This window comes from Serratia sp. SA088, from assembly GCF_049065515.1.
GTDB lineage: Bacteria > Pseudomonadota > Gammaproteobacteria > Enterobacterales > Enterobacteriaceae > Serratia > Serratia nematodiphila.
The window spans coordinates 1-115343 of sequence record NZ_JBAKGW010000011.1 but is presented as its reverse complement, the minus strand read 5'-3'; the positions used below and the strand labels follow the sequence as shown (position 1 = coordinate 115343).

The 115343-nt window shown below is 61.0% G+C and carries 99 protein-coding genes, 1 pseudogene and 1 riboswitch (1 of these 101 running past the window's edge); of the genes and pseudogenes, 56 read left to right on the top strand and 44 right to left on the bottom strand.

The window, feature by feature from the left end; all coding sequences use genetic code 11:
• The 4 genes from ACOWVD_RS22645 to ACOWVD_RS22630 all read left to right on the top strand — a co-directional run.
• On the top strand, window positions 1–599 hold the 3' portion of the coding sequence (locus tag ACOWVD_RS22645) for an ABC transporter permease (protein ID WP_004941378.1). It extends 208 nt beyond the left edge of the window; the window shows 599 of its 807 coding nt (coding positions 209–807); its start codon lies beyond the left edge, outside the window; the stop codon is at window positions 597–599.
• 35 nt (window positions 600–634) lie between these two features.
• Window positions 635–2059 carry an aminobutyraldehyde dehydrogenase gene (gene patD, locus ACOWVD_RS22640; protein WP_049186757.1) on the top strand — a complete coding sequence of 475 codons (1425 nt, stop codon included), beginning with the start codon at window positions 635–637 and terminating at the stop codon, window positions 2057–2059.
• An 85-nt stretch (window positions 2060–2144) separates the two neighbouring features.
• A complete protein-coding gene (locus ACOWVD_RS22635) occupies window positions 2145–4055 on the top strand; it encodes an NAD(P)/FAD-dependent oxidoreductase (RefSeq protein ID WP_197763919.1) in 1911 nt (636 codons plus the stop codon).
• Window positions 4052–5236 (top strand): c-type cytochrome, encoded by a 1185-nt coding sequence (locus ACOWVD_RS22630; protein WP_197799213.1) that lies wholly within the window; start codon window positions 4052–4054, stop codon window positions 5234–5236. The genes ACOWVD_RS22635 and ACOWVD_RS22630 overlap by 4 nt, the downstream gene beginning before the upstream one ends.
• A 37-nt stretch (window positions 5237–5273) precedes the next feature.
• Here the strand turns inward: ACOWVD_RS22630 and hmpA are convergent, their stop codons facing one another.
• Entirely contained in the window at window positions 5274–6464 is a 1191-nt protein-coding gene (hmpA, locus tag ACOWVD_RS22625) for an NO-inducible flavohemoprotein (protein ID WP_049242175.1), read from the bottom strand.
• Between the two features lie 357 nt (window positions 6465–6821).
• On the opposite strand from hmpA, the gene glyA reads away from it, so the two are divergent.
• Both glyA and ACOWVD_RS22615 read left to right on the top strand, forming a co-directional pair.
• Complete coding sequence (gene glyA, locus ACOWVD_RS22620) at window positions 6822–8075, top strand: serine hydroxymethyltransferase (protein WP_004941389.1); 1254 nt, start codon at window positions 6822–6824, stop codon at window positions 8073–8075.
• 156 nt (window positions 8076–8231) lie between these two features.
• The gene (locus ACOWVD_RS22615) at window positions 8232–9377 is read left to right on the top strand and encodes a 3-phenylpropionate MFS transporter (protein WP_048325178.1); all 1146 of its coding nucleotides are present in this window, start codon (window positions 8232–8234) and stop codon (window positions 9375–9377) included.
• Here the strand turns inward: ACOWVD_RS22615 and csiE are convergent, their stop codons facing one another.
• Window positions 9378–10643, bottom strand: a complete 1266-nt coding sequence (csiE, locus tag ACOWVD_RS22610) for a stationary phase inducible protein CsiE (protein ID WP_197763918.1) — start codon at window positions 10641–10643, stop codon at window positions 9378–9380.
• A gap of 182 nt (window positions 10644–10825) precedes the next feature.
• Between csiE and ACOWVD_RS22605 the strand changes: the two genes are divergently transcribed.
• The gene (locus tag ACOWVD_RS22605) at window positions 10826–11461 is read left to right on the top strand and encodes a DUF1007 family protein (protein ID WP_049242165.1); all 636 of its coding nucleotides are present in this window, start codon (window positions 10826–10828) and stop codon (window positions 11459–11461) included.
• Window positions 11452–12474: a nickel/cobalt transporter gene (locus ACOWVD_RS22600; protein ID WP_049242164.1), complete on the top strand. Its 1023-nt coding sequence runs from the start codon at window positions 11452–11454 to the stop codon at window positions 12472–12474. Before ACOWVD_RS22605 ends, ACOWVD_RS22600 begins: the two co-directional genes overlap by 10 nt.
• 56 nt (window positions 12475–12530) lie before the next feature.
• Here the strand turns inward: ACOWVD_RS22600 and suhB are convergent, their stop codons facing one another.
• A complete protein-coding gene (gene suhB, locus ACOWVD_RS22595; protein ID WP_004941400.1) occupies window positions 12531–13334 on the bottom strand; it encodes an inositol-1-monophosphatase in 804 nt (267 codons plus the stop codon).
• A gap of 119 nt (window positions 13335–13453) precedes the next feature.
• Between suhB and trmJ the strand changes: the two genes are divergently transcribed.
• The 22 genes from trmJ (at window position 13454) to ACOWVD_RS22485 (ending at window position 33545) form a co-directional block, all read left to right on the top strand.
• Entirely contained in the window at window positions 13454–14188 is a 735-nt protein-coding gene (gene trmJ, locus ACOWVD_RS22590) for a tRNA (cytosine(32)/uridine(32)-2'-O)-methyltransferase TrmJ (RefSeq protein WP_015378781.1), read from the top strand.
• A gap of 193 nt (window positions 14189–14381) precedes the next feature.
• Window positions 14382–14876 (top strand): Fe-S cluster assembly transcriptional regulator IscR, encoded by a 495-nt coding sequence (gene iscR / locus ACOWVD_RS22585; RefSeq protein ID WP_004941404.1) that lies wholly within the window; start codon window positions 14382–14384, stop codon window positions 14874–14876.
• Window positions 14877–14930: 54 nt separating this feature from the next.
• Window positions 14931–16145: a cysteine desulfurase gene (gene iscS / locus ACOWVD_RS22580; protein WP_016929764.1), complete on the top strand. Its 1215-nt coding sequence runs from the start codon at window positions 14931–14933 to the stop codon at window positions 16143–16145.
• Between the two features lie 24 nt (window positions 16146–16169).
• Complete coding sequence (gene iscU, locus ACOWVD_RS22575) at window positions 16170–16556, top strand: Fe-S cluster assembly scaffold IscU (protein ID WP_004941408.1); 387 nt, start codon at window positions 16170–16172, stop codon at window positions 16554–16556.
• A 54-nt stretch (window positions 16557–16610) separates the two neighbouring features.
• Window positions 16611–16934, top strand: a complete 324-nt coding sequence (gene iscA, locus ACOWVD_RS22570) for an iron-sulfur cluster assembly protein IscA (RefSeq protein ID WP_004941410.1) — start codon at window positions 16611–16613, stop codon at window positions 16932–16934.
• A gap of 62 nt (window positions 16935–16996) precedes the next feature.
• Complete coding sequence (gene hscB, locus ACOWVD_RS22565) at window positions 16997–17518, top strand: co-chaperone HscB (protein ID WP_004941412.1); 522 nt, start codon at window positions 16997–16999, stop codon at window positions 17516–17518.
• Between the two features lie 32 nt (window positions 17519–17550).
• The gene (hscA, locus tag ACOWVD_RS22560; protein WP_015378779.1) at window positions 17551–19401 is read left to right on the top strand and encodes a Fe-S protein assembly chaperone HscA; all 1851 of its coding nucleotides are present in this window, start codon (window positions 17551–17553) and stop codon (window positions 19399–19401) included.
• 2 nt (window positions 19402–19403) lie between these two features.
• On the top strand, window positions 19404–19739 hold the full coding sequence (gene fdx / locus ACOWVD_RS22555) for an ISC system 2Fe-2S type ferredoxin (protein ID WP_004941417.1): 336 nt from the start codon (window positions 19404–19406) through the stop codon (window positions 19737–19739).
• 32 nt (window positions 19740–19771) lie between these two features.
• Window positions 19772–19972 (top strand): Fe-S cluster assembly protein IscX, encoded by a 201-nt coding sequence (gene iscX, locus ACOWVD_RS22550; protein ID WP_006327336.1) that lies wholly within the window; start codon window positions 19772–19774, stop codon window positions 19970–19972.
• An 83-nt stretch (window positions 19973–20055) separates the two neighbouring features.
• Window positions 20056–21351, top strand: a complete 1296-nt coding sequence (gene pepB / locus ACOWVD_RS22545) for an aminopeptidase PepB (RefSeq protein WP_046897753.1) — start codon at window positions 20056–20058, stop codon at window positions 21349–21351.
• 89 nt (window positions 21352–21440) lie between these two features.
• Complete coding sequence (sseB, locus tag ACOWVD_RS22540; RefSeq protein ID WP_197843098.1) at window positions 21441–22271, top strand: enhanced serine sensitivity protein SseB; 831 nt, start codon at window positions 21441–21443, stop codon at window positions 22269–22271.
• A 162-nt stretch (window positions 22272–22433) separates the two neighbouring features.
• The gene (ndk, locus tag ACOWVD_RS22535; protein WP_004941424.1) at window positions 22434–22859 is read left to right on the top strand and encodes a nucleoside-diphosphate kinase; all 426 of its coding nucleotides are present in this window, start codon (window positions 22434–22436) and stop codon (window positions 22857–22859) included.
• A gap of 230 nt (window positions 22860–23089) precedes the next feature.
• Window positions 23090–24286 carry a bifunctional tRNA (adenosine(37)-C2)-methyltransferase TrmG/ribosomal RNA large subunit methyltransferase RlmN gene (locus tag ACOWVD_RS22530; protein WP_004941426.1) on the top strand — a complete coding sequence of 399 codons (1197 nt, stop codon included), beginning with the start codon at window positions 23090–23092 and terminating at the stop codon, window positions 24284–24286.
• 98 nt (window positions 24287–24384) lie between these two features.
• Window positions 24385–25134, top strand: a complete 750-nt coding sequence (pilW, locus tag ACOWVD_RS22525) for a type IV pilus biogenesis/stability protein PilW (RefSeq protein ID WP_044031999.1) — start codon at window positions 24385–24387, stop codon at window positions 25132–25134.
• Window positions 25124–26098 (top strand): cytoskeleton protein RodZ, encoded by a 975-nt coding sequence (gene rodZ, locus ACOWVD_RS22520; protein ID WP_004941432.1) that lies wholly within the window; start codon window positions 25124–25126, stop codon window positions 26096–26098. The genes pilW and rodZ overlap by 11 nt, the downstream gene beginning before the upstream one ends.
• A gap of 47 nt (window positions 26099–26145) precedes the next feature.
• Window positions 26146–27267 carry a flavodoxin-dependent (E)-4-hydroxy-3-methylbut-2-enyl-diphosphate synthase gene (ispG, locus tag ACOWVD_RS22515; protein ID WP_004941434.1) on the top strand — a complete coding sequence of 374 codons (1122 nt, stop codon included), beginning with the start codon at window positions 26146–26148 and terminating at the stop codon, window positions 27265–27267.
• Between the two features lie 139 nt (window positions 27268–27406).
• Window positions 27407–28681: a histidine--tRNA ligase gene (hisS, locus tag ACOWVD_RS22510; protein ID WP_004941437.1), complete on the top strand. Its 1275-nt coding sequence runs from the start codon at window positions 27407–27409 to the stop codon at window positions 28679–28681.
• A gap of 13 nt (window positions 28682–28694) precedes the next feature.
• Window positions 28695–29315, top strand: a complete 621-nt coding sequence (locus tag ACOWVD_RS22505; RefSeq protein WP_015378775.1) for a YfgM family protein — start codon at window positions 28695–28697, stop codon at window positions 29313–29315.
• Between the two features lie 11 nt (window positions 29316–29326).
• A complete protein-coding gene (bamB, locus tag ACOWVD_RS22500) occupies window positions 29327–30508 on the top strand; it encodes an outer membrane protein assembly factor BamB (protein WP_004941440.1) in 1182 nt (393 codons plus the stop codon).
• A gap of 255 nt (window positions 30509–30763) precedes the next feature.
• On the top strand, window positions 30764–32254 hold the full coding sequence (gene der, locus ACOWVD_RS22495; RefSeq protein WP_004941442.1) for a ribosome biogenesis GTPase Der: 1491 nt from the start codon (window positions 30764–30766) through the stop codon (window positions 32252–32254).
• A 99-nt stretch (window positions 32255–32353) separates the two neighbouring features.
• Window positions 32354–33310 (top strand): AEC family transporter, encoded by a 957-nt coding sequence (locus ACOWVD_RS22490; protein ID WP_164095087.1) that lies wholly within the window; start codon window positions 32354–32356, stop codon window positions 33308–33310.
• Between the two features lie 13 nt (window positions 33311–33323).
• The gene (locus ACOWVD_RS22485; protein WP_004941446.1) at window positions 33324–33545 is read left to right on the top strand and encodes a zinc ribbon domain-containing protein; all 222 of its coding nucleotides are present in this window, start codon (window positions 33324–33326) and stop codon (window positions 33543–33545) included.
• A 4-nt stretch (window positions 33546–33549) separates the two neighbouring features.
• Here ACOWVD_RS22485 and ACOWVD_RS22480 read toward each other — a convergent pair whose 3' ends face one another.
• The 3 genes from ACOWVD_RS22480 to ACOWVD_RS22470 all read right to left on the bottom strand — a co-directional run bounded on the left by ACOWVD_RS22480 (window position 33550) and on the right by ACOWVD_RS22470 (window position 36062).
• Window positions 33550–33891: a protealysin inhibitor emfourin gene (locus ACOWVD_RS22480; RefSeq protein WP_004941448.1), complete on the bottom strand. Its 342-nt coding sequence runs from the start codon at window positions 33889–33891 to the stop codon at window positions 33550–33552.
• The gene (locus ACOWVD_RS22475) at window positions 33891–34916 is read right to left on the bottom strand and encodes a M4 family metallopeptidase (RefSeq protein ID WP_021504502.1); all 1026 of its coding nucleotides are present in this window, start codon (window positions 34914–34916) and stop codon (window positions 33891–33893) included. Before ACOWVD_RS22475 ends, ACOWVD_RS22480 begins: the two co-directional genes overlap by 1 nt.
• Window positions 34917–34979: 63 nt before the next feature.
• Window positions 34980–36062: a LacI family DNA-binding transcriptional regulator gene (locus ACOWVD_RS22470; protein ID WP_004941451.1), complete on the bottom strand. Its 1083-nt coding sequence runs from the start codon at window positions 36060–36062 to the stop codon at window positions 34980–34982.
• Between the two features lie 358 nt (window positions 36063–36420).
• Between ACOWVD_RS22470 and ACOWVD_RS22465 the strand changes: the two genes are divergently transcribed.
• Together ACOWVD_RS22465 and ACOWVD_RS22460 are read left to right on the top strand one after the other, a co-directional pair.
• On the top strand, window positions 36421–37731 hold the full coding sequence (locus tag ACOWVD_RS22465; protein WP_048325200.1) for an MFS transporter: 1311 nt from the start codon (window positions 36421–36423) through the stop codon (window positions 37729–37731).
• An 11-nt stretch (window positions 37732–37742) separates the two neighbouring features.
• Window positions 37743–40109: a TIM-barrel domain-containing protein gene (locus tag ACOWVD_RS22460; RefSeq protein WP_164095086.1), complete on the top strand. Its 2367-nt coding sequence runs from the start codon at window positions 37743–37745 to the stop codon at window positions 40107–40109.
• Window positions 40110–40112: 3 nt separating this feature from the next.
• Here the strand turns inward: ACOWVD_RS22460 and xseA are convergent, their stop codons facing one another.
• Window positions 40113–41489, bottom strand: coding sequence for an exodeoxyribonuclease VII large subunit (xseA, locus tag ACOWVD_RS22455; RefSeq protein WP_197843100.1), 1377 nt, complete (start codon window positions 41487–41489; stop codon window positions 40113–40115).
• Between the two features lie 170 nt (window positions 41490–41659).
• Here xseA and guaB point away from each other — a divergent pair, with 170 nt between their 5' ends.
• The 3 genes and pseudogenes from guaB to ACOWVD_RS22440 form a co-directional block, all read left to right on the top strand.
• Window positions 41660–43123 (top strand): IMP dehydrogenase, encoded by a 1464-nt coding sequence (gene guaB / locus ACOWVD_RS22450; protein ID WP_004941460.1) that lies wholly within the window; start codon window positions 41660–41662, stop codon window positions 43121–43123.
• 103 nt (window positions 43124–43226) lie between these two features.
• Complete coding sequence (gene guaA, locus ACOWVD_RS22445; RefSeq protein WP_021504498.1) at window positions 43227–44804, top strand: glutamine-hydrolyzing GMP synthase; 1578 nt, start codon at window positions 43227–43229, stop codon at window positions 44802–44804.
• A gap of 213 nt (window positions 44805–45017) precedes the next feature.
• Window positions 45018–45149, top strand: a pseudogene (locus ACOWVD_RS22440) (type II toxin-antitoxin system Phd/YefM family antitoxin); the annotation flags it as partial.
• 162 nt (window positions 45150–45311) lie between these two features.
• On the opposite strand, the gene ACOWVD_RS22435 reads toward ACOWVD_RS22440, so the two are convergent.
• Window positions 45312–47093: a hybrid sensor histidine kinase/response regulator gene (locus ACOWVD_RS22435; protein ID WP_164095085.1), complete on the bottom strand. Its 1782-nt coding sequence runs from the start codon at window positions 47091–47093 to the stop codon at window positions 45312–45314.
• Window positions 47090–47722, bottom strand: a complete 633-nt coding sequence (locus ACOWVD_RS22430) for a response regulator transcription factor (RefSeq protein WP_049242138.1) — start codon at window positions 47720–47722, stop codon at window positions 47090–47092. The genes ACOWVD_RS22435 and ACOWVD_RS22430 overlap by 4 nt, the downstream gene beginning before the upstream one ends.
• A 175-nt stretch (window positions 47723–47897) precedes the next feature.
• On the opposite strand from ACOWVD_RS22430, the gene ACOWVD_RS22425 reads away from it, so the two are divergent.
• Window positions 47898–48212: a hypothetical protein gene (locus ACOWVD_RS22425; protein ID WP_015378764.1), complete on the top strand. Its 315-nt coding sequence runs from the start codon at window positions 47898–47900 to the stop codon at window positions 48210–48212.
• A gap of 194 nt (window positions 48213–48406) precedes the next feature.
• Window positions 48407–51484 (top strand): autotransporter outer membrane beta-barrel domain-containing protein, encoded by a 3078-nt coding sequence (locus tag ACOWVD_RS22420; protein ID WP_421079858.1) that lies wholly within the window; start codon window positions 48407–48409, stop codon window positions 51482–51484.
• A 138-nt stretch (window positions 51485–51622) separates the two neighbouring features.
• Here ACOWVD_RS22420 and rluF read toward each other — a convergent pair whose 3' ends face one another.
• Window positions 51623–52492 carry a 23S rRNA pseudouridine(2604) synthase RluF gene (gene rluF / locus ACOWVD_RS22415; protein ID WP_021504493.1) on the bottom strand — a complete coding sequence of 290 codons (870 nt, stop codon included), beginning with the start codon at window positions 52490–52492 and terminating at the stop codon, window positions 51623–51625.
• A 273-nt stretch (window positions 52493–52765) separates the two neighbouring features.
• On the opposite strand from rluF, the gene ACOWVD_RS22410 reads away from it, so the two are divergent.
• From ACOWVD_RS22410 to ACOWVD_RS22400, 3 genes are read left to right on the top strand one after another with little or no spacing between them, the layout of a single operon-like run.
• Entirely contained in the window at window positions 52766–53299 is a 534-nt protein-coding gene (locus tag ACOWVD_RS22410; RefSeq protein ID WP_072022355.1) for a type IV secretion protein Rhs, read from the top strand.
• A gap of 7 nt (window positions 53300–53306) precedes the next feature.
• On the top strand, window positions 53307–53687 hold the full coding sequence (locus tag ACOWVD_RS22405) for a putative T6SS immunity periplasmic lipoprotein (RefSeq protein WP_033648952.1): 381 nt from the start codon (window positions 53307–53309) through the stop codon (window positions 53685–53687).
• Window positions 53688–53742: 55 nt separating this feature from the next.
• Entirely contained in the window at window positions 53743–54003 is a 261-nt protein-coding gene (locus ACOWVD_RS22400) for a DUF1158 family protein (RefSeq protein ID WP_033632357.1), read from the top strand.
• A 6-nt stretch (window positions 54004–54009) separates the two neighbouring features.
• On the opposite strand, the gene ACOWVD_RS22395 is transcribed toward ACOWVD_RS22400, so the two are convergent.
• The gene (locus ACOWVD_RS22395) at window positions 54010–54459 is read right to left on the bottom strand and encodes a winged helix-turn-helix transcriptional regulator (protein ID WP_072627200.1); all 450 of its coding nucleotides are present in this window, start codon (window positions 54457–54459) and stop codon (window positions 54010–54012) included.
• 95 nt (window positions 54460–54554) lie between these two features.
• Here ACOWVD_RS22395 and ACOWVD_RS22390 point away from each other — a divergent pair, with 95 nt between their 5' ends.
• Window positions 54555–55778, top strand: a complete 1224-nt coding sequence (locus tag ACOWVD_RS22390; protein WP_197800383.1) for an MFS transporter — start codon at window positions 54555–54557, stop codon at window positions 55776–55778.
• On the opposite strand, the gene ACOWVD_RS22385 is transcribed toward ACOWVD_RS22390, so the two are convergent.
• Entirely contained in the window at window positions 55775–56200 is a 426-nt protein-coding gene (locus tag ACOWVD_RS22385) for a GNAT family N-acetyltransferase (RefSeq protein ID WP_004941487.1), read from the bottom strand. The genes ACOWVD_RS22390 and ACOWVD_RS22385 overlap by 4 nt on opposite strands.
• Window positions 56201–56342: 142 nt before the next feature.
• A riboswitch (TPP riboswitch) is annotated at window positions 56343–56439 on the top strand.
• 35 nt (window positions 56440–56474) lie between these two features.
• Between ACOWVD_RS22385 and thiM the strand changes: the two genes are divergently transcribed.
• The 3 genes from thiM to ACOWVD_RS22370 all read left to right on the top strand — a co-directional run bounded on the left by thiM (window position 56475) and on the right by ACOWVD_RS22370 (window position 58609).
• Entirely contained in the window at window positions 56475–57266 is a 792-nt protein-coding gene (thiM, locus tag ACOWVD_RS22380) for a hydroxyethylthiazole kinase (protein ID WP_049239897.1), read from the top strand.
• A complete protein-coding gene (thiD, locus tag ACOWVD_RS22375; protein ID WP_197843102.1) occupies window positions 57266–58066 on the top strand; it encodes a bifunctional hydroxymethylpyrimidine kinase/phosphomethylpyrimidine kinase in 801 nt (266 codons plus the stop codon). The genes thiM and thiD overlap by 1 nt, the downstream gene beginning before the upstream one ends.
• An 84-nt stretch (window positions 58067–58150) precedes the next feature.
• Window positions 58151–58609: an Ivy family c-type lysozyme inhibitor gene (locus ACOWVD_RS22370; protein ID WP_197799206.1), complete on the top strand. Its 459-nt coding sequence runs from the start codon at window positions 58151–58153 to the stop codon at window positions 58607–58609.
• Between the two features lie 39 nt (window positions 58610–58648).
• On the opposite strand, the gene gutQ is transcribed toward ACOWVD_RS22370, so the two are convergent.
• The 17 genes from gutQ to ACOWVD_RS22285 all read right to left on the bottom strand — a co-directional run bounded on the left by gutQ (window position 58649) and on the right by ACOWVD_RS22285 (window position 75766).
• Window positions 58649–59620: an arabinose-5-phosphate isomerase GutQ gene (gene gutQ, locus ACOWVD_RS22365; RefSeq protein WP_049239894.1), complete on the bottom strand. Its 972-nt coding sequence runs from the start codon at window positions 59618–59620 to the stop codon at window positions 58649–58651.
• Entirely contained in the window at window positions 59613–60386 is a 774-nt protein-coding gene (gene srlR, locus ACOWVD_RS22360; protein ID WP_015378752.1) for a glucitol operon DNA-binding transcriptional repressor SrlR, read from the bottom strand. Before srlR ends, gutQ begins: the two co-directional genes overlap by 8 nt.
• 83 nt (window positions 60387–60469) lie before the next feature.
• The gene (gutM, locus tag ACOWVD_RS22355; RefSeq protein WP_033632369.1) at window positions 60470–60826 is read right to left on the bottom strand and encodes a transcriptional regulator GutM; all 357 of its coding nucleotides are present in this window, start codon (window positions 60824–60826) and stop codon (window positions 60470–60472) included.
• Window positions 60827–60871: 45 nt separating this feature from the next.
• Window positions 60872–61651, bottom strand: a complete 780-nt coding sequence (gene srlD / locus ACOWVD_RS22350) for a sorbitol-6-phosphate dehydrogenase (RefSeq protein ID WP_015378751.1) — start codon at window positions 61649–61651, stop codon at window positions 60872–60874.
• 10 nt (window positions 61652–61661) lie between these two features.
• On the bottom strand, window positions 61662–62024 hold the full coding sequence (srlB, locus tag ACOWVD_RS22345; RefSeq protein ID WP_004941520.1) for a PTS glucitol/sorbitol transporter subunit IIA: 363 nt from the start codon (window positions 62022–62024) through the stop codon (window positions 61662–61664).
• A gap of 22 nt (window positions 62025–62046) precedes the next feature.
• Entirely contained in the window at window positions 62047–63027 is a 981-nt protein-coding gene (srlE, locus tag ACOWVD_RS22340; RefSeq protein WP_015378750.1) for a PTS glucitol/sorbitol transporter subunit IIB, read from the bottom strand.
• Between the two features lie 15 nt (window positions 63028–63042).
• Window positions 63043–63591: a PTS glucitol/sorbitol transporter subunit IIC gene (gene srlA / locus ACOWVD_RS22335; RefSeq protein WP_004941528.1), complete on the bottom strand. Its 549-nt coding sequence runs from the start codon at window positions 63589–63591 to the stop codon at window positions 63043–63045.
• Between the two features lie 236 nt (window positions 63592–63827).
• Complete coding sequence (gene fbaB / locus ACOWVD_RS22330; RefSeq protein WP_015378749.1) at window positions 63828–64877, bottom strand: class I fructose-bisphosphate aldolase; 1050 nt, start codon at window positions 64875–64877, stop codon at window positions 63828–63830.
• A gap of 205 nt (window positions 64878–65082) precedes the next feature.
• Window positions 65083–65769, bottom strand: a complete 687-nt coding sequence (locus ACOWVD_RS22325) for a GntR family transcriptional regulator (RefSeq protein WP_004941533.1) — start codon at window positions 65767–65769, stop codon at window positions 65083–65085.
• 98 nt (window positions 65770–65867) lie between these two features.
• Window positions 65868–67199, bottom strand: coding sequence for an MFS transporter (locus ACOWVD_RS22320; RefSeq protein WP_048325252.1), 1332 nt, complete (start codon window positions 67197–67199; stop codon window positions 65868–65870).
• Complete coding sequence (locus tag ACOWVD_RS22315; RefSeq protein ID WP_075684610.1) at window positions 67180–68685, bottom strand: mannitol dehydrogenase family protein; 1506 nt, start codon at window positions 68683–68685, stop codon at window positions 67180–67182. The genes ACOWVD_RS22320 and ACOWVD_RS22315 overlap by 20 nt, the downstream gene beginning before the upstream one ends.
• Window positions 68686–68737: 52 nt before the next feature.
• Window positions 68738–70027 carry an MFS transporter gene (locus ACOWVD_RS22310; RefSeq protein ID WP_015378745.1) on the bottom strand — a complete coding sequence of 430 codons (1290 nt, stop codon included), beginning with the start codon at window positions 70025–70027 and terminating at the stop codon, window positions 68738–68740.
• Window positions 70028–70118: 91 nt separating this feature from the next.
• Window positions 70119–71135: a Zn-dependent oxidoreductase gene (locus ACOWVD_RS22305; RefSeq protein ID WP_164095207.1), complete on the bottom strand. Its 1017-nt coding sequence runs from the start codon at window positions 71133–71135 to the stop codon at window positions 70119–70121.
• 5 nt (window positions 71136–71140) lie between these two features.
• Window positions 71141–72355, bottom strand: coding sequence for a D-mannonate dehydratase ManD (gene manD / locus ACOWVD_RS22300; protein ID WP_049239892.1), 1215 nt, complete (start codon window positions 72353–72355; stop codon window positions 71141–71143).
• 168 nt (window positions 72356–72523) lie between these two features.
• Window positions 72524–73429, bottom strand: coding sequence for a lipid kinase YegS (gene yegS / locus ACOWVD_RS22295; RefSeq protein ID WP_004941555.1), 906 nt, complete (start codon window positions 73427–73429; stop codon window positions 72524–72526).
• Between the two features lie 467 nt (window positions 73430–73896).
• The gene (gene yegQ, locus ACOWVD_RS22290; RefSeq protein ID WP_004941558.1) at window positions 73897–75249 is read right to left on the bottom strand and encodes a tRNA 5-hydroxyuridine modification protein YegQ; all 1353 of its coding nucleotides are present in this window, start codon (window positions 75247–75249) and stop codon (window positions 73897–73899) included.
• 178 nt (window positions 75250–75427) lie between these two features.
• Window positions 75428–75766 carry a YegP family protein gene (locus ACOWVD_RS22285; protein WP_004941561.1) on the bottom strand — a complete coding sequence of 113 codons (339 nt, stop codon included), beginning with the start codon at window positions 75764–75766 and terminating at the stop codon, window positions 75428–75430.
• Window positions 75767–76103: 337 nt separating this feature from the next.
• Here ACOWVD_RS22285 and ACOWVD_RS22280 point away from each other — a divergent pair, with 337 nt between their 5' ends.
• Both ACOWVD_RS22280 and ACOWVD_RS22275 read left to right on the top strand, forming a co-directional pair.
• Window positions 76104–76367, top strand: coding sequence for an antitoxin (locus tag ACOWVD_RS22280; protein ID WP_004941563.1), 264 nt, complete (start codon window positions 76104–76106; stop codon window positions 76365–76367).
• 3 nt (window positions 76368–76370) lie between these two features.
• The gene (locus ACOWVD_RS22275; RefSeq protein ID WP_049239890.1) at window positions 76371–76760 is read left to right on the top strand and encodes a type II toxin-antitoxin system VapC family toxin; all 390 of its coding nucleotides are present in this window, start codon (window positions 76371–76373) and stop codon (window positions 76758–76760) included.
• A 7-nt stretch (window positions 76761–76767) separates the two neighbouring features.
• Here the strand turns inward: ACOWVD_RS22275 and baeR are convergent, their stop codons facing one another.
• Genes baeR through ACOWVD_RS22245 form a run of 6 tightly spaced genes read right to left on the bottom strand, consistent with a single transcriptional unit; the run spans window position 76768 to window position 87753 of the window.
• Window positions 76768–77484, bottom strand: coding sequence for a two-component system response regulator BaeR (baeR, locus tag ACOWVD_RS22270; protein ID WP_004941568.1), 717 nt, complete (start codon window positions 77482–77484; stop codon window positions 76768–76770).
• Entirely contained in the window at window positions 77484–78866 is a 1383-nt protein-coding gene (gene baeS, locus ACOWVD_RS22265) for a two-component system sensor histidine kinase BaeS (RefSeq protein WP_004941570.1), read from the bottom strand. Before baeS ends, baeR begins: the two co-directional genes overlap by 1 nt.
• Window positions 78863–80293 carry a multidrug transporter subunit MdtD gene (mdtD, locus tag ACOWVD_RS22260; protein ID WP_049239888.1) on the bottom strand — a complete coding sequence of 477 codons (1431 nt, stop codon included), beginning with the start codon at window positions 80291–80293 and terminating at the stop codon, window positions 78863–78865. Before mdtD ends, baeS begins: the two co-directional genes overlap by 4 nt.
• Window positions 80294–80303: 10 nt before the next feature.
• The gene (gene mdtC / locus ACOWVD_RS22255; protein WP_049239887.1) at window positions 80304–83384 is read right to left on the bottom strand and encodes a multidrug efflux RND transporter permease subunit MdtC; all 3081 of its coding nucleotides are present in this window, start codon (window positions 83382–83384) and stop codon (window positions 80304–80306) included.
• Window positions 83381–86500 (bottom strand): MdtB/MuxB family multidrug efflux RND transporter permease subunit, encoded by a 3120-nt coding sequence (locus ACOWVD_RS22250; RefSeq protein WP_049239886.1) that lies wholly within the window; start codon window positions 86498–86500, stop codon window positions 83381–83383. The genes mdtC and ACOWVD_RS22250 overlap by 4 nt, the downstream gene beginning before the upstream one ends.
• Window positions 86500–87753, bottom strand: a complete 1254-nt coding sequence (locus ACOWVD_RS22245) for an MdtA/MuxA family multidrug efflux RND transporter periplasmic adaptor subunit (protein WP_049239902.1) — start codon at window positions 87751–87753, stop codon at window positions 86500–86502. The genes ACOWVD_RS22250 and ACOWVD_RS22245 overlap by 1 nt, the downstream gene beginning before the upstream one ends.
• Before the next feature lie 272 nt (window positions 87754–88025).
• On the opposite strand from ACOWVD_RS22245, the gene ACOWVD_RS22240 reads away from it, so the two are divergent.
• Both ACOWVD_RS22240 and ACOWVD_RS22235 read left to right on the top strand, forming a co-directional pair.
• Entirely contained in the window at window positions 88026–88979 is a 954-nt protein-coding gene (locus tag ACOWVD_RS22240; RefSeq protein WP_015378734.1) for an aldo/keto reductase, read from the top strand.
• A 61-nt stretch (window positions 88980–89040) separates the two neighbouring features.
• The gene (locus ACOWVD_RS22235) at window positions 89041–89658 is read left to right on the top strand and encodes a pyridoxamine 5'-phosphate oxidase family protein (RefSeq protein WP_049239885.1); all 618 of its coding nucleotides are present in this window, start codon (window positions 89041–89043) and stop codon (window positions 89656–89658) included.
• Here ACOWVD_RS22235 and ACOWVD_RS22230 read toward each other — a convergent pair.
• Window positions 89655–90221, bottom strand: a complete 567-nt coding sequence (locus ACOWVD_RS22230) for a GNAT family N-acetyltransferase (RefSeq protein ID WP_049239884.1) — start codon at window positions 90219–90221, stop codon at window positions 89655–89657. The genes ACOWVD_RS22235 and ACOWVD_RS22230 overlap by 4 nt on opposite strands.
• Before the next feature lie 49 nt (window positions 90222–90270).
• Complete coding sequence (gene yegD / locus ACOWVD_RS22225) at window positions 90271–91623, bottom strand: molecular chaperone (protein WP_421105785.1); 1353 nt, start codon at window positions 91621–91623, stop codon at window positions 90271–90273.
• A gap of 271 nt (window positions 91624–91894) precedes the next feature.
• Here yegD and ACOWVD_RS22220 point away from each other — a divergent pair, with 271 nt between their 5' ends.
• The 3 genes from ACOWVD_RS22220 to alkA all read left to right on the top strand — a co-directional run bounded on the left by ACOWVD_RS22220 (window position 91895) and on the right by alkA (window position 95544).
• The gene (locus ACOWVD_RS22220; RefSeq protein ID WP_049239882.1) at window positions 91895–92905 is read left to right on the top strand and encodes an AraC family transcriptional regulator; all 1011 of its coding nucleotides are present in this window, start codon (window positions 91895–91897) and stop codon (window positions 92903–92905) included.
• 147 nt (window positions 92906–93052) lie between these two features.
• Window positions 93053–93892 carry an oxidoreductase gene (locus tag ACOWVD_RS22215; RefSeq protein WP_197763908.1) on the top strand — a complete coding sequence of 280 codons (840 nt, stop codon included), beginning with the start codon at window positions 93053–93055 and terminating at the stop codon, window positions 93890–93892.
• Window positions 93893–94053: 161 nt separating this feature from the next.
• The gene (alkA, locus tag ACOWVD_RS22210) at window positions 94054–95544 is read left to right on the top strand and encodes a DNA-3-methyladenine glycosylase 2 (RefSeq protein WP_021504426.1); all 1491 of its coding nucleotides are present in this window, start codon (window positions 94054–94056) and stop codon (window positions 95542–95544) included.
• 8 nt (window positions 95545–95552) lie between these two features.
• Here alkA and ACOWVD_RS22205 read toward each other — a convergent pair whose 3' ends face one another.
• The 5 genes from ACOWVD_RS22205 to ppk1 form a co-directional block, all read right to left on the bottom strand.
• A complete protein-coding gene (locus ACOWVD_RS22205) occupies window positions 95553–95906 on the bottom strand; it encodes a DNA-binding protein (protein ID WP_049239880.1) in 354 nt (117 codons plus the stop codon).
• Between the two features lie 277 nt (window positions 95907–96183).
• Window positions 96184–97617 (bottom strand): magnesium transporter, encoded by a 1434-nt coding sequence (gene mgtE, locus ACOWVD_RS22200; protein ID WP_015378729.1) that lies wholly within the window; start codon window positions 97615–97617, stop codon window positions 96184–96186.
• A gap of 103 nt (window positions 97618–97720) precedes the next feature.
• Window positions 97721–97903: a YfgG family protein gene (locus ACOWVD_RS22195; protein WP_004941600.1), complete on the bottom strand. Its 183-nt coding sequence runs from the start codon at window positions 97901–97903 to the stop codon at window positions 97721–97723.
• 181 nt (window positions 97904–98084) lie between these two features.
• Window positions 98085–99635: an exopolyphosphatase gene (gene ppx, locus ACOWVD_RS22190; RefSeq protein ID WP_033632396.1), complete on the bottom strand. Its 1551-nt coding sequence runs from the start codon at window positions 99633–99635 to the stop codon at window positions 98085–98087.
• Window positions 99636–99645: 10 nt separating this feature from the next.
• A complete protein-coding gene (gene ppk1 / locus ACOWVD_RS22185) occupies window positions 99646–101709 on the bottom strand; it encodes a polyphosphate kinase 1 (protein ID WP_004941606.1) in 2064 nt (687 codons plus the stop codon).
• Between the two features lie 396 nt (window positions 101710–102105).
• Here ppk1 and ACOWVD_RS22180 point away from each other — a divergent pair, with 396 nt between their 5' ends.
• Genes ACOWVD_RS22180 through pstB form a run of 3 tightly spaced genes read left to right on the top strand, consistent with a single transcriptional unit; the run spans window position 102106 to window position 106764 of the window.
• The gene (locus ACOWVD_RS22180; protein ID WP_421105784.1) at window positions 102106–104277 is read left to right on the top strand and encodes an ABC transporter permease subunit; all 2172 of its coding nucleotides are present in this window, start codon (window positions 102106–102108) and stop codon (window positions 104275–104277) included.
• Window positions 104274–105923, top strand: coding sequence for a phosphate ABC transporter permease PstA (gene pstA, locus ACOWVD_RS22175; RefSeq protein WP_164095075.1), 1650 nt, complete (start codon window positions 104274–104276; stop codon window positions 105921–105923). The genes ACOWVD_RS22180 and pstA overlap by 4 nt, the downstream gene beginning before the upstream one ends.
• Before the next feature lie 28 nt (window positions 105924–105951).
• Window positions 105952–106764, top strand: coding sequence for a phosphate ABC transporter ATP-binding protein PstB (gene pstB, locus ACOWVD_RS22170; RefSeq protein WP_421105783.1), 813 nt, complete (start codon window positions 105952–105954; stop codon window positions 106762–106764).
• Between the two features lie 65 nt (window positions 106765–106829).
• Here pstB and ACOWVD_RS22165 read toward each other — a convergent pair whose 3' ends face one another.
• Together ACOWVD_RS22165 and ACOWVD_RS22160 are read right to left on the bottom strand one after the other, a co-directional pair.
• A complete protein-coding gene (locus ACOWVD_RS22165; RefSeq protein ID WP_049239877.1) occupies window positions 106830–107321 on the bottom strand; it encodes a TIR domain-containing protein in 492 nt (163 codons plus the stop codon).
• Complete coding sequence (locus tag ACOWVD_RS22160; RefSeq protein ID WP_164095073.1) at window positions 107318–108772, bottom strand: SIR2 family protein; 1455 nt, start codon at window positions 108770–108772, stop codon at window positions 107318–107320. Before ACOWVD_RS22160 ends, ACOWVD_RS22165 begins: the two co-directional genes overlap by 4 nt.
• Window positions 108773–109141: 369 nt before the next feature.
• On the opposite strand from ACOWVD_RS22160, the gene ACOWVD_RS22155 reads away from it, so the two are divergent.
• Window positions 109142–110809 carry a ShlB/FhaC/HecB family hemolysin secretion/activation protein gene (locus ACOWVD_RS22155; protein WP_406888481.1) on the top strand — a complete coding sequence of 556 codons (1668 nt, stop codon included), beginning with the start codon at window positions 109142–109144 and terminating at the stop codon, window positions 110807–110809.
• A 64-nt stretch (window positions 110810–110873) separates the two neighbouring features.
• On the top strand, window positions 110874–115343 hold a 4470-nt coding region (locus ACOWVD_RS22150; protein ID WP_421105782.1), incomplete at its 3' end, for a DUF637 domain-containing protein.

Below are 115343 nucleotides of genomic sequence, written 5' to 3'. Positions count from 1 at the left end.
AGATCGCCTGCCTGGCGACCGCCATCGCGCTGGTGCTCGGCACCCTGGCGGCGGCGGCGCTGTATCGGCGCGATTTCTTCGGCAAAGACAGCATTTCGCTGCTGCTGCTGCTGCCGATCGCGCTGCCGGGGATCGTCACCGGCCTGGCGCTGCTGGCGGCGTTCAAGGCGCTGAACATCGAGCCGGGCATCCTGACCATCGTCGTCGGCCATGCGACGTTCTGCGTGGTGATCGTGTTCAACAACGTCATCGCCCGATTCCGCCGCACCTCGTACAGCCTGATCGAGGCTTCGATGGATCTCGGCGCCGACGGCTGGCAAACCTTCCGTTACGTGATCTTGCCGAACCTCGGCTCGGCGCTGCTGGCCGGCGGCATGCTGGCGTTCGCGCTGTCGTTCGATGAAATCATCGTGACCACCTTTACCGCCGGCCACGAGCGCACGCTGCCGCTGTGGCTGCTGAACCAGCTCGGTCGCCCGCGCGACGTGCCGATCACCAACGTGGTGGCGCTGTCGGTGATGCTGTTGACCATGCTGCCGATCCTCGGCGCTTACTACCTGACCAAAGGTGGGGAAAGCGTCGCCGGCAGCGGCAAATAATTTCCTTACCCGACCTCTGACAAAAGGATAACCCTATGCAAAGCCAACTGTTGATTGACGGCCAACTGGTGAATGGCCAGGGCGCGACCCAGCCGGTGTATAACCCGGCGACCGGCGAAGTGATCGCGCAGGTGGCGGAGGCCAGCCCGGAGCAGGTCGATCGTGCGGTGCTGGCGGCGGACGCCGCGTTCGCCGCCTGGGGGCAAACCACGCCGAAGGAGCGCGCCGAGCATCTGCTCAAGCTGGCGGATCTGATCGACGAGCATGCCGAGACCTTCGCTAGGCTGGAGTCGCTCAACTGCGGCAAGCCTTATCACTGCGTGCTGAACGACGAGCTGCCGGCGGTGGCCGACGTATTTCGCTTCTTCGCCGGCGCCAGCCGCTGCCTGACCGGCATGGCGGCCGGTGAGTATCTGGCCGGGCACACCTCGATGATCCGCCGCGATCCGCTCGGCGTGGTGGCCTCGATCGCGCCGTGGAACTACCCGCTGATGATGGCGGCCTGGAAACTGGCGCCGGCCTTGGCGGCGGGCAACTGCGTGGTGATCAAGCCTTCGGAGCAGACGCCGCTGACCACCTTCAAATTGGCCGAACTGGCCGCCGGGCTGTTCCCGCCGGGCGTGCTCAACGTGCTGTTCGGGCGCGGCGCCAGCGTCGGCGATCGGCTGACCGGGCATGACAAGGTGCGCATGGTGTCGCTGACCGGGTCGATCGCCACCGGTGAGCACATCATCGCACACACCGCCGCCGGCATTAAGCGCACCCATATGGAGCTGGGCGGCAAGGCGCCGGTGCTGGTGTTCGACGACGCCGATCTGCAGCAGGTGGTGGACGGCATTCGCGGCTTCGGGTTCTACAACGCCGGCCAGGATTGCACCGCCGCCTGCCGCATCTACGCGCAGAAAAGCATTTATCCCGAGCTGGTGAAGCGGCTGGGCGAGGCGGTGGCCAGCCTGAAGATCGGCGCGCCGGACGACGAGAGCACCGAGCTGGGGCCGTTGATTACCGCCCAGCATCTGGAGCGGGTGGCCGGTTTTGTCGAGCGAGCCAAAGCGTTGCCGCATGTGCAGGTGGTCACCGGCGGCGAGAAGGTGAAGGGGCCGGGATACTATTTCCAGCCGACGCTGCTGGCCGGCGCGCGCCAGGACGATGAGATCGTGCAGCGCGAAGTGTTCGGCCCGGTGGTGACGGTGACGCCGTTTGACGACGAAGAGCAGGTACTGGCCTGGGCGAACGAATCCAACTACGGATTGGCCTCGTCCGTGTGGACCCGCGACGTGGGCCGCGCGCATCGCTTAAGCGCCCGCCTGCAATACGGCTGCACCTGGGTGAACACCCACTTCATGCTGGTAAGCGAGATGCCGCACGGCGGCCAGAAACTGTCCGGCTACGGCAAGGATATGTCGATGTACGGGCTGGAGGATTACACGGCCATTCGTCATGTGATGTTCAAACATTGATTTTACAATAATTATCCGCACAATAGCGCGGCCTTTGGGCCGGCCCCGGCCGGCCGATGATAATAAAAATTGAAAGGAAGCCTATATGGGTATCACCAGACGCGATTTTCTCAACGGGGTGGCGATCACCATCGCCGCCGGGTTGACGCCGCTGCAAATCCTGCGCGCGTCGCCGCAAACCGCCAATCAAACCCTGTACTACCCGCCGGCGCTGACCGGGCTGCGGGGTAACCATCCGGGCTCGTTCGAGCATGCGCACCAGCTGGGGCGCGACGGCAAAACCTTTGATTTCGGCAGCGTGCCCGCCGTTGAAGAGTTCGATCTGGTGGTGGTGGGCGCCGGCATCAGCGGGCTGGCGGCCGCCTGTTTCTGGCAGCAGCTGAAGGGCGAGCAGCAGCGCATTCTTTTGATCGACAACCACGACGACTTCGGCGGCCACGCCAAGCGCAACGAGTTCAACAGCGACGACGGCATGCTGCTCGGCTACGGCGGCAGCGAATCGCTGCAGTCGCCGCGCTCCAACTTCAGCCCGGTGGCGATGGGGCTGCTGCGCAAGCTCGGCGTCGATATCGACCAACTGGAACAGGCTTTCGACACCACCTTCTACCCGGATTTGAATTTGAGCCGCGGCGTTTACTTCGATCGCAAGAACTTCGGCGTCGACAAGGTGGTGAGCGGCGATCCGGGCCGCACGGTGGCGGACGACATCCCGCGCGATCGCCTCAACGGCCGCTCTTATGAAGCGTTCATCGGCGATTTCCCGCTGCCGGAAAGCGATCGCCAGGCGCTGATCGCGTTGCACACGGTGGAGAAGGATTATCTGCCGGAGATGACGCTGGAGCAGAAGGTCGAATGGCTCGACACCCACAGCTACACCCAGTTCCTGCGCGAGAAGGTGGGCCTGAGCGAGCTGGCGATCCGGTATTTCCAGCAGACCACCAACGATTTCCAGGCGGTGGGCATCGATGGCACCTCGTGCAGCGATGCGCGCATTTGCGATCTGCCGGGCCTGAACGGCATGAATCTGCCGCCGCTGGACGAAGAGTCGCAGGCGGATCTCGACGATCCTTACGTGTTCCACTTCCCGGACGGCAACGCCACGCTGGCGCGCCTGATGGTGCGCCAGCTGATCCCGGCGGTGGCGCCGGCCGGCAAGGACATGAACGATGTGGTGCTGGCTAAATTCGACTACAGCCAGCTCGATCGGCCGGAGTCGCCGGTGAAGCTGCGTTTGAACAGCACCGGACTGCACGCGGCCAACATCGGCGACAAGGTGGAAGTCACCTACATGACCGGCGAGAAGATGACCAAAGTACGCGCCGGGCAGGTGGTGATGGCCGGCTACAACATGATGATCCCGTATCTGGTGCCGGAGATGGCGCACCAGCAGCAGGAGGCGCTGAAGCAGAACGTCAAGGCGCCGCTGGTGTACAGCAAGGTGGTGATCCGCAACTGGCAGCCGTTCATCAAGCTGGGCGTGCACGAGGTCTATTCGCCGGCCGCGCCGTACAGCCGCGTGAAGCTGGACTATCCGGTGAGCATGGGCGGCTATCAGCACCCGCGCGATCCGGATCGGCCGATCGGCCTGCATATGGTGTATGTGCCGACGCTGCCGGGCAGCGGCCTTAGCACGCGCGAACAGTCGCGCAAAGGGCGCGCGCTGCTGCTGGGCACGCCGTTCGAAGTGCACGAACAGATGATCCGCGAACAGCTGCAGGGCATGCTGGGCGAGGCCGGTTTCGATCATCAGCGCGACATTCAGGCGATCACCGTCAACCGCTGGTCGCACGGTTACTCCTACTTCCTCAACGGGCTGTTTGACGACGAAGACGAAGCCAAGAAAATCATCGAAACGGCGCGGCAGCCGATCGGCAAGATCGCTATCGCCAACTCCGATGCCGACTGGAGCCCGTACGCCAACTCGGCGATCGATCAGGCGTGGCGCGCGGTTAACGAACTGGCCTACGGCAAGGTTGCCGCCAAGGAGGGAGCATGAGTCTGCGTTCGCTGTACCTGTTGAGCCTGTTGGCCGCCGGCGGCTCGGCCCAGGCGATGTCGGCCGGGGAATACGTCGCCAAAGCCGGTGACTGCACCGCCTGCCATACCGCGCCGGGCGGCGCCGAATTGGCGGGCGGCATGAAGTTCCCGACGCCGCTCGGGGTTATCTACGCCACCAACATCACGCCGGACAAGCTGCACGGCATCGGCGCTTACTCGTTCGAAGAGTTCGATCGCGCCATGCGTCAGGGGATCGCCAAAGACGGTCACCGGCTTTATCCGGCGATGCCGTACACCTCGTACGCCAAAATGAGCACGGAAGACATGCGCGCGCTGTATGACTATCTGATGAACGAGGTGCCGGCGCAGAACGTCGCCAACCGCGACAGCGATATCACTTGGCCGCTGTCGATGCGCTGGCCGCTGGCGGTGTGGAATCAGCTGTTCCACGACGACCAGCCGTATCAGGCGGATCCGCAGCAAAGCGCCGAGTGGAACCGCGGCGCCTATCTGGTGCAAGGCGCAGGCCATTGCGGCAGCTGCCACACGCCGCGCGGCTGGGCGATGCAGGAGAAGGGCCTGGACGGCAAGGAACCGGTGTTCCTGAGCGGCGCCGAGCTGGACGGCTGGTACGCCTCCAATCTGCGTGGCCTGCCGCCGGAAGAGGTGACGGCGCTGCTGAAAACCGGCCGCAGCCGCCATGCGGCGGTCGCCGGGCCAATGAGCGAGGTGGTGACCCACAGCACGCAGTACCTCAGCGACGGCGATCTGAACGCCATCGCGGTGTACCTGCGCAGCCTGGCGCCGGACACCGCCGCCAAACCTGCCTCATCTGCTGCGCAGGCGGATAATTCGGGCGGCAAGGCGACCTATGCGATGTACTGCTCGACCTGTCACGGCAATAAAGGGGAGGGCACCGACTTCGCCATTCCGGCGCTGGCGGGCAATGCCACGGTAACGGCGGATAATCCGCTGACCGCGCTGCGGGTGGTGCTGGAAGGGGCGCATACGCCGATCACGCAACGGGCGATGGCGTTCGACATGCCGGCTTATGGCTGGGCGTTGAACGATCGTCAAGCGGCCGATCTGATGAGCTATCTGCGGGGAAGCTGGGGCAACCAGGCGGCGCCGGTGACGGTGCAGCAGGTGCAGGACGCGCGCCAACTGCAGGAGAAATGAAGGGGGAGCGCGGTCTGACGGCCGCGCTCCGCACGCATTACAGCACCTTATGCGGGCCGAAGCATTCGTAGTGGATGCGTTCGGCCTCTACGCCCATCTCCAACAGCTGTTTGCCCACGAACTGCATGAAGGCCACCGGGCCGCAGAAGTAATAGTGCATTTGCGGATCGGCCAGGCTGCCTTGCAGCGCGCTCAAATCCATCAATCCGCGGCTGTGGTAGTCGCGGCCTTCCACGTCATCGGCGCCCGGCTCGCGGTACCACACATGGCGGCTCAGATTCGGCATGCGCCCGGCAATATCCGCCACTTCCTCGGCAAAGGCGTGCACGCTGCCGTTTTCCGCCGCGTGCAGCCAGTGGACCTGCGCCTGATGTTGGCTGTCGTGCAGGCTGTTGAGCATGCCGAGCATTGGGGTTTGGCCGACGCCGGCGGAGATCAGCGCCACCGGCGTGGTCGGCGTCACGTCGAGGAAGAAGTCGCCGTGCGGCGGGGCGATGTCGATCACGTCGCCTTCCTGCGCCTGCTGGTGCAGGTAGTTGGACACTTTACCCTGATCTTCACGCTTCACCGCGATGCGGTAGAACTCGCCGTTCGGCGAGGTGGTCAGCGAGTACTGGCGAATTTCCTGATGTTCCAGACTGTCGTGCTTGATGTAGACCGCCAGGTATTGCCCCGGTTTGAAGTCCGCCACCCGGCCGCCGTCCACCGGCGCCAGCACGAAGCTGCAGATCACGTCGCTCTGCGGCTGCTTCTTCAGAATGCGGAATGCGCGCAGATCGCGCCAGCCGCCGTTGTCGGTTTCGCTCTGCTGATAAATCTGCTCTTCACGCTGAATAAACACGTTGGCCAGCACGCCGTAGGCTTTGCCCCAGGCGTCCAACACTTCCTGACCCGGGCTGAACATTTCGTCCAGCGTCGCCAGCAGGTGGCCGCCGACGATGTTGTACTGCTCCGGCTGGATATTGAAGCTGGTGTGCTTCTGCGCGATGCGCTCCACCGCCGGCAGCAGCGCCGCCAGGTTCTCGATGTTGGCGGCATAGGCGCAGATGGCGTCGAACAGCGCCTGACGCTGATCGCCGTTGCGCTGATTGCTCATATTGAAAATGTCTTTCAATTCCGGGTTGTGGGCGAACATGCGATCGTAAAAGTGGGCGGTCAGCTTCGGCCCGGTTGCTGCCAGCAGGGGGATGGTGGATTTCACGGTGGCGATGGTTTGGCTATCCAGCATGGGAGCGCTCCTTGGGTTGGGATCTTGACGAGAATTTTAATGATGTATTTTAAATGCATCTTATTGGGTTCCACGCCGCTTGTAAATACCCTTGTTTTCGTTGCGGTGTTCTTCCGGCGTCGATCGCGCTCACAGAACATGAAAAAAGCGCATTGTTCGCATGAGGAAATGTCCGTTGATAAACGGCAGCGTTTCGCGGATCAAAGCCTTGCGCCGCCTTATGCCAATCGTTTGCGTAAAAACCTCTGTCAAGACCTATCTTCGGTAGGGCGAAACGGTTTACACTGTGGCCCAGACCCCAAACGGGTAGTTATTTGGTGATTTTTTAGTTAGCTGATTTAAGTCAGGAGATGCCGGATGTTAAAGCGTGAAATGAACATTGCCGATTACGATGCGGAACTGTGGCGTGCCATGGAGCAGGAAGTGGTGCGTCAGGAAGAGCACATCGAGCTGATCGCGTCTGAGAACTACACCAGCCCGCGCGTAATGCAGGCTCAGGGTTCCCAGCTGACCAACAAATACGCTGAAGGCTATCCGGGCAAGCGTTACTACGGCGGCTGCGAATACGTGGATATCGTTGAGCAGTTGGCTATCGACCGCGCCAAAGAATTGTTCGGCGCCGATTACGCCAACGTGCAGCCGCACTCCGGCTCCCAGGCTAACTTCGCCGTTTACACCGCGCTGCTGCAGCCGGGCGACACCATTCTGGGCATGAACCTGGCGCACGGCGGCCACCTGACCCACGGTTCCCCGGTTAACCTGTCCGGCAAACTGTATAACGTGGTGCCTTACGGCATCGACGACAAAGGTCAAATCGACTATGACGATCTGGCCAAGCAGGCGCAAACCCACAAGCCGAAAATGATCATCGGCGGCTTCTCCGCCTACTCCGGCGTGGTTGACTGGGCCAAAATGCGCGAAATCGCCGACAGCATCGGCGCTTATCTGTTCGTCGACATGGCGCACGTGGCCGGCCTGATCGCCGCCGGCGTGTACCCGAACCCGGTGCCGCACGCGCACATCGTCACCACTACCACCCACAAAACCCTGGCGGGCCCGCGCGGCGGCCTGATCCTGGCGAAGGGCGGCGACGAAGAGCTGTACAAGAAGCTGAACTCCGCCGTGTTCCCTGGCGGCCAGGGCGGCCCGCTGATGCACGTGATCGCCGGCAAGGCGGTGGCGCTGAAAGAAGCGATGGAGCCTGAGTTCAAGGTTTACCAGCAGCAAGTGGCGGTCAACGCCAAGGCGATGGTGGAAGTGTTCCTGCAGCGCGGCTACAAAGTGGTCTCCGGCGGCACCCATAACCACCTGTTCCTGCTGGATCTGGTCGACAAAAACCTGACCGGTAAAGAAGCTGACGCCGCCCTGGGCCGCGCCAACATCACCGTCAACAAAAACAGCGTGCCGAACGATCCGAAGAGCCCGTTCGTCACCTCCGGCGTGCGTATCGGCACCCCGGCCGTGACCCGTCGCGGCTTCAAAGAAGCCGACGTGCGCGAACTGGCCGGTTGGATCTGTGATGTGCTGGACAACATCAACGATGAAGCCACCATCGAACGCACCAAGAAGAAAGTGCTGGATATCTGCGCCCGCCTGCCGGTTTACGCCTAATCCCGCTTTCGCCTGACAAAACCCGCTGCGGCGGGTTTTTTTATGGCCGCTTGCGGCAAACTGTGAGCTGTCTGGCACTCTAACGCATTGAAGTGGAATGAAGATTGCGGGCCGGTGTGAGCTCTGTCAAAGTATTGCCCTCACACCGGAGGGATCATGGTTCTGCAATCCACGCGTTGGCTCGCGCTCAGTTATTTCACCTACTTCTTTTCCTACGGCATCTTCTTACCGTTCTGGGGCGTGTGGCTGAAAGGCGAGGGCATCGCGCCCGAAACCATCGGCATGTTGCTAGGCGCCGGTTTGGTGGCCCGCTTCCTCGGCAGTTTACTGATTGCTCCCCGCGTTAAAGATCCCTCTCATCTGGTCTCCGCCTTGCGCCTGCTGGCGCTGCTGACCCTGGCTTTCGCGGTTGGCTTCTGCTTCGGCAACGGCTGGGGCTGGCTGATGCTGGTGATAGCGGGGTTCAACCTGTTCTTCTCGCCGCTGGTGCCATTGACCGACGCGCTGGCCGCCACCTGGCAAAAGCAAATCCGCATGGACTATGGCCGGGTGCGGCTGTGGGGCTCGCTGGCGTTCGTCATCGGCTCGGCGCTGACCGGGCAACTGGTGGCGGTGTGGGGCCATAACGCCATTCTCTACAGCCTGATCTTCAGCGTGCTGGCGATGCTGCTGGGCATGTTGCTGAAGCCGAGCGTGATGCCGCAGGGCGAAGCGCGCACGCACGGCGGAGCCGAGCGTTCGCTGTGGGCGCTGTTGAAAGAGGGGCCGGTGTGGCGCTTCCTGCTGTGCGTCACGCTGCTGCAGGGGGCGCACGCCGGCTACTACAGCTTCGGCTCCATTTACTGGCAGGAGGCGGGCTATTCGGCCTCGACCATCGGTTATCTGTGGTCGCTGGGCGTGGTGGCGGAAGTGATTATTTTCGCCAGCAGCAACGTGCTGTTCCGCCGCTGGAATGCGCGCAACCTGCTGCTGCTTTCCGCCTGCTGCGGCGTGCTGCGCTGGAGCCTGATGGCCTACAGCACCGAGCTGGGTTGGCTGCTGCTGATCCAAATCCTGCACTGCGGCACCTTCACCGTCTGCCATCTGGCGGCGATGCGCTTTATCGCCGCGCGCCAGGGGCAAGAGGTGATCCGGCTGCAGGCGGTGTATTCGGCGTTGGCGATGGGCGGCGGTATCGCCGTCATGACGGTGATTGCCGGGTTCCTGTTCGAACATTGGCAGGGCGGGGTATTCTGGGTGATGGCGGCGGTCGCGGTGCCGGCTTTGTTCATCCGGCCGCCGGCGGTCAGCGTCAGCCGTTGATTAAGGCGCTTCCAGCAGCGCGCGAATGGCCTGGCGCTGCCGGGTTTCCAGCGGCAGTTCGGTATAGATCAGCGGCGGGTGCGGATCGTTGTGCACCGCCGCATAAGGGGTGATCACCAGCGTGACGCCCTGCGGCGCGCCGCCGCGCAGATAGTCGCTCAGCGGCAGATACTTGATGTTCAGCGGCAGCAGCGTGAGCTCGCGGATCTGGTATTCCACCTCCTCTTCCAGCTGCGGGTTGTCCAGCGTCAGCAACAGCACCTGTTTTTCCTGCAGCGCGTTGTCCTGCATCAGCCAGGCGCCGAAGCTGATGGCCACCAGGCCCGCCTCCTCGTTGGAAAAATGCACGCCGTACTCCTGCTCCAGCTGTTTCAGCGCTTCCTGCGTGGTGCGCATCAGCCGCGGGTATTTGCGCACCACGTCTTCCAGCAGCATATTGTCGATGCCGATGGCGAAACGGCAGCGCTCCAGCGCCGGCGCCAGGTGGGCGAACAGCTGGCTGACCAGCTCCGCCTGGTTGCTGAAGGCCATGTCGGAAAGCTGCTGGAAGCGCTCGACCATGCTGCCGATCGCCGCCATCAACCGCTGCTCTTGCGCCGAGTCATTGCTGTGGTAGCTGTGATTTTTCAACAGGGTGAAGGTCAGCGCCAAAAAATCGCGCTCGTCCGCCTGCGGCGGCTGGTTAAACAGCCGGTTGCAGGCCTGATGCAGCCAGGCGGCGGCTTGCTGTTCCGGCTTTTGCCGCAGCCAGTCGCGCTGAACGGCGTCGAAACGCGGATGCTGCTGCAGGCGATTTTGCCAGGCGCAGTAGAGCAGGTAATGCTGCAGAAATTGGCGGTCGCGTGCATCGAAACGGCGGTTGAGCAGCGGCTCGCAGGCGTCGAGCGCCCGGGCCAACAGCGATGTCGACCCGGCATCGGCCGCCAGCGCTTGCCTTAGGCGCGGGGCGAAGTCGCTTTCGACGAACTGCGGGCTGCAGCGCAGGGCCCGCCGCAGCCAATGGATCAGGCACAGGCGTTGGTCGAGCGCGCTGCCCCGCAGTTGGTAGCCATGGTCGGGATCGACGGCGATCTCCAGGTGATGGAAACGCTGGATTTCACTGGCCACCTCGGCTATATCTTGCCGGGTTATCGGGGGGGCGACGCCATTGATTCGGCTTAAGGTCTCCAGCTGTAACTCGGGCTCCGGCGTGTACAGCATCAGCAGCAGATGACAGCGCCGTTGTTGTCCGGAGAGCTCGGGCACGGGAGAGGTGTCCAGGCTCATTATCACCTTCCGGCATAAAAGGTTGCGATTATGCCTAAGCATAGCAAAAGGCTTTGTAACGTCAGGATGACAGCGCGGCTTTTACTTCGGCTTACAACTTTCGTCACAAATATCGCCGGGAGAGGCGGGCCGTTCGGCAGTTATTTGTGTTACGTTATAACAAATGCAGGTAAGACAGGATAATGATGAAGTTACGTCGTCTTTTGGCTGCCCTCGGCGCCGTGTTCAGCGCCGGTGCGATCGCTCATCCGCACAGCTTTATCGACATGAACACCACCTTCGTCGCCAAGGACCAGCGGCTGGTCGGCCTGAAAATGGTGTGGGTGATGGATGAAATCACCTCGGCGGATCTGCTCTACGATGCGAAAAACGCCAAGAGCGATTCGGAAGTGTGGAAAAAGCTGGCGGCGGAAGTGATGGCCAACGTGCTGGGGCAGCACTATTTCACCGATCTTTACCGCGACGGCAAGCCGGTGAAATACCTGAACTTGCCCAGCGAATATCACCTGTCGCGCCAGGGCAACCAGGCGGTGCTGGAGTTCGTGCTGCCGTTGGCCGAGCCGCAGCCGCTGGCGGGCAAGCCGTTCGAGCTTTCTACTTACGATCCGACTTATTTCGTGGATATGACCTATAAAGACCAAAATGCGCTGCATCTGCCGCCGGAGATGGCGCAGCAGTGCAGCTACAAGCTGATGACGCCGAAGCCGAATGCGTCGCTGCAGGCCTATGCGCTGTCGCTCGACAAGAACGACTCGCCCGGCGAAGACCTGGCGCTGGGGCAACAGTTTGCCCAGCGGGTGACGCTGCAATGTCGCTAAATTTCTCGCCGCCGACGACAAGCCGACGCCACTGGGCCTTTGGCCTGTGGCCGCTGTTGCCGTTCACGCTGGCGCTGGCGGCCGCCGCGCTGCTGGCGTGGCACTACTGGCCGCAGCTGCTGATGCAGAGCGTGGTATGGCAAAAAGCGCTGCATCAACAGATGGCGGGGCTGTTGCAGCAGGTGAAGGCCGCGCCGCAGCAGGCCGGGCTGGCGCTGATGCTGTTCAGCCTCGGTTATGGCGTTTTGCATGCGCTTGGGCCCGGCCACGGTAAAGTGGTGATCGCCACCTATCTGGCCACCCACCCGGCGCGGCTGAAAAGCAGCCTGAAGCTGACCTTCGCCGCTTCGCTGGTGCAGGGGCTGGTGGCGATTGCGCTGGTGACGTTGATGTTGGTGATGTTGCAGCTCTCTTCGCGCCAGCTGCACCAAAGCAGCTTTTGGCTGGAGAAGGGCAGTTTTATTCTGGTGATGCTGCTTGGCGTGCTGCTGAGTTGGCGCGCGCTGAAACGTCTGTTTGCGGCGATCAAGGCGATGCGCCCGGCGCCGGCGCTGCGCATCAACAGCCTGACGCCGCTGGCGGCGGATCATGTCCACAGCGCCAATTGCGGCTGCGGCCACCGGCATCTGCCGAGCGACAGCGAGCTGCAGGCGGGAAGCGATTGGCGCACTCAGGCCGCCATCGTGCTGGCGATGGGCATGCGTCCCTGTTCGGGGGCGATTTTGGTGCTGCTGTTTTCCAAGGTGATCGGCGTGTTCGGCTGGGGCGTGCTTTCCGCGCTGGCGATGGCGTTCGGCACCTCGTTGACCATCTCCATGCTGGCGCTGCTGGTGCATTACAGCCGCCGGCTGGCAGTGCGCCTCAGCCGTTCGCGCGCGCCCGCCGCCTGGAGCGCGGTGGCCTGGGGGGCGTTGGCGCTGGCCGGGGGGCTGATCCTGTTGGCCGCCGGGCTGCTGTTGTACGTCAGCGCGCAGCCGGAATTCGGCGGCGGCATCCGCCCCTTCTCCCGCTAACGGGCATAAAAAAAGCGCTGCATCGGCAGCGCTTTTTTTCGATTCGCTTCTGGCGATTAACGCTTCAGCGCTTCGCTCAGTTCTTCACGCATGGTGGCCAGCATGGCTTTCACCACGCGCGGGTTGCCTGCGACCACGTTGCCGGAGCTGAAGTGGTTGTGGCCGCCGACGAAGTCGGTGACCAGGCCGCCGGCTTCACGCACCAGCAGCTCGCCTGCGGCGAAGTCCCACGGCTTCAGGCCGATTTCGAAGAAACCGTCTACGCGGCCGGCGGCCACATAGGCCAGATCCAGCGCAGCGGAACCGGTGCGGCGGAAGTCCGCGCACTGGGTGAACAGTTTGCCGACGATGTTGATGTAAGGCGTAGCGTGCTGTTTGACTTTGAACGGGAAGCCGGTCGCCAGGATGGTGCCATCCAGATCTTTGGCGTTGGTGCCGCGCAGACGGTAACCGTTGAGCTGTGCGCCCTGGCCGCGCGTGGCGGTGAACAGTTCGTTGCGCATTGGATCGTAAACCACGGCCACTTCGGTACGGCCTTTGATGCGTACGGCGATGGAAACGGAGAAATGAGGGAAACGTTTGATGAAGTTTGCAGTGCCATCCAGTGGATCGATCACCCATTGCACATCGCGATCTTCGCCGATCAGCTCACCGCGTTCTTCGCTCACGATACTGTGTTGCGGATAAGACTTGCGGATGACGTCGATGATCAGATGCTCTGCATCGCGATCGACGTTGGTGACGAAGTCATTGGTCCCTTTCTGGCTCGCTTCTACAGCGTCCGGGGTTTCGTAGTTTTTGGCAATCAGGTTACCGGCCTTGCGCGCAGCGCGCACGGCGATAGTCAGCATCGGATGCATGGGTATCTTCCAACTAGGATGTTAAAGAACAGGAAACGGCGCGAAGTATAGCAGCTGTTCGGCAAATTGCCTACGGCTGTGTTAAGATGCTGCGATTTTCCGCCACGCTCAGAGTTTGTATGCTGCACAATATCCGCATTGTTCTGGTAGAGACTTCACATACCGGCAACATGGGCTCGACCGCCAGAGCCATGAAAACCATGGGTTTAACCAACCTTTATCTGGTTAATCCGCTGATCAAACCCGATTCTCAGGCCATCGCCCTGGCCGCCGGCGCCAGCGACGTGATCGGCAACGCCACCATCGTCGATACCCTCGATGACGCCATCGCCGGCTGCAGCCTGGTGGTGGGCACCAGCGCACGTTCTCGCACCTTGCCGTGGCCGATGCTGGAGCCGCGCGAATGCGGCGTGCGCGCGGTGCACGAAGGCGAGCACGCGCCGGTGGCACTGGTGTTCGGCCGCGAACGCGTCGGGCTGACCAACGATGAATTGCAAAAGTGCCACTACCACGTCGCCATTCCGGCCAACCCGGACTACAGCTCGCTGAACCTGGCGATGGCGGTGCAGATCCTGGCGTACGAAGTGCGCGTGGCCTACCTCGATCGCCAACAGGCGGGCGCGCCGCAGCTGGAAGAGACACCGTATCCGCTGGTGGACGACCTCGAGCGTTTCTATCAGCATCTGGAGCAGACGCTGCAGCGCACCGGTTTCATTCGCCCGTCGCATCCGGGCCAGGTGATGAACCGTCTGCGTCGGCTGTTCACCCGCGCGCGCCCGGAAGGGCAGGAGCTGAATATCCTGCGTGGCATGCTGACGTCGATCGAGAAACAGGATAAACATCAAGGTAATTAATTGATGTGGCATCACGGTGGGCGACAATAGTATTAGTTATCCAAAGGTTATAACATGTATTTTATATACCTTTGTTCTTGCTAAGTTCAAAACGTGCTAATACTTGAGTTAATTACTGGGTTAAATAGTTGACTGTTTTACTCGGGAATGTCAGACTTTCGGCCATATTTGACCAACAGGTAACCATTGAGCTATGAGACTGACATCCAAAGGCCGTTATGCCGTAACCGCTATGCTCGACGTAGCGCTGCATTCTCAGGAAGGGCCGGTGCCACTGGCGGACATTTCCGAACGCCAGGGTATTTCGCTCTCTTATCTGGAACAATTATTCTCCCGTCTGCGCAAGAATGGCCTGGTGGCCAGCGTGCGCGGTCCGGGCGGTGGTTATCTGCTGGGTAAAGACGCGGGTGAGATCGCCGTTGGCGCTGTCATCACTGCTGTCGATGAATCGGTAGATGCAACCCGTTGCCAGGGCAAAGAAGGCTGTCAGGGCGGCGATCGCTGCTTGACCCACGCCCTGTGGCGCGATCTGAGCGAGCGCATCAGCGGGTTCCTGAACAATATTACGCTGGCAGAACTGGTCAACAACCAGGAAGTGCTGGTGGTGGCGGATCGTCAAAACAACGATACGCGCCGCACGGCCAACGGCCGTCCGCAAGAAACTATCAACGTTAATCTGCGCGCATAAGCAGCTGGCGAAATTATTTTAGTTTTTGGAAGTGATGTACGGAGCACAAGAGCAATGAAATTACCGATTTATCTGGATTACTCAGCAACGACGCCGGTTGACCCGCGCGTTGCTGAGAAGATGATGCAGTTTTTGACCCTGGACGGCACTTTCGGCAACCCGGCTTCCCGTTCCCACCGTTTCGGTTGGCAGGCGGAAGAGGCGGTAGACATCGCCCGTAACCAAATCGCCGAACTGGTGGGCGCTGACCCGCGCGAAATCGTTTTCACCTCCGGGGCGACCGAATCCGACAACCTGGCGATCAAAGGCGCTGCCAATTTCTACCAGAAAAAAGGCAAGCACATCATCACCAGCAAAACCGAACACAAAGCCGTGCTCGACACCTGCCGTCAGCTGGAGCGCGAAGGGTTTGAAGTGACCTACCTGGCGCCGCAGAGCAACGGCATCATCAGCCTGCAGGATCTCGAAGCCGCGCTGCGCGATGACACCATTCTGGTCTCCATCATGCACGTCAACAACGAAATCGGCGTGGTGCAGGACATCGAAGCGATCGGCGAAATGTGCCGCGCGCGCGGTATCATCTACCACGTTGACGCCACCCAGAGCGTGGGCAAACTGCCTATCGATCTGAGCAAGCTGAAAGTCGACCTGATGTCGTTCTCCGGCCACAAAATCTATGGCCCGAAAGGCATCGGCGCGCTGTACGTGCGTCGCAAGCCGCGCATCCGCATCGAAGCGCAGGTACACGGCGGCGGTCACGAGCGCGGCATGCGTTCCGGCACCTTGCCTGTCCACCAGATCGTCGGCATGGGCGAAGCTTATCGCATCGCCAAAGAAGAGATGACCGAAGAGATGGCGCGTCTGCGCACCCTGCGTGACCGTCTGTGGAACGGCGTGAAAGATATGGAAGAAGTGTATCTGAACGGCGATCTGGAGCACGGCGCACCGAACATCCTGAACGTCAGCTTCAACTACGTTGAAGGCGAGTCGCTGATCATGGCGCTGAAAGACCTGGCAGTTTCTTCCGGTTCAGCCTGTACCTCCGCCAGCCTCGAGCCGTCCTACGTGTTGCGCGCGCTGGGCATGAGCGATGAATTGGCGCACAGCTCGATCCGTTTCTCCCTGGGGCGTTTCACCACGGAAGAAGAGATCGACTACACCATTCAACTGGTGCGTAAATCCATCGGCCGTCTGCGCGATCTGTCCCCGCTGTGGGAGATGTTCAAGCAGGGCGTGGACATCAACAGCATCGAATGGGCGCATCATTAATTCTCAGGTTTCAGGAGCAAGGTCATGGCTTACAGCGAAAAAGTAATCGATCATTATGAAAACCCGCGCAACGTGGGTTCTTTCGACAACGAAGATCCTACCGTCGGCAGCGGCATGGTAGGGGCGCCGGCTTGCGGCGACGTGATGAAGCTGCAAATCAAGGTTAACGATGAAGGCATCATCGAAGACGCGCGCTTTAAAACTTACGGCTGCGGTTCCGCCATCGCCTCCAGCTCGCTGGTGACCGAATGGATGAAAGGCAAGTCGCTCGATCAGGCTGAAGCGATCAAAAACACCCAGATCGCCGAAGAGCTGGAATTGCCGCCGGTCAAAATTCACTGCTCGATCCTGGCTGAAGACGCCATCAAAGCAGCGATTGCCGACTATAAGAGCAAGCATAGCGCCAAGTAATTTGTCTGAGTCGGCCCGGCCGCGCCGGGCTTTGATGTGAAGTGTGAGGTTGTGATGTCTATTACCATGAGCGACAGCGCTGCGCAGCGTGTTCAGGCGTTTTTGACGAACCGCGGCAAAGGTCTCGGCCTGCGTCTGGGAGTGCGAACTTCCGGCTGCTCCGGGATGGCGTACGTGCTGGAATTTGTTGACGAAGCCAACGATGACGACATCGTGTTTGAAGACAAAGGCATCAAGGTGATCATCGACGGCAAGAGCCTGGTCTACCTTGACGGCACCGAGCTTGATTTCGTTAAGGAAGGCCTGAACGAAGGCTTCAAGTTCAACAACCCGAACGTCTCAAGCGAGTGCGGCTGCGGCGAGAGTTTCAACGTCTGACAGTCCATCGTGCTCCCCCGTTTCGGCGGGGGAACTTCATCCGCTAACGCCCAGAGCACGCTATGGATTACTTTACTTTATTCGGGCTGCCAGTTCGCTACACCGTGGACGGCAGCCTGCTTGCGTCCCGATTCCAGGATCTGCAACGCCAATTCCACCCCGATCGTTTCGCCAACCAGCCGGAGCGCGAACGCCTGATGGCGTTGCAGCAGGCGGCGACCATCAACGAAGCCTACCAGGCGCTGAAGCACCCGTTAAAACGCGCGGAGTATATGCTATCTTTGCACGGCTTCGATCTGGGCAACGAACAGCATACGATGCGCGACACCGCGTTCCTGATGGAACAGCTGGAACTGCGCGAAGAGCTCGACGCCATTGAGCGCAAGCCGGAGGCGGAAAGCCTGCTGGCCGATTTCGGCGCGCGGCTGGCCGTCTCCATCAAACAGCGCAGTGCGCTGATGCTGCAGCAGTTGGACAGTGAGCAGTGGGCGGACGCCGCCGACACCGTGCGCAAGCTGCGCTTTTTGGACAAACTCCAGCAACAGGTTGAACAACTCGAAGAAAAACTGCTGGGTTTTGAGTAACACCTTCTGATTCTGATTGTGGAAGCTTCAACATGGCCTTATTACAAATTAGTGAGCCTGGCCTCAGCGCCGCGCCGCACCAGCGACGCTTGGCCGCCGGCATCGACTTAGGCACCACCAACTCGTTGGTCGCCACGGTGCGCAGCGGGCAGGCGGAAACGCTGGCCGACGAACAGGGGCGCCATTTGCTGCCTTCGGTGGTGCATTATCAGGCGGACGCGCAGCGCGTCGGCTGGGAGGCGCGCCAACAGGCGGCGCAGGATCCGGCCAATACCGTCAGCTCCATCAAACGCATGATGGGCCGCTCGTTGGCGGACGTGCAGCAACGTTACCCGAACCTGCCGTATCAATTTCAGGCCAGCGACAACGGCCTGCCGCTGATCGTCACCGCCGCCGGCCCGGTTAACCCGGTCGGTGTCTCCGCCGATATCCTGCGGGCCCTGTCCGCGCGCGCGCAAGCGGCGCTGGAAGGCGAGCTGGATGGCGTGGTGATCACCGTTCCCGCCTACTTCGACGACGCGCAGCGCCAGGGCACCAAAGACGCAGCGCGTCTGGCCGGCTTGCACGTTCTGCGCCTGTTGAACGAACCGACCGCGGCGGCGATCGCCTACGGGCTGGATTCCGGCCAGGAAGGGGTGATCGCGGTTTACGATCTGGGCGGCGGCACCTTTGATATCTCCATTCTGCGCCTCAGCCGCGGCGTGTTCGAAGTGCTGGCGACCGGCGGCGATTCCGCGCTGGGCGGCGACGACTTCGATCATCTGTTGGCCGACTGGCTGCGCGAGCAGGCCGGCGTGGCCGATCGCAGCGACCACGGCGTGCAGCGTCAACTGCTGGATGCCGCCATCGCCGCCAAAATCGCGTTGAGCGATGCCGACAGCGTGCGCGTCGAGGTGGCCGGCTGGCAGGGCGAGGTGACCCGCGCCCAGTTTGAAGCGCTGATCGCTCCGTTGGTGAAACGCACGCTGATGGCTTGCCGCCGGGCGCTGAAAGACGCCGGCGTCGCCGCCGACGAGGTGCTGGAAGTGGTGATGGTCGGCGGTTCCACCCGCGTGCCGTTGGTGCGTGAGCAAGTGGGCGCCTTCTTCGGCCGCACGCCGCTGACGTCGATCGATCCGGATAAAGTGGTCGCCATCGGCGCCGCGATCCAGGCCGACATCCTGGTGGGCAACAAGCCGGACAGCGATATGCTGCTGCTGGACGTGATCCCGCTGTCGCTGGGCCTCGAAACCATGGGCGGCCTGGTGGAGAAAGTGATCCCGCGCAACACCACTATCCCGGTGGCGCGCGCGCAGGAGTTCACCACCTTTAAAGACGGCCAGAGCGCGATGATGATCCACGTGCTGCAGGGCGAGCGCGAGCTGGTGCAGGATTGCCGTTCGCTGGCGCGCTTTACGCTGCGCGGCCTGCCGCCGCTGCCTGCCGGGGGCGCGCACATTCGCGTCACCTTCCAGGTGGATGCCGACGGCCTGCTGAGCGTCACCGCGATGGAGAAATCCACCGGCGTTGAAGCCTCGATCCAGGTCAAGCCGTCGTATGGCCTGTCGGACAGTGAAATCGCCGGCATGATCAAGGATTCGATGGCCAATGCGCAAAGCGACGTGGGTGCGCGCAAGCTGGCGGAGCAACGCGTGGAAGCTGCGCGGGTGCTGGAAAGCCTGCAGGGCGCGCTGGCCACCGACGCCGCGCTGCTGAGCGAGGCGGAAAGCCAGGCGATCGCCGCCGCGACCCAGGCGTTGCAGCAGGCGGCGCAGGGTGAAGATCCCGCCGCTATCGAAGACGCCATCAAAACATTAGATGCACAAACGCAAGATTTTGCCGCGCGCCGCATGGACGCTTCCATTCGCCGCGCGCTGGCTGGCCATTCTGTGGATGAGGTTTAACCATGCCTAAAATTGTTTTCCTGCCCCATCAAGATCTTTGCCCGGAAGGGGCGGTTCTGGAAGCCGAAAAAGGGGAGTCGATCCTCAACGTTGCGCTGCGCAACGGCATTGAAATCGAGCACGCCTGCGAGAAATCCTGCGCCTGCACCACCTGCCACTGCATCGTGCGTGAAGGCTTCGATTCGCTGGAAGAGAGCAGCGAGCTGGAAGACGACATGCTGGACAAAGCGTGGGGGCTGGAGCCGGAAAGCCGTCTGAGCTGCCAGGCGCTGGTCGCCGACGAAGATCTGGTGGTCGAAATGCCGCGCTACACCGTCAACCACGCGCGTGAGCATTAATTGTTAGCCGCAGCGTCAACCCGGAGATCATAATGGGACTGAAGTGGACCGACAGCCGTGAAATCGGCGAAGCCCTGTACGACCAATACCCGGATACCGATCCGAAAACCGTGCGTTTTACCGACATGCATCAGTGGATCTGCGATCTGGAAGAGTTCGATGACGATCCGCAGGCTTCCAACGAAAAAATACTGGAAGCGATCCTGCTGGTCTGGTTAGATGAAGCGGAGTAAATAGCGTAACGGGCTGCCATGGGCGGCCCGTTTATTTTGTATCCGACAAGATTAATAAAAGAATAATCCGGAGTAAGAAGGCTATGACAACAGAATTCATGCAGGTCACGCTGTCGCAACAACCTGCCGACGCCCGCTGGGGCGAAAAAGCGCTGCTGAGCACCAACGGCGAAGGGATGACCATTCACCTGACCGGCGCCGACAAGCTGGGCGCGATCCAGCGCGCGGGCCGCAAAATTGATGGCCAGGGCATCAAAAACGTCAAGCTGGCCGGCGACGGTTGGGATTTGGAAAACAGCTGGGCGTTCTGGCAAGGCTATCGCGGGCCGAAAGGGCAGCGCAACGTCGAATGGGCCGAGCTGCCGGAAGCCGCGCGTCAGGAACTGGATAAGCGCCTGAAGATCGTCGACTGGGTGCGCGACACCATCAACATGCCGGCGGAAGAACTGGGGCCGGAGCAATTGGCGACCCGCGCCGTCGATCTGATGTGCGACGTCGGCTGCGATGCCGTCAGCTACCGCATCACCAAGGGCGAAGATCTGCGCGAGCAGAACTATGCCGGCATCCACACCGTCGGCCGCGGCTCCGAGCGCCCGCCGGTGCTGCTGGCATTGGACTTCAACCCGACCGGTAACCCGGATGCGCCGGTGTTCGCATGCCTGGTCGGCAAGGGCATCACCTTCGACAGCGGCGGCTACAGCCTGAAGCAAAGCGCCTTTATGGATTCGATGAAATCCGACATGGGCGGCGCGGCCACCATCACCGGCGCCCTGGCGCTGGCGGCGGCGCGCGGCCTGAAGCAGCGCGTGAAGCTGTACCTGTGCTGCGCCGACAACATGGTCAGCGGCAACGCCTTCAAACTGGGCGACATCATTCGCTACCGCAACGGCAAAACCGTTGAGGTGATGAACACCGATGCGGAAGGGCGCCTGGTGCTGGCCGACGGCCTGATCGACGCTTCTGAGCAGAACCCGCAGCTGATTATCGACTGCGCCACCCTGACCGGCGCGGCGAAAACGGCGGTAGGCAACGACTACCACGCGCTGTTCAGCTTCGACGATGCGCTGGCGCAGGAGCTGCTGAGCAGCGCCGCCGCCGAGCAAGAGCCGTTCTGGCGTCTGCCGCTGGCCGAGTTCCACCGCAGCCAGCTGCCGTCCAACTTCGCCGAGCTGAACAACGTGGCCGGCCCGGCCTACACCGCCGGCGCCAGCACCGCGGCGGCCTTCCTGTCGCATTTTGTTAAGAACTACCAGCAAGGCTGGTTGCACATCGACTGCTCAGCCACCTACCGCAAAGGCGCGGTGGATCAGTGGTCGGCCGGCGCGACCGGTCTGGGCGTTCGCACCCTGGCCAATCTGCTGCTGAGCAAAGCCAAATAATTGAACGCCCGCCGCGTCGGGCGCTAGAATGCGCATTATCTTCGAGGCCCAGCATGCTGGGCCTCGCTCTTTGATCCCTGGAGTTTGCCATGAGTGCCCATCATCACGATGTCGCCCCGAGCGAGAACGAACTTGAACGCCTGCTGAAGCTGGCGGTGACGGAGCCGGCCCATCGCCCGGCGTTCTTCCGTGAACTGCTCGACGCCACGGTGCTGATCCTCGGCGACAGCGAGCAGGTGCAGCAGGACGGCGACATTACGCTGAACGCGGATACGCCGGTCAATATCCAGCATTGGGAAAAACAGGACGGCGGCAGCATCATTCCGTTCTTCACCTCGCTGGAAGCGCTGCAGAAGGCCGTTGAGGATGAACAGCCGTTCATCGCCATGCCGGCGCGGGTGCTGTTTGAAATCACCCAGGGCGCGGATCTGTTCCTCAACCCGAAGGCGGAATACGGCAAAGAGTTCTACCCGGAAGAGGTGGCGATGCTGCTGGCGACCGGCGGCGTTGTCAAACCGGTGGAGCATTACGTCGACAAAGAGACCCAAATCCTGCTGGGGCAGCCCGAAGAGTATCCGTCGGCGATGGTGGATGCGCTGACCACGCTGTTCAGCCAGCGCAAGCCGGTGCGCCGCGCGTTTCTGGCGCTGATGCACGACCAGGCGGCGGACGAGAAGCCGAATCTGCTGATCGGGCTGGAAGTGGATGCCGAGCCGGCGGAGATCGAGGCGTTGATCAACGAGGCCGGCAGCGTCGCCAGCGAAACGGCGCCGAATGACGAACCGGTGGATTTCTGCCTGGTATCGGAGAAAGAGCGGGGCGTCAGCCACTACCTGATCGCCCATACGCAGCCGTTTTATCAGCGCCGCTGGGGCAGTTGGCTGCGCAATGTGATCCCGTCTACCGACAAGACCCAATAACGTCGGTGCGCCGCTGAAAGTGGCGAACGAAGATCATATTTTTTTAATGAAATGTTGATTTTCCCGTAGGCAAGCGTTAACGGCGCACATATAATCTGCGCCACTTGAGAAGGCCGGCAACATTGCAGACCGGCCTGTTTTGGAAGTCATACAGAGGCCATCATGACCGTAGAACGTACCTTTTCCATCGTTAAACCAAACGCTGTAGCCAACAACGACATCGGCGCTATCTACGCGCGTTTCGAGCGCGCCGGTTTCAAAATCATCGCCGCTAAAATGCTGCGTCTGACTCGCGAGCAAGCTGAAGGCTTCTACGCTGAGCACAAAGGCCGCCCATTCTTCGACGGTCTGGTTGAGTTCATGACCTCCGGCCCAATCATGGTGCAGGTTCTGGAATCTGAAAACGCCGTGCAGCGCAACCGCGACATCATGGGCGCAACCAACCCGGACAACGCACTGGCCGGCACCCTGCGCGCCGACTACGCGGACAGCTTCACCGCTAACGCCGTTCACGGTTCCGACTCCGTTGAATCCGCACAGCGTGAAATCGCTTACTTCTTCAACGAAAGCGAAATCTGCGCACGTTAATCGTGCCGTTGCTGATAACCAGGCATTCACCGGCTGAAACAATAAAAATGCCCTGAATGCCTTTCAGCCATAGAAACCCGCTACTAAAATTTGTACAATGCCGCGCCCCTGATAAGACGACTTGTCAGGGGCGTGTTTTTAGTGCCGCCACCCGAATCATGCGGGCTGAAATGCACAACTTACTTTCCATTCTTTAGCGCCATAACGTGTAATAACGAGGCCAGAGCATTATGTTAGAACCCATCACGTCCGAGCACACCGTGTCTGAAAATAATTCGCTGACTACCCCCTCCGTTAACGTGGAGCAACCGGCTGCGGCCAAAATCAACCTGCTGGATCTGAACCGCCAGCAAATGCGCGAGTTCTTCGCCGAAATGGGCGAAAAACCGTTCCGCGCCGATCAGGTGATGAAGTGGATTTATCACTACTGCTGCGACGATTTCGAGCAGATGACCGACATCAACAAAGTCCTGCGCGGCAAGCTGCAGCGCGTGGCGGAAATCCGCGCGCCGGAAGTGGCGGAAGAACAGCGTTCGGCCGACGGCACCATCAAGTGGGCGATCAAGGTGGGCGATCAGCAGGTCGAAACCGTGTATATCCCGGAAGCCGACCGCGCGACGCTGTGCGTCTCCTCGCAGGTAGGCTGCGCGCTGGAGTGCAAATTCTGTTCGACGGCGCAGCAGGGCTTCAACCGCAACCTGCGCGTGTCGGAAATCATCGGCCAGGTGTGGCGCGCGGCGAAGATCATCGGCGCGCTGAAGGTGACCGGCCAACGCCCGATCACCAACGTGGTGATGATGGGCATGGGCGAGCCGCTGCTCAACCTGAACAACGTGGTGCCGGCGATGGAAATCATGCTGGACGATTTCGGCTTTGGCCTGTCCAAACGCCGCGTGACCCTGTCTACCTCCGGCGTGGTGCCGGCGCTGGACAAGCTGGGCGACATGATCGACGTGGCGCTGGCCATTTCGCTGCACGCACCGAACGACACCATCCGCGATGAGATCGTGCCGATCAACCGCAAGTACAACATCGAGACCTTCCTGTCCGCGGTGCGTCGCTACCTGGAGAAATCCAACGCCAACCAGGGCCGCGTCACCGTCGAGTACGTGATGCTGGATCATATCAACGACAGCACCGACGACGCGCATCAGCTGGCGGAAGTGCTGAAAGACACGCCGTGCAAGATCAACCTGATCCCATGGAACCCGTTCCCGGGCGCTCCGTACGGCCGCAGCTCCAACAGCCGGGTGGATCGTTTCTCCAAGGTGTTGATGGAATACGGCTTTACGACTATTGTTCGTAAAACCCGTGGTGACGATATCGACGCCGCCTGCGGGCAACTGGCGGGTGAAGTGATCGACCGTACCAAGCGTACCCTGAAGAAGAAAATGGCCGGGGAACCTATCAACGTACGGGCGGTCTGAATCCTATAGCACCATTTTTTGTTATCTAACAGCCTGTTATGCGAAAGCGTGTCGCTGGCGGGCGTTAGCTGACGGCCGATAAGGAAATGAATGCGGGCATGAAGCTGAAACTGTGGGGTATGTGGCTGGCGGCCGGGTTGTTGGCCGGGTGTTCCGGTTCAGCGCCGGAAAAGGAAGCACAGGTCTCTGAGGCGGGCCAGACGCGCCTGCAGCTGGGGCTGGAGTACCTGCAGCAAGGCGACATGGACGCCGCGCGCCAGAACCTGGAAAAGGCGCTGGACGCGGCCCCGCAGGATTACCGCACGCAGTTGGGCATGGCGCTCTACGCGCAGCGCAGCGGTGAAAACGCCGAGGCCGAACAGCGTTATCGGCAAGCGCTCAAACTTGCGCCGGGCAATGGCACCGTACTGAATAATTACGGTGCGTTTCTTTGCGGTTTAGGGCAGTATGTACCGGCGCAACAGCAGTTTAGCGCTGCGGCGCTGGCGCCCGATTATGGCCAGGTCGCCGACAGCCTGGAAAACGCAGGTTACTGTTTTCTCAAGGCCGGACAAAACGACGAAGCGCGCACGCTGTTGAGCCGCGCGCTGAAAGTCGATCCGGACAAAGGCACTCCGCTGCTGGCGGAGGCCGAAAAGCAATTTGGAGAAGGGAAGCGCGCCCAGTCGCAACTTTTATTGGATGTTTATCAGCATGTTCTGCCGGCCAGCGCCAGCAGCTTATGGTTACAGATTCGTTTCGCCGCGTTAGCCGGCCGCCAGGATAGCGTTCAACGCTATGGCAAGCAGCTAGCGCGAAGTTTTCCACAATCCAAACAGTACCAGCAGTTCTTAGCTAATGAATACTGAAGCCTCCCAAGATAAAACCGTATCCATGACGACGGGCCAGCGCCTGCGTCAGGCCCGTGAGCAACTCGGGCTGAGCCAACAGACCGTTGCAGAACGCCTGTGTCTCAAAATGTCCACCGTGCGCGATATCGAGGAAGACAGCGTGTCCGCTGACCTCGCGTCCACCTTCGTGCGCGGCTACATCCGTTCCTACGCCAAGCTGGTGCATCTGCCGGAAGACGAACTGCTGCCGATGTTGGCCAAGCAGGCGCCGTTGAAGATGGCGAAAGTGGCGCCGATGCAAAGTTTCTCGCTGGGCAAGCGCCGCAAGAAACGCGACGGCTGGCTGATGAGCTTCACCTGGCTTATCGTGTTCGTGGTGATCGGCCTGACCGGCGCCTGGTGGTGGCAAAACCACAAGGCGCAGCAGGAAGAGATCGCCACCATGGCCGATCAATCCTCGGCGCAGCTTTCACAGAATAACGAAGGGCAGTCCGTGCCGCTGACCGACGGCAATGCCGACGCCGGCACCAACGTGCCGTTGACCGACAACAGCGCCGCGCCGGCCGATACCGGCGCAGCGGCTCAGGCGCCGGCGGCGACCGCCCAGGCGCCGAGCGCGGCTCAGCAGCAGCCTGCCGTGGTGTCGCCAAGCCAGACCACCCTGCCGGAAACCGCGCCGGCGGCGCAAGCGCCGTTGCCGACCGCCGATGCGGGCGTGGCTGCGCCGGCGGCCGATCCGAACGCGCTGGTGATGGATTTCTCCGCCGACTGCTGGCTGCAGGTGACCGACGCGAGCGGTAAAACGCTGTTCAGCGGCACCCAGAAGCAAGGCGGCAAGCTGAACCTGACCGGCACTGCGCCGTATAAACTGACCATCGGCGCGCCGGCGGCAGTTCAGATCCAGTATCAGGGTAAACCGGTTGATTTAAGCCGGTTCGTTAAGTCAAACCGTGTTGCTCGCCTGACCGTCGCCGCGCAGTAATCGCGCGGCACCGGTCGTGATGTCAGAGCAGCAATGGAGAGTAAGTAATGCATAACCAAGCGCCCATCAACCGTCGAAAATCTACACGCATTTACGTCGGCAAGGTGCCTATTGGTGATGGCGCGCCGATTGCCGTGCAGTCGATGACCAACACCCGTACCACCGATGTTGAAGCAACGGTTAATCAGATCAAAGCGCTGGAGCGCGTGGGCGTCGACATCGTCCGCGTTTCGGTTCCAACCATGGACGCCGCCGAGGCGTTCAAACTGATCAAGCAGCAGGTCAACGTGCCGCTGGTCGCCGATATCCACTTCGATTATCGCATCGCACTGCAGGTGGCCGAATATGGCGTAGACTGCCTGCGCATCAACCCGGGCAACATCGGCAACGAATCGCGCATTCGCTCGGTGGTGGACTGCGCCCGTGACAAGAACATCCCGATTCGCATCGGCGTCAACGGCGGCTCGCTGGAAAAGGACCTGCAGGAAAAGTACGGCGAACCTACGCCGGAAGCGCTGCTGGAATCCGCCATGCGCCACGTGGACATCCTCGATCGCCTCAACTTCGACCAGTTTAAGGTCAGCGTCAAGGCGTCGGACGTGTTCCTGGCGGTGCAATCCTACCGCTTGCTGGCGTCGCGCATCGATCAGCCGCTGCACCTGGGCATCACTGAAGCCGGCGGCGCGCGCAGCGGGTCGGTCAAATCGGCCATCGGCCTGGGTATGCTGCTGTCTGAAGGCATCGGCGATACCCTGCGCATCTCGCTGGCGGCGGATCCGGTCGAAGAGGTGAAGGTCGGTTTCGACATCCTGAAGTCGCTGCGCATCCGCGCGCGCGGCATCAACTTCATCGCCTGCCCGACCTGCTCGCGTCAGGAGTTCGACGTGATCGGCACGGTGAACGCGCTGGAGCAGCGCCTGGAAGACATCATCACGCCGATGGACGTTTCGATCATCGGCTGCGTGGTGAACGGCCCGGGCGAAGCGCTGGTGTCCACCATGGGCGTAACCGGCGGCCACAAGAAGAGCGGCTTCTATGAAGACGGCGTGCGCCAGAAAGAGCGTTTCGACAACGAACAGATGATCGACCAGCTGGAAGCGAAAATTCGCGCCAAGGCCGCGATGATGGACGAAAGCAAACGCATCACGGTCAACCTGCTGGAAAAATAAGCGTTATCGCTACACGGCGGGCCTGTTGGCCCGCTTGTTTATGAACCTGAAGGGCAGAAAACCGCATCCGCGTTGAATACCGGGCGGCAAAGTCCCTATAATCGGGTTCATTTTTACAGACAACGGACAGAGAACTCACGTGGCAAAGAACATTCAAGCCATTCGCGGCATGAACGACTACCTGCCGGAAGAAACGGCATTATGGCAGCGTATTGAAGGCACCCTCAAGCAGGTGCTGGGCGGCTACGGTTACAGCGAAATCCGGTTGCCGATTGTAGAGCAGACCCCGTTATTCAAACGCGCGATCGGCGAAGTGACCGACGTCGTGGAAAAAGAGATGTATACCTTCGAAGACCGCAACGGCGAAAGCCTGACGCTGCGTCCGGAAGGGACGGCTGGCTGCGTGCGCGCCGGCATCGAACATGGTCTGCTGTACAATCAGGAACAGCGTCTGTGGTACATCGGCCCGATGTTCCGCTACGAGCGCCCGCAGAAGGGGCGTTACCGTCAGTTCCATCAGCTGGGCGCGGAAGTGTTCGGCCTGCAAGGCCCGGATATCGACGCCGAGCTGATCCTGCTGACCGCCCGCTGGTGGAAAGCGCTGGGCATCGCCGAGCACGTCACGCTGGAGCTGAACTCCATCGGTTCGCTGGAGGCGCGCGCCAACTACCGCGACGCGCTGGTGGCGTTCCTGGAGCAGCACGTCGAGGTGCTGGACGAAGACTGCAAACGCCGCATGTACAGCAACCCGCTGCGCGTGCTGGACTCCAAAAATCCTGAGGTGCAGGCGCTGCTGAACGACGCGCCGCGCCTGTCCGAGTACCTGGATGAAGAATCCCGTGCTCACTTCGCCGGTCTGTGTGAACTTTTGGCGCAGGCAGGTATCCCATATACCGTTAACGAGCGCCTGGTACGCGGTCTGGATTACTACAACCGCACCGTGTTTGAGTGGGTGACCACCAGCCTGGGCGCGCAGGGCACCGTCTGCGCGGGCGGCCGTTACGACGGCCTGGTCGAGCAACTGGGCGGCCGCGCCACCCCGGCGGTCGGTTTCGCCATGGGCCTCGAGCGTCTGGTGCTGCTGGTGCAGGCGGTCAACCCGGAATTCAAGGCGCCGTCGGCTATCGACGTGTACGTCATTTCTTCCGGCGCGGGCACCCAGAGCGCGGCGATGCGGCTGGCTGAACAGGTGCGCGACGCGGCGCCGCAGCTGAAGCTGATGACCAATTACGGCGGTGGCAACTTCAAGAAGCAGATCACCCGTGCGGACAAATGGGGCGCGCGCATCGCGCTGATCCTGGGTGAGAGCGAAGTGGCGGCGCAGCAGGTGGTGGTGAAAGACCTGCGCAGTGGTGAACAAGAAACGCTGGCGCAAAGCGAAGTCGCTGCGCGTCTGGCTTTGATGTTAGGTTAAGGAGAAGGACACCGTGGAAGTTTATACCACTGAAAACGAACAAGTCGACGCACTGCGTCGGTTCTTTGCCGAGAACGGCAAAGCGCTGGCGGTGGGCGTGGTGCTCGGAATTGGTGCCCTGGTTGGCTGGCGTTATTGGCAGAGCCATGAAAACTCCAACATGATGGCGGCATCGCAATCTTATCAGGAAGCCAGCGATCGTCTGGCGGCCGGCAAGCCGGATGACGTGGCTGCCGCAGAGAAATTTGTCCAGGCTAACGGCAACAGCTACGGCGTACTGGCCGCGCTGCAGTTGGCCAAGCACTTTGTCGAACAGAATGATTTCGCCAAGGCGGAACAACAATTGGTGCTGGCGCAGGGCCAGACCAAAGACGACAACCTGTTGGCGATGATCGACCTGCGTCTGGCGCGCGTCCAGCTGCAGGAGAAAAAGCTGGATGAAGCGCTGAAAACGCTGGATGGCGTGAAAGGCGAAGGCTGGGTGGCGATGATGCAGGATGTGCGCGGCGATGTATTGCTGGCCAAGGGCGACGCCAAGGGCGCGCGCGAAGCTTACAGCAAAGGCATTGAGTCCAATGCTTCTCAGGCGCTGCAGGTTCTGCTGCGCATGAAATTGAATAACTTGTCCAGCTAAGGGGAATTCCCATGCAATTGCGTAAAACACTCTTGGTCGGACTGGTTTCCGCTGCCTTGCTGAGTGGTTGCTCGCTGTTTAACAGCGAAGAAGACGTGGTTACCATGTCGCCGTTGCCGAAAGTTGAAAATCAGTTTACGCCGAGCAAGGCGTGGAGCACCTCGGTGGGCGACGGTATCGGTGAGTATTACTCCCACCTGCGTCCGGCCTATCAGGACAGCACCATTTACGCCGCCGATCGCTTCGGCATCGTGAAAGCGATGGACGCCGACAGCGGCAACGAGAAGTGGAAGGTCAATCTCTCCGAGAAGACCGGTTTCTTCTCCAGCAACCTGTCTGCGCTGCTGTCGGGCGGCCTGACGGTCGCGGGCGACAAGGTTTACGTCGGCAGCGAAAAAGCGGTGGTTTACGCATTGAACACCGCCGACGGCGCCATCGCCTGGCAGACCAAAGTGGCCGGCGAAGCGATCTCCCGTCCGGTTGTCAGCGACGGCATGGTGTTGGTGCACACCTCCAACGGCATGCTGCAGGCGCTGAACGAAGCCGACGGCGCGGTGAAGTGGACGGTTAACCTGGACATGCCTTCGCTGTCGCTGCGCGGTGAATCCGCGCCGGCCGTCGCTTTTGGCGCCGCCATCGTCGGCGGTGACAACGGCCGCGTCAGTGCGGTGCTGATGCAGCAGGGCCAGATTATCTGGCAACAGCGTATTTCTCAGCCGAGCGGCGCAACCGAAATCGATCGCCTGAACGACGTGGACACCACGCCGGTGATCGTTGACGGCGTGGTCTACGCGCTGGGTTACAACGGCAACCTGACGGCGCTGGATCTGCGTTCCGGCCAGATCATCTGGAAACGCGAGCTGGGTTCGGTGAATGATTTCATCGTCGACGCGGGCCGCATCTACCTGATCGACCAGAACGATCGCGTGGTGGCGCTCAGCACCGAAGGCGGCGTGACCGTGTGGACGCAGAGCGATCTGCTGCACCGTAACCTGACGCCGCCGGTGATGTATAATGGTTATCTGGTGACCGGTGACGCCGAAGGTTATCTGCACTGGATCAACACCACCGATGGCCGTTTTGTCGCCCAGCAGGAAGTGGACAGCTCCGGCTTCCTGTCTGCGCCGATGGTGGCCAGCGACAAGCTGATCATCCAGGCTCGCGGCGGGAAAGTTTACGCTTTCACCCGCTAACGCCGCTCGTCGTGACCCTTCTTGCACCCGAAAGCTTTCGGGTTGCAGCCAGGCGGCAAGCGCATGAGTCCTCGGGAGCTCAGTGAACTGAGTGACCGGGGCGAGGGTGCGCAGACAACGCCGCTGTGGCGCGAAAGATGAAGGGGAAAACGGCTCCTGAGTGTTCAGGGGCCGTTTCGTATTTTATAAGCTGCACCGCTGGTGTCTATCCACAGTGCAGTAACGCATTGATTATTAAGTAATGAGGCTTCAACAATGATACCTGTCGTCGCGCTGGTCGGGCGCCCGAATGTGGGTAAATCCACCTTGTTCAACCGTTTAACCCATACGCGCGATGCGCTGGTGGCGGATTTCCCGGGGCTGACGCGTGACCGCAAGTATGGTCGTGCTGAAATCGAAGGCAATGAATTCATCATCGTCGATACCGGCGGCATCGACGGCACCGAAGACGGCGTAGAAACGCGCATGGCCGGCCAGTCGCTGCTGGCGATCGAAGAAGCGGACATCGTGCTGTTCATGGTCGACGCCCGCGCCGGCCTGATGCCGGCGGATCAGGGCATTGCCCAGCACCTGCGCAGCCGCCAGAAGGCGACCTTCCTGGTGGCCAACAAGACCGACGGCCTGGATCCGGACACCGCCACCGCCGATTTCTACTCGCTCGGTCTGGGTGAAGTGTTCGCTATCGCCGCTTCTCACGGCCGCGGTGTGACCCAGCTGATTGAACACGTGCTGGTGCCGTTCGTGCCGGAAAAACCGGAAGACGTCGAGCTGACCGAGGAAGAGGCCAACGCCGCTTACTGGGCCGAGCAAAACGGCGAAACGCTGGAAGGCGAAGAAGACGAAGAGCCGGAAGAAGCGTTCAATCCGCAGGATCTGCCGATCAAGCTGGCGATCGTCGGCCGCCCGAACGTCGGTAAGTCTACGCTCACTAACCGCATCCTCGGCGAGGAGCGCGTGGTGGTGTATGACATGCCGGGCACCACCCGCGACAGCATCTACATTCCGATGGTGCGCGACGAACGCGAATACGTGCTGATCGACACCGCCGGGGTGCGCAAACGCGGCAAGGTGACCGAAACTGTCGAGAAATTCTCGGTGATCAAGACTCTGCAGGCGATTGAAGACGCCAACGTGGTGCTGCTGGTGATCGACGCGCGTGAAGGCATTTCCGATCAGGATCTCTCTCTGCTCGGCTTTATCCTCAATAGTGGGCGCTCACTGGTGATTGCGGTCAACAAGTGGGACGGCATGAGCGAAGAAGATCGCGAGCACGTGAAAGAGATGCTCGATCTGCGTCTGGGCTTCGTCGACTTCGCGCGCGTGCACTTCATTTCCGCCCTGCACGGCAGCGGCGTCGGCAACCTGTTCGAATCGGTACAGGAAGCCTACGAGTGCGCAACCCGCCGCGTAAACACCTCGATGCTGACCAAAATCATGCAGATGGCGGTTGACGATCACCAGCCGCCGTTGGTGCGCGGCCGCCGCGTGAAGCTGAAATATGCCCATGCCGGCGGTTACAACCCGCCGATCGTGGTGATCCACGGCAACCAGGTCAGCGATCTGGCCGATTCGTACAAACGCTATCTGATGAACTATTTCCGCCGCTCGCTGAATGTGATGGGGACCCCGATCCGCATCCAGTTCAAAGAGGGGGACAACCCGTTTGCCGGCAAACGCAACCTGCTGACGCCGACCCAGATGCGTAAGCGCAAGCGCCTGATGAGCCACCTGAAAAAGAGCAAGTAATCGCTCATGAGGGGCGCGGCAGTGATGCCGCGCCCCTTTTTTATTGGCCCGAAATCGTTTTATTATCTGAAGATTACCTCGCCTGTCTGAAGGAACACCATGTCCTGGGAAACCTGGAGTTTTGCGTTCGACGTCACCGTGCCGAATCTGCTGATGATGCTGCTGGGGATCCTGCTGCGCCATTGGCGCCTGATGGATGACCGCTTCGTCGACGGTGCGACCCGCCTGGTGTTCAATCTGGCGCTGCCGTGCCTGCTGTTTTTCAGCATTGCCACCAACCATCCGCAGCTGCTCGGCAATCTGCCGCTGGTGCTGTTCGGCGCGGTCGGCACGCTGGCGACCTTCCTGCTGCTGGAGCTGGCGGCCAGGTGGGTGGTGAAAGAACCGCGTGAGCGCGGGGTATTCGTACAGGGCGGCTTCCGCGCCAACACCGCCATCGTCGGTCTGGCCTACGCCATGACCGCCTACGGCAGCGAAGGCATTGCGCTCGCCTCGCTGTACCTGACGGTGACCGTGATCCTGTTCAACATACTGTCGGTCATCACCCTCACGCGCAGCCTGCAGGGCGGGCAGGGCAAGAAAATCAGCCACCTGTCGCTGCTGCGCAGCATCGTCACCAATCCGCTGATCATCGGCCTGGTGTGCGGGCTGCTGTATGCGCAAACCGGGCTGGGCATCCCGACCGTGATCCGCCAGACCGGCAGCTATATCTCCGCGCTGTCGCTGCCGTTGGCGCTGCTGTGCACCGGCGCCAGCCTGGATTTTCGCGCCATGTTCCGCTCGTCCAACGTGGCGGCGCTGTCGTCGGCGGCCAAGCTGTTTCTGGTGCCGTTCCTGATGACGCTGGCCGGCTGGCTGTGCGGGTTTCACGGCGCGGCGCTGGGCATCATCTTCCTGTTTTCCGCCACGCCGACCGCTTCGGGCAGCTATGTGATGACGCGCGCCATGGGCGGCAACGCCACGCTGGCGGCCAATATTATCGCCATCACCACCGTCGGTTCGTTCTTCACCACCGCGTTGGGGATCTATTTTTTGCGCTCATGGGGCGCGATTTAACCTGGGAGTCGTTATGGACGCGCACTGTCCGCACTGTCGTCAGACCATGAATTGGGTAGCGGGTCACTACCATTGTGCCGCCTGTCAGCGCGATTATCGGCAGCTGGCGAGCTGCCCGGAGTGCGGGCAGCCGCTGCAAGAGTTGAAGGCCTGCGGGGCGGTGGATTACCTGTGCCAGAACGGGCACGGGCTGATCTCCAAAAAACGGGTGAATTTCAGCTATCAGCCGCTGTAAGCCCTCACTCATCCACCTGGCCGGTTTTCCACAGATCCACCAGCGCCTGCGGCGCGCTGCTTTCCGGGATTAACAGCACGATCTCGGTGCTCAGGGTGGGGCTGGTGTAGTTGATCTGTATGCGGTAGTAGCGCTGGTCGCCGCAGCCGGGGGAGTTGGGCTGGCCTTCTTCCTGCGCATAAGGCAGCGTCTGGTTCAGCAGCTGATTCAGGCGCTGCCGCTGCTCCGGCGTGATATCGGCCAGCGCGATGCGGCGCTGGCCCGCCAGTTTGGGAATGTAGGCGAAGCCTCCCTCGCGCGCCAGCTCAATGACCGTATCCTGATTGAGCGTCGGCAGCGGTTTCATTATTCCACCCCCACCTGATGCCAGGCTTGTTGCACCTTGTCCGCCACGCTCTGGTCGAAACGCGCTTGCGCATGTTTCACCGTGGCGCGGGCGAAGGTGGCGAAATCGGCATTTTGCGGCAGCGCTTTGTCGCATACCGTGTCATACCAGACGTAGCCGGCTTTCTCCCAGGCGAAGCCGCCCAGCGCCGTCGCCGCCAGGTAGAAGGCGCGGTTGGGGATGCCGGAGTTGAGGTGCACGCCGCCGTTGTCTTCCTTGGTCTGGATATAATCCTTCATGCTGGCGGGCTGCGGGTCTTTGCCCAGCAGCGGGTCATCGTAGGCGGTGCCGGGCGCCGACATCGAGCGCAGCCCTTTGCCTTTGATGCCCTTGGCGAGCAGCCCGGCGCCGATCAGCCAGTCGGCTTTATCGGCGGTTTGCTGCAGGTGGAACTGCTTGACCAGCGAACCGAACACGTCGGACAGCGATTCGTTGAGCGCCCCGGACTGCTGGTAGTAGATCAGCCCGGCTTCGCTCTCGGTCACGCCGTGCGCCAGCTCGTGGCCGACCACGTCGATGGCGATGGTGAAACGGTTGAAAATCTCGCCGTCGCCGTCGCCGAACACCATCTGCTGGCCGTTCCAGAAAGCGTTCTGGTATTCCTTGCCGTAGTGTACGCTGCCGACCAGCGGCAGCCCCTGGTTATCCAGTGAGTTGCGGCGGTAGGCCCGCCAGAAGAAATCGTAGGTGACGCCGAGGTAGTCGTAGGCTTCGTCCACCGCCACGTCGTGGTTGCTGGGCTGGCCCTCTTTACGCACCTGTTTGCCGGGCAGTTGGGTGCCGTTCTGGGCGTCGTAGATATCGCGGAGCGCTTCGCCGGCTCGGGCGTTTTTCTCGGTCGGTGAACGCAGCGGCTTGTTGCCGAGCAGGCTTTGCACGTGGTTCAGGGTGTGCAGCGCGCAGTCGCGCTGCGGGGCGTTGCCGTGTTCAATGATGCGGCGCAGCATGTAGGGAGGAATGACGGAACGCATGCGCTGGGCTGGCATAGTGGCTCTCCTTAGGCAAAAAATTTTACCTCATCGAATGAATGCACTGTGCCTAAGTGTAGCCTACTCGTCATAAAGCCTGTGGTCATGCGTGCTCACCGCCGGCGCAGTCTTGTGCGGGCTGATGCGCCGCACCGAGGCGCGTACCGCCAGCCGGCCGTGCAGCAGCAGATTGCACGGCGGCGCGTCGGCGCGCAGCATGCGCCGCTGCAGCAGTTGGATCGCCTCGTAACCCAGTTCGTCGCGCGGCACCTGCACCGAGGTCAGCGGCACGTCATGGATTTCCGCCAGGTTGAAGCCGTCGGTGCTCATCACCGACACGTCGCCCGGCACGTTCAGCCCTCGCTTGTTGAGCGCCTTGACCGCCCCGACCGCCATGTAGTCGCCGCCGGCCAGGATCGCCGTCGGCAGCGGGGCGTGGCCGTGGATGCCATCGAGATAGGTGGTCAGCGCCTGCTCGGCCTCTTCGCTGCCGAAGCCGGAGGTGGTGACCAGATGGCGGCCGTCGTCGAACGGCAGATGATGCCGCGCGTAGGCTTGCCGGATGCCCGCCAGCCGCAGCTCCATGGTGTGGCGGCGCAGACACTGCAGGTTGAGAATATGGCTGTGCCCCTGCTGGAACAGGTAGCTGGCGGAGTAATCGCCGATCAACTGATGATCCGGCGAGACGCTGTCCAGCCGCATCTGCCGATCGCTGCAGTTGATCAGCACGCAAGGTTTGTGCAGATCGGCCGCCAGGGTGTGGATATGCTCGTCGTCGATGCCGATGATCAGCGCCGCTTCGGTGTGCGGATCGCTCATCTTTTCCAGAAACAGCGCGCCGTCGCTGCGCTGCTCTTCCAGCCCGCAGTAGCGGATGCGCACCTCATGCTCCATCAGCGCGGCGGCAATGCCCTGAATGACCTTGTAGTAGAAGATGTCGGTGCGCACGTCGAACGCGCGCTGCGGCGCGAACACCATCACGTTGTTCAGCATCAGCCGGCCGCTGGAAATGCCCTGCAGAATGCCGTTTTGCTGCGCACAGTCCAGCACCTTGCGGCGCGCCTCGGCGCTGGTGTTGGCCTTGCCGGCCAGCACGCGGGAAACGGTGCTGATCGACAGCCCGGTTTGGCGGGCGATCTCCTGGATTTTCAGCTTTCCGTTCATTTTGTGATCTCCTTCAAATTCGTCCATGAGAATATTTTCACTGCGGATTTTCAGCGTCTTGACCGGATTTATCGGCCATTATGACTATTTTTTCACCCGCCTGTGAAAATCTTTGCAAAAAACCCCGTTTCGCTGTGCGCTATCGCTGAGTAGTCTGCATTGGTACACCAATTTTGGGACATGTCAGTCCAATTTTAACGGTGTGCGAAAAAGAAAACAAAAAATAAATCATGGGGTTGTGATGGACTGCCGGTCTGTTATGCGAACGTTGGCCTGTGTTCAACGTCCCCTTTTGATAGCGCAACGTACCTTACCAATGCGCGCGTCGCTGTCACAGGCGGCCGCGGGGAGATAACCGATGAGTGTGGAGATCAATCAGACGGTCGCGCAGAGCGGCCGGCGCAAGTTCAAATCGCTGCGCTGGTGGATGCTGGCGCTGTTCTTGCTGGGCGTCACGGTCAACTACATTACCCGCAACTCGCTGGGCATTCTGGCGCCGGAGCTGAAAACCAGCCTGAACATGAGCACCGAGCAATATGCCTGGGTAGTGGCGTCGTTCCAGCTGGCCTACACGGTGTTCCAGCCGATCTGCGGCTGGCTGATCGACGTTATCGGCCTGAAGATGGGCTTTCTGATCTGCGCCGGTATTTGGGCGGTGGTATGCATGCTGCACGCCGGCGCCGGCAGCTGGCTGCAACTGGCCATTCTGCGCTTCTTCATGGGGGGCGCGGAGGCGGCGGCTACCCCGGCCAACGCCAAGGCGATCTCCGACTGGTTCCCGAAAAAGGAGCGGCCGATCGCCGCCGGCTGGGCGGGCGTCGGTTTCTCCATCGGCGCCATGTTGGCGCCGCCGATCATCGTCATCGCTCACGTCTCCTTCGGCTGGCAGGGGGCGTTCCTGTTCTCCGGCGGGCTGGCGCTGATCTGGGTCGTGCTGTGGTGGCTGTTCTACCACTCGCCGCAGCAGCACCCGAACCTCAGCCAGCAAGAGCTGGATCTGATCCGCGAAGACAACGAGCCGGTGTTGCCGAAGCTGCCGTTTTTCACTTCGCTGGCCAGCCTGTGCAAGAACAAGAAGTTTTACGGCATCGCCATCCCGGCCTTTCTCGCCGAGCCGGCCTGGGCGGTCTTCAGTTTCTGGGTGCCGCTGTACCTGGCCACCGAACGCGGCATGGATCTGAAGCAGATCGCGATGTTCGCCTGGCTGCCGTTCCTGGCGGCGGATATCGGCAGCGTCGCCAGCGGCTATCTCACCACCCTGTACCGCAAATGGTTCGGCTGCAGCCGCGTCAACTCGGTGGTCGCCAGCTCGGTGACCGGCGCTTTCCTGATGGTGTCGCTGGCGTTCGTGGCGATCACCCAAGATCCCTATGTGGCGATCGCGCTGATCTCGATCGGCGGTTTCGGCCATCAGGTGATCTCCTGCATGCTCAGCGCGCTGGTGGTGGAGTCGTTCGATAAAAACCAGATGGCGACGGTCAACGGCATGCGCGGCTCCAGCGCCTGGATCGCCAGCTTCCTGTTCACGCTGCTGATCGGCGCGGTATCCGACACCATCGGCTTCAACCCGCTGTTCATCGCGATGGGCTTCTTCGATCTGATCGGCGCTGTGTTCCTGATTGCCCTGATCGCCGAGCGCGGCGGTAAGAAAACCCCTTCACACAGCTAAATGGAATCTTTATGAAAACCTTGAAAAATTGGACATTGGCGGCGCAGCATGCCGATCATGTCGAGCTGCTGGTCGATGAACGCCATCGTTTCTGCCTGTACGTGCTGGAAGACGGCCTGTTCCGCGTGTTGATCAAACGTGAGGGCGAGCTGGCGCTGGATCGCACCTGGAGCATCGCGCCGCAGAACGATGTGCCCTGGGAGGGGCGCGATCGGCTCAGCGTCGCCGGTTTCAGCCTGCCGGGCTATCAGCTGCGCCAGGCGGGCGATCGGCTGGTGGTCAGCACGCCGCTGCTGCGCGTGACGGTGCATCAGCCGCTGTGGTTGGAATGGGAGCATTGCAATGCCGCCGGCGAGTGGCGGCCGCTGGCGGCGGATCGGCCGACCAGCGCCTACCTGCTCAATGCGCACGGCGACGGCGTGGCGCACTACCAGCGGCGTTTTGCCGATGAGCGCTATTACGGCCTGGGGGAGAAAGCCGGCGATCTGGAGCGTACCGGCCGCCGCTTCGAGATGCGCAACCTGGACGCCATGGGGTACAACGCCGCCAGCACCGATCCGCTGTACAAGCACATTCCGTTCACCATCACCCGTGGGCCGGAGGCGAGCTTCGGTCTGTTCTACGACAACCTGAGCAGCTGCTGGCTGGATCTGGGCAACGAGATCGACAATTACCACGCGGCCTATCGCCGCTATCAGGCCGAAGCGGGCGATCTGGATTACTACCTGTTCCTCGGGCCGAAGGTTTTGGACGTCACCAAGGCCTTCGTGCGCCTGACCGGCCGCACCCACTTCGGGCCGAAGTGGAGCCTGGGCTACAGCGGCTCGACCATGCATTATACCGACGCGCCGGACGCCCAGCAGCAGCTGCAGCAGTTCATTGCGCTGTGCCGCCAGCACGCCATTCCCTGCGACTCCTTCCAGCTGTCGTCGGGCTACACCTCGATCAACCACAAACGCTACGTGTTCAACTGGAATTACGACAAGGTGCCGCAGCCCAAGCTGCTCAGCCAGGCGTTTCACGACGCCGGCCTCAGGCTGGCGGCCAACATCAAACCGTGCCTGCTGCAGGATCATCCGCAGTATCAAGAGGTGGCGGCGCAGGGGCTGTTTATCCGCGATTCGCAAAGCGACGCGCCGGAACGCTCCAGCTTCTGGGACGACGAAGGATCGCACCTCGACTTCACCAACCCGGCGACGGTGCGCTGGTGGCAGCAGGGCGTCACGCAGCAGCTGCTGGAGATGGGCATCGATTCCACCTGGAACGACAACAACGAGTACGAAGTGTGGGACGGCGAAGCGCGCTGTCACGGCTTCGGGCGGCCGATCGCCATCAAGCACATCCGCCCGGTGATGCCGCTGCTGATGATGCGCGCCTCGATGGAGGCCCAGCAGCGCTTCGCGCCGCAGAAGCGGCCGTACCTGATCTCGCGTTCCGGCTGCGCCGGCATGCAGCGCTACGTGCAGACCTGGAGCGGCGATAACCGCACCAGCTGGCAGACGCTGCGCTACAACATCCGCATGGGGCTGGGCATGAGCCTGTCCGGGCTGTATAACCTCGGCCACGACGTCGGCGGCTTCTCCGGCGACAAACCGGACGCGGAGCTGCTGGTGCGCTGGGTGCAAAACGGCGTGATGCATCCGCGTTTCACCATCCACTCCTGGAACGACGACGCCACGGTCAATGAGCCCTGGATGTACCCGAGCGCTACCCCGGCGGTACGTGAGGCGATCAACCTGCGTTACCGGCTGCTGCCGTATTTCTACACTCTGCTGTGGCAGGCCTGCGCCGACGACGAGCCAATGCTGCGCCCGACTTTTCTCGATCACGAACAGGATGTGCGCACCTTCGGCGAGAACGACGATTTTCTGATCGGCCGCGATCTGCTGGTGGCCAGCGTGGTGGAGCCGGGGCAGCGCTGGCGTTCGGTATATCTACCGGACAACGGCGAAGGCTGGTACTGCTTCTACAGCGGCCAGTGGTTCGGCGGTGGCCAGACGGTGACGCTGGCGGCGCCGCTGGAGCGTTTGCCGCTGCTGGTGCGCGCCGGGGCGGCGCTGCCGTTGTCGCAGCGGCTGGCGCATGTCGACGTGGCCGCCGACGATCGGCGCGAGCTGCGGCTGTTTCCGCTCAAGGGCTGCGGCGTGAGCAGCGGGCTGTTGTTTGAGGACGACGGCGAAAGCGAAGGTTGGCGGCAGGGCGATGCGCTGTGGCTGCGCTGGGAAATGCGCTGCGACCATCAGCGCATCATGCTGGACATCGCGACGGAAGGGCGTTTCCGCCCGGCCTGGCGCACGCTGACGCTCAGCCTGCCGGAAGGCGAAACGCGCGCGCTGTGGGTGAACGGCGAACCGGGCGAGCGCTTTACGCTGGGGTAGGGGCTATTCGGCCGCGCGTTTCTTGCGCGGCTTTTTGGCGACGGTGATGGTTTTCACTTCGCTTTCCACCCAGCCGTCCTGCAGGCGGGTTTTCAGCAGTTCGCCGACCTGCGCCTGCTTGGTGGTTTTCAGCAGTTCGCCGTGCGGAGTTTGCGTCACGCTGTAGCCGCGTGCCAGCGTCGCCAGCGGGCTGACGGTCTCCAGCTGGCTGCAGGCCACGCCGAAGCGCTGGCGGTAGGCGTTGAGCTGCCGCTCCATCGCCTGCTGCAGACGGTATTCCTGCTGCTGCACGCGCTGTTGGTAGCGGTGAATGCGGCCCTGCGGCTGCACCTGCGCCAGCCGCTGCTGGGCGCGCTCGCTGCGGCGGGCGGCCAGGCGCAGCTGTTGCTGCATGCCGTCTTCCATCCGGCGCTGCAGCTTGAACAGCAGCGTCTGCTGGCGCGCCAGGCGCAGATGCGGATGCTGCTGCTGTAAACGGTGGTGAATGCGGGTGAACTGCTGCTGGCGCTGCGCCAGGTAGTAATCCATCGCCATCTCCAGCCGCTGCTGCTGCGACTGCAGCTGGCGCAACAGCTCAAGCTGATTGCGGCTCACCAGTTCGGCGGCGGCGGATGGGGTCGGCGCGCGCAGGTCGGCAACGAAGTCGGCGATGGTGACGTCGGTTTCGTGGCCGACGGCGCTGACGATCGGAATGCGGCTGGCGAAGATCGCTCGCGCCACGCGTTCGTCGTTGAAGCTCCACAGATCTTCCAGCGAACCGCCGCCGCGGCCGACGATCAGCACGTCGCATTCATCGCGGCGGTTGGCGGCCTCGATGGCGCGCACGATCTGCATCGGCGCTTCCGCACCCTGCACCGAGGTGGGGTAGATGACGATCGGCAGCGATGGATCGCGCCGCTGCAAGACCTGCAGGATATCGTGCAGCGCCGCGCCGCTGGCGGAGGTGATCACCCCGACGCGTTTGGCCGGCGCGGGCAGCGGCTGCTTGAACTGCTGATCGAACAGCCCTTCGGCGCTCAGGCGCTGTTTCAACTGCTCGAACTGTTGCTGCAGCAGGCCGTCGCCGGCGGGCTGCATGCTCTCGGCGATCAGCTGGTAGTCGCCGCGCGGTTCATACAGCGTGATGCTGGCGCGCACCAGGACCTGTTGGCCGTTTTGCGGCCGGAAGGTGACGCGGCGGTTGCTGTTGCGGAACATCGCGCAGCGCACCTGGGCGCGATCGTCTTTCAGCGTGAAATACCAGTGGCCGGAGGCGGGCTGGGAGAGGTTGGAGATCTCGGCGGAGAGCCAAATCTGCCCCATTTCCATTTCCAGCAGTTGGCGAACCGTCTGATTCAGGCGGCTTACGGTAAAAATGGAAGGCGAAACAGGTAGCGACATGTGACCCAGATCAAATTTCAAAACAATCACTTAATTGGTCGATACTACATGGCTGAAAAAGGTAATCAAGACTTTTTGTAAGAAAGTGCTGGAGGCAACCGATTCCGCTCTGTATAATGCCGCGGCAATATTTTATCTTTTTCACAGCCCACCCTGGTGAGATATTGCCCATGCTACGTATCGCTAAAGAAGCTCTGACGTTTGACGACGTCCTCCTGGTTCCAGCCCACTCCACGGTTCTGCCTAACACCGCAGAGCTCGGCACCCAACTGACCAAAACCATCCGCCTGAACATCCCTATGCTGTCCGCAGCCATGGATACCGTTACCGAATCCGGCCTGGCCATCGCGCTGGCGCAGGAAGGCGGCCTGGGCTTCATCCACAAAAACATGTCCATCGAGCGCCAGGCTGAAGAAGTCAGCCGCGTGAAGAAACATGAAAGCGGCGTAGTCACCGACCCGCAGACCGTTACTCCGGCCACCACGCTGCAGGAAGTGAAAGAGCTGACCGCGCGCAACGGCTTCGCCGGTTATCCGGTCGTTACCGAAGACAACGAGCTGGTCGGCATCATCACCGGCCGCGACGTGCGTTTCGTGACCGATCTGACCCAGCCGGTCACTGCGGTGATGACGCCGAAAGATCGCCTGGTCACCGTGAAAGAAGGTGAAGCGCGCGACGTGGTGCTGCAGAAGATGCACGAAAAGCGCGTAGAAAAAGCGCTGGTGGTGGACGACAGCTTCCACCTGCTGGGCATGATCACCGTTAAAGACTTCCAGAAAGCGGAACGTAAGCCGAACGCCTGTAAAGACGAGCACGGCCGTCTGCGCGTGGGCGCGGCGGTCGGCGCCGGCGCCGGCAACGAAGAGCGCGTCGACGCGTTGGTGGCGGCGGGCGTTGACGTGCTGCTGATCGACTCCTCGCACGGCCACTCCGAAGGCGTGTTGCAGCGCATCCGCGAAACCCGCGCCAAATACCCGGATCTGCAGATCGTCGGCGGCAACGTCGCGACCGCCGCGGGCGCCAAAGCGCTGGCTGAAGCCGGCGTGAGCGCGGTGAAAGTGGGTATCGGCCCTGGCTCCATCTGCACCACCCGCATCGTGACCGGCGTGGGCGTGCCGCAGATCACCGCCATCGCCGACGCGGTGGAAGCGCTGGAAGGCACCGGCATCCCGGTTATCGCCGACGGCGGCATCCGCTTCTCCGGCGACATCGCCAAAGCGATCGCCGCGGGCGCATCCTGCGTGATGGTTGGCTCCATGCTGGCGGGCACCGAAGAATCCCCGGGCGAAATCGAGCTGTATCAGGGCCGTTCGTTCAAATCTTACCGCGGCATGGGCTCGCTGGGCGCGATGTCCAAAGGCTCTTCCGACCGTTACTTCCAGACCGATAACGCCGCCGACAAACTGGTGCCGGAAGGTATCGAAGGCCGCGTGGCCTATAAAGGCATGCTGAAAGCCATCGTGCACCAGCAGATGGGCGGCCTGCGCTCCTGCATGGGCCTGACCGGCTGCGCCACCATCGACGATCTGCGCACCAAAGCGGAGTTCGTGCGCATCAGCGGCGCCGGCATTCAGGAAAGCCACGTGCACGACGTGACCATCACCAAAGAGTCACCGAACTACCGCATGGGCTAATGCCTTAACCTCTCCTGAGTGAGAGGCCGGGGTGGGGCGCCAAGCCCCATCCCGAAAACATACATTTTCGCTCTTTTTCTCTTGTTGCTGGAATTCGCCTCACATGACACAAAATATCCATAAGCATCGCATCCTGATACTGGACTTCGGTTCGCAATACACCCAACTGGTCGCCCGCCGCGTGCGCGAAATCGGCGTTTACTGCGAACTGTGGGCCTGGGACGTTAGCGAAGAGCAGATCCGCGAATTCAACCCAAGCGGCATCATCCTGTCCGGCGGCCCGGAAAGCACCACCGAAGCCGGCAGCCCGCGCGCCCCTGACTACGTATTCAACGCCGGCGTGCCGGTGCTGGGCGTGTGCTACGGCATGCAGACCATGGCGATGCAGCTGGGTGGCCATGTGCAGGGTTCCAACGAACGCGAGTTCGGCTACGCGCAGGTGGAAATCGTCAACGAGAGCGCGCTGCTGCGCGACATCGAAGACGCCATCAGCCCGGCCGGCAAACCGCTGCTGGACGTGTGGATGAGCCACGGCGACAAAGTGACCGCGATCCCGTCCGACTTCGTGACCGTCGCCAGCACCGATACCTGCCCGTTCGCCATTATGGCCAACGAAGAAAAACGCTTCTACGGCGTGCAGTTCCACCCGGAAGTGACCCACACCCGTCAGGGGCAGCGTATGCTGGAGCGCTTCGTACTGGACATCTGTCAGTGTGAAGCCCTGTGGACGCCAGCCACCATCATCGAAGATGCGGTCGAGCGCATCCGCGAGCAGGTGGGGGAAGACCACGTGATCCTCGGCCTGTCCGGCGGCGTAGACTCCTCTGTGACCGCGATGCTGCTGCACCGCGCCATCGGCAAGCGTCTGACCTGCGTGTTCGTCGACAACGGCCTGCTGCGCCTGAACGAAGCCAAGCAGGTGATGGAAATGTTCGGCGACCACTTCGGCCTGAACATCGTGCACGTTGAGGCGGAAAACCGCTTCCTGACCGCACTGGCGGGCGTGGACGAACCAGAAGCCAAGCGTAAAATCATCGGCCGCGTGTTCGTTGAAGTGTTCGACGAAGAAGCCTGCAAGCAAGAGCAGGTGAAATGGCTGGCGCAGGGCACCATCTATCCGGACGTGATCGAATCCGCCGCTTCCGCCACCGGTAAAGCGCACGTGATCAAGTCGCACCACAACGTGGGCGGCCTGCCGAAAGAGATGAAGCTGGGCCTGGTTGAGCCGCTGAAAGAGCTGTTCAAAGACGAAGTGCGCAAGATCGGCCTGGAGCTGGGCCTGCCGTACGACATGCTGTACCGTCACCCGTTCCCGGGCCCGGGTCTGGGCGTGCGCGTGCTGGGCGAAGTGAAGAAAGAGTACTGCGATCTGCTGCGCCGCGCCGACGCCATCTTCATCGAAGAGCTGCACAAAGCCGATCTGTACAACAAAGTCAGCCAGGCGTTCACCGTGTTCCTGCCGGTGCGCTCGGTCGGCGTGATGGGCGACGGCCGCAAATACGACTGGGTGGTCTCCCTGCGTGCGGTGGAAACCATCGACTTCATGACCGCGCACTGGGCGCACCTGCCGTATGACTTCCTCGGCCGCGTCTCCAACCGCATCATCAACGAAGTGGACGGCATCTCCCGCGTGGTGTACGACATCAGCGGCAAGCCGCCGGCGACGATCGAGTGGGAGTGATTTGACACTTCCTGCAGCCTGTTAGTAACCAGGCCTTAGTGACTAAAGCCCTCTGTTTTTACAGAGGGTTTTTCTTTATATGGCCATATCTTTTCCGCCTGGTTCCAGTCATGGGTAAAGCAGATTATTGTTTGTGGTCTAAATATGGCCTATGTTCGGACCTTGGTATGATTGGTAGCACCAGGGGGCATAATGAAAGTAGAGACCATCAACTACGTTATAGAATCCTATGAGCAGCAGGAGCGAGAGAACGCCATTGCTCTGCTGAAATTGCTAACGCTGTCAGAGAAGGATAAAGCGGAAGGGCGCGTATTCTCGAAGGAACCGCTGTTGGATGGGCTTTAAGCACTACAGTGCTCAGCATTAAGGGATTGCAATGGAACAGCGGGTGGCCTTGGAGTACACGCGTACCGTAAGGCGCTGTATTGACTCCATTGTCACATCGGCCGGATATCCAGCAGCTGCTGTTTAAGCGTTTAATCATGGCCTGATAGCCCTCAATATGCGCTAGCCCGCCCCCCACTGCGTCAACAGCGCATGCAGCCTGGCCGGCTCCAGCGGCTTGCGCAGCACCAGATAGCCTTCCTGCTCGGCCTCCTGCAGGATCGGTGAATTGAACTCGCCGCTGACCATGGCGCCGCTTACGTCCGGCAGGCGTTCGAACAATGCCTGCAGGATGTCGAAGCCGCTCTCGCCGGAACGCAGGCGCTGGTCGCACAGCACGGCGAACGGCGTGAAGCCGCCGTCGACAATGGCGAAGGCTTCCTCGGCGGAGGCCGCGCAGCGCACGGTGATGCCCCAGGTACTCATCAGACTTTCCCAGGCGGAGGTCACCAAGGGATCGTCGTCCACCACCAGGCAGGATCCCCGCAGCGGCGCGTAGCGGGTGGGCGTGGCGGTGTTGTCGTACGTCGCCGCGATCTCCGGCGCTTTGTCTTCGCCGAGATATTGCGTGAAGCGCATCCAGAAGCGTGAGCCTTTGCCTTCGACGGAGTGCATGCCGTACTTCACCTTCATCAGCTTGGCGCAGCGCGCCACCACCGCCAGCCCCAGCCCGTGGCCGGCGCTGTCGATTTTCCACGCCAGCTCGGGGCGGTAGTAAGGGGAGAAGATTTTGCTTTTCTCTTCGTCGGCGATGCCCACGCCGGTGTCCCACACTTCCACCAGGCACTCGGCGCCGCGCGGGCGGATGGCGATCAGCACGCCGCCCCGTTGCGTGTAGCGCAGGGCGTTCTGGATCAGGTTGATCAGCGATTGCCTCACCAGCAGCGGATCGCCCATCACGCTGATGCGCCGTTTGGGCCGCCAGGTGCGCAGTGCCAGGGTGCGGCTGTTGGCCTCTTCGCGGAACAGGGTGATCACTGAGTCGAGCAGGGCGCCGATATCCACATGGGTGGCGGCGGTGCGCACGTTGCCGGATTCGATCTTGCTGAGATCGAGCAGCGAATTGAACATCAGATGCACCGAGCGCACGCTCTGCTGCAGATCCAGCAGCTGCGGCGTCAGGCTGTCGTCGCGGTTTTTGTGGATGATGGCCTCGATCAGAAAGCCCATGGCGTGCACCGGCTGGCGCAGATCGTGGCTGGCGGTGGTCAGGAACTGGTTCTTATCCAGCAGCGCCTGTTCCGCCTCTTCTTTAGCCTGACGGAATTGCTCCGCCAGGCGCGAGCTTTGTTCTTCGAGCAGCGCCTGCTGAATAAAGAACGCATGCGAAGTTAACGCGTGGCGGTAAATGGCGAGGCCGTACAGCAAGTTCAGCATCAGCACGATGAACATCACGTCTTCCAGCCGCCAGATGATGCCGAGGTTCAGCAGCCCCCAGGAGGCGAAGAAAAAGCGGGTAAAGGTGCTGATGACCGGCGTCAGGTGCGTTGCGTTGGCGGCGACGATCGCGGCGATGCTGATATTGAGCAGCAGGAAAAAGTCAAAGTTATGGGTCTGCGGGGTAATTAAATAGAGTGAGGAGATCCCCAAGCCGTGAATAAAGGCCACCTTATTAATACGCGGCAGCCAGCGGCGCAGCACGGCGTCTTCATCATTCTCTTTGGCTTCGCACAGGTAGCGCCGATGTCCTATTCGGATCGCCACGGCGCATAGCAGGTAAACCATGATCCAGGTAATGGTTGGGCCGAGTTCATCACCCAGCAAATAAATCCAGATGGCGAATGGGATGCCGACGAAAGGCACGGCGGTGAAGCTGAACACCAGCCGCATGAAGGTGTTGTCCAGCAGGCGGATCTGCGCGCGTGGGGAGATACCATCATTTTGTAAATGCTGGAAAAACCTCATGACGACGGATCCCGCTTGCCGTGCAACAGCGTGATGGCTTCCACCCGGCTGTTGACGCCGATCTTTTTCAATATATTGCTGATATGTTCTTTGACGGTGGGTTCGGAAATAGACAGTTGCGTCGCAATTCTTTTATTTGGCAGGCCGCGCAGCATCATAGTTAATACGTCGATTTGCCTCGGCGTTAAATTGAATTTATTTAAGTGCTCATGATGGCTTCTAATGCTGGTTTCATTACAGTCAGGGAACCAATCCTGATTATTACTCAGCGCAAAAACCGCCCTGGCGAATAATTCAGGCGGTTCGTTTTTTAACACGAACCCATGCCCGCCGGCATTGTTAACTTTCTGCCAGATATCGTTATTCTCGTCACCGCTGACCACCAAAATCCGCACTTGCGGATAACGTTGTTTTACTTCTTTGAGTAATTTCAACGCTGTACCGGAAGAAAGCCAAAAATCGATCACCAGTAAACGCGGTGGGCCATTTTCCCTAATATGGCGGTAGCAATTCTCTTCATTGGTCACCACATGCGCCTGTTTGAATCGGCAATGCGTGCTGAGAAAATTGGCGATGCCGCTTGCTACCAATGGATGGTCATCAACGACCAACGCATAATCCTGCCCCAAAGGATTCTCCTTTCGCCTTCAAATATCAGATAGGTCTGATGAATTATTATCAACCCTCCCTACTTTAGGAGGGTTTTTTCGTTTAGGAAAGGGAAATATATTATTCGAGGATTTGGATAAGAGAAAACATAAAGCTAATCGGTAATTTTAACTGATTGGTTATAAAGGATAATTTATGAAGAAACCACTTATCGCTTTAACCGTTACGATGATGGTAGCCGGTTGTTCCACCCTGAAAACCGATCAGGCCATTCCATTACTGCAGGCGGAAACCGCCAAAATGCTGGGGCTGGGATCGTCGGACGAAATTACCGTGACCAACGTCAATGGCGCACAGCCGGATGCGCTGGGCGGCCAAAAACTTTCATATCGCGCCACCACGGAAAAAGGCCGCATTTTCGATTGCTCGTCGCTGATGATGCCGGGAATTTTAGGTTCGTCGCCGTCGCTGAGCGCGCCGACCTGTACGCCGGTGGTCACGCATAAATAATTCGCTTTGGGGGCGGTATTACCGCTTCCTGGTTTTTCATCGTCGGAGGGTCAGCGCCGGGGGGCAATAAGCTTTTGCTTCGACGATCACTAAACCGGCGTGCGCGAAATAATGCCTCACTTCTCCTCTAGTGTATTGAGTTTCCTATAACAATAAATTTCGCGACATCACGCTAACGAGTACGGAGATAGCCCGTGAATGACAAAACATCGCACCCTTTAGCGGTTAGAACACCGCTTTCCAAACTTTACCTCGCTCTATTTTCCGCGCCGTTGTTGATGCTGGCGCCCGCCGATCTCGCTCGCGCAGACGATGCCATTTTTGACGGCGACTCAAAAATTACCGAATCATTGGCCTACACCGGGGACGTTTACGTCGGCCGTAATCAAAGCGGCAACCTGCTGATCGAGAATGGCAAGATCAGCGCCTATAACATCAATATCGGCCGGATGTTCAACGGCCAAATTCACGACAGCGTGGTCACGGTTCGCGGGCCGAACGCCGAGCTGAACGCGGTGAACGATCAGTTCGTGTTGCGCGGCGGCCTGAATCTGGGGCGGGGCACGCTGCGGGTTGAAGACGGCGCGCTGGCCAGCGCGAAAGAGATCGTGGTCGGCACCACCCGTGGCTACGACAGCCACCTGATCGCCACCGGCGCCGGTTCTCGCGTCACCAGCAATTTTCTCAGTGTCGGCACCGATTTAGGGGCGCGATCCACGCTGGCGATCGAAGACGGCGCGGTGCTGAACACCGCCTTTGACGCGCGCATCGGCAATGGCAGCGGGCCGGGTGAGACCGATACGCTGAGCCCGAAAGCCACGGTCACCGGGGCCAATTCCCAGTGGAACGTCGGCCGCGCGCTCACGCTCTACGGCGATCTGGACGTGCTGAACGGCGCTGCGGTCAACGTCGGCAACATCCAGGTGGCGGGTGTCTCGGGCGCGCGTAAAACCGCTGAGCTGGTGGTCGCCGGCAACGGCTCGCGCTTTACCAGCGGCAGCAGCGTCAACGTCGGCGATTACGGCAACGGCGTGTTGGCGGTCATGGACGGCGGGACATTCTCCGCCGGCGGCAACGAAGTGGTGCTGGGCGAGACCGGTTCCGGCTCGAACCGCGGCGCGCTGATTATCGGCAGCCGCGGCAACATGGACACCGGCACCGGGTTGACCGAGCCGACGCTCGGCGCGGCGGGCGCTGCTGGAGCCATCGATGCCCAGACGGCGATCGCCCTGCGGGGCGGATTGTTCCGCAGCTATGTGTACTTTAACCATACCGACGGCAATTACGTTTTCAGCAACAAGATGAGCGGCGAAGGCGAGGTGATCAACAGCGCCGGGCACACGACGCTGAACGGCGATCTCTCTGAGCTGCAGGCGAACGTCACCGCGCGCGGCGGCAAGCTCATCATCGCCAGCGACATCAATACCCAGAAAGAAGACGACATCTTCGAGATCCAAACCCTCGGCGCCGAGAACGGCGGCACGCTGATCCTGAATGCGACGGCGGGTTCCGACGTCAATAACGGGCAGGGTTACAGCAGCGCCGCGTCGATCAAGGCCGGCGGCACGCTGGGCGGCAACGGCACGCTGGGCCAGACCGAGATCCAGTCCGGCGGTCATATCTCGCCCGGCGACGGCAATATCGGCACCTTGACGCTGAAACGCTACCTGAACTTTATCGGCGAATCCTTCTACGACGTTGATATCGCCGGCGACGGCCGCAGCGACCAGCTGCTGGTGGCGGGCAAAACCACCATCAGCGATCAGGCCAAAGTGCAGGTGACGGCGCTGGATCCGCAAACCAGCTATAAAACCGGCCAAAGCTACCGCATTCTGACCTCGGACGGCGGCATTGACGGCCAGTTCGCGTCGGCGGTCTCCAAGTCTGCCTTCCTCGATGTGGCGCTGAACCACAGCGCCAACGCCGTGGATCTGACCATCGCGCAGAAAGATACGGGCGGTGAAAATCCGGGTGGTGAGAATCCAGGAGGCGAGAATCCGGGCGGGGAAAACCCGGGCGGTGAGAATCCTGGGGGCGAGAACCCGGGCGGAGAAAACCCGGGCGGTGAGAATCCTGGGGGCGAGAACCCGGGCGGAGAAAACCCAGGCGGGGAAAATCCGGGGGGCGAGAATCCAGGCAGCGGCAAGCCGGGCATTTTCCAAACGGTGGCCGAGAGCGGCAACCAGTGGAATACCGCCGGCGCGCTCTCGACGCTGACGCAGAGCGGACCTTCGCTGGCGCTGTACAACTCGCTGCTGCTGCTGAGCGCGCCGGAAGCGCGCGAGGCGTTCAATCAGCTGTCCGGCGAAGTCTATCCGTCGATGCAGTCTAACCTGATCGCCGGCAGCACCCAGCTGTTCAATGTGCTGAACCAGCGCATGCTGCGCCTGTTCGACAACGACAGTCTGCCGGTACCGCCGTTGGCGATGTCGCTGGTGCAACCGGCGCAGGCGCAAAACAGCGGCGTCTGGGGGCAGACCTTCAGTTCCTGGGGCAGAAACAGCGGCAACGGCAACGTGGGCAAGCTGGATGGCAACACCACCGGCTTCCTGTTGGGCGCGGATCGCAAACTGGCGGACCATAACGTGCGCATCGGCGGTTACTTCGGTTACAGCCGCGGCGACTATGACGTCGACAGCCGCCGTTCCAAGGCCGATACCGACAACTACCACCTCGGCCTGTATGCGGCCGGGCAGCAGGATGCGTTCTCGCTGCGCGGCGCGTTGGGTTACACCTGGCACAAGATTGAAGGCAAGCGCAACGTCGATTTCAGCGGCTTCTCGGATCGGCTGAAGTCGGATTACGACGCCAACTCGCTGCTGGCGTTCACCGAAGCGGGTTACCGTTTCGGCCAGCCGGAGATGAACGTCGAACCGTTCATCAACCTGAGCTACATCCGACTGCATACCGACAGCTTCCAGGAGTCGGGTGGCGCGGCGGCGCTGAGCGTGCGCAATGAAACGATGAACACCTTCTACTCCACGCTCGGGGTGCGCGGCGTGACCGAACTGCCGAAGAACGTCAGCCTCTACGGCTCGCTCGGCTGGCAGCATGCCTACGGCGATAAGAACACCTCATCGCGCATGGCGTTTGCCGGCAGCGACGCGTTCGTCACACAGGGCCAGGCCGTGGATGACAACGTGATGGTGGGCGATATCGGCGTGAGCGTGAAGCTGTCGCGCGCTGCGACGCTGGATGTCGGCTATCAGGGGCAATTCGGCGCCGATACCCGCGTTAATTCGGTCAACGCCAACCTGCGCTGGTCGTTCTGATTTTCCCTCTAGACTTCTCTGGTACCGACGGGCCCGCATGATGCGGGCCTTTTTTATGGTGAGAACTCAGCGGCGGCCTGTGGCTGACTTTCACGATAAAAAAGCCCGCGCAACGGCGGGCTGAACGGGGGAAGGCGTTTAACGCCCTTTTTTCTTGCGCCCCGGCTGGGTAAAGCGCTTGCGGCCGGCCGGCGCAGCGGCTTTGTCGGCGCTTTTCGGCCCGCCGGCGCTCGGCTTTTTCGCCGCGGCGGATTTGGCCGGGGCCTTCTTCGCCGGCTTGGCCTCGGACGAAGAGCCTTCAATCAGTTTGAACAGCTCAATCAGCTCGTCATCGGTCAGATCGCGCCACTCGCCCAGCGGCAACCCTTTCAGGCTGACGTTCATGATGCGCGTGCGTTCCAGCTTGGTGACCTCGTAGCCGAAGTGTTCGCACATGCGGCGGATCTGGCGGTTCAGCCCCTGCACCAGCGTGATGCGGAACACGAACGGCGCCTCTTTCTTCACCTTGCACTTTTTGGTCACGGTGCCCAGCATCGGCACGCCGGCGCCCATGCCGCGAATAAACTCGTCGGTCACCGGCTTGTTGACCGTCACCAGATACTCTTTCTCGTGATTGTTGCCGGCGCGCAGGATCTTGTTGACCAGGTCACCGTGGTTGGTCAGAAAGATCAGTCCCTGCGAATCCTTGTCCAGGCGGCCGATCGGGAAGATGCGTTTGCTGTGGTTGACGAAGTCGGCGATGTTGTCGCGCTCGCCGTCTTCGGTGGTGGTGACGATGCCGACCGGTTTGTTCAGCGCGATCAGCACCAGATCTTCTTCATTGCGCGGTTCGATCAGCTGACCGTTAACCTTCACGACATCGCCGGCAAATACCTGGGCGCCAACGGTGGCGCGTTTACCGTTGATGAAAACGTTGCCCTGTTCGATGTATCGATCGGCGTCGCGGCGTGAGCAGATGCCGCTCTCGCTAATGTATTTGTTCAAACGAATGGATGAGTTGGTCAGCATGGGATCTCCGTAAAACGCGGACTATACATTACCCGGATGACGCTGCGAAGCGAATCATGCAGGGGGGCTGGATAAGGGTATCCTGACCGCGGCTACTACAAAGGTATTTGCAATATGTTTTTTTTGTTTAATTAATTATAGAAAATCGATGAGGATTTTTCTGCAAATTATTCAGGTTATAAATGGATTGTGCCAAATTAAACCATTTAAGCGTTCATGTATAGATTCATTTTAGAAAAGCATTAGGATATTGATAAATTCAAGGAGGGATAAATGAACGCATTAGCCGAGGAAGGGACGTTACGACGTATGACCATGGGGGAAATTAAATTGGCTCGCCATATATATGGAAGCTCAATTATATATGGTCGTGTATGGATACACTGTGATAGCTATTTCCCGTTTGGCTTACAAAACAGAAGTTATGCCATGGCACCTAATGGCGAGTTATGGTTACGGAGGGAACTCTATAAAGACGATTTTTCTGATAACACGGTTCTGATAGAAGAAAAACATCTTTTCATCCATGAGTTGGGGCATGTATGGCAGCATCAGCATGGACAATGGGTAAGAATGCGTGGGTTGTTTAGTTGGGCGGCTGAGTACAACTATCGTCTTGATAAGAATAAAATTACTGATTACTCGCTGGAGCAACAAGCTTCGATTTTTGCTGATTACTGGCTGCTGTTGGTTTATGGTATTGAAACGTGGCGTTATTATCAACGTCCTGGACGAGTGGGCAAGTACAGGGGAACCGATAGTTTGCGTGACATTCATGCACTTTATCAAAAAATTATTAAGGGATGAGGGGAGCATGAAAAAATATTTGGTTCTATTCACGGCCTGCCTCCTGGTCGGCTGTCCGGGGCCTGGCGATAAGCTGACTCCGCGCTTCCCCGCCGTCGTCACTGCCAAAGATAACCATGTCTGCATTCTTTCTTCTATGAAGGCAGGGGATAATATTCGCTTCGTTCAGATTTATAGCGAATCAGGCGATAAGCTCATTAAAGCTATCGATAATGACGTTTTCTTCGTTGAGCCGGGGAGGTGCATGCCGGTATTCGACTATGCTTTTCGGCCAGGGAAGCGTTATTCCGTCGCCTACGATATACAGACACCCGAAGGTTCGCATTTGATTACCGCCGCATTCATGGTTGTCTCCGACGAACGGGGCAACCTGAGGGTTAACCATTAACGCATGTTCTTAGGTTTAGTTTGTTGGACTGCGTTAGGTTGTAGAATGAAAGGCTATGAAAAAACTTGCCCTGTTGCTCGCTAACGCATTGGCTGTTGTTGGGCTGGCTGTGCTGACAATAAAGCTTTTTCCTGTACCCAGGCTAAACCAGAATCAAACCGCTTGGCTGATTGACGCCAGTGGTTTTTTCCATTTTAACGATACGGAATGGTTTGGTGCGCTCGTTTTTGGCGCGGTTTATCTGCTGGCCGGGTGTCTGGAATGGCTCTTTATCCGCCAGGTTTTTCAGCGGGTGAGCTGCGGGCTCCGCCACTAACTCTCATCACCGTTCCCCCACCTTCACCACTCGGGTATTCAGCGGGGTGAGCGTCTGCCCGGCGCTGCCGGTCGGCGTCAGGCGCGGCACGGGGCGGCCGCTGTCGCTTTCCACCAGCGTCGAATGCGCCTCTCCCTCGGCGAACAGATGATCCTCTCCCCACTGGCGCAGGCCGACGATCACCGGAAACAGCGCGCGGCCTTTCTCGGTCAGCACATATTCCTGATAGGCGCTGCCGTCCGCGGCGGGCACGATCTCCAGCACGCCGTGCGTCACCAGGGCGCGCAGCCGGGTGGCAAGAATGTTCTTCGCCATCCCCAGTCCTTTTTGAAACTCGCTGAAACGGGTGACGCCGTCGAAGGCGTCGCGCACGATCAGCAGCGACCACCAGTCGCCAATCACATCCAGCGTGCGCGCTACCGGGCAGGGCGCGTCTTCCAGGCTTTTACGTTTCACTGCGTTTATCTCCAGCGACATATTCTGGTTGCATTATAAAACCTCCGCATCTAAAGTTCATTGGGTTTAATTATGAAACCAGATTGAGGTGTGCGATGAGCGACAAACTGCTGGATCCTCCCTGTGCGGCGCTGGGGCGTCTGCCGGCCGCCCTGGTGCTGCTGTTGGCCGGTGCCAGCGCCTTTAGCGTGGCCAACGTTTACTATGCGCAGCCGCTGCTGGACGCCATCGCCCGCGATTTTTCCATCAGCCTGGCGGCGGTCGGCATGGTGATCACCGTGACTCAGTTGGGCTGCGCGCTGGCGTTGCTGTTGGTGGTGCCGCTGGGGGATCGGTTGAACCGGCATCGATTGCTGGCGGGGCAACAGCTGGGGCTGATCGGCGCGCTGCTATTGGTGGGCTGGGCGCACAGCGCGCCCTGGCTGCTGGCGGGGATGTTGCTGGTGGGGCTACTGGGCACCGCCATGACGCAGGGGCTGATCGCATTCGCCGCGGCCCTGGCGGCGCCGCAGGAGCGCGGGCGGGTGGTCGGCGCGGCGCAGGGCGGGGTGGTGCTGGGGCTGTTGCTGGCGCGCACTCTCTCCGGCACGCTGGCGGACGTCGGCGGCTGGCGCACGGTGTACTTCTTCTCAGCCGGAGTGACGCTGGTGCTGCTGCCGATCCTGTCGCGCCTGCTGCCTGCGCCGCGCACCGCGCCCAGCACGCTGAGTTATCCCGCGCTGCTGCGTTCAATGCTGAGCCTGTTGCGGCGTGACCGCACGCTGCAAATTCGCGGCATGCTGGCGCTGCTGATGTTCGGCGCTTTCAGCCTCTTTTGGAGTTCGCTGGTGTTGCCGCTGAGCCGGCCGCCGTTCAACTTCACCCATGCTGCGGTGGGAGCGTTCGGCCTGGTCGGCGCGGTGGGCGCGCTGGCGGCGGTGCGCGCCGGGCATCTGGCGGATCGCGGGCTGGGGCAGGTGGCCAGCGGCGCGTGTCTGCTGCTGTTGACGCTGGCCTGGCTGCCGCTCGGTTTGCTCGGCAGCGGCCTGGTTTGGCTGGTGGCGGGCATTGTGCTGCTGGATCTGGCGGGCCAGGCGATCCACGTGCTGAATCAGAGCATGATCTTCAGCGCCCACCCGCAGTCGCATAGCCGGCTGGTGGGCTGCTACATGCTGTTTTACGCCGTCGGCAGCGGGCTGGGCGCCTTTGCCGGCACCCATATGTACGCCTGGGCGGGTTGGAGCGGCGTCTGCGGGCTGGGGGCAGGCGTCAGCCTGAGCGCGTTGCTGTTTTGGCGGCTGACGCTGCGCCGGATGCCGGATGCGGCGGGTAAGAACTAGCGGGCCGGCGAATGCATCAGGTAATAATCTTCTTCGCCGTCGTTGCCGGTGGAGATGATGCGCCAGCCGTGTTTGCGGTAGAACGCCAGCGCTTTTTCATTTTTCACCAGGCATTTCAGCGAGCCGGTGGCGGTGAAGGTGGCTTGCGCCGCTTGCAGCAGCGCACTGCCGACGCCGCGCGGCGGCTGATGGGGATCGACATACAGGTTATGAATGAAGTTGTCTTCGCGGTAGATGGAGACGAATCCCAGCAGCACGCCGCCGTCTTCCGCCACCCAAATCGCTTCGCCCAGCGTCGCGCGGTCGAAATCTTCCAACTGATAGTTCGAGGTATCGCGCCAACCGAACGCCGCCTTGCGCGACGCCAGGTACAGCGTGCGCAGGAAGGGGCGATCGGCCTCTTGGTAAGGTCTTATTTGCATGGCATCTCCCGGTGGTTTTTGCTCACTATAGCGCATTGTGTAGCGCATGCCCGCAGGGCTAATTTAATCGCTTGTTTGTCCGCGCCGCCGCTGGCATGATCTCCTGCAGGGATTAACGCAACGTTGATCACAACCTATTGATTTTCATGACTCGGGGTGCCCTTCCGCGTGAAGGCTGAGAAATACCCGTATTACCTGATCTGGATAATGCCAGCGTAGGGAAGTCACGGCCGCTCAACCGGCGCCGCCTTCTTGAACGCCGGTTGGGAGGAATATGATCGCTCGACCTGATGCACTACCCGGCGCCCGCGCCGCGGCCTGCCTGACCCAATTCCAACAGCGGCCTCCGCTGATCCACTGCCTGACCAACGAAGTGGTGCAGTCGCTGACCGCCAACGTGCTGCTGGCGCTCGGCGCCTCCCCGGCGATGGTGGTGGAGCCGCAAGAGGCGGCGCAGTTCAGCGCGCTGGCCGACGGCCTGCTGATCAACGTCGGTACCCTCAATGCGCTGCGCGCCGAATCGATGCGGGCGGCGGTGGCCGCCGCCAATCAGGCCGGCAAGCCCTGGACGCTGGATCCGGTGGCGGTCGGCGCGCTCTCCTACCGTACCGCCTTCGCCAAACAGCTGCTGGACGAAAAACCGGCGGCGATACGCGGCAACGCCTCGGAAATCATGGCGCTCAGCGGGTTGCTGGCCAGCGGCCGCGGCGTGGACAGCGGCGACGATTCCCTGGCGGCATTGCCCGCCGCGCGTGAGCTGGCGCGGCGCAGCGGCGCGGTGGTGGCGGTCACCGGCGCGGTGGATTACGTCACCGACGGCCAACGCGACTGGGCGATCGAAGGCGGCTCCCCGCTGATGACGCGGGTGGTGGGCACCGGCTGTGCGCTGTCGGCGGTGGCGGCGGCGTTTTGCGCCCTGCCGGGCGATCGCCTGGACAACGTGGCGACCGCCTGCCGGGTGATGTCCCACTGCGGCGGCCTCGCGGCCAGGCAGGCCGCCGGGCCGGGCAGCTTTACGCCGGCGTTCCTCGACGCCCTGTATCAACTGCGCGGGGAGGATCTGTGATGAACCGCATTAACGCGCTGACCATCGCCGGCACCGATCCCAGCGGCGGCGCCGGCATTCAGGCCGATTTGAAGGCCTTCTCGGCGCTTGGCGCCTACGGCACTTCGGTGATCACCGCGCTGGTGGCGCAGAATACCCGCGGCGTGCAGTCGGTGTATTACATCGATCCGGCGTTCGTCGCCGCGCAGCTGGACTCGGTGTTCAGCGACGTGCGCATCGACAGCGTCAAGATCGGCATGCTGGCCAACGCCGACATCGTGCAGGCGGTGGCCGAACGGCTGCGCCATTACCGGCCGGAATTCGTGGTGCTGGATACCGTGATGCTGGCGAAAAGCGGTGATCCGCTGTTGGCGCCGGAGGCGGTAGAGTCTATCCGGCGCGAGCTGTTGCCGCTGGTGTCGATCATTACGCCGAACTTGCCGGAAGCGGCGGCGCTGCTGGCGTGCCCGCCGGCGGAAGATGAAGCGCAGATGCGCGAGCAGGGGCGGGCGCTGCTGGCGATGGGCTGCCGGGCGGTGCTGATGAAGGGCGGCCACCTGAGCGAAAGCGAGAGCCCGGACTGGCTGTTCACCGCCGAAGGCGAGCAGCGCTTTACCGCGCCGCGCGTCGCCACCCGCCATACCCATGGCACCGGCTGCACGCTCTCGGCCGCGCTGGCGGCGCTGCGCCCGCGCCATGCCGACTGGGCGGCCACGGTGGCCGCCGCCAAGGACTACCTGCAACAAGCGCTGCAACAGGCGGATACGCTGGAAGTGGGGCACGGCATTGGGCCGGTGCATCATTTTCACGCCTGGTGGTGAGCCAACTTTTTGCCGCAACCGTGGTCTGACTAGTTCAGGCCCGGTTTTATGGGCGAAACCTGATTTAACCTAGGGAGAAGGACTATGACGGGACACCAGGCGCTGCGTTGCGCCCTCTTCGGCGCACTGCTCAGCTTCAGCGCGGGCAGCTTTGCCCAGCAGATCGTCACCACGTCGGATTTGATTCAGCAGCCGGGGTATCAGGCCAGCTGGCAAAACATGGTCAAAGGCCAGGCGCGGATGCCGGGCTGGGCGCGCAAGGGCGTCGGCACCTCTACGCCGGCGCAGAATCTGAACTGGAAGGGCAAAGAGTATCTAGTCGGCAACCTGTGCAAGCCGCACGACTGCGGCAACAACTTTTTGATCGTGGCGTTCAGCGCGGATAAATCCCAGGCCTGGGGCGTGCGGGTCGAGGTGGAAGATCGGCCGGAAGCCATCGATCACCCGAAGAAGTATGCCAGGTACCAGTGGCTCGGCAAGCCGGATGAAGACATGAAGGCGCTGCTGAAGCAGCAGTTCGAGAACAATCCCGACTGGAAATAATCTGACCGGGGGCGCCGCTGCCGGCGCCCCCGGCACCGATCAGCCGATGCCGGCCTGATGCAGATCGTGCAGGTTGAGCGCCCCCACCAGCACGCCGTCCATGTTGACCACCGGGGCCGCGCTGATGTGCTGTTCGTGCAGCGCTTCCAGCGCCTCTCCGGCGCGCCACTGCTCCGGCAGCCGATAGCCGGGGCGGGTGATCGCCGGGCTGAGCGGATCCTGCAGGCTATTGCCCTTCACCAGCCAGCGGCGCAGGTCGCCGTCGGTAAATACGCCCACCACCCGCTGCTGTGCGTCGCAGACCGCCACCAACCCCAGTCCGGTGCGGCTCAGTTCCAGCATGGCCTCCATCACGTTGGCGCTTTCGCTCACGCGCGGCAGGCGATCGCCGGTGCGCATCAGGTGATGCACGCGGTTCAGCAGGCGCGCCCCCAGGCTGCCGCCCGGGTGCGAGCGGGCGAAGTCTTCCGCGTTGAAACCGCGCTGGCGCATCAGCGCCATCGCCAGGGCGTCGCCCATCATCAGGGTGTTGACCGCGCTGGAGGTCGGCGCCAGCCCCATCGGGCAGGCTTCGCGCTCAACGCCGATATCCAGCACGCAGGCGGCGGCCAGCGCCAGCGGCGACTCTTTGCCGCCGGTGATGGCGATCACCGGAATGCCGTTCTCCGCCAGCAGCGGCAGGATCAGATCCAGCTCTTTGGCGCGACCGGAGTAGGAGATGAACACCACCACGTCGTCGGTGCCGATCATGCCGAGATCGCCGTGCAGCGCCTCCGCCGGATGCACGAAGAACGACGGCGTGCCGGTGCTGGCCAGCGAAGCGGCGATCTTCTTGCCGATATGGCCGGACTTGCCGATGCCGGAAATCACCGCTTTGCCGCGGCAGTTCAGCAGCAGCTCGCAGGCGCAGACGAAGTTGTCATCCAGGCGCGCCAGCAGGCGCTGCGCTTCGGTCAGCTCGATCTCCAGCGTTTCGCGGGCGAAGGCGAGCAGGGCGTTGGCGTTACTCATCGGGATCTCCTACCAGAAGGATATTGATGCCTTTCGCCTGCAGGGCGGCGAGGTAATCGGGGTTGATGTCTCGGTCGGTGATCAGCGTGTCGACGGCGCTGAGCTCGCACACCACGTTCGGGCTCTTGCGGCCGAATTTCGAGGAGTCTACCAACAGAATAATGCGGCCGGCGGCTTCGCACATCGCCTTGCTGACGTTGTGCACTTCGTTGAAGGTGGTGACGCCGGCGTTGAGATCGACGCCGTCCGCGCCGATAAACAGCTTGTCGAAGCTGAATTGCTGAAACGCCGATTCCGCCAGGCTGCCGTGGAACGAGGCCGACTTCTTGCGGTAGGTGCCGCCGGGCATCAGGATGGTCTGATCGTTGTCCAGCTCCACCAGCGCGTTGACGATGGTCAGGCTGTTGGTCATCACCGTGATGTTGTTGAACTGTGCCAGGTGCGGCACCATCTGCAGCACCGTACTGCCGGCGTCGAAGATCAGCGAGTCGCCGTCGGCGATCAGCGCCACGGCGGCGCTGGCGATCTGGCGTTTTTTCTCGGTGTTGATATGGGTTTTGCGGTCGATCGGCTGATCGCCGTCGTCGCGGCTGAGCACCACGCCGCCGTAGGTGCGGATCACCTCGCCTTCTTCTTCCAGCAGGGTGAGATCCTTGCGGATGGTGGTGCCGGTGGTGGAGAAATGCTCGGCCAGGGCGTCCACTGCCGTTTTGCCATGCCGCTGCAGATATTCAAGGATAGCGGCCTGCCGCTGCTTTGGTTTCATCGCGATTCCCGTTCACAAGAGTGGGGCATTTTCCCTCGCTGAATAATTCACTATGAAAGGTAATGCCTTTTAATGTGAAAATATCACGATTTGGGTTCAATCGCTAACGATAGTGCAGACTGGCATGCGCGATCCTCGGGGAAGATCACATCCGGGCGCAAATCCCGCTGATGCAATCCGTGTAAATGAGACAGCGGGCGGGGCCGGGCGAAAACGGTCAGGCCGCGCAGCAACAGGCTGCCGCACACCCGCCGATCGGCGTCGAAGGCCAGCGCCAGCACCACTCGCGGGCGAAAACGGCCACCGGAACGGCCGACGCCCACGGCGCCCAGCCGGCATAAACCATCGAAGGCGCGGTTGAAACGTTGCAGTTGCCACCAGCCGAAGGCGATTTGCAGCAGCCAGGCCAGCAGCGCGAAGGCGATCAAAGCTTGTGTCATGGCGTTCTCCTTAGCCCCCTCTGCTGAAGGGGGCATCGATTGGCGTCAGAACATCACCTGGCCGCCGGTGATGTTGATCGATTGGCCGGTGCAGTAAGAGGCCTTGTCGCTGGCGTAGAACAGCAGGGTGTTCAGCACATCCTGGTAGTCGCAGCCGCGCTTCAGCGGCACCTTGTCGATGTAGTACTGCTCCACCTGATCCGGCGCGATGCCCAGTTTTTGCGCGTACTGCGGCAGCAGCGACTGGAACATCGGCGACTTCAGCAGGTTGCCGAGCATCAGCGAATGCACGGTGATGCCGTACTCCGCCAGATCGAGCGCCAGCGACTGCGTCAGCCCCACGCCGCCGAACTTGGCGGCGCTGTAGCCGGAGTTGTGCTTGCTGCCGACCTTGCCGGACTTGGAGTTGATCTGGATGATGCGCCCGGCGATGCCGTCGCGGATCATCAGGCGCGAGAACTCGCGGGCGCAGAGGAAATAGCCCACCAGGTTCACCTGCAGCGAGCGGTCGAAGTCGCCCAGCGGGAAATCGGTGATCGGCGCCGCCTTGGCGATGCCGGCGCTGTACACCAGCAGGTTGGCCTGGCCGAACGCCCGGTCAACCGCCGCCGCCAGCGCGATCACGCTCTGCTCGTCGGTGGCGTCGGCCTGAAAACCGCAGGCGCTGCCTGTGCCGTACTCTTCGTTGATCTGCTGTGCCACCAGACTGGCATTGTCGGCGTTCAGATCGGCCACCGCCACCCGATAACCGGCCTGCGCCAGCCCGTGGCTCAAAAAGGCGCCTAACGTTTGGCCGCCGCCAATCACTACAGCTACTTCAGACATGGTCTACTCCTTATGCGATAAATGACAGCGTGCTGCCCAACGGGATATCGGTCGGCGTCGGGCCGGATACGTGGATCGAGCCGGGAAATTCGGCTTCGGCTTCGCCGTCGAAGCGCACGGTGATATGGCCCAGCTCGCGCAGATTCTGCGTGGCGACGCTGCCGACGGCGGTGATGGCGTAGCGCTGCTGCGCCAGTTCCATCACGCCGCCCACCTGCAGCTCGCCGGCGGTTGCGCCGTGGCGGTGGATGAAGCAGAACTCTTCGATATCCGCCGGGGCGCCTTCACGGAAGGTGATCAGCATGTTGTCCAGCAACGCGTCGCGGGCGCAGCCGCCGATCTGCGTGATGGTGGTGTGAAAAATGGTGTGCATAAACGTCTCCCTGGGGATCACATTATTGATAAATGAAGGCCGAGGCGGCCCAGGCGATCAGGACCGTCGGCGCGCCGGTCAGGAAGCGGCCAACCAGCACTGAAGGTACGCCGACCCGCACGGTGTCCTGTTTGGCTTCCGCCAGCGACAGGCCGACCGGAATAAAGTCGCAGGCGGCCTGCGCGTTGATGGCGAACAGCGCGGGCAGCGCCAGCTGCGGCGGAATATGGCCAAGGCCGATCTGCACCCCGACCAGCACGCCGATCACCTGGGCGATGACCGCGCCGGGGCCGAGGAACGGCGACAGCAGCGGGAATGAACAGATCAGCGCCAGCGTCACCAGGCCGATCGGGCTGTTGGCCAGCGGCGTCAGGCCGTGAGCGATAAAGTCCCCGAGGCCGGAGGCCATGATGATGCCGATCAAGGCCGAGACGAATGCCATAAACGGCAGAATGGTCTTCAGCACGGTGTCGATAGTGTCGCGCCCGGCCTGGAAGAACACCGCCACCACCGATCCCATGCCCATGCCGACCTTCGCCAGCAGCCCGTCGCTTTGCTCGGTGATCTTCTTGCTGGTGTCGTAGTCGCGCGCCTTGGGCGGCGCGGCAACGGCGGCGGCGGGTTGGCTATCTGCCGCTTCGATTCGGTTGATGTTGTGGTCGCGCACGCCGGAGACATAGATGTCTTCGAGGATAAACTGCGCCAGCGGGCCGGACTGACCGGTGGCATGGATATTGACCGTCGGAATGCGGCGTTTCGGGTACAGGCCGCAGCGCAGGGTGCCGCCGCAGTCGATCACCGCCACGCCGATCTCTTCCGCCGGCGGCTCGCCCTCTTTGAAACCGTCGACGGCCGGCCAGCCGGTCAATTCGCTGAGGCGATCGACGATGGAAGGCCGGGTGCCGGCGGTGATGTACACCACTTTTTTGCCGGGTTCGATCGGCAGTTCCAGGGGGCCGCCCCAGCCGCTGGCGCCTTTTTCAATACGGATATAAGCACTCATGCTGCACTCCACGAATTAAAGTTGCACCTGGCGATCCAGACGGATGCCCATCTTGCGTTCGAACAGGCTGGTGGTGAGATCGGTAACCCAGCCGCGGAAGAAGTTGGTGAACAGCCCCACCAGGAAATAGCTCACCGCCAGCGGGCCGAGCGGCAGGCCGAGGGTGGTCAGGCCGCTGGCGATGCCGAGGTAAACGAACAGCTCGCCGGGGTTGATATGTGGAAACAGGCCGTTCATCGAGTGGCAGCTGTAGGAGGCCGCCGCGTAGTAGCTCGGCTTGTATTTCTCCGGCATGAAGCGCCCCAGGCTGAGGGTCATCGGGTTGCAGAAGACAAAGGTGCCAATCAGCGGCAGCAGCAGATAACGCGAGACGGGGTTGCCCGCGCAGCGCTGCGCCAATCGTTCGATACGTTCCTGGCCAACAAATTTGATCAGCGCGTTCATGATAACCAACAGGCTGATCAACAAAGGCAAAATGCCGGTCACCATGCCGACAAACACTTCACCGCCTTTCTGAAACAGGCCGATAAACCACTCGGCGCCGTGGGTGATTAGCTCAATCATTATGTTCTCCTGTAATGGACTGTTATGGCCTGGAGCGAACGGCGGCTCTGTCGCCATGGGCCTTACAGTAGTCACTTTGTTGGGCTATTTGTTTTAAATAGATCACAATTTGAAAGATAAATATTTTATTTTGAAAGTTTAAAGTGAAAGAAAGAGAAGGTTGGCAGCGTCGGGTTAAGGGGAACGGGCACAAAAAAGCCCGGCGAACCGGGCTTTGGGACAGGCGGTCCGTCACATCAGGCGATGGTGACCTTCTTGTCCAGATAGGCATCTTGCACGGCGTTGATCAGCGCCACGCCGTCTTTCATCGATTTCTTGAAGGCTTTACGCCCCAGGATCAGGCCCATGCCGCCGGCGCGTTTGTTGATCACCGCGGTGCGCACCGATTCCTGCAGATCGTTCTCACCGGCGGCGCCGCCGGAGTTGATCAGCCCGGCGCGGCCCATGTAGCAGTTGGCCAGCTGGTAGCGCACCAGATCGATCGGGTGATCGGTGGTCAGCTTGGTGTAGACGCGGTCGTCGGTATAGCCGAATTTCACCGCGCGGTAGCCGCCGTTGTTTTCCGCCATTTTCTGTTTGACGATGTCGGCGCCGATGGTGGCGGCGATGTGGTTGGCCTGGCCGGTCAGATCGGCGCTGGAGTGGTAGTCCACGCCGTCTTTGTTGAACGCCGGGTTGCGCAGATAGGCCCACAGCACGGTGACCATGCCCAGCTCATGCGCGCGCTCAAAGGCGATAGAGATCTCTTCGATCTGGCGGCGCGACTGCTCTGAACCAAAGTAAATGGTGGCGCCGACCGCCACTGCCCCCATGTTGAACGCCTGCTCGACGCTGGCGTACAGGGTCTGGTCGTACTGGGTCGGATAGCTCAGCGTTTCGTTGTGGTTGAGTTTGACCAGGAACGGAATTTTATGCGCATAGCGGCGCGATACCGACGCCAGCACGCCGTAGGTGGAGGCGACGCAGTTACAGCCGGCTTCAATCGCCAGCTCGACGATGTTCTTCGGATCGAAATACAGCGGGTTGGCGGCGAACGAGGCGGCGGCGGAGTGCTCGATGCCTTGGTCGACCGGCAGGATAGACAGATAACCGGTGCCGCCCAGGCGGCCGTGGTTGAACAGGGTTTGCATCGAACGCAGCACGCTGTTGGGGCGGTTGTTATCGATCATTACGCGGTCGACGAAGTCGGCGCCCGGCAGGTAGAGATTCTCGGCGGGGATAGTGGTACAGCGGTGTTGCAGCAGATCTTCCGCTTCCTTTCCTAGCAACTGCACAATATCAGTCATGATTCACTCCCGATTAAGCTTCTTCATACACCGGCAATGCAAGGGTTTTTGACCACCGGCGCAGTAAAAAGCGGTGATTGAAGCTGTAAAGCGATGCTACCGAACTTGCTCCGGCAAGGACAAACAATAGATGCGATTGAGAGGAAATGCCATTTGCGTGGACAAATACGCGGGGGCGATCGCCCCCGGCGCGCTAAGCGGTTGATTATTCGATCTCGAACCACGCGGTATTCTGTTGAGCGATCGGGGTGATGGAGTAGATCATCTCCTGCAGATGATCGTGGATGGCGCGCTCCGCCGCCTCGGCATCGCGCGCTTTCAGCGCTTCGTAGATGCGGTAGTGCTGCTTGATCAGGCTCTCCGGCGGCGAGACTTCGCTCAGGCTGAGGAAACGCACCCGATCCATGGTGGCCTTGATGGTTTCGATGGTCTCCCACGCCAGCGGGCAGTCGGCAAACTGGGTCAGCAGCTGGTGGAACTCGTCGTCCAACGCCAAAAATTCGCGCGTTTGCCCGTTCTGCGCCGCCAGCTCTTGACGGTGCAGGTTATGCTCCAGCGTCATCAGCTGCGCCGGAGTGGCGCGCTCGGCCGCGCGGCGCACGATGGCGCATTCCACCGCCTGACGGATAAAGCGCCCGTCGGCCACGCGCTTGGCGGAAATCTTCATCACGAAGGTGCCGCGCTGCGGCAGGATCTGCACCAGGCCGGCCTCCGCCAGCTTGATGAAGGCTTCGCGCACCGGCTGGCGCGAAACGCAAAAGCGGGTGGAGATCTCTTTCTCGGACAGCAGGGTGCCGGGGGGGATGGTGCAATCGACGATATCTTTGCGCAGGAAGCGATAGATCTGCTGGTTGACCGGGACGTTGTTGGTGAGACTGTACGTTTCAGACATGGCGACAATCAGGCATCTGGCTGGAGTTCGAATGCCACCATACTAGCAGATTATTGGTTGAGGGCGGGGGGATAAATCCACCCGCCAGGCAGGGGAACTCAGTGATGCCAATCCTGATATTCCTGCTTGCGCCGCTCTGGCGCGGTTTCCGGCATCAGGCTCAGGCCGAGGGCCGACACCACGCCCAGCACCATCATGTAACCGGCCAGCCCGTAGTAATGGCCGCCGGTCACCTGCAGGATCTTCACCGCCAGCAGCCCGAGAATGCCGCTGCCGATCAGCGAGCCGATCTGCCAGATCAGCGCGATGCCGCTGCAGCGCACGCGGGTGGGGAACAGCTCCGGGAAGTAGGAGGCCTGCGGCGCGTAGCACATGCTGTGGCCGAAGGTCAGCACCACGATCATGGCGATCTGCGTCACCCAGAAATTATCGAGGTTGATCGCCATAAAGAACGGCACGATGCACACCACCTGCAGCAGCGCGCCGGCGATGTAAACCGGTTTGCGCCCCAGCCGATCGGAGAGGCGGCCCATCAGCGGAATAGCGAAAATCTCCAGCAGCACCGCCACGATCATCGCCTCCAGCAAAATGCTTTCGTTGAGGTGGTTGGCCTTGCCGTAGGCCAGCACGATCACGGTGAACATGGCGAAGGCGCAGGCTTCGATCAGCTTGGCGCACACCCCTTTGGCGATAAGGCCGGGATAGCGGCGGGCCACTTCCACCACCGGCCGGCTCTCCACCGCTTTGGTGGCGCGGATTTGGGTAAACACCGGCGACTCGTCGATCTTCAGGCGAATAAACAGCCCGACCAGCACCAGCAGCAGGCTGAGCAGGAACGGAATGCGCCAGCCCCAGTCCAGCATCTGCGCCGGCGACAGCACGGCGGTCAGCAGCGCGAACAGCCCGGACGGCAGCAGGAAACCGGCCGGCGCGCCGATCTGCACCCAGCTGGCGTAGAAACCGCGCCGCGGCGGCGGCGCGTATTCGGCGGTCATCAGCACCGCGCCGGCCTGTTCGCCGCCGACGCCGAAGCCCTGCAGCACGCGGATAAAGATCAGCGCGATCGGCGCCCAGATGCCGATCTGCTCATAGGTAGGCAGCAGGCCGATGCAAAAGGTGCCGAGGCCGACGATCAGGATGGTGATCACCAGCGCCTTCTTGCGGCCGACTTTGTCGCCGATATGGCCGAACACGATGCCGCCCAGCGGGCGCGCCAGGAAACCGACCGCGTAGGTGGCAAAGGCCGCCAGCGTGCTGATCAGCGGATCGGCGCTGGGGAAAAACAGCTGGCCGAAGAACAGCACCGCGGCGGTGCCGTAGGCGAAGAAATCATAGTATTCGGCGGCGGTGCCGATGGCCGACGCGCTGGCGACGCGCCGCAGCAGCGGTTGATTGCCGGTATTGACGGCGTTATGCGTGGTGACGGTCATCGGAAACCTCCCGGTCGGTAAGCGGCAGAGCGGCGACGGTGGCTTTGGCCCCCAGGCTCAGCAGTTGGTGATAAGCGTGGCTGACGGCGTGGACGAAGTCAGGCGAATCGGGCAGATCGCGGCCGAAGACGCTGTCGAGTTGCAGCAGCGCCAGGACGCGGGGCCGGCCTTCCTCGCTGCCGGCGACCAACGCGGCGAGGCGCTCGCGCAGCGGATCGCTGATGGCGATCGGCTCGCCTTGTTCATCGCGGCCGCCGACGTAGCGCATCCAGCCGGCGACGCCCAGCGCCAGGCAGTCGAAGCGGCTGCCGCGCGCCAGATGCCAGCGGATCGCGTCCAGCAGCCGTTGCGGCAGCTTCTGCGTGCCGTCCATGGCGATCTGCGCGGTGCGGTGTTTCAACGCGCGATTGCGGTAACGCTGCAGCAGCGAGTCGGCATACTGCGCCAAATCGACGTTCGGCACCTGCAGGGTCGGCGCCTGTTCCGCCAGCATCAGGTGACGGGCGGCGCGGACAAAATCCGCATCCTGCATGCAGTCGCCGATGTGCTGATAACCGGCCAGGTAGCCGAGGTAGGCGAGAAACGAATGGCTGCCGTTCAGCATGCGCAGCTTCATCTCCTCGTACGGCAGCACGTCGCTCACCAGTTCGGCGCCGACCTTGTCCCAGGCCGGGCGCCCCTGGGGAAATCGATCTTCAATGACCCACTGGCTGAACGGCTCGCAGGCTACGCCGACCTCATCTTCGACGCCGCCCAGCCAGGTGCGCAACTGCCGGCGGGCCTCCGGCGTTACCGCCGGCACGATGCGATCCACCATGGTGGAAGGGAAGGCGACCTCTTGACGCACCCAGTCGGCCAGCGCCGGATCCTGCCGCTGCGCCAGTTCGACCAGCACCTGGCGCGTGACCCGGCCGTTGGCCGGCATGTTATCGCAGGACATCACGGCGAACGGCGGCAGCCCGCGTTCACGGCGCAGGCGCAGCGCCGCCAGCAGCAGCCCCGGCGCCGACTGCGGCTGTGCCGGGTGGGCGATATCATGCGCGATCGCCGGGTGTTCCGCCATCAGTCGGCCGCTGGCGGGGTGGTGGCAATAGCCCTTTTCGCTGATGCTCAGCGAGACGATGGCGATCTCGGGCTGCGTCAGGGCCGCCAGCACCGCCGCCAACCCGTCGGTTTGCAGGTGCAGCGCCTGGCGCACCACGCCGATGACCCGGCCCCGCCAACCGTCGTCGTCCATCTCCGCCACCGAGAACAGCAGGTCCTGTTGCCGTAGATCGGCGATCTTTTGCCGGCCGTGCTGCATGCTGATTTCGCAGTAGCCCCAGTCACTGCCGTGCTCGCTGGCCAGCCTGTCGGCGTACATCGCCTGGTGCGCGCGGTGAAACGCGCCGAAGCCGATATGCGCCATGCGCGGTTTCACGCGCTCACGTGCGTAGCCGGGCCGGATAACGGCGGCCGGCAGCGCGCTGTGGTCGGAAAGTCTCATGTTCAATGTCCCTGGAGAGGTAAGCAAAGGGGCGAAGCCGCCCCGTCTGGCGTTAGGGTTTTAAGATTTGCACGCCCGCCGTTGCGCGCGGCGCCTTGATCACCAGCAGCACCAGCAGCGCGCCCAGCGCGGCGACGCCGCCCGCCAGCATAAAGGCGCTGTCGAATTTGCCGGTGTTCTGCACGATGTAGCCGGTGGCGATCGGCCCGATGATGCCGGAGACGCTGCCGATCAAATGAATGAACCCGCTGGCGCCGCCGACCCGGGATTTATGCACCACGTCCTGGATGATCGCCCAGTAGAGAGCGCCGGTAATGTAGAGGAAGAAGATCGACACCGACATCAGCATCACCGCCGGCACCACGCTGCTGACGGTGCCCGCCAACGCCACGCACACCGCCGCCGCCAGCAGGCTGGTGACCAGCACGATCTTGCGCGACAGCAGCAATTTGCCGGTGATGTTGAAGATCTTGTCGGAAATATAGCCGCCGAGCGCCAGCCCGACGAAGCCGACGATCCACGGGATCATCGTGGTCAGGCTCATCTCTTTGATGTTCAGGTTGTGTGCCTGCACCAGATACGAGGGGAACCAGCTCAGGAAGAAGAACAGGATGTAGTTGTAGCAGAAGAAGGCGAAGGCGGTGACCAGAATGATCGGCTGCTTCAGGTAGTAGCCCAGCCCGTGCGGGGCGTCGCTCAAGGCGCTTTCCTCGCCGAGATTTTCCTGTTTCAACCGTGCGATCAGCGCCCGTTCTTCGTTGCTGACGCGTTGGCTTTTCGCCGGGTTATCCGCCACCACGAAGAACCACACCAGCATCCAGACGATGCCGATGGCGCAGATAATCATAAACGCCGGCCGCCAGCCGAACGCCAGCGCCAGATAGCCGACGATCGGCCCGGCCACCGCGCCGCCCAACGGCGAACCGGCGCTGAGCAGGCCCACGGCGGTCGCCGCCTGTTTCTTCGGGAACCAGCCGTTGATCATCTTGTTGGCCGAGGCGCAGATCGGCCCTTCGGCCATGCCGAACAGGACGCGCAGGATCAGCATTGAGTAAAAACCGGTGGCGATCGCCGTCATGCCGCAGAAGATGGACCACAGGCCGACCGCCACGCCCAGCACCAGCGTCGGGCCGAAGCGGTCGACCGCCAGCCCGCCGACGAAGTTGAAAATGGCGTAGCCGAAGAAGAAGCTGCCGAAGATCAGACCGAACTGTTCGGCGTTCAGCATCAGATCCTGTTCGATCATCGGCACGGTGATCGACAGCGCCACGCGGTCGAGGTAGTTGATCATGTAGACCATGAACAGCAGGAACACGATGGTCCAACGCAGGTTTTTAAACATAAAGCGCTCCACTGGGTGTCGTTTTAATCGTGATGCTTCATTGTTTGCACGGGCGGCGGGCGCCGCCCAATGCCCCGATGCCGCCTTGGCGTTACTCGAACTGCAGCAGCACCTTGCAGCAGGTGCGCTGATCCCGCTCGAACATCTGCATCGCCCGTTCGACGTCGTCGGCGGGCACGCAGTGGGTGAGTAGCCGCTGCGGGTCTAGCTTGCCGTCCGCCATCCAGGCGATCACCTGCGGAAAGCGCGCGCTGTTCAGGCGCGAGGAGAAGATCGACAGCTCCTTGCTGGTGATGCTCTGCTGGGTCAGGGTGCAGGCGTCGCCGGAAAAGCCCATGATGCCGATGCGCGCCGCCGGCGAAGCCAGCGCGATCGCCTCCGGTAAAATGGTGGGGTGGCAGGCGGCATCGACGATCAGCGTCGGCTGAACGCCGCGCTGCTGCAGCGCCTGCGGCAATGCGGCCTCGGCGTTGTTGAATGTTTGGTCGGCGCCGTTGGCGCGCGCCATCTCCAGCCGCTCGGCGATGCGATCGACGACCCACACCTGCCTGACGCCGTACACCCCTTTCAGCGTCTGGATCACCGTGAGCCCCATCGGCCCGGCGCCGTAGATCAGCGCGATGTCGTCGGGGCGCGGTTGCAGATGGGCGGTAATGTTGGCGGCGATGCTGAAGGGTTCGATCATCGCGGCGTGGCGATCGCTGATGGCCGGCGGAACCGGATAGGCGTTGCGCGCCGGCACGCAGGCATAGTCGCTGAAGCCGCCGTCGCGGTGCACGCCGATCACCTGCAGCGAGGTGCAGACGTTGGGGCGGCCGACCGAACAGGGATAGCAGTGGCCGCAGCTCACCACCGGGTCTACCGAGACGCGTTCGCCGAGGCGCGCCGGATCGACGCCTTCGCCCAGCGCATCGATCAGGCCGAAGAACTCGTGGCCGATCACACGCGGATAGCGGGCGAACGGGTTATGGCCGTGATAGATATGGACGTCGGAGCCGCAGATGCCGGCGAATTTCACCTTGACCCGCACCTCGCCGGCCGCCGGCTGCGGCAGTGCGCGCGTCTGCAGCGCCAGGCGCCCGGGCTGCTCGATCACGACGCTGCGCATGGTGTTTACCAGTTCCATAAGGTGCCATCCTCCAGACGCGCGACCGGCAGGTAGGCCGGTTCATAGGGGTAACGGGCCGCCAGCTTCTCATCGAACTCGATGCCGATGCCCGGCTTGTCGCCCGGATGCATATAGCCGTCGTCGAACGTCCAGCTGTGCGGGAACACCTCGAGCATTTGCTCGGAATAGCCCATGTATTCCTGCACGCCGAAGTTCGGCACCCACAGATCGAAGTGCAGCGCCGCCGCCATGCAGATCGGCGACAGATCGGAAGGGCCGTGTGAACCGGTGCGCACCTGATACAGCGAGGCGAAGTCGGCGATGCGCCGCATGCCGGTAATGCCGCCCGCGTGCGTCAGGGTGGTGCGGATGTAGTCGATCAGCTGTTCTTCGATCAGCTGTTTGCAGTCCCAGATGCTGTTGAACACCTCGCCGACAGCGATCGGCGTGACGGTATGCTGGCGGATCAGGCGGAAACAGGCCTGATTTTCCGCCGGCGTCGGATCTTCCATCCAGAACAGGCGATACGGTTCGGCGCTTTTACCGAAGCGCGCCGCTTCAATTGGCGTCAGGCGGTGGTGCATGTCGTGCAGCAGGTGTTCGTTGAAGCCGAACTTGTTGCGCACCGCATCGAACAGTTTGGGGGTGAAGTCGAGGTATTTTTCCGTCGACCACAGCTGCTCCTCCGGCCACTCGCCCTTGGTGGCCGGCTCATAGGCCTGGCCTTTGCCCTTGGCCATGCCGTAGGTGGTTTTCATGCCCGGCACGCCGCATTGAACGCGGATCGCCTTGAAGCCTTGCTCTTTATGTTTGGCGTAGTCGTCGAGCACTTCGTCGATCGAGTGGCCGGTGGTATGGCAATACACCATCACTCCCGAGCGCGAGGCACCGCCCAACAGCTGATACAGCGGCATGTTGGCGGCCTTGGCCTTGATGTCCCACAGCGCCATGTCGACGGCGGAAATGGCGGACATGGTCACCGGGCCGCGCCGCCAGTAAGCGCCTTTGTAGAAGAATTGCCAGAGGTCCTCGATCCGCTGCGCGTCGCGGCCGATCAACTGCGGGCAGAGGTGATCTTTCAGGTAAGAGGCCACCGGCAATTCGCGCCCGTTCAGCGTGGCGTCACCGAGGCCGATGATGCCGTCATCGGTGGTGATTTTCAGCGTGACAAAGTTGCGCCCCGGGCAGGTGACGAACACCTCGGCGTTGACGATTTTCATAACCTTCACATCCTGTAGCTGCGGAGAGATAGCGCGAAAATACGCCATGAACTAACTACCATACAAGTATGAATTAATGAATTTGCCGGAGAGGATCACATTTGATCGTGCGCGGAAGCGGGTGAACAGAGGGGAAGAAGCGGGGCGCAGCGGCTGCGCCCGACAAGGTCAGCCCAGCAGGGCGCAGTTAGGCGGCAGGCGGCATTCGATGGCCTGCGGCAACACTTCGATGCGGAAATGGCGGCCTTTGAGCGGTTCGCCGTCGAGGTTGAAAGTCATCTCATGCGGCGCGTCGATCTCGAGCCACGGCAGCGCCGCGCTGAGGATGCTGTTGCTCTCTTCGTCGTTGAACAGGGCGGCGACCAGCGCCGGCAGCAGTTCATCGGCGATCAGCAGGCGCAGCTGCAGCAGGCCGTCGTTGATCAGCGCGCTGGGGCACAGTTCCTGGCCGCCGCCGGCCTGTTTGCCGTTGCCGATGCCGATCACCAGCGCTTCGCCGGCCCAGCGGAAGTCCGGCCCGCGGATTTCACAGCGGTCGGCCTGCAGCGTATCCATGCGCAGCAAGCCGTGAACGAAGTAGGACACGCCGCCCAGCGCCGCTTTCAGCTTCTCCGGCGTTTCAGTGGTGATACGGGTGCCGAAGCCGCCGGTGGCCATGTTGATGAAGTAGCGCTCGCCGTTGACCTTCGCCAGATCGATAGGCACCGAGCGGCCCTTGATCGCCAGCTGCAGCGCCTGCTCGGGCGAGAGGGGAATGTTGCAGGCCATGGCGAAGTCGTTGGCGGTGCCGAGCGGCAGGATGCCCAGCGCCGGCCGGTTGTGCGCCGGCAGTTGCACCAGCGCGGCGGCCACTTCGTTGATGGTGCCGTCACCGCCGCCGGCGACGACGGTGCCGACGCCGAGCTGCGCGGCTTCCGCGACATAGCGTGCGGCATCGCCGTGCTCCCAGGTGACGCGCACGTGCAACGTTATCTGTTCTTTGCGCAGCCGGTTGACCGCCTGACGCAGCTCTTCGTTACCGGCGCCTTTGCCGTTGATGATAAGCAGGGCGGACGCATGTGAGTGTTGAGGCATTGCCGATATCCTCCGGCGGAAAACCAAGAATGCCTCAAGATAAACCAGCTGCTGCCACCAGGCCATCAGAATATTCAGCTAATTCCGGTTATTTGCCGACGCTCAGTGAATATGAAGCAAGGCGAATTTATCTGAATTTTACGCAGAAATAAGCGAAGTGTTAAAGAAGCGAGGATTAATCGCTGTAGCGTTATTTATATATCGAAGCGGCGTGATTATTATTATTAAAACGGATAACGGGAATAAGTTATGGAAATAGGCATGGTGGAAAAAAATAGGCGCACCCATAAAGAAAAAGCCAGCCCAAGGGAGATTGGGCCGGCTAAGGAGGTGGTTCCTAGTATTGCTATGCAAATATTTTCGTTGTTCGTTTTAAGCAGCGTGATAGTAACCAAGCTGCGCGCGCATTGATGTGATCCAATTCTAATATTTGCTAAAAATCGCCGCCGAATGACGGCGATTCATTTTTATGCCCCGGCGCTATTTTCTTCCGCCAAATTGCGGATCAGCAACGCATAATTGAGATCGATATCCTGCGGGATCGGCAAATAAACGATATGGCCGTTGCCCGGCGCCACCTCAATCGATTCGCCTTTCTTATTTTGCATGCTCTCGAGGGTGAACACCACGTTGCCGCCCGGCGTCATCATTTCGACGCTGTCGCCGAGCGCGAACTTATTCTTCACGTCGACTTCCGCCCAGCCATCACGGCGCACGCCGGTGAATTCGCCGACGAACTGCTGGCGCTCGGAGAGCGAGGAGCCGTAGTCGTAATTCTGCTGCGCTTCGTGCACGTGGCGGCGCAGGAAGCCCTCGGTATAGCCGCGGTGCGCCAGGCCTTCCAGCGTGGTGAGCAGGGTCGGATCGAACGGTTTGCCGGCGGCCGCGTCGTCGATGGCGCGGCGATAGACCTGAGCGGTGCGGGCGCAGTAGTAGAACGACTTGGTGCGCCCTTCGATCTTCAGCGAATGCACGCCGAGCTGCGTCAGACGCTCCACGTGCTGGATGGCGCGCAGATCCTTGGAGTTCATGATATAGGTGCCGTGTTCGTCCTCGAAGGCGCTCATATATTCGCCTGGCTTTTGCGCTTCAGACAGCATGAACACCTTGTCGGTCGGCGCGCCGATGCCCAGCGTCGGCTCGACGGTTTGCACCGGGATCGGCTCGTGCAGGTGCACGATATTGCCGGTGTCGTCCTCTTTGCCTTCCTCCGCTTTGTACTGCCAGCGGCAGGCATTGGTGCAGGTGCCCTGATTGGGATCGCGCTTGTTGATGTAGCCGGACAGCAGGCAGCGGCCGGAGTAGGCCATGCACAGCGCGCCGTGGACGAAGATCTCCAGCTCCATGTCCGGCACTTCGGCGCGGATCTCGGCGATCTCTTCCAGCGACAGTTCACGCGACAGGATCACGCGGGTCAGGCCCATTTGCTTCCAGAACTTCACCGTCGCCCAGTTAACGGCGTTGGCCTGCACCGACAGGTGGATGTCCATCTGCGGGAAGGCTTCGCGCACCATCATGATAAGGCCGGGATCGGACATGATCAGCGCATCCGGGCCCATATCGATAACCGGCTTCAGATCGCGCAGGAAGGTTTTCAACTTGGCGTTGTGCGGGGCGATGTTCACCACCACGTAGAACTTTTTGCCCAGCGCATGCGCTTCGTTGATGCCCTGCGCCAGATTCTCGTGGTTGAACTCGTTGTTGCGCACCCGCAGGCTGTAGCGCGGCTGGCCGGCGTAAACCGCATCGGCGCCGTAGGCGAAGGCGTAACGCATATTTTTCAGCGTGCCGGCCGGGGAGAGAAGTTCTGGTGTAAACATAGTGTGTCTCGGTCTGATTTCAGGTCAGCACCACGCCACCTGATGGCGCAGTAAAAGCGGGGGATTGTAGCCGCAGCGCGGCAAGAAATCAGCAGTTAACCGGATTTATTCAAGGGAGATTGATCCCGGTCAAACGGAAAACGCGCGGTGGCCGCCACCGCGCGGGTGAAACGGGGGATCAGGCGCTCAAATCGCGGATATCGGTGGTCGGGCCGTTTTTTATCACCGACTGGATACCGTTTTTGGCCGCGCTTTCGGAGCTGTACATTTCGCTGACGCCGATCACCTGATGGTTCTTGGCTTTCAGCACAAAGTAGGGCTGATTGCTGGCGCTGTGCTTCAGTTCGTATTGCGCTTCGTGCGGTGAATTGGTCTGCACCGAGGCGATGCCGTTCTCCGCCGAGGCTTTGCTGGCATACATCTCGCTGGCCAGAATGATCTCGCCGTTACTGGCTTTCAGGTTGAAGTGGTACTGTCCGTTCTTTGCTTTTTTCAGCTCGTAATGACCGATTGCCATGGTTCTTCTCCTGTAGGTTCCGATTCGTGATGTAAGTGTAGCCAATCGCTTGAAAATCGGCGGCTAAACCTCACAGCAGCTTAGTTGAAAAAATGCGCAGTTTTTTTGCGCCGGCGCGGAGTTTTCGCCCGAGAGGCACAGCGCCGCACGGGAAGCTAAGGGAGAAGGCGTGATTGCGCAGTGCGCCGCATAACGAGGGGAACAGGGTGTCACCCCGTGAGATTGTGCGTTACTGTTTGGCCGTTTCGTCAATGTGGATGAAAAATGAGCGATACATCTTGGCATCGACACGCTACAGGCATATGCTTTGGCCTATGCCTGCTGTGGAGGTGTCGAGATGGAAAGGATCGCAAAGCTGTTTAAAAACGGCAGAAATCAGGCGGTGAGGTTACCGGTGGAATTTGAATTTGATACGGATCGTGTCTATATCCGTCGCGATCGGGAGGGCAACGTGATTTTATCCAAATATCCGGCAAAGCCGGACAGCTGGGCACCGCTGCTGAGCATTATCGCCCAAACGCCGGTGCCGCAAGAGTTTCTTGGCGCGGAAGATCGTCAGCAAGGGGTTGCCGACCGCGATCCCTTCTCAGAGGAAGAGTAGGCGATGTACATGTTTGATACCAACACCGTCAGCCACTTGTTTCGGCAGCATCCGCAGGTGCTTAACGTCATGGAAAAGCTCCCGCCTTCTGCCGTATGTATTTCCAGCGTCACGGAGGCGGAACTGCGTTACGGTGTGGCTAAACGGCGGAACAAGGCGTTGCAAAACATGGTCGAGGCCTTTCTTGCTGCGGTGACGGTCTATGCATGGGATAGCGAGGCCGCCCGCTGCTACGGTGAAATGCGGGCAAACATGGAGAGAAAGGGCAAAATCATGGGCGCGATGGATCAACTGATCGCCGCTCACGCGCAGAGCCGTGGCGCGACGCTGGTGACCAACGATCGCGCATTCGCCATGGTGCCCGGGTTGGCGGTTGAAGACTGGACGCGCTGATTTCCCCCTAAACCCCATTCATCAGCCGGCAGGGCTCGGCTTCCCAGCGGTAGCCCACGCCGTATACCGAGCGGATAAAGGATTTTTCCCCATCGATCAGTTCCAGCTTGCGGCGCAGGTTTTTGATGTGGCTGTCGATGGTGCGGTCGGTGACCACCCGGTAGTCGTCGTACAGGTTGTTCAGCAGCTGCTCGCGTGAAAACACGTTGCCCGGCTGGCTGGCCAGCGTTTTCAGCAGGCGGAACTCCGCCGGCGTCAGATCCAGCAACTGCCCCTGATAGCTGGCCTGGAAGCGCGGTTCATCGATGTGCAGCAGATCATCTTCCCGCGCGTTCTCCTGTGGCCGATAGCTGCGGCGCAGGATGGTTTTCACCCGCGCCACCACTTCGCGCGGGCTGTAGGGTTTGCAGATGTAATCGTCGGCGCCGATCTCCAGCCCCAACAGGCGGTCAATCTCTTCGATTTTCGCCGTCACCATCACGATGGGCACGTCGCTGAAGCGGCGCAGCTCGCGGCACACCGTCAGGCCGTCGGCCCCCGGCAACATCAGATCGAGCAAGATCAGCGCCGGCGGATGCTGGTGCACGGTCGGCACCACCTCATTGCCGTTGGTCAGCCAGCGGGTGGCGTAGCCCGCCGCCTGGAGATAATCCACCAGCAACTGGCCCAGCTTGGGCTCATCTTCAACAATCATGATCTGCACGGGTTGATTCTGAATGTCCATCAGGGCGCCTTATTTTTTATCGGGGTAGCAAATTCTACTGTAATGCGCACGCCGCCTAAAGGCGAATGCTCGGCGCGGATTTTCCCGTCGTGTGCTTCCACGATGTTGTGGCAGATCGCCAACCCCAGCCCGGAACCGCCGCTGGCGCGGTTGCGTGAACCTTCCGCCCGGTAGAAACGTTCGAAAATGCGCGTCAGTTGCTGATCGCTGATGCCCGGCGCGCTGTCCTGCCAGTAAAGAAGCAGCCGCCCCGGCTGCAGTTCGACGCCGATCTCCAACCGGCCGCCGGCGTCGGTGTAACGCAGGCTGTTTTCCAGCAGGTTATTGAACAGTTGGTTCAGGCGATCGGGATCGCCGAACAGCGGCGCCTGGGCCGGCAGATGGGTGACGATCTCCAGCCCTTTGGCGCGGAAGCGTTCGCGAAAGGCGGCGACGGCGATCTGCACCAGGTGCACGCAGTCCACCGACGCCTTGCGGTAGGCCAGCGCGCCGAGATCGGAGAGCGACAGCTGGTGCAGGTCGTCGACCAGCTTGGTCAGGGTGGATACCTCGGCCTGCAGCGAACTGAGCGACGCCGGCGTCGGCTGGCGCACGCCGTCCTGCAGCGCCTCCAGTTCGCCGCGCAGCACTGCCAGCGGCGTGCGCAGCTCATGTGATACGTCGGCCATAAAGGCGCGGCGCATCTGCTCGTTTTTTTCCAGCGAGGTGGCCAACTGGTTGAAGTCGTGCGCCAGCCTGCCCAGTTCATCCTGGCTGCTGACCGCCACGCGGGTGGTGAAATCGCCCGCCGCCAGGCGGTGGGTGCCCGCCACCAGGCGCTTGACCGGGGCCAGCATGCCGCGCGACAGCAGCCAGGTCACCGCCGCCGCCAACAGGGTGGAGAGCGCGACGATAATCCAGCTGGTGCGCCGCTGCTGGCGATCGAAGTTGATGTCGGTATTGCGCGTCAGGCGCTCGACCGGGGTGGTGAGCACCCAGCCGACGATCTCGTTGTTGTAGCGGATCGGGTGGCGCGGCCCCTCCTTCGGCAAGGGGCCCGAATGCCCGACCAAGCGATTGAACTGGCTGTCCACCACCCAAAACTGGGTGCGCCACCCCTTGGGCGGCAGATTGTGGCTGCTGTCGCTATTCTGCTCGAACGAACGCATGATCTGGTAGACCACCTGATCGTTGTTGCGCAGGAATATCCAGTTGCCATGATGGCTGTACTGTTCCTCCAGCGCTTCGCTCAGCATGTTGATGCGTTGCTCGTTGCTGCTCTTGATGTAATCGATAAAGCCGCGCTCAAAGCTGACGCGCACCCCCCAATGCATGGTGATCAACACCAGCATGCAGGTAGCGAAAATGGCCAGGAACAGTTTTCCGGTAATGCCTATCCTCATTGTAACCTCGTTGAGCCGGTACCCGGCTCTTTGGTCAGCGTGCGGTTGGGCGCGCTATCGGCCGGCACGCGCGCGAAGGCCAGCGCGGGCAGAGCGATAATCAACGCCATACAGCCGTAGCTGTAAATAAATGCGCTGTGGATGGCCGGGCTATCGGCCACCACCTGGTGATGGGCGAAGCTGCCGATCAAGATGCCGGCGACGCTGACGCCGAGGCTCATCGACAGCTGCATGACCATCGACAGCAGACTGTTGCCGCTGCTGGCCAGCCGGTCCGGCAGATCTTTCAGCGTCAGGGTGTTCATCGCCGAGAAGCGCAGTGAGTTGATCATCCCCTGGAAGAACAGCACCACCGGCAGTAGCCACAGCCAGCCGAGCATCGCCGCCAGCAGGAAGCTCAGGCTGACCAGCGCCAGCAGCAGCGTGGCGGCCACCAGCACGTTGCGGTAGCCGAAGCGGTTGACTACCTGCACCACGATGCGCTTCATGCCCATGCTGCCGATGATCATCGGGATCATCATCAGCCCGGCGTGGAACGGCGTGAAACCCATGCCCACCTGCAGGAACAGCGGCGTCATGAACGGCAACATGCCGCTGCCGATGCGCCCCAGCAGGCTGGCCAGCAGCCCGATTTTGTAGGTCGGGGTGCGCAGCAGCCGCAGCGAGAACAGGGCGCGGCTATTGCCGTAGGCATGCCAAACATACCCCAACAGCGCCGCTGCGCCCAGCGCCACCAGACCGACGATGGCGCCGCCGGACAGCCCCATGCCTTTATGGCCGTCGAGCGCCAGCGTCAGCGACGCCATGCCGATCGCCAGCAGGATAAAGCCGCTGAGATCGAAGCGGCGGGTCTGCATTTGGTAGTTGGGCATCAGCAGCAGCGTGGCGATGGCGCCCACGATGCCCACCGGAATATTGATCAGGAAAATCCAATGCCAACTGGCGTATTGCACCAGGAAACCGCCCAGCGCCGGCCCCATCAGCGGGCCGATCTGGCCTGGCAGCGTCACGAAAGTCATCGCCGCCATGTACTGCTCGCGCGGCACGATCTTCATCACCGTCAGGCGCCCGACCGGCACCATCATCGCGCCGCCGACGCCCTGAATCACGCGCGAGGCGATCAGCTCGTTCAGGGTTTCCGAACGGGCGCAGAGGAGGGAGCCGAGGGTAAACAGCACGATGGCGCTGAAAAACACCCGCTGTACGCCGACCTTGTCCGCCAGCCAGCCGCTGGCCGGCAGCGTCACCGCCACCGTCAGCACATAGGAGACGATCACCGACTGCATGCGCAGCGGGTTCTCCCCCAGGCTGGCGGCCATCGAGGGCAGGGCGGTGTTGACGATAGTGGTATCCAGCGTCTGCATAAAGAAGCCGAATGCCACTATCCAGAGTTGCCAGCGTACGGTGGCGGCGTGTTTCATCAGCATCGGTCGGCCATTAATGGGGCAGCGGGGCCAGTTGCTTGTTGCGGCGGAACTTCGCCTGCAGCCGGTCGAAGTAAAGGTAGACCACCGGGGTGGTGTACAGCGTCAGCAGTTGGCTCATCACCAGGCCGCCGGCGATGGTGATGCCGAGCGGCTGGCGCAGCTCCGCGCCGTCGCCGCGGGTCAGCACCAGCGGCAGCGCGCCGAACAACGCCGCCAGCGTGGTCATCATGATCGGCCGGAAACGCAGCAGGCTGGCCTGGAAAATCGCCTCGCGGGCGCTGATGCCGCCGTTGCGCTGCGCCTCGAGCGCGAAGTCGACCATCATGATGGCGTTTTTCTTCACGATGCCGATCAACAGCATGATGCCGATCAGCGCGATCAGGCTGAACGGCGCGCCGAACAGCTCGAGCGCCAGCAGCGCCCCCACGCCGGCGGAAGGCAGCGTGGAAAGGATGGTCAGCGGATGGATATAGCTCTCGTACAGCACGCCGAGCACGATGTACACCGTGGCGATCGCCGCCAGGATCAGGATCAGCTGCGACTTCAGGGTGTCCTGGAACACCTGGGCGGTGCCGGCGAACGCGCCGCGCACCGTAGACGGCACGCCGAGCTGAGTCATGGTGCGCTCGACCGCGGCGGTGGCGTCCGACAGGCTGCCGCCGTCCGGCAGATTAAAGGAGACGGTCGAGGCGGCGGACAGCCCCTGATGGTTGACCGACAGCGGCGCGTTGGCCGGCCGCCAACTGGCGAAGTAGGAGAGCGGTATCGCTTTGCCTTCGTTGTTGATGATGAACATTTTGTCCAGCGAACTCACGTCCTGGGTGTAGGGCGGCGCCACTTCCATCACGACTTTGTATTGGTTGAGCGGTTGGTAGATGGTCGAAATCTGTCGCTGGCCGAAGGCGTTGTTCAACAGGTTGTTGGCGTCGGACACCGAAATGCCGAGGCGCGCCATGGTTTCGCGATCGTAGACCAGATCCATCTCCGAGCCTTTATCCTGCTGATCCGAGTTGACGTCCGCCAGCTCGGGCAATGCGGCCAGTGCGGCGCGGATCTTCGGCTCCCATTCGCGCAGCGCGGCGAGATCGTCCGCCAGCAGCGTATATTGATAGCTGGCGTTGGCCTGCCGGCCGCCGACGCGGATATCCTGCACCGCCATCAGAAACAGGCTGGCGCCCGGTTCTTTGGCCAGGCGGGCGCGCAGGCGGGCGATCACTTTCTGCGCGTCGTCGCTGCGTACCGACAGGGGTTTCAGTGAGATGAACATCGAACCGCTGTTGGTGCGCGAACCGCCGGTAAAACCGGTGACGTTTTCCACGTCCGGATCTTCGCGCACGATTTTCATGAAGTCTTCCAGTTTGCCGCGCATCGCCTGGAACGAAATGCTTTGGTCGGCCTGGATAAAGCCCATCAGACGCCCGGTATCCTGTTCCGGGAAGAAGGTTTTCGGGATGCTGATATACAGCCAAACGTTGAGCGCAACGGTGGCGAGGAACACCGCCAGCACCCAGCGCGAGTGGCCGAGCACCCAGTTCAGCGAGCGCCCGTAGCCCTGCTGCAGCCCCAGCAGCATTTTACCGAAGCCGCGCGCCCGCCGCTGCGAACGCGGCGGCTGGTGGCGCAGCAGGTAGGCGCACATCATCGGCGTGAGCGTCAGCGAGACGATCAGCGACAGCCCGATCGACACCGACAGAGTGACGGCGAACTCGCGGAATAGCCGGCCGGGCAGGCCTTCCATCAGCAGCAGCGGGATAAACACCGCCACCAGCGAAACGCTCATCGACAGCACGGTGAAACCGACCTCCCGCGCGCCCAGCAGCGCGGCGTTGATCGGTTTCATGCCGGCCTCGACGTGGCGGGAAATGTTTTCCAGCACCACGATGGCGTCGTCCACCACAAAGCCGGTGGCGATGGTCAACGCCATCAGCGACAGGTTGTTGAGGCTGAACCCGCACAGATACATGGCGGCGAACGAGCCGATCAGCGACACCGGTACGGCGACAGCCGGGATCAGCGTGGCGCGCCCGGAGCGCAGGAAGATGAACACCACCAGGATCACCAGCCCGATGGCGATCGCCAGCGACTGCTCCACCTCGGCCAGCGACGCGCGGATGGTCGGCGAACGATCCTGCGCGACGTTGAGTTGAATCGAAGCCGGGATATTCTCCTGCAGGGCGGGCAGTTCGGCGCGAATGCGATCGACGGTTTCGATGATGTTGGCGTCCGGCGCGCGGCTGATGGCCAGAATGATCGCCGGTTTGGCGTCGGTCATCCCGGCGTTGCGCACGTCTTGCACCGAGTCTTTGACCTCGGCCACGTCGGCTAAACGCACCGCCGAGCCGTTGTTGTAATGAATGATCAGCGGACGATAAGCATCGGCGGTTTTCAGCGCGTCGTTGGCCTGGATCTGCCAGCGCTGCTGCGGGTTTTCCACGGCGCCCTGCGGGCGGCGCACGTTGGCGTTGGCGATGGCCTGCCGTACGGTGTCCAGCGACACGCCCTGATTGAACAGCGCCGAAGGGTTCAGCTCCACCCGCACCGCCGGCAGCGAGCTGCCGCCGACGGAAACGTCGCCGACGCCCTCGGTCTGGCTGATCTTCTGCGCCAGCTGGGTGGAGGCGAAATCGTAAAGCTGCCCCTGACTGTAGGTGTCCGAGGTCAGCGTCAGGATCATGATCGGCGCGTCGGATGGGTTGACCTTGCGGTAGCTGGGGCGGCTCGGCATGCCGGTCGGCAGCAGGCTTTGCGCGGCGTTAATCGCCGCCTGCACGTCGCGCGCGGCGCCGTTGATATCGCGATCGAGATCGAACTGCAAAATGACCCGGGTACTGCCGAGCGAGCTCATCGAGGTCATTTCGTTAACCCCGGCGATGCGGCCCAGTGCGCGCTCCAGCGGCGTTGCCACCGAGGACGCCATGGTTTCCGGCGAGGCGCCCGGCAGCGACGCGCTGATCGAAATCACCGGAAAATCCACCTGCGGCAGCGGCGACACCGGCAGCAGGCGAAAGCCGATCGCGCCGCTGATGGCGATGGCCAGCGTCAGCAGGGTGGTGGCCACCGGCCGGTGAATGAACAGGGCGAAGAATTTCACGGCAGCTCCTGCGTATCCGGCTGGCGATGCGTGTTGCGCGCCAGTTTGTCAAACAGCAGGTAGATCACCGGCGTGGTGAATAACGTCAGGATCTGGCTCATGATCAAACCGCCGACCATACAGACGCCGAGCGGATGCCGCAGCTCCGCGCCGACGCCGGTGCTCAGCATTAGCGGCAGCGCGCCGAGCAGGGCCGCCAGCGTGGTCATCAGGATCGGCCTAAAACGCAGCAGGCAGGCCTGATAGATGGCGTCGCGCGGCGATAAGCCCTGCTCGCGTTCCGCCGCCAGCGCGAAGTCGATCATCATGATGGCGTTCTTCTTCACGATGCCGATCAGCAGGATGATGCCGATGATGGCGATCACGTCCAGCTCGCTGCCGGCCATCATCAGCGCCAGCAGCGCGCCAACCCCGGCGGTCGGCAGGGTGGAGAGGATGGTCACCGGGTGAATGAAACTTTCATACAGCACGCCCAGCACGATGTACATCGCCACTACCGCCGCCAAAATCAGCCACAGCGTGCTGCCGAGCGCCGCCTGGAAGGCCAGGGTCGCCCCCTGGAATTGGGTGGTGATGTCCCTTGGCATGTTGAGATTTTTTTCCGCCTGGGTGACCGCGTCCACCGCTTCGCCGAGCGAGTAGCCGTCGGCGACGTTGAACGAAACGGTGGCCGATGGGAACTGATCGAGATGGTTGACCGACAGCGGGCCGAAGCGCTCTTCGATTTTGGCGATGGCGCTCAGCGGCACCACGGCGCCGTCCTTGCCGCTCAGACGGATCTCATTGAGCGCCGCCAGCCCCGGTGTCGCGCTGACGTCGTGCTCCAGCACCACGCGGTATTGGTTGGCCTGGGTGTAGATGGTGGAGATCAGGCGCTGGCCGAAGGCGTTGTACAGCGCATTGTCCACGTCGCTCATGGTGACGCCGAGGCGCGAGGCCGAATCGCGATCGACGTTGACGTAGGCCACCAGCCCCTGATCCTGCCAATCGCTGGTGACGTCCGCCAGCTGCGGGGTGCGCTTCAGCTCATCCATCAGCTGCGGCACCCACAGGCTGAGATCGTCCAGCGACATCGCCTGCAGGGTGAACTGGTACTGGGTGCGGCTGACCTGGGTATCGATGGTCAGATCCTGCACCGGCTGCAGGTACAGCTTCACGCCGGGGAACTGCGCCGTTTGCTGCTGCAAACGGCTGATGACCGCCGGAATGCGGTCGCTGCGTTCGCTCAGCGGTTTCAGGTTGATCTGCAGCCGGCCGCTGTTGAGCGTGGCGTTGCTGCCGTCGACGCCGACGAACGAGGTCAGGCTTTCCACCGCCGGATCTTTGAGGATCTGCGCCGCGACCTGCTGCTGGCGCTCGGCCATGTTGCTGAACGAGACGCTCTGCGGCGCTTCCAGCGTGCCCTGAATGATGCCGTTGTCCTGCACCGGGAAGAAACCTTTCGGGATCAGCAGGTACAGCAGCACCGTCAGCGCCAGGGTGCCCACGGCCACGCCAAGCGTCAGCCAGGGATGGTTAAGCACCGTTTTCAGCCACTGGCCGTAGCGCGCGATCACCCGCTCGAAAAAGCGTTCGGAGGCGGCGGAAAAACGGTTCTGCTTGCGCAGAGATTCGTGGCTGAGCATGCGCGCGCACATCATCGGCGTCAGCGTCAGCGACACCACGGCGGAGATCAAAATCGCTACCGCCAGCGTGACGGCGAACTCGCGGAACAGGCGGCCGACGATGTCGCCCATGAACAGCAGCGGGATCAGCACCGCCACCAGCGAGAAGGTCAGCGAGATGATGGTGAAGCCGATCTCGCCGGCCCCTTTCAGCGCGGCGTCGAGCGGCTTTTCCCCTTTCTCGATGTAGCGCGAGATGTTCTCGATCACCACGATGGCGTCGTCCACCACGAAGCCGGTGGCGATGGTCAGCGCCATCAGCGTCAGGTTGTTGATGGAGAAGCCGAGGAAGTACATGGCGGCGAAGGTGCCCACCAGCGACAGCGGCACCGCCACGCTGGGGATAATGGTCGCCGGCACGTTGCGCAGGAACACGTAGATCACCATCACCACCAGCGCGACAGCCAGCAGCAGCTCGAACTGCACGTCGCTGACCGAGGCGCGGATGGTGGTGGTGCGATCGGTCAACACCTTAACGTCGACCGACTTGGGCAGGCTTTTAATCAGCGTCGGCAGCATTTCGCGGATGCTGTCGGCGGTGGTGATGACGTTGACGCCGGGCTGGCGTTGGATGTTCAGCACGATCGCCTGCTGCTGGTTGGCCCAGGCCGCCAGCCGGGTGTTTTCCGCCCCTTGTTCGATGGTGGCGATATCCTGCAGGCGGATCGCCGCGCCGTTTTGATAGGCGACGATCAGCTGGCGATAGTCGTCGGCGGATTTCATTTGGTCGTTGGCGGACAGGGTGACCGATCGGGTCGGGCCGTCAAGGCTGCCTTTCGCCGAGTTGACGTTGGCGTTGCTGATGGCGGCGCGGATGGTTTCGCTGTTCAGGCCATAGGCGGCGACCGCCGCGGCGTTTAATTTTACGCGCACCGCCGGGCGTTGGCCGCCGGCCAGGGTCACCAGGCCGACGCCGGTCACCTGAGAAATTTTTTGCGCCACGCGGGTTTCCACCATGTCTTCCACCTGCGTCATCGGCATGGCGGTGGAGGTGACGGCCAGCGTCAGGATCGGCGGATCGGCGGGGTTAACCTTGCTGTAAATCGGCGGGTAGGGCAGATCGTTCGGCAGCAGGTTGGTGGCGGCGTTGATCGCCGCCTGCACTTCCTGCTCCGCGACGTCGAGCGGCAGCGTCAGCTGGAATTGCAGCGTCACCACCGAGGCGCCGCCGGCGCTTTGCGACGCCATTTGCTTCAGGCCGGACATCTGGCCGAACTGGCGTTCCAGCGGTGCGGTAATGGCGGAGGTGACCACGTCCGGGCTGGCGCCGGGGTATAGCGTCACCACCTGGATGGTGGGGTAGTCCACTTCCGGCAACGCGGATACCGGCAGCGCGCGATAGCCGATAATCCCCGCCAGCAATATCGCCACCATCAGCAGCGTGGTGGCGACCGGACGCAGAATAAACAGGCGGGACGGACCGCCGCCGGCGTTGGGAGGCATCACCTGCATCAGGACTTCCTCTGAACGTCAGGTTCGCGCTTGGCTTTTGACGTCGCAGGCGCGTCGTTCGGCGCGAGCACTTCCACCTGCATGCCTTCGGTCAGGCGATCGATGCCGTCGGTCACCACCCGATCGCCGGCGTTGAGGCCGGCGCTGATCACCACCTGCCGGCTGTCCTGCACGCCGGCGGTGACCCGATGTTTGCTGACCTTGTTGTCTTCGCTGAGCGTCCAGACGAAGTTGCCTTCGTTGCCCATCTGCAGCGCGGCGGTCGGGATCACCACCGCATCGTGCAGGGTATCCACCTGCAGCCGCGCGTTGACGAACTGGTTGGGGAACAGCGCGTCATCTTCGTTGGCGAAACGCGCTTTCAGCTTGATGGTGCCGGTGGCGGTATCAATTTGGTTGTCCAGGCTCAGCAGCGAACCGGTCGTCAGCTTGTTCTGGTTGGTGCGATCCCAGGCTTCGACGCTCACCGGCCCGGCTTTTTGCGCCTTGAGCAGATCGGCGATGTTGCCTTCGGGCAGCGTGAACACTACGTCGATCGGGTGCGTCTGCGTGATCACCACCAGACCGGTGGTGCTGCCGCTGGTGACGTAGTTGCCGACGTCGACCAGTTTCAGGCCGACGCGGCCGTCGATTGGCGCAGTGATGCGGCTGTAGGTGATCTGCAGTTTGGCGCTGTCGACCGCGCCCTGATCGGCTTTGATGGCGCCTTCGGTTTGCTGCACCAGCGAGGCCTGCGTATCCAGCTCCTGACGGGAAACCAGATTGGTTTTCACCAACTGCTGATAGCGCGCCAGATCGCGTCGGGCGTTGGCCAGCGTGGCCTGATCTTTTGCCAACTGCCCCTGAGCCTGGGTCAGCTGCACCTGGAACGGCCGGGGATCGATCTCCGCCAGCAGATCACCGGCTTTGACCTGCTGGCCTTCGGTAAAGTGGATCGCCATCAGCTGGCCATCGACCCGGCTGGTGACGGTCACGGTATTGGCGGCGGTGGCGGTGCCCAAGCCGGAAAGATAGCGCGGCACGGTTTGTTGCGTGGCTGTCGCCGCCTGCACCGGCGACATTGGTGCGCCGCGTCTGCCGCCCGCCGCGCGGCCCGCTCCCGTTTTACCGGCGGCCTGGTGCGCGCCCGGCGTCGTCCCGGCGGTCGGTTGGGCTGCGCTGAAATGGCGCCAGGCCAGAACGGCGACGATGATCGCAATCGCCACAGCCAGCAGGCGCAGAAGCAGGGAACGACGTTGGGGTTTTGCATTCATGGTGGTGAAAATTCTCTCCAAAAGGCAGGGGCGCGGGCACTCATTGCCACAAAAATGACACTCCTTACAGGATACTAGTTTAGCCAGCGAAGACGGCATAAAAATGAAGGAAATATGGAGGAACCGTCAGCATTGTCTTAATAAGTGGGTGATTTGCGCGTGCTATGTTTATAAGTGATTTATTCCGGCTTATAGCCAATCCGTTTTAACGATTTCCTGCATTTGGCGCTAATAATTAACAGGCAAATCATTTAACCCATGGAGCCTTTGTGATGAGCAAGAAACAACTGGGCCGTTCGGGCATTCAGGTGCCGGCGTTGACCTTTGGCGGCAACGTGTTCGGCTGGACGGCGGATCAAGCGACCTCGTTCAATCTGCTGGATGCGCTGGTGGACAATCAGCTCAACTTTATCGATACCGCCGACGTTTATTCCAGCTGGGCGCCGGGCAACCGGGGCGGCGAATCGGAAACCGTCATCGGCGAATGGCTGAAGAAGAGCGGCAAGCGCGACCAGGTGATCATCGCCACCAAAGTGGGCAAACCGATGGGCGAAGGCAAACAGGGGCTGTCGCCGCGCTATATTCAGCAGGCGGTGGAAGATTCGCTGCGCCGTCTGCAAACCGATTATATCGATCTCTACCAGTCGCACGACGATGACCGCGATACGCCGCTGGAAGAGACGCTGGCGGCGTTCGATGCGCTGATCAAGGCCGGCAAGGTGCGGGCGATCGGCGCCTCCAACTATCAGGCGGATCGCCTGGAAGAAGCGCTGCGGGTGAGCGAAAGCAACGGATTGGCGCGCTACGAAACCCTGCAGCCGGAATACAATCTGTATGCGCGCGAAGGGTATGAAGCCGAGCTGGAAGGCGTGGCGCAGCGCCATGGTCTCGGGGTGATCAACTTCTTCGCGCTGGCCAGCGGCTTCCTGACCGGCAAATACCGCAGCAAAGCGGACGAGGGCAAAAGCCAGCGCGGCGATCGCATCGTCGAGCGCTACCTGAACCCGCGCGGTTTCCGCATTCTGGCGGCGCTGGATCAGGTGGCAGGTAAACACGGCAGCTCTCCGGCGCAGGTCTCGCTGGCCTGGCTGATTGCGCGTCCGAGCATCACCGCGCCGATCGTCAGCGCCACCTCGTTGCCGCAGCTGGATGAGTTGGTCAGCGCCACCCGCCTGACGCTGGATGCGGACGACATTCAGACGCTGAACCACGCCAGCGCTGAGTAAGAGCCGCCGGCGATTTTGCTCTATGCTGAAGGGGTCAATATGACTTATTCAGGAAACTGCAATGTCTGGCGATATCATCAACGACCTCGCGGCGCTGGAACAGCTTTACGGCAAACCTGCCGCGCCCTCGGTTTTTAAAGAAGTCAGCTATATCCACCCGGCGTACCGTCCGTTTATCGAGGCGGCGCCGTTTGCCGCCCTCTCGACCGTCGGGCCGGACGGCATGGATGTCTCCCCGCGCGGCGATCCGGCCGGTTTTATCCAGATCGAAGACGAGAAAACCCTGCTGTTGCCGGACCGGCGCGGCAATAATCGCATCGATAGCCTGCGCAATATCCTGCACGATAACCGGGTGGCGCTGCTGTTGCTGATCCCCGGCATCGGCGAAACGCTGCGGATTAACGGGCGGGCGGAGATCGTGGTGGCGCCGGCGATGTTGCAGCGCTTCGCCCACCGCAACCAGCTGCCGCGTTCGGTGCTGCGCATTCGGGTGGAGGCGGTGTTCTTCCAGTGCAGCCGGGCGATCTTGCGTTCGGGGTTGTGGGAAGAGGGCCGCCGCCTCGAACGTTCGGCGCTGCCCAGCCCCGGCCAAATCTTGGCCGCGGTGAGCCAAACGCGCTTCGACGGTGAGGAGTACGACAGCGCGCTGCCGCAGCGGCTGAAGGATACGCTGTATTAATCGCCGTGGCGTTCGCGCCACGTTTGCCGGTTAAGCCGGTACAAGACGTGCTTTTGCAGCGGATGGCCCGCCGGCAGGCGCGGGTGCAGGAAGGTTTCACCGTCGAAGCGCATACCGATGCGCGTCATCACCCGGCGCGACGGCTGGTTATCTTCGGCGGTGAAGGACACCACTTCCGGCAGGTGCAGCGTGTCGAAGGCGCACGCCAGCGCGGCGCGCGCCGCCTCAGCGGCGTAGCCGTTGCCCCAGTGAGCCGCCGCCAGCCGCCAGCCAATCTCCACGCAGGGGGCGCAAGGCAGGTCGTCACCCGGCCGCGCCAGCCCGACAAAGCCGATAAAAGGCGCGCCGTCTTTCACTTCCACCGCCCACAGCCCCCAGCCGTGTTGTTGCATGAAGGCGCGGATGCGTTCGGCCTGCGCGCGGCTTTCCTCGGCCGTCATCGGCGCCGGGAAATAGCGCATCACCTGCGGATCGGCGTTAAGCGCGGCGAAGGCCGGCAGATCCTCGTCACGCCAGGGGCGCAGCCGCAGCCTGGCGCTGTCGAGGGTAAGCAAGGTGGACATGATAGGGCCTCCAATAAACAAAGGCGCGGCGAGCCGCGCCTTTGGGCTGTCAACGGAACAGCGTTTGCGCCCAGCGCGCCAGCCCGGCGGTGACCGAGCCGAAGTCGTTGCCGCCGACGATCGGAATGCCCGGCAGTTGCTGTTGCAGCGCGGCGCGCAGCAGCGGCGAACGCGCGCTGCCGCCGGTCAGGTAGATCACCTGCGGCGCGGTCTGGCTGCTGGCCAGCGCGGCGCTGACCTGCTCCTGAATGCGCATCAACGGCTGCGAGATGGCGTCGGCGAGCTGATCCTGGCTGATGCTCTCCGCCAGATCGGCCTGCACGAAATTGAGCGGCGCGCTAATGGCCGTTTGGCCGGACAGGGCTATCTTACTCTCTTCGGCCGCCCGCACCAGTCGGTAGCTCAGGCGCTGCTGGTACACTTTCAGCAGGCGTTTCACCTTTTCCGGCTCTGCCGCGTCGAGGATCAGATCGCGCAGTATGCGGCCGTTGGCGGCGCTGTAGAAGTCGTTTTGCGCCGGCACGTCGTTGGTCGCCACCGCGTTCCAGTAAGGCAGCGCCGGCAGGGCGATGCCCTTCGCGGTTTCGCCGCCGAGGCCGAACAGCGGCATCAGCTGTTTGAAGGCCAGCATGATGTCCAGATCGTTACCGCCAACCCGACAGCCGCTGTGGCCCAGCAGGCTCTGCTGGCGATCGGCGCGGTCGCGCCACTGCGGCCCCATCAGCAGCACTGAGCAGTCGGTGGTGCCGCCGCCGATGTCCACCACCAGCACGGTTTGCTCTTCGCTCAGCGTCGCCTCGAAGTCCAGCCCCGCCGCCACCGGCTCGAACTGGAATTCAATGTCCTTGAAACCGGCGCGTTCGGCGGCGCGCTGCAAAATGCCCTGCGCCTGCCGGTTGGCTTCGTCGCCGCCGATGCCCTGGAAGTTGATCGGCCGGCCGATCACCGCCTGATCGATGCCGGTCTGCAGCACCTTTTCCGCCTGGCGTTTGATGTGGAACATCATGGCGCACACCAGGTCTTCGAACAGCGCGATCTGCTGCGGCTTCAGGCCGTTGGCGCCGAGGAAGGATTTCGGCGAGCGCACGAAGTACACCTCTTCCGGATCTTCCATGTAGTGCGCCAGCGCCTGCAGGCCGAACAGCACGCTGTCGCCGTTGACCGGAATGTCTTCTTCGCGGTTGTAACTGATGGCGCGGCGCAGCAACTGCTGGTTTTCTTCGCTGCCGGTTGGGAGCTGCCAATGGCGGTGCAGGCATTCGCTCACCGCTTCACGGGTCGGCGCACACAGCATCGAAGGCAGATACGGCGCGTTGTTTTCCAGCGTCAACAGCTCGGGGCCGTGGTCGCGCATCACTGCAACGGAACAGTTGGCTGTCCCGTAATCGAATCCAATAAACATCTCTTTTTTGTCCCCATGCCAATGAAGGGGGGCGACTTTACCCGAGACGGGGCCGGCGGGCAATGCGCCAATGCGCGAGTGTCGAAAAATTTAGCGGGCGCGGCGGCGTGCGCGAACTTTCTCAGTGCGGATAACGCTCAAGCCGCAGCAATGGCACAGTCGGCTATGAAAATGGCGTGCTTCGCCCATCAAGACGCACGCCATTTCTTTATACTCAACAGGTATTCCGAGCGGGGAATGCCTTTCCCTATGACTCTGTGATGAGGATTTCATGACGCGCAACTCTACCTTTCTCATGAATATCGGCTGGAGAACCCTGCTGAAAGATCTGGGGCTCCAGCCGACAGATGTTTTACGCCGGGCTGCATTGCCTGAAGATCTGTTGTCACGCACCGCTGAAGGGATCACTACGGAAGAATATTTCCGCTTCTGGCGCGCGATGGAGGAAGGAACGGGCGACCCGTTGTTTCCGTTGAAAATCGTTGCGCTGATGTCAACGGAATCGTTTGACCCTCCGATATTCGCCGCCCTGTGCAGCGCCAATCTGGCGCAAGCTGTCCAGCGGTTAGCGAAATACAAGCAACTTACGGCGCCGATGAGCCTGGAGCTCGTCATCGGCCCTGAAGGCGAAATGACGATTTCACCCCGCTGGCTGTTGGCGGAGGAGGCGGTACCGGCGTCTTTGCTGGTGGCTGAGCTGGCATTTTATGTTCGGCTGGCGCAGCTTGCCACGCGCGAACCGGTAAAAGCGCGCCGTATCACCTTGCCTGAACTGCCGCCTGCAGCCCTTTCACGCCCCTTGGCAGGCTTCTTCGGCTGCGCGGTAACGCCTGGGGCAGGGCCGGGCATTACTTTCTCCTCCGCAGATGCCTTGCGTCCCTTTTTGACAGTGAATGAGGGCATGTGGCGCGTTTTCGAACCCGAGCTGCGTCGTCGCCTCAGTGAACTGGACGCCACGGCAACCACCGGAGAGCGCGTTTGTGCGGTGCTGCTGGAGTTGATTCCCAGCAATACCGCCGGCATCGACGTGGTGGCGGCAAGATTGGGCATGAGCCGCCGGACGCTGCAGCGGCGTCTGGAAGATGAGGGTGAGAGTTTTCGTTCGCTGAGCAACGGCACCCGGGAAAAATTGGCGCGCCACTATCTTAAGCATTCGACCCTTACCAACGGAGAGATTGCCTTTTTGCTCGGTTTTGAAGAACCGAACTCTTTCTTCCGCGCCTTTCACGAATGGACAGGGCAAACGCCGGAAGCGGCTCGCCAGGCGATGCGGCTGAATTAGCCGAGAGGCGCTGTTCACGTTGGCGCATTCTGCGAGTTGATTGGCGCGGTTCGACATGGTTGCGGCAGCGCCCGTCGCTTAAAGTGGACAACATACAGACTGCGCAGGCAGTCGCCAACGCAATCATCCTAATAAGGAGCAGTCAGTATGAAGTCCAAAGTGATCCTGGTGACCGGCGCCTCATCCGGTATTGGCGAAGCCACCGCCGTCACGTTAAAGCAGCGCGGGCACACCGTTTATGCGGCCGCCCGCCGGGTTGAACGCATGCAGGCTCTGGCTGCCGCCGGCATTCGCGTTTTGCCTTTGGACGTCACCGACGATGCTTCCATAGCGCAGGCGGTAAAGACCGTCATCGCCGAAACGGGGCGTATCGATGTGTTGGTCAATAACGCCGGTTACGGCTCCTATGGCGCTATTGAAGACGTTTCTGCGGATGAGGCTCGCGCTCAATTTGATGTGAATGTGTTCGGTGCGGTTCGGCTGACGCAGCTGATTTTGCCGCACATGCGAGCGCAGCGCTCCGGCACCGTCATCAATATTACGTCGATGGGCGGGAAAATACATACGCCGCTGGGCGGATGGTATCACGGCACCAAATTCGCCTTGGAGGCCATCAGCGACTGTTTGCGCATGGAGGTGCAACCTTTTGGCATCGACGTCGTGGTGATCGAACCCGGCGGCATCCAGAGTGAATGGGCGGATATCGCCGCGGAAAAACTGATCGGCGTTTCCGGCCAGAGCGAGTACGCCGCTCAGGCTCACGCTGTCGCCCACGCCATGGTCAGCGACGCCAGCAAGAAACGGCAATCGCCGCCGAGCGTGATTGCCGATACGATCGCCAAAGCCGTCGTCGCCCATCGTCCGAAAACGCGCTATGCCGTGGGGTTTGGCGCGAAACCGCTGATTTTTCTGCGGCGCTTGTTGTCCGATCGCGCCTTCGATGGGCTGATGCGCCGGGCATTGGGGGTACCGCGCCGGGGGCAATAAATTGTCGGGCAGCGGGGCTTTATGTCGGTGGCGGTGAAAATGGTGCGTCTGAACGCTGTTCAGACGCATAATCATTAAAGACAATCGCTAATCTGGACGGTGGGAAGGTGCGTAACTTAATGTCCGAATTCCGCACGTCAGCACGCCAGCCGAGCCCCATAATGCAGAAAAAACCGACCCCGAGCGTTGCCATGAATACTCAACAGCAAGCGTTGTACGACGCGCTGCGCGCGCGTGACCGCAAATTCGACGGACGCTTTTTCGTCGGCGTCTCTTCAACCGGTATCTATTGTCGCCCGGTGTGCAGCGCCCGCACGCCGAAGCTGGAAAACTGCACCTTCTATCCGAGCGCGGCGGCGGCAGAGTTGGCGGGATTTCGCCCCTGCCTCAAATGCCGGCCGGAGCTGGCGCCCGGTCTGGCGCTGATCGACTTGGGCAACCGCTATGCGCAGGTGGCAGTGCAGCTCATCGAGCAGGGGTATCTGTCTGAACACAGCTGCGAAGCGCTGGCGGCGCGGCTGGGCATTTCCGATCGTCACCTGCGGCGCATCTTCGCCGAACAGTTTGGCGCCTCACCGATCGATTACGCGCAGTCGCACCGGCTGCTGCAGGCCAAACGCCTGCTGGCGGATACCGATCTGCCGCTCAGCGAGGTGGCGTTCGCCGCCGGATTCGGCAGCCTGCGGCGTTTCAACGAGCTGTTCAAGGCGCGCTACCGCCTGATACCGTCAGCGCTGCGCAGCGGCGGCGCGCGCGGTGAACGGGCCGCCGCCAGCGGGCTGGTGTTTCACCTGGGCTATCGGCCGCCCTATGACTGGGAGCGCATGCTGAATTTCTTGCAGGCGCGCGCCGTGCAGGGCGTGGAGCGGGTCGACGGACGCCGCTACCTGCGCTCGATCGCCGTCAGCCAGGGCGGCACGGAACACCGCGGCTGGGTCAGCGTGCAGCCGGAAGAAGCGCGCAATCGGGTTCGGGTAGAGATCGCGCCTGCGCTCAGTCTGGTGACGACGGAGGTGTTGCGCCGGGTGCGCCTGCTGTTTGATCTGGATGCCGCGCCGGACCGCATCAATGAGGCGCTGGGCTCGCTGGCGGCCGATGCGCCGGGATTGCGCCTGCCGGGCTGCGTGAACAGTTTCGAGCAGGCGGCGCGGGCGGTGCTGGGCCAGTTGGTCAGCGTAAAAATGGCGGCGACCTTCGCCGGGCGGATGGCTGAACGCTGGGGGGAAACCCTGGCGACGCCGCATGAGGGCATCACCCATGTCTTCCCCTCCGCAGAACGGGTGGCGCAGCTGCAGCCCGAAGAACTGCGCCCGCTCGGGGTGCAGCTGAAGCGCGCGGCGGCGCTGATCGAGATCGCCCGCGCGCTGGGCGAAGGGCGGCTGCAGCTCGATAACGTGCTGGATATCGAACAGGGCATCGAGGCGCTGACCGCGCTGCCGGGCATCGGCAACTGGACCGCCAGCTATATCGCGATGCGCGCCTGGTCGTGGCCGGACGTGTTCCTGGCCGGTGATTACCTGATCAAACAGCGTTTTCCCGGCATGACGCCGCGCCAGATTGAACGCTACGCTGAACGTTGGCGCCCGTGGCGTTCTTACGCCACGCTGCATCTGTGGCACAACGACGGCTGGGCGCCGGAAGGGGAGAGTTGAACGCAGAGCTAGCGAGGGGTGTCGATCAGCTGCAGCAGGCGGCTCATGCCCTCGCGCATCAGGAACGCCAGCAGCTTTTCCCGCTCGGCCGGCGTCAGGTGGTAGTAATACTCGATCCAGACCCGTATCGGATCCTGGCGTTTGACGTCGTAATCCGGATGGTCGGTTTCGCGCAACTCCGACAGGCTGCGCGCGCCGAACGGCAGACTGTCTATATGGTATTCCAGCGCTTTGCCCTGTACGCCGCTGCGGCGGCGGCTGACCCAGCCTTCACGCCGGGCCATCAAATTGACCCCTTGCGGAGTTGAAGGCAACCCCGCCTTACCCATCAGTTCCCTGGCGGAAAACCATTTCTTTTCCATAGTCCCTTATCCCTGAGCCATCACATGTCGAGGAAAATCAACGGATACGCTGATACTCGCATGGGCGCTTCATCTTACTTAATCGTTTAAGCTTCAGGTGTTATTTATATCACTAATCTTGTCTTGGTTAACATAATGTGACGGATGAGGGAATACGGGGGTGGTTTGAGCGCGGCAAATGGCGGCGGCGGCTCTGTTATTCTGGCGAATCATCAGGGCACGTTTTCAACGATGTTATCCGGTGGAAAGGGCCGGCACAGAGCCGGCTTTTGGCGTCTTACAGCAGGAACAGGGTGGCGAGGCCGAGGAAGATGAAAAAGCCGCCGGTATCGGTCAGCGCGGTGATGAGCACGCTCGAGCCGACCGCCGGATCGCGGCCCAGTTTGAGCATGGTCATCGGGATCACCACGCCCATCAGCGCCGCCAGCAGCAGGTTGAGCAGCATCGCCAGCGTCATCACGCCGCCCATCGCCGCGTCGCCGTACAGCAGCCAGGTGATCACGCCCATGATGCCGCCCCACACCACGCCGTTGATGATGGCGACGCCCAGCTCTCTGAGCATCAGGCGCGAGATGTTGCCGACTTCGATCTGGTGCAGCGCCAGCGCGCGCACGATCATGGTGATGGTCTGGTTGCCGGTGTTGCCGCCGATGCCGGCGACGATCGGCATCAGCGCCGCCAGCGCCACCAGTTGGGAAATGGTGTGTTCGAACAGTCCGATCACTCGCGAGGCGACGAACGCGGTGCAAAGGTTGATCGCCAACCACGCCCAGCGGGTCTTGACCGCTTTGCTGACCGGGGCGAACACGTCTTCTTCCGGGCTCAAACCGCCCATGCGGCGCAGATTGGTATCGCTCTCTTCGTTGACGGCGTCGACGATCTCTTCGATGGTCAAACGGCCCATCAGTTTGCCCTTGGCGTCAACCACCGGGGCGCTGATCAGGTCGTAGCGTTCGAACGCGCCGGCCGCTTCATCGGCCTTGTCTTCGGGCTGAAAGGTGGCGGGATCGCTGTCCATCACCTCGCGCACCGGGATCTCCGGGTCGTTCAACAGCACCGCAGTGAGCGGCAGCTCGCCCAGCAGGGTGTTTTTGCGGTCGGTGACGAACAGTTTATCGGTGGCGTCGGGAATGGTTTTGCGCATGCGCAAAAAGCGGTGCACCGCGCCGAGCGTAACGTCCGGCCGCACCGTCACCAGTTCGAAATCCATCATCCAGCCGACGCTGTCTTTGGCGTATTGGCTCATCTCGCGCACCTGGGCGCGCTGTTCCGGCTCCAGTGAGGTCAGCAACCGGCCCATCAGGTTACGCGGCAGGTATTGCGCCAGATAGGCCTGTTCGTCGACGTCCAGCGTTTTGATCGCTTTGAGCAGGTCTTTGTCGCTCATCTCCTCGATCAGGCTGTCCCAGACCGGTTCGGCGACTTCCACCAGCGTCTGGCCGCGCTTGCTGTTGCCCACCAGCCGCCACAGCGCCATGCGCTCGTCCTGCGGCAAGGCTTCCAGCAGGTCCGCCAGGTCGGCAGCGTGCATGTCGTCCAGCAGGCCGGTAATTTCCGCCGTCTGGTTCAGCAGTTCGCTTTGGCTGAGGGCGTGTTCATCCCCTGGCCGGCCGAGAATACCGTCGACCAATTCCTTATTGTTCAACAACAGAGTGAGAATGCGCTGGCGATGTTCAGCGACTTTTTTGACGTTATGGGTTGCGGCTGACATGGTGTTCCTTAACGGGCGCTCGGCGTTCCTGACGCAGGCTCATTAAAAGATAGAGCATAGCGAGTGCCGGAGTCATTTTTATGAAACGGACGGGGCGCGGCGGTTATTCAGAGGAGGCGTCCTGTTGCGGCGCGCTGACTTCGGCGGCGTTTTGCGCAGCGGCCTGCTTTTTTTCCTGATGATGAGGCACCGCCACCACGGCGGCGTACAGCAGTCGGCCGACTAAAATGATAAAGCTGATAAACAACACTATCTTCGTCATCTGTCCGGTGGTTTTCTTGCGCATATATCACCCGGTATGCCGGTGTCCTGTGTTATTCGCTCGAGAATTTGTAACCGGATTTTAGGCGCTGATGACAAAAGTTGTCCATTTTTTTCCGGCGAGCGGCGCGGCGTATTAGGGTTTCGTTTAGGTTGGCGGAGCGAGGGCGGAAAGAAAAACCCCCTGGCTGGCAGGGGGCGGGGGATCAGGCGGAGCGCTGTTCGTCTTGCGAACCTTCTTCGTCGATCAGCAGCTTCCAGCCGACGACGTCGTTCCAGTAGGCCTGCTCGCGCTCGAAGTCCAGTTGCACCAGGTTGTTTTGCGCCAGGTAGCCGGCCGGGAAGCGCAGCGTCCAGTGGTTGTCGTCGGTGGTCAGGCGCAGCGTTTCCGGCGTGGTGGTCGACTGGCGCTGGTTGTTGAGCAGGGTGCTCAGACGCAGCAGCTGGATCAGCGGCAGGTAGTGTTTCTTTTTGAACAGGTTGAGGCGCGGCAGCTCTTCCAGCTTGATCGCCTTGCGGTGGAAACGCACCAGCGCCGCCAACAGCAGCTGCTGTTCCTGGTTGAAGCCAGGCAGGTTGGAGTTTTGCAGAATGTAGGCCGAATGGCGATGCATGCCGCTGTGGTTGATGCTCAGCCCCACTTCGTGCAGCATGGCGGCCCATTTCAGCAGGGCTTCCAATTGCGGATGCACCAGCTTGGTGTTTTGCGCCATCCACTGCGAATAGAGCAGTTCGGTGGTTTCCAGCACCCGCTTGGCCTGTTCGCGGTCGATGTTGTAGTGATCGGCCAGGCTTTTGGCGGTGCGGCTGCGGATGTCCTGGTGGCGGAAGCGGCCTTCCATTTCATACAGCACGCCTTCGCGCAGTGCGCCGTCAGACAGGCGCAGATCGCGGATCGCCAGCGCATCGAACACGCCGCACAGGATAGCCAGCCCCGGCACGAACACCGATTGGCGATCTTCCGATAGCCCCGGCAGGCTCAGCGAGCTGAAGCTTTTGAACTGCAGCACCTGTTCGGCGAGCATTTCCAGGCGTTCCAGGGTGATCAGACCGTCTTTTTCGCCCATCGCCACCAGCACTTCATGGGCGGCCTTGATGGTGCCCGAGGCGCCCAGCGCATACTGCCAGCCCTGAATGCGGTACTGCCAGGCCAGCGTTTCCAGCTTCTGCGCCGCCGCCAGCCGCGCGCGGCGGAAGTTGTTTTTGCTGATCTCGCCGCCGGGGAAGAACAGCTGGGCGAAGCTGACGCAGCCCATGCGGCGGCTTTCCGCCAGCAGCGGCTCGAAGTCTTCGCCGATCACCAGCTCGGTGGAGCCGCCGCCGATGTCGATCACCAGCTTGCGGCCTTTCTCCGGCTGGGTGTGTTCCACGCCCATGAAGATCAGACGCGCTTCTTCCTGGCCGGCGATGATTTCGATCGGGTAGGGGATCACTTTGGCGGCGCGCTTGAGGAACACTTCGGCGTTCACCGCCTGGCGCAGGGTGTGGGTCCCGACGATGGTGACGTTATCCGCCGGGAAGCCCTGCAGCCGTTCGGCAAACAGCGCCAGGCAGGCCAGGCCGCGTTCTATCGCCTCTTCACTGAGTACGTTGTTGCTGTCCAATCCGTCGGCGAGGTGCACCCGCTGTTTTAAACGGCCCAATACCTGTAAGGCGCCGTTGACGACGCGGGCGATCACCATGTGGAAACTGTTCGACCCGAGGTCGATGGCGGCGATTTCCTGCGGTTTGTTCGTTGCAGTGTTTTTTAGCGGCATAGTTGCTGGCCTACTGTCCTGGTTGTTCCAGAGCTTTTAAATACTCGTAAATAGCCACCTGGGCGCGCACTTTGCGGCGGTTGCCGCGCGGCACGTACTGGTTGCTCAGTTCTTTATCCACATAACGGGCCTTGACCGTATCGCTGAACAGGATCTCCAGAATGTCCAGAACGCGCTGTTTCAGCGCCGGATCCAGCAGCGATACCGCCACTTCGATACGGTAATCTATGTTGCGGGTCATCCAGTCGGCGGAGGACAGATACACCCGTTTGTCACCTTTGTTGTCGAAAACGTAAACCCGATCGTGTTCCAAAAAGCGATCGACGATGCTGATCACCTGAATATTGTCGCTGATCCCCGGCAGGTTGGGAATCAGGGAACACATGCCCCGCACCAGCAGACGGATCTTCACGCCGGCGCCGGACGCGGTATATAACCGATCTACCAGCCCTTTATCCACCAGATTATTTATTTTCAACATAATGCCGGCCTGTTCCCCGGCCTGGGCGTTGGCGATTTCGTTGTCGATCAGCTCATACAACTTCAGGCGCGAGTTCTGCGGCGACACCATCAGGTTATCGAAGGTGACCGGGCGGTAGGGGTTCTCGATAAAGTTGAATACCCGGCGCACTTCGTTGGTGATGCGCGAGTCGGCGGTCAACAGCGAATAGTCGGTGTAGATGCGCGCGGTTTTTTCGTTAAAGTTGCCGGTGCCGATATGAGCATAGCGCACAATTTCATCGCCTTCACGGCGCGAAATCAGGAACAGTTTGGCGTGGATTTTCAGCCCCGGCGCCGAGAAGATCACGTGCACGCCGGCTTCGGTCAGGCGCTTCGCCCAATGAATGTTGGCCTCTTCGTCGAAGCGCGCCTGCAGCTCGACCACCACCGTGACCTTTTTGCCGTTGTGCGCGGCGTGGATCATCGATTCGATGATGCGCGAGTCTTTCGCCACCCGGTAGATGTTGATTTTGATCGCCAACACGCTCGGATCGAACGACGCCTGGCGCAGCAGCTCCAGCACGTGTTCGAAGGTGTGATACGGGTAGTAGAGCAGCACGTCCTTTTCGCGAATGGCGTCGAAGCCGTTGCGGAAACCGTCGAACCAGATGTGGCGCAGGCGCGGCAGCGGCTTGTTGACCAGATTGGCCTTGCCGACGTTCGGGAAACTGATGAAATCTTTGAAATTGTGGTAGCGGCCGCCGGCGATCACCGAATCGTAGTTGGAGATGCCCAGCTTGCCGCGCAGCAGTTCCACCATTTCATTCGGCATGTCGCGCTGATAAACGAAGCGCACCGGCTCGGCGGTCAGGCGTTGTTTCAGGCTGGAAGACATCAGTTCCAGCAGGCTGGATTCCATTTCGGTCACCAGATCGTACTCTGCGTCGCGGGTCATCTTCATCGAATAGGCGTTGAGCGCGTCGTAATCGAAGAAGCCCTTGAAAATATCGTCCAGGCAGTAACGCAGAATGTTGTCGAGCAGGATCATCGGCTTGCGGCGGCGCGGCGCTTCCGGCGGCAGATTGACGAAGCGTGGCACCTTGTCGGACGGGATTTCCAGCAGCGCATAGTCGATGCGCGCGCCGCGGATGATCTCCACCGCCAGATAGGTGTAATCGTCTTTCAGGAACTGCACCAGGTTGGTGTCGTGGTTGATCAGGATCGGCGTGATGTGCTGGCGCAGGTGCTGTTTGAAATATTGCCGCAGCCAGATTTGCTGGTTCTCGGACACCTGGCGTTCGTTGATCAGGAAGATCTGGTTGCGCGCCATTTCCAGCAGCAGATCGTTGTACAGACCGTCGAACTCCTGATCGGTTTTCAGCACCTTGGCCTGGATCTTTTTCAGCAGATGGCGTGAGGAACCGGCGGAACCTTGCTCTTCGCTGATCAGGATGCGCCGTTTGAGATCGGCGAAGCGGACTTTATAGAACTCGTCGAGGTTGTTGGAGTAAATGCCCAGAAAACGCATACGTTCAATCAGGGGATTGCTCTTATCTGCGGCTTCCTGCAACACGCGCTCATTAAAGGATAACCAGCTTAGTTCTTTTTCGATGTAGAGCTTTTCCTGACCCATTGCCACTCCAGTTCAAATTTAGAATAGGATCCGGGACGCAGCGCCCGGATGCCGCTCTAGTGTCCTTCATCATTATTGCGAGAGATTGACAGGAAAGTCCAACATATCCATTGCGTTGGCGCGCGGTGTTTTTCGGCGGCAATAAATTTTCGTTGAGGCGGGACGCGCAACGGTGAGTTGAGCAGCATGAAATGACGGTTAGCAGGCTTATTCTTGGCGTTATAAAGCGTATTTATGGTCATTTTTTAGCAATATATCAACGTCATATTGTCTGTTTGCAGTGTAAAAAACCTGAATTTTGCCGGATAACTTTGTCATGCAAACGTCATAAAACTGACATAAGATGCCCGGTTATCTTACGGCGCAAGCCCGATTACTTCAGCGACAGCGAGACACATGACACAGACGACGGCAAATCAACATCCCCGAGATCGCCTGCGCGGGCGCATCGACCGTGGCGTGCAGGCGGCAGTGACCGCCAGCGGGCTGATGGTGTTGATGACGTTGATGCTGATCTTCGTTTATCTGCTGTTTGCCGTGCTGCCGCTGTTCAAACCGGCCTCGCTCGGCCAGGCGCAGCCGCTGCCGTTCACTGTATCGGCCCCGGCGCTGGCGCTGGGCATGGACGTGCAGCAGCGCGTCGGTTATCGCATCGACGCGCAGGGCGCGGGGCAATTTTATCGTCTGACGCCGGCGCCGAGCGGCCAGGCCCAGACGCCGCTGGCGCAGCAGACGCTGTTGGCCAAACCGACGCTGCTCGCGCAGGCCGCCGGCGAGCGCGATCTGTTCGCGTTGGCGCAGGCCGACGGCCGGTTGGTGGTGGCGCGCGCGGATTTCGCCACGGCGGAAAACGGCCGGCCTCAGTGGCAGTTCCCGCTCGGGCAGCAGCCATTGGCGCTGGATCCACAGCGCAAGCCGCTGAAACTGCTGTCGTTGGCGGATGCGCATCGCGGGCAGTATCTGCTGGCCGGGGTGACCGACGATCGGCGCCTGGTATTCGGCCGCTTCAGCCCCGATCGGTCGCCGCAGTTCAGCGAGCGCCCGCTGGAGCAAGGCGGAGAGCAACTGGTGCTGACGCCGGATGGCCGTCAGCTTTATCTGCTGACCGGCAACCGGTTGGCGCGTTATGAAATCGACGGTGCGCAGCTGCAGCTGCGTGAAACGCGCACCTTGGGCGAACATGCCCCGTATCAAATGACGGCGCTGCCCGGCGGCAGCGCGCTGCTGATCAAGGGCGCCGACGGCAATCTGCGCGAGTGGTTCGAGGTGGAAAAAGATCGGCGCTGGCGCCTGACGTCAGTGCAGCATTTCGACCACGGCGCCGACGGGCAGGAGCTGACGGTGGCCGAGCCTTACCGCCGGGTGTTCGCCACCCTGCGGCCCGATGGCGGCTTCTCGCTGTTCTCCGCCATTCAACCGCAGCCGCTGCTGAATACCCGTTTGGGCGCCGAGGTGCGGCAGATGGCGTTCGCGCCGCGCGGCGATGGCCTGCTGCTGGAGAGCGCGCAGGGCTGGCAACGCTATGCGCTCGACAACCCGTACCCGGACGTCACCTGGCGTTCGTTGTGGGGCAAGGTGTGGTATGAGAACTACCCGCAGCCGGCCTATGTCTGGCAGTCCACCTCCGGCGAAGACAGTTACCAACCCAAATTCAGCCTGATGCCGGTGATCTTCGGCACCTTTAAGGCGGCGGCTTACGCGATGCTGTTCGCCATCCCGCTGGCCTTGGCCGGCGCCATCTATACCGCTTACTTTATGACGCCGGGGCTGCGGCGGGTGATCAAACCGGCTATCGAAGTGATGGGCGCGCTGCCGACGGTGGTGATCGGGCTGGTGGCCGGCATTTGGCTGGCGCCGATCATCGAGCAGTATCTGTTGGCGGTGCTGGTGTTGCCGCTGCTGCTGGCGGCGGCGGTGCTGCTGTGCGGCGCGTTGACCCATCGCTTTATGCCGCGCTGCCGGCCGGGCGTCGATCTGCTGCTGCTGCTGCCGCTGCTGGCGTTGACGGTGTGGCTGGCGCTCAACCTGGGGCCGCGGCTGGAGGTGGCGTTGTTCGGTGAGCCGCTGCATTTCTGGCTGGGGGATAATTATGACCAGCGCAATGCGCTGGTGGTGGGTGTGGCGATGGGTTTCGCGCTGGTGCCGATCATCTTCTCGCTGGCGGAGGACGCACTGTTCAGCGTGCCGGCCACCTTGAGCCAGGGTTCTTTGGCGCTGGGCGCTACCCAGTGGCAGACGGTGATCAAGGTGGTGCTGCCATCCGCCAGCGCCGGCATTTTCTCCGCGCTGATGATCGGCTTTGGCCGCGCGGTGGGGGAAACCATGATCGTGCTGATGGCCACCGGCAACACGCCGATCATTGATGGCAGCCTGTTCCAGGGGCTGCGCGCGCTGGCGGCCAACATCGCCATTGAAATGCCGGAGGCGGTCTCCGGCAGCAGCCATTACCGCGTGCTGTTCCTGACCGCGCTGGTGCTGTTTGTCTTCACCTTCGTGTTCAACACGCTGGCGGAGGCGGTGCGCCTGCGGCTGCGCAAGCGCTACACGCCGAATCAGGAGGCGCCATGAAGAACTGGGTGAAGAGCGGGTCGCCGTGGATATGGCTGACCGCCGGTTCGGTGGCCGTCAGCCTGCTGGCGCTGATCGGCATTCTGTTGCTGCTGGCCGGACAGGGGATGCGCTATTTCTGGCCGAGTCCGGTTTATCAGTTCGAACTGAATCAGAACGGCGCCGGACCGGTGACGGTGATTGGCGAGTTGTATCAGCAGCAAAGCATTTCCCGGCGCCAGCTGGCCGAGGCGGGCGTTACGCCGCCGGGCGAGGCGCAGAACGTCGAGCGTTACCTGATCAAAGTCGGCAACCGCGAGCGCGAGGGGCAGGATTTCCGCACCTTGCTGGCCAGCGATATCCGCAGCCAAAGCACGCCGCGCAGCCTGTTGGTGTTGGAACGCGACAGCCACGGCACCGCCTACGGCTATCTGGCGGGGCTGCTGGAAGACGGGCAACCGCTGACCGGCCGCCATCTGGGGCAGGCGTTGCAGCAAAGGCTGCCGCAAATCGCCGCGCTCTCGCGCCAGGCGCACGACATTCAATTCCGCGACATGGCGCGCATCAATCAGCAGTTTGACGCGCTGCGGCTGCGGGAAAAACGCCTGCAGCGCGACGATAAGCTGGACGCCCGCGCACAGGACGCCATCAAGGCCGAGCGGCTGGAGCTGCAGCGGCAGTATCAGCTGTTGTCCGAACGTCTGGCGGGGCTGAACCGCGATCGCCAGCGCGATGCGTTACTGCTGCGCGACATGCACGGGCAGACGTTGACCATTCCGCTCAGCCAGGTGCGCGATGCCTGGTACCCGAACGCCATGAGCACCTCCGAGAAGCTGGCACACTGGGGCGAGCAGGTGAAGAAGTTCCTCACCGACAGCCCGCGCGAAGCGAATACCGAAGGCGGGGTGTTCCCGGCCATTTTCGGCACGGTGTTGATGGTGATCCTGATGTCGATCGTGGTGATGCCGTTTGGCGTGATCGCGGCGGTATATCTGCACGAGTATGCCGGCAACAATCTGCTGACGCGGGTGATCCGCATCGCGGTGGTCAACCTGGCCGGGGTGCCTTCGATCGTCTACGGTGTTTTTGGCCTCGGCTTCTTTGTTTACATGATTGGCGGCACGCTCGATCAGCTGTTCTATCCTGAATCCTTGCCCAACCCGACCTTCGGCACGCCCGGCGTGCTGTGGGCGGCGCTGACGCTGGCGCTGCTGACGTTGCCGGTGGTGATCGTCGCCACCGAGGAAGGGCTGTCGCGCATTCCCACCTCGCTGCGGCAGGGCTCGATGGCGCTGGGCGCCAGCCGGGCCGAGACGCTGTGGCGCATCGTGCTGCCAATGGCGGCGCCGGCGATGATGACCGGCCTGATCCTGGCGGTGGCGCGCGCCGCCGGGGAGACCGCGCCGCTGATGTTGGTGGGGGTCGTGAAATCGGTGCCGGTGCTGCCGGTGGACGAGATTTTCCCGTATCTGCACCTGGAGCGGAAGTTCATGCACCTGAGCTTCCAGATCTACGATATGGCATTCCAGAGCCCGAGCGTAGAGGCGGCGCGGCCGCTGGTGTTCGCCACCGCCTTCCTGCTGGTGACGATCGTGGTGAGTTTGAATCTGGCGGCGATGGGTATCCGCCATTCGTTGAGGGAGCGGTACCGAGCATGGTCGCAGTAACAATGACGCTATTTTTGGGGAGTGCGTAATGGGTTTGATGACGCCAGGCAGTTTGCCCCGGCTGGATGTCCAGCATCTCGACGATGAACAGACCGCGCTGGCGGTCAACGGCCTGAACCTGTTTTATGGCGACAAACAGGTGCTGCACGATATTTCGCTGCGTATCCCGAAGCACCGGGTGACGGCTTTGATCGGCCCCTCGGGCTGCGGTAAATCGACGCTGCTGCGCTGTTTCAACCGCATGAACGATCTGGTGGACAACTGCCGCATCGAGGGCGAACTGCAGCTGAACGGCGCGGTGATCTCCGGCGCGCAGATCGACGTGGCGGCGCTGCGGCGGCGGGTGGGCATGGTGTTCCAGCGGCCGAACCCGTTCCCGAAATCGATCTATGAAAACGTGGTGTACGGCCTGCGGCTGCAGGGCGTGCGCGACCGGCGTTTGCTGGATGAGGCGATGGAGCGTTCGCTGCGCGCCGCCGCGCTGTGGCATGAGGTAAAAGATCGGCTGCGCGAAAACGCGTTCCGCTTGTCCAGCGGCCAGCAGCAGCGCCTGGTGATCGCGCGCGCCATCGCCATCGAGCCGGAGGTGTTGCTGCTCGACGAGCCGACCTCGGCGTTGGATCCGATCTCCACGCTGACCATCGAAGAGCTGATTTCCGCACTCAAGCAGCGCTATAGCGTGGTGCTGGTGACGCACAATATGCAGCAGGCGGCGCGCGTCTCCGACTACACCGCCTTTATTCATCAGGGGCGGCTGGTGGAATACAACGACACCGACGCGATTTTTACCTCGCCGCGCCAGCGCCGCACCGAAGACTATATTACCGGGCGGTATGGGTGAGGCCGTTTGGGCTATGAACAAACGAAAGGCTGCACAACCGTGCAGCCTTTTGTCTATCAGGGGCGTCAGTAATTTTTGCGAATGCGGATCGCTTCTTCTACCCACTCAGCCAAATTGTCTTTTATATGGTTATAGACATTGGTGCTGGTCGAATAAGGCGGATCGTAGGCTTTGGCGATTGTGGAAAGCTTTGCGTCACCCAGCTTGATGTAATCCAACGGGTTTTTACCTTTCGTGGTTTGGTCGCCGGCGCTGTCTTTCAAATTGTGTATATACACCACCAGCACGCCCATGCCTTTTTTCCAGGCCTCGCAGATTTCGAAATTAATCCATTTGCGATTAGCGGTATCTTTACCGGCGAGAATCACGGCGCAACTGCGATTGTCCAACTGGCTTTTGATCCAATCGGCAATGGCTTTATCGCCGCCTTTTTTCACTTCCTCCCAATCGTTATCCGTGGCTGGCCGGTTACCTTCCAGCGTGCCCATTTCGCGTACCTGAGAGGCGCGCCAGTTGTCCGGCTCATAATGGAAACTGTAAAAGCATTTTCTGGTCATCGGGGGTTATCCTTAGCAATGATATCGATTAGTGCCAACAGGCATTTTTTCTTCTCCGCCAGGCTGCCCGGTTCGTTAAGCTGATCCAGCAGATTCATGGCGGCGGGGTGGCGGTGGTAGAGGGTTTCTTTCATTTCCTCCTTGATTTTCCGGTAGATCTCGGCGGATGCGCTGCCGGTACAACCGATAGGAATGCAGACGCAGCCTTGTTCCGTAGCGATCTGGAACTCTTTCAATAAACCGTCGGCCAGCACGTATTCGTCCTCGGCGTTACGTTTGTTGCCGAACAAAAAGATCGCGATGCCGCTGAGCGAAATCATGTTCTGACGGTATTCGTGCCAAAGCTCTGGCAGCGCTATGCCGCCGCTGGCGAATTGGGGGAAAGGGCGCAGCACCAGCTGGCTTTCGCTGATTTTTCCCTGGCTGTCGTAAATGGCTTCCAAGGCGCCGTTGATCACCGCCGTGCCTACGCCCCAGCCGAAGCCGTTGACGATGCGGTACTGTTTGCGGATAAGCAGGCGCGCCAGACGATGTATGAACTGGATGGACTCTTCACGGGCATAAGGATGGTAGTTGTCGGCGCTGCCGGAGATAAACACCGTGCTTTTCTTAAACTGCGTTTCGATGGCATACAGCAGGTCGGTGATTTGCCGATAGTCATCCACCAGCAGCGTTTGAATGCCGTAACGGCGCAGATCGTTGATCATCAAGCTTTGTTTACGACTGTTGTAGTCACAGGACGCCTGATCCTCGCTACCGTTATCGCCGAGCTGGACGCGCCGCATAATGCAGTAGTGATTTCTTTTCCCTTCGGCATACTGTGCATAGAGGCGGCTCAACACATACTGCAGATTGGGATCTTCGAAGCTGAAACCGATAAACAGAAACGTTTTAGCGGTCAGTTCCGCCATCAGCATGTTGATAAAGGGAAGGTGTGTGCGGGAGTAAGTCTCGTATTGTTCGCGGGTGATAATCGCCTGGTTGGGATTTCTATAGTCACCATGCATTTTATATAAAACAACATCACGTTTGTGAATGTTGTTGGTCAGGCTTTCCGGTGTGGTTTTAACGTCGCAGACGCGATTATAACGGGCATAGGTTTTTTCAATCAGGTCGTCGTAGTTGGTGGTCCAAAGTGACGCTATCGGTAATCTGGCGATAATCCGGTGGTTTTCTGTTTCTTCCGCCTGTTCAGCGAACTCTGTAATGATTTTTTGATTTATCTTATGTCTGTTGCCTTTTTCATTGAGGTGATACTGCGCCAGGGAAATAAGATCGCTCTCTTTTTCGATATCCAGCTCCAGTTCATAAGCGATATCGCCGATAAGCTCTTTCCAGCTGACGAAACCGGCGGGGATGGACAGCCCGGCGCCGGCAAACAGCGCAGCGCTGCCAGCCTTAATATCATTAACGTAATCACGAATAAACAGTTCTATATCACGGTTAAACATGAGGTTATTCCCGATATTGTTTTTCTTTATTGGTTAACTAATAACTATGTTTTTTATGCATTAATTATTAAAATAGAACTACAAAGATAAAAGGGTGAATTAACTTTGTAAACTCTTCTTGTTTGTTTTTGTCGATATTGAGTGTGTTATTTTTATATTGAATTTATTTGTTTTTATTATTCGTTTTTTTAATTTTAATATTAATTAAATGCACTCTGGGTAATAAGCTGCAGTAGCTGTGGCATATGCGCATTTTTTCCGCGTTGTGATTTAGATCAAACAAAAATAATTCTCATTATTATTGATTGGTGGCATAAAATGTATATACTCCGCTAAGGTATGTAAATTAATGTAAATGGATGTATTTAAATGTGTGCATGGAAGCCGAGGGTTTGGCCTGTGCTTTTGGTGTTTTGCAGCTCTGCGTGGTGCGCGGAAATCACCAGCCCTGCCGATCGCGACAGCATTACCCAACAGCAGAAAACGTTGCTGGAACAGGCCCAGCAACAGCGCGATGCGCTGCAAAATAACGTTGAATTGCAGGCGTTACCGCTGCCTGTACCGGCCGCCGCAGGAGCGGTTTGCCAGCCGGTGCGGCAGATTGTTTTTGAGGGCGCCGAGCATCTTTCCTGGTCGGTAAAAGAAAGCCTGGCGCGCCCGTATCAGGGGCGCTGCCTGACGCTGGAGCACATCAACCGTCTGGTGCGCGAAACCACCAATGCTTATTTGCAACGCGGCTATGTCACCTCACAGGCCTGGCTGCAGGAGCAGGATATCTCCCGCGGCGTGTTGACCGTCAGCGCCAGCGAGGGGCGAATCGAGTCCATCACGCAAAACGGTGAGCAGACGCCGGCGTTGAAGATGGCGTTCCCCGGTCTGGTTGGTGGCGTATTGAATCTGCGCGATATCGAGCAGGGTATGGAGCAGCTCAACCGCCTGCCCTCGCAACAGGTGACTATCGATATCCAACCTGGCGAGCAACCCGGCTTTTCCAACGTGGTTCTGCTGCGTGGCGCCACGCGCGCGCCGGCTTCTTTTTCTTTCGGCGCGGATAACAGCGGCCAGAAAAGCACCGGCACCGGACAGATGAACGCCGCCTTCTCGCTGGATAATCCGCTGCGTCTTGCGGATCAATGGTCGCTTTCCGCAGCGCGCAATAACGATTTCAGCCCGCATCATCGCAGCCGCAGCCTGAACGGCAGCGTCACCTTCCCCTATGGCTATTGGCTGTTCAGCTATCAGTACGCCTGGAACGATTTTTTCCAGCAGGTGCCGTTCAACGGTGCCGCTTACCGCTATCAGGGCAATAACCAGACCCAGCGTTTGGGCGCGAACCGCACGTTGCTGCGGGATGGCAAACGTAAGCTGGCCATCGATATCGGGCTGGCGCGGCGCACCACGGAAAATAAGCTGGCGGGTGAACGGTTGGGCGTCAGCAGCCCAACGCTCAGCATCGTCAGCCTGGGCCTCAATTACAGTGCGGTCGCGGGCGGCGGCTATGTGACGCTGAACCCGACGGTAAGTCGCGGGCTGCGCATGCTGGGCGCCACCGCCGACGATCCTGAGCGCAACGGGGCGCCGCGCAGCGAGTTCCGTAAGCTTGGCCTCAGCGCCAGTTATTTCTATCCGCTCGCCCCCTCCCTCTACTACCTGACCTCGGCCTACGGGCAAACCAGCGCAGACAACCTGTATGCCGGCGAGCGCATTTCCATCGGCGGGCAATACTCGGTGCGCGGCTTTAAAGAGCAGTACCTGACTGGCAATCGCGGCGCCTACTGGCGCAATGAACTCAACTGGCAATGGCAGACCTTGCCGGGACTGGGGGAGCTCTCTTTGACCGGCGCGTTAGACGCCGGCTGGCTGCAGGGGCGCGCCGGGCAGATAGACGGCGGCAACGTCGCCGGTGTGGCGCTGGGCGCCACGCTAAGCGGCCGTTGGTTCAATCAGGCGGTCACCGTCGGTAAACCGCTGACGCACCCAGACTGCCTGCAACCGGATCGTTGGGTGGCCTACTGGCAAGCCACCGTCACGTTATAACGCCAGCACACAGCATCGGCGCTTGCATGCGCCCAAAAACCAACATCCTTTCAAAGGAATGAGCATGGATAAGTTCAAACATCCGCTGGCGCGGGGCGCCAGTTACCTGCTGATTTACACCACGGCGGTGACGCCACTGCACCCGGCGTTTGCTGCCGGCATCAACGCCGCCAACGGCAATACGCAGGTACAGCAGGGCAATGTGTCGGTAGTCAATATCGCCACGCCCAACGCGGCGGGCATTTCGCATAACAGCTATAAAGATTTTAACGTGGCAGCCCCCGGGGCCGTATTGAACAACGCCACCGCCGCCGGTCAGTCGCAGTTGGCCGGGCAGTTGAATGCCAACGGCAATCTCAAAGGCAAGGCCGCGGAGCTGATCATCAACGAAGTCACCGGCGGCAGCCGTTCCGAGCTGCAGGGCAAGCTCGAGGTGTTTGGCAACAAGGCCAACGTGATGATAGCCAACCCCAACGGCATCAGCTGCGACGGCTGTGGATTTATCAATGCGCCGGGCGTAACGTTAACCACCGGCAGACCGCAGTTCGACAAGCAGGGCGCGCTGGAGGCGCTGGAGGTCAAAAAAGGCACCGTCACCATTGGCGGCAAGGGGCTGGACGGCAACACGCAGGATTATGTCGATATCATCAGCCGCGCCACCGAGCTGAACGGGCAAATCAAAGCGAAAAACCTGTCGCTGACCCAGGGCGCCAACCGCACCAGCTTTAAGGACGGCACGGTCACTCCGATAGCCGACGAAGGCGCAAAACCGGTGCTGGCGGTGGACACCAAGGCGCTGGGCGGCATGTATGCCAACAAAATCCGCCTGGTGGCCAGTGAGGATGGCGTGGGGGTGAACCTGAAAGACCTCACCACCAACCAGCGTGACATCACGCTGAACGTGAACGGCAAAATCACCCTGGCTGGCGCCACCCGCAGCAAAACCGACCTTAACGTCAGCGCCAGAGATACGCTCGTCGCACCGGGCGCCACCGTCCAGGCCGATCAGGACGCCACACTGGCAAGCCAGATGCTGACTAACGCAGGGCAAATTACCGCCAGCCGCGATATTCGCGTATTCAGCGATACGGTGCGTAACGTGGGTTCAGACACCAAAATCCACGCCAATAACAATCTGTGGATCCAGAAGGATGCGCAAGGCAACAGGGCCAATCTGGTTGAAAACCGCTCTGCGAAGATAATGACTAACAGCGGTGATTTGATAATACGCACAGAAAAACTGAATAATGTCACTGATATATTGCAGACGTCATGGAGTGACTTTCTTGGATACAACTCAAATTTCCCTGGGTTATATATATTAGGAGAGGGAGACCAAAGTATTGATGAACCTGGGTATTTTATATATCCAATATACAGGGTGAAAAAACCGGCAGATGTATCCTCTTGGATTGGCTCTTTTGATTTTATTTCTGGAAGATATGTTAATCTGGAAAGAAAAGAGTTTCGAAAACTGAATGTTAGTAATGCCGCTACCATTGGTTCAGGGGGGGATGCTTACATATATTCTGGGGGGATAAATAACTCCGCTAGCCGTATAGTTGCGAGCAAAGATCTCTTTCTTACTGGTAATGTGCTTTCTGCGAAGGGTTATTCTTTCGGGGTGATAAATAAGTACCGTGCATATGGTATTCCGGACACCCTTGAAAAAGGGCTATCCTATAGCCCTGCAGATATAAGGAGAGATGAGTTCTCATGTCGGAATTGTGATAAAAAAATTGTTGAGTTTGACTTGATTAATCAAGGCGACTCTTCTGTATGGAAATATACGGATTACTTACCAAGTTTTGTTCATGCAGATGGCAATCTGGTCGCTGATTTTAAAGACACCATTGATATCTCTACCCAGCTACCTTATGAACCCACTCATGTAGCCGAGGTGACGGTTATTCCCCGCGGCGAAACCTTATCGGCTAAAAACGTCTTGTTAAAAGCCGGCACCATTAAACTGTCAGATGTGGTTGTGGCGAAGGAAAATGTCACGCTACTTGCCGACAATAATATTGCTCTGAGTCAGGGGGTTATTCAAGCGGGTAATTCCGTTGCAATGACGGCGATAAACAACATAGACCTCTGGCAAAGCAATGTGAATGCCCAGGACATCACGCTGCTTAGCCGCAATGGGCCGGTGTACTCGGTGACCAGTGCGGGGCCGCACTTCTTCAATTCGGATGGTAGCCGCTGGTTTAGCAGCCTGTATGCGCGTGGCGATCTGACGATTCAGGCCGGGCAGGATGTTCTCCTGTTGGACAGCGTGTTGGCGGACGGCAAAAATATCACGATAAACGCCGGCACCGGGTTAAAGGTTTGGCGCAGCAATGGGTTGTTGAACTACACAAAAATAGACCCCGGCAGCCAGGCGGCGGTACAACAACGCTATAACGATGCGCTGAATGCGCCGGGCAATCTGGGGGCTTCCGGCTCCATTACCCTGAGCAGCAATGGCTTCCTTGATATGCGCGGCGCGCGCGTTACCGCCGGTCAAGATGTCAGCATTGTGTCGGGGAATAGCCTTGATTTGAACCCCAGAGATACCCCGCCTTACGCGAGCCTGTTCCCTGAATCGCAGACCCCTGTGCGCGGGAGCCGAATTACTGCAGGGCGGAATATTCTTCTCCACGCCGCCAGAGATATTGGGTTACAGGGGGCCACTGTCTATGCCGGCAAGAACCTCGATATTTTGACCGGCAATCTGTGGCTGGCTGCCGTTGAGTATACTCATAGCGCTTTCGGTGAGAACGATCTGGATATTCGGCACCTGACCACCCTGTTGCGGGCGGAGGGGGCGATGTCGCTGGTTGCCAATCGCAATATCGCCGCCTTTGGCACCGACTTTTCCTCCGGCGGCAACATGTACATCGCCGCTAACGGCCCACTGACCTTTGAGGCGGTCAAAAATCGCACCCAGCATAGTGGTGACGGAAATTATAGCGAATCGGTGACGCAGCAGAGTAGCGTATTGAACAGCGGCGGGTTGCTGACCCTGCTGTCGAACGGCAGCATTCTGTTCCAGGGCACCCGCCTGTTGGCAAAAGGCACGCTGGATGTTGCGGCCAAAGGGGGTTATCTCTACGCGCAGGCGGTGGAAGAGTTTAATCACTATGAAGATAAAAAGAAGACCTGCAGCAAATGGTCTTTTTGCATCACCAAGAAAGAAGTCACCCAGACGCGTCACGATGTGACCAACAAAGTGACCGAGTTTAGCGCCGGCGGCGACATCAACCTGTTGAGCCGTGACGACAGTACCTATGAAGCCAGCAAAATAGAGGCAGGCAAAAACGCCAGGCTGACCAGCACGAACGGGAAAATTAATTTCCGCGCGGTCAAAAATACCTCTTTTGAACAGACCGTTTCGATTTCCAAAGGCTTTTTCATCAAACAGGCCGATAAAGGCTATACCGAAACCACCTGGTTGCTGCCGAACATTTACACCGGGGGTAAGCTGACGATTGATGCCGCTCAGGGCGTGACTGCCGACGTGAAAGCGCAAAATGGCCAGGCGTTGCAAAGCGCCATTAACGCGATGGGCAATAGCCCGGGTACGGAATGGCTGAAGGGCCTTAATCAACACGGCGACGTGCAGTGGAGCGTGGTTAAGGATGCTTACGACAGCTGGGATTATAAAAGCCAGAGCCTGAACCCGGCTGTTGCGGCGGTGATAGCCATTGCGGCGGCGGCGGTGACTGCGGGGGCTGGGCTGGCGGCGGCGGGGAGCTCGGCCGTTACCGCCACCGGCGCGGCCGGGGCAAGCGCGAGCGCGGTGTACGGCTCAGCCTATGCGGGGATGACGAGCCTGATGTCCCAGGCGGCGGTGGCGTTGGTGGAAAACCAGGGGAATTTATCGAAAACGCTGAAAGCGCTGGGCAGTAGCGGCAGCGTTAAATCGGTGGTTACCGCAATGGCAATAGGCGGGGCGCTGGCCGGGTTCGATGAAAGGGTGCTGAAACTGGATGTGCCGGCCGACAAGGCCCGCTTGCCGGTTTTAAACAATGAAGACTGGGGCAAGGTGGCGCAGCGAGTGGCGGGGCAATCCATTATCAGCTCGAGCCTCAATACCACCATCAACGGCGGCAGCTTCAAAGATAACCTGACCAACGCGCTGCTGGCGAATATCGGCGGTCAGGTGCAGGCCGAGGGCGCTCACCTGATAGGGGATAACGGGGAGATACTGGGGTTGCCGGGTCGGAGCGTCAGCCATGCGGTGCTGGCGGGTATCAGTGCGGAAATCGGCAAGGGTGACGGCAAAGGCGCAGCGGCCGGGGCGCTGGCGGCGGAGCTGGCCGGTGTGATTATGCAAAGCACGCTATTCGAACCGGCTAATATCAATGAGAAAGAGCGCCAGATATTGCGTTTGCAAGAGGCGCTAAACGGCAACGAAGCCAAGGAACAGACGGCACGAGTAATCGGGGCTTTGACCGGGGCGTTGACAACACATACGCCGGAAGGCGCCTACAGTGCTGCAGACAGCGCGCAGTCGGTTTATCGCTACAACATGACCGAACATATGTTGATG

Bases quoted from the DNA above. Each gene is read 5' to 3' on its own strand.
- ACOWVD_RS22530 (WP_004941426.1), top strand. From the start codon at position 23,090: ATGTTAGAACCCATCACGTCCGAGCACACCGTGTCTGAAAATAATTCG.
- guaB (WP_004941460.1), top strand. From the start codon at position 41,660: ATGCTACGTATCGCTAAAGAAGCTCTGACGTTTGACGACGTCCTCCTG.
- ACOWVD_RS22320 (WP_048325252.1), bottom strand. From the start codon at position 67,199: ATGACCGTCACCACGCATAACGCCGTCAATACCGGCAATCAACCGCTG.
- ACOWVD_RS22305 (WP_164095207.1), bottom strand. From the start codon at position 71,135: ATGCGCAGCGTCGTGATCGAGCAGCCCGGGCGCCTGGCGCTGCAGACG.
- guaA (WP_021504498.1), top strand. From the start codon at position 43,227: ATGACACAAAATATCCATAAGCATCGCATCCTGATACTGGACTTCGGT.
- suhB (WP_004941400.1), bottom strand. From the start codon at position 13,334: ATGCATCCGATGCTGACTATCGCCGTGCGCGCTGCGCGCAAGGCCGGT.
- ACOWVD_RS22425 (WP_015378764.1), top strand. From the start codon at position 47,898: ATGAAGAAACCACTTATCGCTTTAACCGTTACGATGATGGTAGCCGGT.
- rluF (WP_021504493.1), bottom strand. From the start codon at position 52,492: ATGCTGACCAACTCATCCATTCGTTTGAACAAATACATTAGCGAGAGC.
- gutQ (WP_049239894.1), bottom strand. From the start codon at position 59,620: ATGAGTAACGCCAACGCCCTGCTCGCCTTCGCCCGCGAAACGCTGGAG.
- srlE (WP_015378750.1), bottom strand. From the start codon at position 63,027: ATGAGTGCTTATATCCGTATTGAAAAAGGCGCCAGCGGCTGGGGCGGC.
- ACOWVD_RS22230 (WP_049239884.1), bottom strand. From the start codon at position 90,221: ATGTCCACCTTGCTTACCCTCGACAGCGCCAGGCTGCGGCTGCGCCCC.
- yegS (WP_004941555.1), bottom strand. From the start codon at position 73,429: ATGCCTCAACACTCACATGCGTCCGCCCTGCTTATCATCAACGGCAAA.
- srlR (WP_015378752.1), bottom strand. From the start codon at position 60,386: ATGAAACCAAAGCAGCGGCAGGCCGCTATCCTTGAATATCTGCAGCGG.
- hmpA (WP_049242175.1), bottom strand. From the start codon at position 6,464: ATGCTGGATAGCCAAACCATCGCCACCGTGAAATCCACCATCCCCCTG.
- ACOWVD_RS22220 (WP_049239882.1), top strand. From the start codon at position 91,895: ATGACGCGCAACTCTACCTTTCTCATGAATATCGGCTGGAGAACCCTG.
- ACOWVD_RS22235 (WP_049239885.1), top strand. From the start codon at position 89,041: ATGTCTGGCGATATCATCAACGACCTCGCGGCGCTGGAACAGCTTTAC.
- mdtD (WP_049239888.1), bottom strand. From the start codon at position 80,293: ATGCTGATGAAACACGCCGCCACCGTACGCTGGCAACTCTGGATAGTG.
- ACOWVD_RS22180 (WP_421105784.1), top strand. From the start codon at position 102,106: ATGACACAGACGACGGCAAATCAACATCCCCGAGATCGCCTGCGCGGG.
- ACOWVD_RS22155 (WP_406888481.1), top strand. From the start codon at position 109,142: ATGTGTGCATGGAAGCCGAGGGTTTGGCCTGTGCTTTTGGTGTTTTGC.
- ACOWVD_RS22390 (WP_197800383.1), top strand. From the start codon at position 54,555: ATGAGCGACAAACTGCTGGATCCTCCCTGTGCGGCGCTGGGGCGTCTG.
- pstB (WP_421105783.1), top strand. From the start codon at position 105,952: ATGGGTTTGATGACGCCAGGCAGTTTGCCCCGGCTGGATGTCCAGCAT.
- yegD (WP_421105785.1), bottom strand. From the start codon at position 91,623: ATGTTTATTGGATTCGATTACGGGACAGCCAACTGTTCCGTTGCAGTG.
- hscB (WP_004941412.1), top strand. From the start codon at position 16,997: ATGGATTACTTTACTTTATTCGGGCTGCCAGTTCGCTACACCGTGGAC.
- ACOWVD_RS22490 (WP_164095087.1), top strand. From the start codon at position 32,354: ATGTCCTGGGAAACCTGGAGTTTTGCGTTCGACGTCACCGTGCCGAAT.
- iscR (WP_004941404.1), top strand. From the start codon at position 14,382: ATGAGACTGACATCCAAAGGCCGTTATGCCGTAACCGCTATGCTCGAC.
- ndk (WP_004941424.1), top strand. From the start codon at position 22,434: ATGACCGTAGAACGTACCTTTTCCATCGTTAAACCAAACGCTGTAGCC.
- rodZ (WP_004941432.1), top strand. From the start codon at position 25,124: ATGAATACTGAAGCCTCCCAAGATAAAACCGTATCCATGACGACGGGC.
- ppk1 (WP_004941606.1), bottom strand. From the start codon at position 101,709: ATGGGTCAGGAAAAGCTCTACATCGAAAAAGAACTAAGCTGGTTATCC.
- ACOWVD_RS22325 (WP_004941533.1), bottom strand. From the start codon at position 65,769: ATGTCTGAAACGTACAGTCTCACCAACAACGTCCCGGTCAACCAGCAG.
- ACOWVD_RS22280 (WP_004941563.1), top strand. From the start codon at position 76,104: ATGGAAAGGATCGCAAAGCTGTTTAAAAACGGCAGAAATCAGGCGGTG.
- ACOWVD_RS22195 (WP_004941600.1), bottom strand. From the start codon at position 97,903: ATGCGCAAGAAAACCACCGGACAGATGACGAAGATAGTGTTGTTTATC.
- ACOWVD_RS22605 (WP_049242165.1), top strand. From the start codon at position 10,826: ATGATGAAGTTACGTCGTCTTTTGGCTGCCCTCGGCGCCGTGTTCAGC.
- alkA (WP_021504426.1), top strand. From the start codon at position 94,054: ATGCAGAAAAAACCGACCCCGAGCGTTGCCATGAATACTCAACAGCAA.
- ACOWVD_RS22465 (WP_048325200.1), top strand. From the start codon at position 36,421: ATGAGTGTGGAGATCAATCAGACGGTCGCGCAGAGCGGCCGGCGCAAG.
- fdx (WP_004941417.1), top strand. From the start codon at position 19,404: ATGCCTAAAATTGTTTTCCTGCCCCATCAAGATCTTTGCCCGGAAGGG.
- iscS (WP_016929764.1), top strand. From the start codon at position 14,931: ATGAAATTACCGATTTATCTGGATTACTCAGCAACGACGCCGGTTGAC.
- ACOWVD_RS22240 (WP_015378734.1), top strand. From the start codon at position 88,026: ATGAGCAAGAAACAACTGGGCCGTTCGGGCATTCAGGTGCCGGCGTTG.
- baeR (WP_004941568.1), bottom strand. From the start codon at position 77,484: ATGGACATTCAGAATCAACCCGTGCAGATCATGATTGTTGAAGATGAG.
- ACOWVD_RS22215 (WP_197763908.1), top strand. From the start codon at position 93,053: ATGAAGTCCAAAGTGATCCTGGTGACCGGCGCCTCATCCGGTATTGGC.
- ACOWVD_RS22245 (WP_049239902.1), bottom strand. From the start codon at position 87,753: ATGAATGCAAAACCCCAACGTCGTTCCCTGCTTCTGCGCCTGCTGGCT.
- iscX (WP_006327336.1), top strand. From the start codon at position 19,772: ATGGGACTGAAGTGGACCGACAGCCGTGAAATCGGCGAAGCCCTGTAC.
- ACOWVD_RS22460 (WP_164095086.1), top strand. From the start codon at position 37,743: ATGAAAACCTTGAAAAATTGGACATTGGCGGCGCAGCATGCCGATCAT.
- ppx (WP_033632396.1), bottom strand. From the start codon at position 99,635: ATGCCGCTAAAAAACACTGCAACGAACAAACCGCAGGAAATCGCCGCC.
- pilW (WP_044031999.1), top strand. From the start codon at position 24,385: ATGAAGCTGAAACTGTGGGGTATGTGGCTGGCGGCCGGGTTGTTGGCC.
- thiM (WP_049239897.1), top strand. From the start codon at position 56,475: ATGATCGCTCGACCTGATGCACTACCCGGCGCCCGCGCCGCGGCCTGC.
- ACOWVD_RS22160 (WP_164095073.1), bottom strand. From the start codon at position 108,772: ATGTTTAACCGTGATATAGAACTGTTTATTCGTGATTACGTTAATGAT.
- ACOWVD_RS22205 (WP_049239880.1), bottom strand. From the start codon at position 95,906: ATGGAAAAGAAATGGTTTTCCGCCAGGGAACTGATGGGTAAGGCGGGG.
- pepB (WP_046897753.1), top strand. From the start codon at position 20,056: ATGACAACAGAATTCATGCAGGTCACGCTGTCGCAACAACCTGCCGAC.
- ACOWVD_RS22435 (WP_164095085.1), bottom strand. From the start codon at position 47,093: ATGAGGTTTTTCCAGCATTTACAAAATGATGGTATCTCCCCACGCGCG.
- srlD (WP_015378751.1), bottom strand. From the start codon at position 61,651: ATGTCTGAAGTAGCTGTAGTGATTGGCGGCGGCCAAACGTTAGGCGCC.
- ACOWVD_RS22635 (WP_197763919.1), top strand. From the start codon at position 2,145: ATGGGTATCACCAGACGCGATTTTCTCAACGGGGTGGCGATCACCATC.
- ACOWVD_RS22275 (WP_049239890.1), top strand. From the start codon at position 76,371: ATGTACATGTTTGATACCAACACCGTCAGCCACTTGTTTCGGCAGCAT.
- ACOWVD_RS22480 (WP_004941448.1), bottom strand. From the start codon at position 33,891: ATGAAACCGCTGCCGACGCTCAATCAGGATACGGTCATTGAGCTGGCG.
- hscA (WP_015378779.1), top strand. From the start codon at position 17,551: ATGGCCTTATTACAAATTAGTGAGCCTGGCCTCAGCGCCGCGCCGCAC.
- csiE (WP_197763918.1), bottom strand. From the start codon at position 10,643: ATGAGCCTGGACACCTCTCCCGTGCCCGAGCTCTCCGGACAACAACGG.
- ACOWVD_RS22385 (WP_004941487.1), bottom strand. From the start codon at position 56,200: ATGCAAATAAGACCTTACCAAGAGGCCGATCGCCCCTTCCTGCGCACG.
- baeS (WP_004941570.1), bottom strand. From the start codon at position 78,866: ATGAGGATAGGCATTACCGGAAAACTGTTCCTGGCCATTTTCGCTACC.
- ACOWVD_RS22405 (WP_033648952.1), top strand. From the start codon at position 53,307: ATGAAAAAATATTTGGTTCTATTCACGGCCTGCCTCCTGGTCGGCTGT.
- ACOWVD_RS22250 (WP_049239886.1), bottom strand. From the start codon at position 86,500: ATGCAGGTGATGCCTCCCAACGCCGGCGGCGGTCCGTCCCGCCTGTTT.
- ACOWVD_RS22370 (WP_197799206.1), top strand. From the start codon at position 58,151: ATGACGGGACACCAGGCGCTGCGTTGCGCCCTCTTCGGCGCACTGCTC.
- fbaB (WP_015378749.1), bottom strand. From the start codon at position 64,877: ATGACTGATATTGTGCAGTTGCTAGGAAAGGAAGCGGAAGATCTGCTG.
- iscU (WP_004941408.1), top strand. From the start codon at position 16,170: ATGGCTTACAGCGAAAAAGTAATCGATCATTATGAAAACCCGCGCAAC.
- ACOWVD_RS22630 (WP_197799213.1), top strand. From the start codon at position 4,052: ATGAGTCTGCGTTCGCTGTACCTGTTGAGCCTGTTGGCCGCCGGCGGC.
- srlB (WP_004941520.1), bottom strand. From the start codon at position 62,024: ATGCACACCATTTTTCACACCACCATCACGCAGATCGGCGGCTGCGCC.
- iscA (WP_004941410.1), top strand. From the start codon at position 16,611: ATGTCTATTACCATGAGCGACAGCGCTGCGCAGCGTGTTCAGGCGTTT.
- ACOWVD_RS22400 (WP_033632357.1), top strand. From the start codon at position 53,743: ATGAAAAAACTTGCCCTGTTGCTCGCTAACGCATTGGCTGTTGTTGGG.
- ispG (WP_004941434.1), top strand. From the start codon at position 26,146: ATGCATAACCAAGCGCCCATCAACCGTCGAAAATCTACACGCATTTAC.
- ACOWVD_RS22615 (WP_048325178.1), top strand. From the start codon at position 8,232: ATGGTTCTGCAATCCACGCGTTGGCTCGCGCTCAGTTATTTCACCTAC.
- ACOWVD_RS22285 (WP_004941561.1), bottom strand. From the start codon at position 75,766: ATGGCAATCGGTCATTACGAGCTGAAAAAAGCAAAGAACGGACAGTAC.
- pstA (WP_164095075.1), top strand. From the start codon at position 104,274: ATGAAGAACTGGGTGAAGAGCGGGTCGCCGTGGATATGGCTGACCGCC.
- glyA (WP_004941389.1), top strand. From the start codon at position 6,822: ATGTTAAAGCGTGAAATGAACATTGCCGATTACGATGCGGAACTGTGG.
- ACOWVD_RS22470 (WP_004941451.1), bottom strand. From the start codon at position 36,062: ATGAACGGAAAGCTGAAAATCCAGGAGATCGCCCGCCAAACCGGGCTG.
- der (WP_004941442.1), top strand. From the start codon at position 30,764: ATGATACCTGTCGTCGCGCTGGTCGGGCGCCCGAATGTGGGTAAATCC.
- ACOWVD_RS22410 (WP_072022355.1), top strand. From the start codon at position 52,766: ATGAACGCATTAGCCGAGGAAGGGACGTTACGACGTATGACCATGGGG.
- yegQ (WP_004941558.1), bottom strand. From the start codon at position 75,249: ATGTTTACACCAGAACTTCTCTCCCCGGCCGGCACGCTGAAAAATATG.
- srlA (WP_004941528.1), bottom strand. From the start codon at position 63,591: ATGATTGAGCTAATCACCCACGGCGCCGAGTGGTTTATCGGCCTGTTT.
- ACOWVD_RS22475 (WP_021504502.1), bottom strand. From the start codon at position 34,916: ATGCCAGCCCAGCGCATGCGTTCCGTCATTCCTCCCTACATGCTGCGC.
- bamB (WP_004941440.1), top strand. From the start codon at position 29,327: ATGCAATTGCGTAAAACACTCTTGGTCGGACTGGTTTCCGCTGCCTTG.
- thiD (WP_197843102.1), top strand. From the start codon at position 57,266: ATGAACCGCATTAACGCGCTGACCATCGCCGGCACCGATCCCAGCGGC.
- sseB (WP_197843098.1), top strand. From the start codon at position 21,441: ATGAGTGCCCATCATCACGATGTCGCCCCGAGCGAGAACGAACTTGAA.
- mgtE (WP_015378729.1), bottom strand. From the start codon at position 97,617: ATGTCAGCCGCAACCCATAACGTCAAAAAAGTCGCTGAACATCGCCAG.
- ACOWVD_RS22485 (WP_004941446.1), top strand. From the start codon at position 33,324: ATGGACGCGCACTGTCCGCACTGTCGTCAGACCATGAATTGGGTAGCG.
- xseA (WP_197843100.1), bottom strand. From the start codon at position 41,489: ATGTCGCTACCTGTTTCGCCTTCCATTTTTACCGTAAGCCGCCTGAAT.
- trmJ (WP_015378781.1), top strand. From the start codon at position 13,454: ATGCTGCACAATATCCGCATTGTTCTGGTAGAGACTTCACATACCGGC.
- ACOWVD_RS22600 (WP_049242164.1), top strand. From the start codon at position 11,452: ATGTCGCTAAATTTCTCGCCGCCGACGACAAGCCGACGCCACTGGGCC.
- ACOWVD_RS22165 (WP_049239877.1), bottom strand. From the start codon at position 107,321: ATGACCAGAAAATGCTTTTACAGTTTCCATTATGAGCCGGACAACTGG.
- patD (WP_049186757.1), top strand. From the start codon at position 635: ATGCAAAGCCAACTGTTGATTGACGGCCAACTGGTGAATGGCCAGGGC.
- ACOWVD_RS22310 (WP_015378745.1), bottom strand. From the start codon at position 70,027: ATGTTTAAAAACCTGCGTTGGACCATCGTGTTCCTGCTGTTCATGGTC.
- gutM (WP_033632369.1), bottom strand. From the start codon at position 60,826: ATGACACAAGCTTTGATCGCCTTCGCGCTGCTGGCCTGGCTGCTGCAA.
- ACOWVD_RS22315 (WP_075684610.1), bottom strand. From the start codon at position 68,685: ATGAGACTTTCCGACCACAGCGCGCTGCCGGCCGCCGTTATCCGGCCC.
- manD (WP_049239892.1), bottom strand. From the start codon at position 72,355: ATGAAAATCGTCAACGCCGAGGTGTTCGTCACCTGCCCGGGGCGCAAC.